This window comes from Mangrovimonas sp. TPBH4 (assembly GCF_001280505.1).
Taxonomy (GTDB): Bacteria; Bacteroidota; Bacteroidia; order Flavobacteriales; family Flavobacteriaceae; genus Mangrovimonas_A.
Window position 1 is genome coordinate 288,358 of record NZ_LBIO01000042.1, and the last position, 107,075, is coordinate 395,432.

Genomic DNA, 107,075 nt, shown 5'->3' on the forward strand with positions numbered 1-107,075 from the left:
ACAGGGATGTATTTCGACTCTTCCATTCCTCAGGGATATGGAGTGGGAAGTAGTGGTGCTTTGGTGGCTGCTATTTACGATAAGTATGCCCAAGATAAAATTACGGTTCTTGAAAATTTAACCAGAGAAAAGCTCTTAAAGCTGAAGCTTATTTTTTCTGAAATGGAATCCTTTTTCCACGGAAAATCTTCTGGGCTTGATCCTTTAAATAGTTATTTGAGCTTGCCAATTCTTATCAATTCCAAAGATAATATTGAGGCTACAGGAATCCCGTCGCAGAAAACTGATGGAAAGGGAGCTGTATTCTTATTGGATAGTGGAATTATTGGAGAAACCGCTCCTATGGTACAGATTTTCATGGAAAACATGAAGCAGGAAGGCTTTAGAAACATGATTAAAGATCAGTTTATTAAGCATTCCGATGCTTGTGTGGAGGATTTCTTGAAGGGTGACTTCAAATCGTTGTTCAAAAACACAAAGCAATTGTCTAAAGTGGTTTTGCATCATTTTAAACCTATGATCCCAAAACAATTCCACGATCTTTGGAAGCAGGGGATTGAAACCAACGATTATTACTTGAAATTATGTGGCTCTGGAGGTGGAGGGTACATTCTTGGATTTACGGAAGATTTAGAAAAGGCAAAACAGGCGCTTAAGGGACACAAGCTGGAAGTTGTTTATAACTTTTAAACAAAGGCCTTAAATGCTGTCCAGAAAACAAAAACATATCCTGCTAAAGTTTTTTAGCATGTTTTCTGTTGTGAGAGGTTACAATATCCTGATGATGGTTGTAGCCCAATACTTAGCTTCTATATACATTCTGGCTCACGACAAGCCCGTAAAGGAGGTTGTTTTCGATTTAAACTTGTTGATGTTGGTGTTGGCGTCTTCAGCAGTAATTGCAGGAGGTTATATCATCAATAACTTTTACGATTCTGAAAAGGACTTGATCAATCGTCCGCAAAAGTCGATGTTGGATAAGTTGGTGAGTCAAAATACCAAATTGTCATTTTACTTTGTGTTGAATTTTATCGCCGTTATTATGGCGAGTTACGTATCGTTTAGGGCAGTATTGTTCTTTTCGGTGTATATTTTCGCCATATGGTTCTATTCGCATAAGTTGAAACGGCTGCCCTTTATTGGCAATCTAACTTCTGCCGTGCTTACGATTACGCCATTTTTCGTCATCTTTATTTATTATAAAAATTTTGAACATGTCATTTTTGTGCATGCCATGTTTTTGTTTTTGATCATTTCCATGAGAGAGCTCACAAAGGATTTGGAAAACATAAAGGGCGATTTGGCCCAAAACTACCATACCATTCCCATTGTGTATGGAGAGAGGGCTTCTAAGACCATGTTGACCGTTTTGGGAGTTCTTACCTTATTGCCTATAATATTGCTTATTTGCAAGTATCAAGTTGGCAAAATGAGCTACTTTTTCTACTTCAGTTTAGTCTTGATGCTCGTGTTTCAATTGTTGTTGTGGCGTTCGCATTCCAAGTTTCAGTATTTGATTTTGCATAACATATTGAAGTTTATCATTTTAGCAGGTGTGGTAAGCATTCCGCTAATTGATATTTCTTTGGTGTTGGATAAAATCACATTAATTGTATAAGCAATTAATTATCGTCTATCTTTGCAAAGTAAAAATTAGTAACCATGAGCAGAAAACAGGGGAGTGATAAGAAGGGAAAGCCAACAGGAAGAGGCGGACGTAGCAGCGCTAAAAAAAGTTATGCTAGAGGGAATGCTCCTATTAAGCCAAAATCCAAACCAGCTTCAAATTCCAATCCAGATGAGATAAGGCTCAACAAATATATTGCCAATTCAGGAATATGTTCCAGACGCGATGCCGATATGAACATTGCCATGGGCTTGGTAACTGTAAATGGTAAAGTGGTTACTGAAATGGGCTATAAAGTTAAGCTGGAGGATGAGGTGCGCTTTGATGGCTCCCGTATCAACCCAGAAAAAAAGGCCTATGTACTTTTGAACAAACCTAAAGGTTTTGCTACTACTACCAGCAATGCCAAAGGAATGACCGTGATGGATTTGGTTGCCAATGCTACCTCTTCCAGAGTAAAGCCTATAGGGCGTTTGGGACGTAATTCTACAGGGTTGTTACTGTTCACCAATGATGAGACCGTCGTTAAAAAGTTTACCAATTCTAAAAATGGAGTGCCAAGATTGTTCCAAATAGATTTGGACAAAAACCTGAAGTTTGAAGACTTGAAGAAAATTCAGGAAGGCCTTAAGATAGACGGGAAGCTTGTAGCTGTAGAAGAAGTTAGTTACATCGAGGGGCAAAGTAAAAACCTTGTTGGGTTAAAAATAAAGAATACTGGTAATACCATCATCCGTACAATTTTTGATCATTTGGGCTACGATATTATCAAAATCGATTGCGTGGCCATCGCACATCTTACCAAAAAGGATCTACCTAGAGGTCATTGGAAACTTCTTTCTGAACAAGAGGTTAACTTATTGAAAATGTTGTAGTTAAAAAGTTTTAATTTTTTTTAAAAAAAGGCTTGTAATTCAATTTTTTATAGTTCATTTGTACTACTTATAGCTGAACAAATGAATCCTGTTTTTATGTTCGGGCTTTTGAAAATTAGGAAGTCATATTCAAAAGCAACTCATAAGATGAGTATCCGGATTTTAAAGCTAACTTCCGCCCAAAATCCTTTGGTGAGCCAACATAGCTTTGGCTTTATTCCTACAACTCAGGCGCAATTGCAGCTTTGATATTCTTTTTTTATTCTTTAGTTAATATTGAATTAGTTTATAATTCACACTTTTAAACCATAAAATAAAAAAATGAATACTAAATATATTGATTTAATCAATCAGTCCTTTTATTTTCCTCAAGAAGAATTTAAACTGGAAGGTAGTTACTTGCAGTTTCACGATATAGATTTAAAGCAATTGGTGGAAACCTATGGGGCGCCGCTAAAGTTTACTTACTTACCACAAATTTCAAACAATATTCACAAGGCAAAAAAATGGTTTGCAGATGCCATTGAAAAGCATGACTACAAAGGAAAGTACAATTATTGTTACTGTACCAAGAGTTCGCATTTTAAGCATGTGCTCAACGAGGCCTTGAAAAACGACATTCATATTGAAACCTCTTCGGCTTTTGATATTGATATTGTGGAATCCCTTAAAAAGGGGGGGAAAATTACCAATAATACCTATGTGATCAGTAATGGGTTCAAGCGTGCTCAATACATTACCAACATTGCAAGATTGATCAATGATGGGCACAAAAACTGTATTCCAATTATCGATAATTATGAAGAATTGGATTTGCTATCCCAAGAGATCAACGGAAAGTACAAGGTGGGAATCCGAATTGCTTCGGAAGAAGAGCCTAAATTTGAGTTTTATACCTCTAGATTGGGAATTGGCTACAAAAATATTGTGCCGTTCTACAACAAACAGATCAAAGAGAACAAAAAGGTAGAGCTGAAAATGTTGCATTTCTTTATCAATACGGGAATTCGCGACAATGCTTACTATTGGAATGAGCTTACTAAATGTTTAAAGGTATATGTCAACCTAAAGCGGGTTTGTCCAACCTTGGATAGTTTAAATATTGGAGGAGGATTTCCTATCAAGAACTCTTTGGGCTTTGAGTTTGATTATGAGTACATGGTGGACGAAATCGTAAACCAAATCAACTTGATATGTAAAGAAGAAGGGGTAGATGTTCCCAATATTTTTACGGAGTTTGGAAGCTTTACCGTAGGTGAAAGTGGAGGGGCCATTTATGAAGTGTTGTATCAAAAGCAACAAAATGATCGTGAAAAATGGAACATGATCAATTCTTCATTTATTACAACCTTACCAGATACTTGGGCCATTAACAAACGTTTTATAATGCTTCCAATCAATAGATGGAATGAAACATATGAGCGTGTGCTGCTTGGTGGTTTGACTTGTGATAGCGACGATTATTACAACAGCGAACAGCACATGAATGCTATTTATCTGCCAAAGTACAATAAAGATAAACCATTGTACATTGGCTTCTTCAACACAGGGGCCTACCAAGAAACCATTGGCGGTTTTGGAGGTTTGCAACACTGTTTGATTCCGTCTCCAAAACATATTTTAATAGACAAAGATGAGGATGGCAACATCACAACAAAATTATTTAGTGAACAACAAAAAAGTGAAGACTTACTTAAAATTTTAGGTTACCATGAGCAATAAATCTTATGCTGGGATTTCTGAGGAATATTCCAAATTGGACAGTTCAAAAATTGTGTTGATCCCTGTGCCTTATGATGGTACAAGTACATGGCAAAAAGGGGCAGATAAAGGTCCTGAGGCCTTTTTACATGCTTCTGAAAACATGGAGCTTTATGACATTGAAACCAATACAGAAGTATATAAACAAGGTATTTATCTTGCTGATCCAGTAACCGAAAATGCTTCGCCAGAGGCCATGGTTGAGGCTGTTCATCAAGCTACTAAAAAATATATTAAGCGTAATAAGTTTGTAACATTGTTTGGAGGCGAGCACTCTATTTCCATAGGGAGTATCAGGGCCTTCAACGAGCTTTTTGATAACCTTACAGTATTGCACATCGACGCCCATGCCGATTTGCGTAAATCTTACAATGGTTCCAAATGCAACCACGCTTGTGCCATGTACGAAGCGAGCCAGACCACAAATTTGATTCAGGTGGGCATTCGTTCTATGGACATTAAGGAAACTTCGGTAATGGATGAGGAGAAAATCTACTTTGCCCATGAAATGGCGGCAGATGATGCTTGGGTAGACAATGTAATCGACCAACTTACCGATAATGTTTTTATTACTTTCGATTTGGACGCTTTGGATCCTTCCATTATGCCTAGTACAGGGACTCCAGAACCTGGGGGATTGTTCTGGTATGAAACCTTGGATTTCTTGAAACAGGTGTTTGAAGAACGCAATGTTGTTGGTTTTGATATTGTTGAGCTTTGTCCTAATGAAAATGAGAAGTCTTCAGACTTTTTAGCGGCGAAATTGTATTATAAAATGCTGTCTTACAAATTCTTAGGAAGTGGAGCGAACGAAGATTTTGATAATAATTTTAATGAGAATAGTTTAGGTATAAATAAATTTTCTAAATTTAGTGATGATGACGAAGACTAGTAAAGGACATATTTCACAGTTCATTGAAAAGTACTATTTACATTTCAATGCTGCGGCTCTTGTAGATGCTGCAAAAGGGTATGAAGAACAATTAAATAAGGGAGCCAAAATGTTGGTGTCCTTGGCGGGTGCCATGAGTACCGCCGAATTGGGTAAGATTTTCGCGGAGATGATTCGCCAGGATAAAGTACAGATCATTTCTTGTACTGGTGCCAACTTGGAAGAGGATATCATGAATTTGGTGGCCCATTCCCACTATAAAAGAGTTCCAAATTATAGAGATTTAACCCCTCAGGAAGAATGGGATTTGTTGGAGCAGGGACTCAATAGGGTAACGGATACCTGTATCCCGGAAGAGGAAGCGTTCAGACGCCTTCAAACCCATATTCACAAAATATGGAAGGATGCTGAAGACAATGGGGAACGCTATTTTCCACATGAATTTATGTATAAAATGCTGTTGTCTGGAGTCTTGGAGGAATACTATGAAATCGATCTAAAAGATTCTTGGATGTATGCGGCTGCCGAAAAGAATTTGCCTATTATTGTACCAGGTTGGGAGGATAGTACCATGGGTAATATTTTTGCCAGCTACGTTCTTAAAGGCGAGTTGAAAGCCAGTACCATGAAGTCGGGGATTGAATATATGACCTTTTTGGCCGATTGGTATACCGACAATTCTGAAAATGGAATTGGCTTTTTCCAAATAGGCGGAGGAATCGCTGGAGATTTCCCTATTTGCGTGGTGCCAATGCTGTATCAGGATATGGAACGTACAGATACCCCGTTCTGGAGTTATTTCTGCCAAATTAGTGATTCTACTACTAGTTACGGATCCTATTCCGGAGCCGTTCCTAATGAAAAAATCACATGGGGTAAACTAGATATCGATACACCAAAATATATAATAGAAAGTGATGCAACTATTGTGGCACCACTAATTTTTGCCTACCTATTAGACATGTAATTATGAATAAGAAAGACAATAGAAAACGTGTAATAGTTGATTTTAAAAAGTTAACCCCTGAAATTTTGGCCCTTTTGGTTGAAAAGTTCCCCGATGGCTATGACGACGACCAGATTATATCGTTCAAAAATGCAAAAAATGAATGGGTAGAATGTGTTGAAGTTTCAACAGAGGATACTAAGTATTTGGTAAAAGTTAGTACCAAGCTTGCTGTGACCATGGAAAACTATGATGAAGACGATTATGAGGACTATGACAGCAACGATCCAGAAGCTGTTCAGGAGCCAGATCTTCCAACAGGAGAGGAAGCGAGCGATGAGGATTAAGGGGCAAGGTCCTTTTTTAAATGGATTTGTTTTCTAGCGTTTTAAACTGAAAATAAATGAAAAAGCTGCCTTATTTGGGCAGTTTTTTTGTGCTTTAAAGAGAGTTTTTTTTTTTGAGAAGTCAAAGTGTTACCTATTGAAAAATACTCTACATTTATATAAATCAATGCTATATGGAAACGCAATTTCACCTTTCATTGCCCTGTTTAAGTATTAGTAAAACAAAACTGTTTTATACAAATGTATTGGAGGCCAAATTAGGGCGTTCTTCCCAGAACTGGGTAGATATCGATTTATTTGGTCATCAAATTACATTTACTCAAAGTGGTGCTTTTAATTTTGATTACAAGAGTTACAGTTTTGGAGGTCAGGTATTGCCTTCTTTCCATTTTGGAGTTATTCTGGACCGAAGGTTATGGACCGTATTGTTTCAGAAGCTAAAGCAAAAGGAGGTCGTAGAGAAACCCCAATTGGAGTTCCTCTCGGGAAAGACCGGGGAACATCAATCTTTCTTTTTAAAGGATCCTAATGACTACACCGTAGAGTTTAAATGTTTTACAAACCCCGAAGAAATCTTTAAATATTGATGTATACCGTAATTGCCTACCAAATTGCCGCTGCCATTCAAACACGGGAGTGTAGAACTAGATTGGAGTTGCGACTGTTGTTTTCAGACAGTGATGAATTGTTTTATAGGGTGGCCGAGGCTAAATTCTTCTATATTTTTCAATATGGAATGGTGAGCTTTTTTAATATGACTCCTGAAGAAATTGAGGAAGCCATTGGGAAAATAAAACCGTTCTGCAGGGATTTTATGGACGATAAAATCTCCGAGGAAGTTCAGATAGCCATTCAACCAGGCATATTAAAGGTGGAATTTGAACAGGTTGTCCTTCCCGAAATTAATGAGGAAATGGTGCGCCTTGTCATGCTCAATGCCTCTCAATCGGTGGCTTTAAACCGTTATTCGGAAATTACCGAAGAGTTGCTGTTTGAGACCAATCAACACACGCTCTATCTAGAAAATAAAGGAAAGCTTGATATTTCAGGAAATAAGTTGAAACGCTTTATTGGTAAGATCCTCAATATTAAAAATAAGATTTCCGAAAACCTCTATATTTTCGATTCACCAGAAATTACTTGGGAAAATGAGCAGCTCAATAAACTGAATTACGACCTCAAGCAATCCTTTGACCTCAAGGACCGTTATAATTTAATCCATGATCGCATCGAAATTATCAAGGAAAACCTAGAACTTTTTAAGGATATTATGGATCACAAAGAGAGCAGTAGGCTAGAGTGGATTATCATCATCCTTATCGTAATCGAGGTGGTTGATTTATTTATTGCAAAACTAATTCTCTAAGGTTCTTTTTAGGGCATCGTAGTATTGCTTCGAGATATGAATGCTATTATGCGAGGCGTCCTGAATAAGGGTAAGCTCGATATTATTAGGATTGATTTGTTGTAGCTTTTCGGAATTTGTTTCTGCTCTTATCAAAAAATCTTTGGTGCCATGAAAGATTTTGACAGGACATGTTATATCCTTTATAAATTCAAAAGTGGGGATGTCATATTTCAACAAAAATTTGGGTACCGGAGGGGCAATTTCTTCTGTAATCAAGGTTTGCCATGAATAATATGGGGCATTTAGTATGAGCATTTTTGGGTGGTTGTTGGCAGCTAGATAAGCGGCCAGTCCCGTGCCCAATGAAAAGCCCAATACTACAATGTTGTCTTCTGGATAGCGTGTTTTGGTAAAGTCATAAACCTTTTGTGCATCGTTGAAAAGCTGACTGCTGTTGGTGTATTCGCCATCGCTTTTACCATAACCTCGATAATCCACAAATAGAATATCATAACCATTACCCAAATAGAGTGGTGCACGTTTTCCCCAATCATGAATAGCACCCGCATTGCCGTGTAGATATAAAATAACACCCTTTGGATTGTGTGTTTTGAATAAAACAGCGTTCAAAGAAACATTGTCTTCAACCTCTATATTTAGTTCTTCAAACGGTTGTTTGAACTGAAACGCGTAAGCCTTGTCCAAAAGTTTGGGATTGAAGAAAAAACGCTCTTGTTTGAAGTATAAAAAGACCAAACTAATAAAATACAAAAGTGCCAACCCTAAAAGGATGCGCAAAAGTCGTCTGAGTATTTTCTTTGGATTTATTTTCAACTTAAGTCAACTAAAGAGAGGCAATAAAAGCCTTGGTAAGTACAATTAAATTGGGCTCGGCCAAAGCAGCTGTGGCAATGATGTCGTCTATATTCACAGGCTGTAAATTGTCTGGGTCTCCTTCATCGGTCAAGACAGAAATGGCCACGGCACGCAAGTTTAGATGGTTGGCCACAATAATTTCAGGAACGGTACTCATGCCAACGGCATCGGCTCCTAGAATTTTCAGCATTCGGTATTCGGCTTTGGTTTCCAACTGAGGTCCCAATACACTGGCATAAACACCTTCGTTCAATTTAATGTTATGTTGTTGTGCCAATGCTCTAAGGGTATTGTTCAATTCTTCATCATAGGGCTGACTCATATCGGCGAAACGCTCACCTAATAGAGACACTCCTTTGAAGGCCAATGGCGAATTCCCCAATAGGTTGATATGATCTGTGATGAGCATCAGTTCTCCCTTGCTGAAGTTTAGGTTGATTGCACCAGAAGCATTGGAGACCAAAAGCGTGTGAATGCCTAGTTTTTCCATGATGCGTACCGGATAGGTGACATCTTGTAGCGAATAACCCTCATAAAAATGAAAACGGCCTTGCATAATCACTACCTTTTTGCCTTCCAGTTCCCCATAAATTAATTTCCCTTTATGGAACTCAACTGTTGCAGTTGGAAAGTTAGGGATGTGGTTGTAGCTTACCTCTTTTAAAATAGTGACATCGTTAATCAAGGCACCTAAACCGGTCCCCAGGATAATCCCTACTTCAGGGCTGTCAAATCCTTTGTCTTTTAAATATTCAACAGTTTCATTGATATAGGTAATCATAGGTAGTAAATTTAATACTTTCAAAAATATCTATTATAGCACGAACTTCAAACAATTAAATAGCTAAATTGTTGCTAAATGTAAGGTGATGGTCGTTGCCAAGACCAAAGAAGGAAATTGTAATAATACACTGATAAACCTAATTGAAACTACACATGACTTCCAAATTACTCATTCTTTTTAGCTGTTTTACCTTAATGGTTCAGTCGCAAATTCCTAAACAAGCCGAAGATGTTAGTCCTTTACTTGTAGGAGAAACTATTCCAAAAGCCAAGGTTTTGGATCTTAATGGAGATGAATTGTCTCTGCAAAATTTGATAAAGGAAAAGCCAACAGTTTTGGTGTTTTATAGAGGAGGCTGGTGTCCTTATTGTAATACACAGCTGGGGGCTTTGGCTGAGGCAGAAAAAGAAATTTTGGATTTGGGTTATCAAATAATTGCAATAAGCCCAGACCATTTCAAAAACCTAAGGCCGACAGTTTTTACACATGCCATGAAATATCAAGTGTATGCAGATCCTGATGCCAAGTTAATCCAAGAAGTAGGAATAGGGTTTGAAACTCCAGGAATGGCCAAAATGTATATTGCGAATAAAACAAAAATGGATGCTACAGAAGTGCTTCCTGTACCTTCTGTGTTTGTGCTCAATACTTCCGGTGATATTCTGTTTGAATATATTAATCCTAATTATAAAGTGCGGTTAAGTACACCCTTATTGCTAGCTGTTTTGGAAACTTTAAAAGAAGATATGTAAGGGTTGGTGATAATAAAAAAAAGCCGAGGTGAAATTGTCTCGGCTTTTTTTACATGTTATAATTTTGGCTTATTGTTTGGATGCAATCCATTCGTTTACCAAGTCTTCCAAAACACTTAAAGGAACAGCTCCATTGGTCAATACCACTTCATGGAATTCCCTAAGGTCGAACTTATCTCCCAATTTTTCCTTGGCCATCTTGCGCAATTCCAAAATCTTGAGCATGCCAATTTTGTAGGCCGTAGCCTGTCCTGGCATCACAATATGGCGCTCTACCATACGCACACATTCGCGGTCACTACCAGAAGTATTGGTCATATAATAATCGAGACCTTCCTGTCTAGTCCATTTTTTGGCATGGATTCCCGTATCGACAACCAAGCGGCAGGCTCTCCAAAGTTCCATGGCCAAACGCCCATAGTTGGAGTAAGGATCTTCATAGAAGCCCATTTCCTTCGGGATGAATTCACTGTAAAGCCCCCAACCTTCAACATAAGCGGTGTAGCTTCCAAATTTTCTGAATTTAGGAATCCCGGTTAGCTCTTGGGCGATGCTTCTGTCCATATGGTGCCCGGGAATACCTTCATGATACGCCAAGGCCTCCATTTCAAACTTAGGCATGTTTTTGGTGTTGGCTAGATTGGCATAGTACGTTCCAGGACGTGATCCGTCAGGTGTTCCAGAATTGTAAAAAGCTTTTCCAGCTGAGTTTTCACGGAAAGCTTCTACGCGTTTTACTTGGATTTCAGCTTTAGGTTTGGTGATAAAAATGTCGTCCAAATGTCCACGCATGGTATTGATGATATCTGTTGCTTTAGCTATATATTCCGCTTTACCTTCTTCGGTATTTGGATAGTAAAATTGCTCGTCTTCTTTCAAAAATTTAAAGAAGTCTTGTAAGCTGCCTTCAAAGTTTACCTCTTTCATGATTTCTAGCATCTCACCATGAATACGAGCCACTTCTTTTAATCCTATTTCATGGATTTCCTCTGCAGTTAGGTTGGTTGTAGTGATGCGCTTTAAGCGATTTTGGTAAAATGTTTCGCCTTCAGGGAATTTCCAACAACCGTCATCTGTAGTAGCTCTGGTAGCTTGAGATTCCAAAAATGCGATGAGTTTATCATATCCAGGTTTTACGCTGGTTTTTAATGCTACTTCTGCATCTTTGATCAAGGCTGCTTTACTGGTGTCAGCAATGGTCAAGGCATTTACTTTGGTTTCAAAATCATTAAGAAGGGTAGAAGGCGAACCTGCATCAAAAGGAGCGCCTTTGATAATATTTTTGCAGTCTTCAATGACTCTTGGGAATACAAATTTTGGAGTTACAATGCCGTTGGTTTCACGGATTTCCAAATTCTTGATTAATTGGTCAAATAAGGGTTCAACACCTTTCAGTCTGGAAATGTAGGCAACTGCATCACTGGAATCTGTTACTGTGTGAATGTTGATTAAGAATGATGGTATTTCTGAGTGCATCCCATGCATTTGGTTGACAGGATAGTTGTAAAAACGCCATTTGTAATCTGCAATGTTGTTCTCCAAGCCTTCAACAAATAATTTATAGCTCAGTTTTGTTTGGGTATCTAAAGCTTTGGGATCAATGGAATCTTTGGCGTATTGCAATTCTGTTTTGGCAATTTCTAGAGATTCGTCCAAGTGTTCTGGAGACATATCATCCCATTTATCGTAGTCTTTTTTTATGCCCAAATAACTTTGTTCCATTGGGGAGCGATCCAATCCAAGCTCGAAACTTTTATCAAAAAAGGTATTGGCTTTATCTGAATTCTCTTTAATGAGGTCTACTGTGAACTCCGTTTTATCTTTTTGCGCTTTGTCTTCTCCACAGCCCGCAAGGCTTATCATGGCTAGGGAAGCAAGGGTTAATCGTAAAGTTTTCATAAATAACTTATGTGTTTTAAAATCATGATGGTTGTAAAACTAATCTTTTTTTACAATAAGCAGGTATTTCGTAAAGAATCCCCTTTGTAAGGCCTTTCTAACTATAAGGGATTAAGGCTCTTATTTAAAATGGTGAATCTGTATTGATTTTAATGATGGTAAAATAAAAACTATTGATGGTACTTATAGTGTTGACCATTGTTATATGGAGTATTCTTGCACCGTAAAATCTCATTAACTAAGCATAAAGGATATGAAAAAAACACTAACACGTGCCTTATTGGTAGCCATAGGTGTAACTATGGTGGCCTGTCAAGGAAACTCAGAGCACACAGCTCAAGTGGATGCCAGTTCTGGTGCCACTAAGAAAAGTAGTTCCAATATGAAGGCAACCAGCAACAGCGATTGGTGGCCAAATCAATTGAACTTGGGGATTCTTAGACAAAATTCTGACTTGTCTAACCCTATGGCGGAAGACTTTGATTACATTGAAGAATTCAACAGCCTAGACTATAACGCTCTTAAAGGAGATATTAGAAAAGTTTTGACAGAGTCTCAAGATTGGTGGCCAGCAGATTTTGGTCACTATGGAGGATTGTTCATCCGTATGGCATGGCATAGTGCCGGGACATATCGTTCTGCCGATGGTCGTGGAGGATCACGTGCGGGTCAACAACGTTTTGCGCCGCTTAACAGCTGGCCAGACAACGCCAACTTGGATAAGGCGAGACGTTTAATTTGGCCAATCAAACAAAAGTATGGTAAGAAGATTTCTTGGGCCGATTTAATGGTATTGACCGGAAACGTTGCCTTGGAAGATATGGGCTTTAAAACTTTTGGTTTTGCTGGAGGTAGAGAAGACATGTGGGAACCAGAAATTGATGTATACTGGGGAGCTGAGAAAGAATGGTTAAGTGACGAAAAGCGTTACTCAGGAGAGCGTGAATTGGAAAATCCTTTGGCAGCAGTACAAATGGGATTGATCTACGTAAACCCAGAAGGACCTAACGGTGTGCCAGATCCATTATTGGCAGCAGACGACATTCGCGCTACGTTTGGTAGAATGGGAATGAATGAAGAGGAAACAGTTGCGCTTATCGCTGGTGGACACACTTTAGGTAAAGCACACGGAGCAGGACCTGCATCTCACGTAGGAGCAGATCCAGAAGGTGCTGGAATCGAGGAGCAGGGTTTTGGATGGAAGAGTTCTTATAAGTCTGGAAAAGGTGCAGATGCCATTACTTCTGGTTTGGAAGTAACTTGGACTGCTACGCCTACAAGATGGAGTCATATGTTCTTCTTCAGTTTGTTTGAAAACGAGTGGGAATTGACTAAAAGCCCTGCGGGAGGTCACCAATGGGTAGCCAAAGGAGAGCCTAAAATGATGGTGCCAGATGCTTACGATTCTGAAAAGAAACACAAGCCTACCATGTTCACTACCGATTTATCTTTAAGAATGGATCCTAGTTTTGAAAAGATTTCTAGAAAATTCTATGAGAACCCAGAATCATTCAACGAAGCTTTTGCTCGTGCATGGTTTAAGTTGACCCACAGAGATATGGGGCCAAAAACAACCTATTTAGGTCCTGAAGCGCCAACTGAAGATTTAATTTGGCAAGATCCAATTCCTGCGGTTAACCACGAATTGATCAACAAAAAAGATATTGAAAGCTTGAAAGCTAGCATCCTTAACTCAGGATTGACGATTAACGAAATGGTAAGTACTGCTTGGGCTTCTGCATCTACCTATAGAGGTTCAGATAGAAGAGGTGGTGCCAACGGTGCAAGAATTAGATTGGCGCCTCAAAAAGATTGGGAAGTAAATAATCCTAAGCAATTGGCTAAAGTATTGGGCGTTCTGGAAAATATTCAAGCGGAATTCAATGCTAAGTCTGGAGCCAAAAAAGTATCTATGGCCGATTTAATTGTATTGGCTGGAGCAGCAGGAGTTGAGAAGGCAGCGGCTAACGCTGGACATAGCGTAAACGTACCATTTGTACCTGGGCGTATGGATGCCGTTCAAGACCAAACAGATGTAGAATCTTTCGGATTGTTGGAGCCAATGGCTGACGGATTCCGTAATTACTTAAAAACGCAATACACCATTTCAACAGAAGAATTGTTGGTGGACAAAGCACAATTGTTAACCCTTACAGCTCCTGAAATGACTGTATTGGTTGGTGGAATGAGAGCTATGGGAGCCAACTATGACGGTTCTAAGCACGGAATTTTCACTGATAGCAATGAACAATTAAACAATGGATTCTTTGTAAATCTATTGGATATGAGCACTGAGTGGAAAGCTATCGACGACACTAAGGAGACCTTCGAAGGAAGAGACAGAGCTACTGGTGAGTTGAAGTATACTGCTACTCGTGCCGACCTTATCTTTGGTTCTAACTCTGAGTTAAGAGCCTTGGCAGAAGTGTACGGAAGTGCCGATGCTGAAGCTAAGTTTGTAAAAGACTTCGTGGCAGCTTGGGATAAGGTAATGAAGTTGGATCGCTTTGATTTGATCTATAAATAAATAGTTCCTTTAATTAGAATGAAAGAGGCTGACCTTAGGGTTGGCCTTTTTTTATTAGACGGGTTTTTATCCATAGATTTTTACCATGTCTGGCTTCTCCGTAGTGTAGTAATGTACCCAAATGTATAAATGATTGAAGAAGGCAAGCCATAAGGCCGTCTTCGATTCCCAAAGGAAGCCAGGAATCCAAAGTAGAAAGAAACCAAAAACATACATGCCATTGCTGGTGTATTTAAAAATACCTTGGCTAACAATAGGGGTGTTTTTGTATTGTTCGGGGTAGAAGTGGTCAATGCCAAAGGCTCTATCAATTCCGAAATAGGTTTTTACAGAATAGAATAAATACGCTGCAGGAATAAACAAGATGAGGGATGCTGCCAGCGAAAGCCACCTTGGTAAATCTAAGGTATGGGCATTGGAGATGGCCAAAAGAACCAAGCTTATGGGGCGCAAGAGAATAAGAACTGCAAAGCCAATTTTATAAAGTTGAAACCCTTTGGGACCAAACCATTTGGAAAGACTCTGAAAATATAGTTCGAAACGCCAGCACAAGAGCACATATACTTGATGCACAATGGGTACGGCAATGGCCAAAAGGCTCCAAGTTTTTGTTGAAATCCCCCAAAGCTGGCCTTCGCTTAATTCGGGGAGATTGCTAAAAAGCAGCGATAAAACCATCAATAGACTTAAAAGAAAGGCCAAGTGCCAAAACTGTCTTTTAAATATTGGGTTGTAGCTGCTTTTGATCATTTTGGGTTGTTTTGTTTGTTAGGGAAGTGTCATGATTTCAGCTTCCAAGCCTGGTTTGGTCAATCCTAATTGCTCAATACTGAACAAATGAACATGATCCACATTCAAGGTATGGGTAAGTAACAATTGCGTATTGTAAGGGGTAAAGGCATCGTGGGTACCACTTTTTTGCCAATAGCTATCATTAAAACCTTTAAGCATGGTTACTAATTGGCTTCTTAGTTTTGGGAATGCTTCGAGGGCTGCTTCCAAGTTTTGTTGAAGGTAATAATCATGAGGTCTTTTTGCGTCAGGGATGTAACTTTCGATGTGTGGGTGTTCTTCTGTCTCAAATTTTTTGAAACGCGCCATCAGGATTGCTTGTGCTTCCACCAAATGGCAAACTTGCTCATGAATGCTCCATTTGGTTTCCACACGTCTAAGTTTGTACAGGTCTGTAGGGATATAATTCAACAAGTTTTGGAGAATTGCGGGAGTGTGCTCCAAACTGGTAATAAAATGTTCTATATCCTCCATTTTTTTAGTTTTTTATGGGCTCTATATGGTAATTACAAGTTACAAAAAAGCCACTGTATTATTGCAGTGGCTTCTGTTGCTTTGTACTATAAATTAAGTTCTGAATTTTTGACAATTGTTTATTCCTTACGCTTTTTAGATAAGCCAGACGATACCGAAATATAAATTGGATGATTTTAAAGAGAATTCAAAGGAATTACCTTTTGCGTAGTCCTCGCCATCTCTTTCAGATTTACCAGAATTATATCCTAAAGCACCTATGTTTGCTTGCATTAAAATGTTTTTTGATAAACTATAGGAAATCCCAGGTCGCAGACCTATAAACAACTCATGGCTTTCCATGCTAGTGGTTACTTCGGCTGAAGCATTCTCAATACTTGGTTTGTATTTCGTGTATCTAGTTTCAGCTTGAACATGCAATGCTAATTTTTTGCTAAGAGGGAAGTATTTTTTTATATATGGAAATATACCATAGTGGTCGGTTTTATTTGTGGAGTTATCAGAGGGGTCTTCCCTTTCAGTCTCTCTAGAAGTGTGAGCGTAGTCAAATCCTAAGCCCAAAATTAAATTGTTGTTAAGGGTGTATCCAACCTTAGGAGAAATGGCAAAGCCGTATCCTGTGGATTCTCCTATATAATTTTGGAGGTTCTCACTTTTTCCATAATTAAAGGAAACATCCCCTTCAATGCTCCAAATACCTTTGTCTATTTGGAAGTTGTTGTTGTCCTGCGGACTTTCTTGTGCACTTATAGCGCCATGGAGTAATACTGTGAAGATCATCAATACTTTTTTCATAATTAAATTTTTAAGATTGTAATCTTCTTCTTTCAATGTTTGTGCCAACAAAAGCACTTAACAACTTATTGGCTATTTCTTAACATTGAAAGCGTTTTCAGCAAAGGGAATAGCTAATGTAAAGATGTCTAAACGTGAAGGCAGCCTCTAAAACCACGGGCGGCATAGTAGCTTTCGGCACCATTGTGGTATACAAAAACGGTATCGTACCTGTAATCGGCAAAGAGGGCGCCACCTAATTTTCTGATGTTTTCAGGGGTGGCAATCCAACTGGAGGTTTTGGCATCAAAATGCCCTAAGGTTTGTAGGTGTCGGTATTGCGTTTCGTTTAGTAGTTCAATGCCTATATCCGCAGCAAGGTCCTGGACGTTGTGTTTGGGTTTGAACTTTTTACGTGACTCTTGGGCCGCCCTGTCATAGCAGGCACTTCGTCTGCCTTTAGGACTTTCGGGAGCGCAATCCACAAACAGGTAAGTATCTGTAGAGGAATCGTAATCAATCACGTCTGGTTCGCCTCCTGTTTCTTCCATTTGGAACAAAGACCACAACTTGCTAGGGCTGTCCTGAAGTTTAGACGCTATATGTTGCCATTCCAAATTGTGGTGACGATGCTTATTCGCTTCAAAGCGTTGTTGCAAGGTGTTTAATATAGATTCTGAAGCTTCAGTGGATAGCTCTTTTATATGTGGGATTGTCATCTTGGACTCTTGTTTCTAATTGTAGCGTCCTAAAGATACATATTTGCCCTTAAACTTAGGAGGAGCTAAAAACAGATGAGTTATTGTTTCAAGGTAAAATGCCCTGTGTGGGTTTTGCCGTTTGCCCGTGTTACCACAAACCAATAGTCATTGGATGGCATCATACAGCCATTAAACGTGCCGTCCCAAGCATCGTCTGCCCTCAGGTGTGTCAATAGCTTGCCATATCGGTCATAGATTTTAGTGGTTAATGTGGGCTCTTCGTCGGTAAACTCAATGCTCCAAGTGTCATTGTAGGTATCGCCGTTGGGGGTGAAAAACTTTTTGTAATAAAGTAGGTATACCACTTCCGAAGCATTTCCGCAGCCATTTTTCTCCTGTACATATACCGTATACTCGCCACTTGGCAGGTCTGTAAACACATTACTGTCCTGAAATATAAAACCATCTATGGAATATTCATAATCCCCAATACTGCTGTCTGTAAGATTGATGGTTATGCTGTTTTGGGAATCGCTCCAATCGTCAATGACAATGTTTTCTATGGAAGGCGCATTGCCCAGAACCACATCAATGTCTAGAGTTGACGAACAGAATATATCACTCAAATCTTGGGTTACCGTTACCGAATAAGTTCCAACTTCTGAAACGGTTATGGAAGAGGTCGTTTCTCCAGTGGACCATAGATAGTCATAGAACCCTGAACCCGCATCAAGGGTAAGTGTGGCACCTTCGCAAAGGACCATGGTTTCCTCTAAGGGAGTCTCCGGAGTACTTTGTAATTGCAAGCTCAATTGTGCTATTTGGTAGCATTGATCTGAAGAGTCAATTCTAACATATATGGTTTCATCTTCTGAAGTCAATTCATAGGCTTGAGGTGAGCTAATCTGTGAATCTAGAGATACATTTTCGGCGCCTTCCAAAGAGGTGAAGCACGTAAAGATACAATCGGTACAGGTGGCCATTTCGGCTTCATAATTGGTGATGTTAATAGTTTCTACACCATCGTTCAAATCATCACAAAAAATATCCGACACATCATTGATGGCAAGAGTAGGGGAAACGATTGTTACGGTTATGCCCAAACGCTCATCACTTTCACAGCCGTTTACGGTTTCTTGGGCAGCATAATACGTAGTACCATTAACCAACGAGGCAGTCTCCATAAGCTGGTTGCCTCCTTCCAAATTGTCGTACCAAACTGCCGATCCATTAACTTCCAAATCGGATACGGTGGGCTGTTGTGTTGTGCAAAATTCCTGCTCTGTTTCCCCTGTCAAAACTACCGGGGTTTCCAATACTTCAATGGTAATGATCTCCGAAACTATCCTACAAGCCGCCGAATCAATATTCCCTTCATCGGCAACGGCCAATCGATACATGTAGGTACCCGGTGTTGAGCTTACCGTAAACGTATAGTCAATAGCTGTGGCTCCCGGAATATCTATCCAGGTACTTCCCCCGTCAGTACTTGTTTGCCATTGGTACATGGGGTTGGTATATCCGGAGGACACGGTGCCCTGCAAGGTATAGTTTACCGTTTCATTTTCGCAGACTGTTAGGGTAGCGCTGGATTCATCTTCCACGGCTGTGGTGACTGTTGGTCCACAGGGGCGAAAAGTAATATCATCCAATGCAATGTCGTTTCCAGGTGCAGCACCTACCTTGTTGTTGCGCATTCGTATTACAACTGTTTCAATATCGGGGGGTGTGGTAAAGAAGAATCCATACTGTTTCCAAACCGCGCTAGACTGCAAGGGGATGTCTCCGGTATTATATGAGTTCAAGATTGTGCCATCTTCCTGTTCAATGGTCAGGGTAATATTGGGTAAGCTGTTGTCGGTACTTCGGAGCAGGTTCATGATCCAAACCGCAAACTCGTAGGTCGTATTAGGGCAAAGTCCAGTTACGGTTTTCTTATAAAAATAGTCGGTGATGGAAAAACTGGCATTTACGACCATCATGTATCCGCCTCCTGTATGGTCTGTGGTGGTCCACCAAGTATTTGGTGTGTTGGTGGTACTTTCTATGGTATAATAGCCGTCCTGTGGAAAATCGGCCGTGGTCCAACTATAACTGGTGATATCACTGCCCAAAGGCGAACCATGGGTAGCGGTTCCCGAACCAAAATCTATATTTACAATAGGGTCTCCCAAACTGCCCTCGCACAGTTGAGCGTTTACCGAACAGACTGCTGCCATGACAAACAGCAAAGAATAAAGCGATTTTGTAAACAAGGTCTTTTTGTTTACAAATTAGCCTAATGTTGGGCTGCCTTCAAAAAGAGATCTACTATTGCGGCAAAGCCATCTACAAATCCTCAAAAACTATCGACCATTAATTGCTGGATGTGCCAGTAGTTTTGGATAATAGCATGCTGTTTTATAAGAACTTTAAGTTGGCATGTTCCTGCGTTGCCTAATGGCTTCGTAAAGGACAATACCGGTAGAGGTAGCCAAATTCAAACTTTCTACATTGCCCATCATATCAATGCTAATACAAAATTGGCAGCGTTGCAGGACCGTATCACTTAAACCATTGGCCTCGTCTCCAAACCAAATGGCCAATTGGGGCTGGGTTAATGGGCTTTCCGGAAGGCGGTAATGCTGCACTCCGTGGCTATGTGGAGAGGTGCCTACACTGCAAAATCCTTGTTTTTCCAAAAAGTCAAAACATTCATCAGAAGTGCCAAAGCGTTGTACATGGGTATATTTTACAGCGCCTTTGGAGTGTTTTAAAATAGATTTGCGCTGGCGCAGTTGTTCCAAATCATTTTCAAGGCGGTTAAGGCCGTCAATAACGTAAAGCTTGTCTACCCCAAGGGCATTGACGTTTCTTATCACAGTGCCAATGTTCATGATATAGTTGGGGTTTTCCAAAACGGCGATAAGTTGTGGTGTGCTCACAAGATGTTTCAAGTTAGGGTATCCAATTTATGCGAAGGTATTACAAATTAAAAAGCCAGTCACGTTTTATGGTCACTGGCTTTAAATGCTATAACAAAAATAAATTGTGTGCTTAGGAAGGGAGGACACTTTTTAGCAGCATCATTATGGCGCTATTGCTACATTGGCGACACTACACTGAAATTATGTTTTAGTAATGATCCATTGAGCTATTACTTAAGTGTCAAGTCATCACCGATTTGATTTTTTCAACCACTTCGGGTGTAATCTCTGTTAAGCCGTGTACGGTTTTGGCGTGTTCGGCTGCCAATTTTAGGGCTTCTTCCTCTGAGCTGGCTTTGATAACACCATCACAGTCAAACCCTACATCCCTGCATTTAATTGTTTTTTCCATGAGTACTTAATTTATGTGAATTGTTTAAGTTTCTCTTTGCTAGGGGCGTGAGCCTTAAATTAAGAAAAAATATTGAGCTCTAGGGCTTTATGCTTTAAAACTTCTTAAACACCTTCAGTCTAAAAACGATATCGTTGGTGCGTTCATAAACCTCGTATTTGGTGTAATGGTAGGCGGCATTGGCTTCAATTTTAAAGCCTTTGCTGATTTTATATCCTATGCCAGGTGTTATACGAATGACATCGTTAAACTGGGTAGACTTTATCAAATTGAAGAAGAACTCTATTTCCAGGGGAATATAAAAGCCCTGTTCCTCTCCAAAGCCAAAACCTTCCAAGCCAATGGTACCCTTAACCTTGTAGCGCAAACGCATCCCAAACACATCGTCATCGTCTAATTCTGTAAACATAAAGCGTTCTTCGAGTTGCAGGGACTGGGCAAATTCAAAACGCGGAGCCCAATTAAAGGCAAAGGTATACCCTTGGTGAGGCCGTATCTCTAAAGAGTTGATATCATTTTTGGAACTTAGAAAAAACAGACCAGCTCCTGCATACAGGGTTTCTTTGTGTTTAAAGGCTTTAAACAGCAGGGTGTCTGCTGTGTATTGGTAATGGAGCCGGGTAACAAATCGGTGCCAATGTTTGGGCCAAATGGTGCGATATCCAACTTCCAAAGTAAAACGTTGGTTGTTGCCAATGTTCCAATAGGGCCTAAAATCTACCCATAGCTGTCGGGTGAAGTCTGAGGTGTTCTCTTCTAGTGGTTCCTCAGTTTGTGCATATAGTGTTGGAGAGGCATATAAACAGCACAACAGCATGACTAAATATAGCCAAGATGGACACAAAACATGTTTTGTCTTGAAGTGTAGACGCTTGTTTACTGCCATATGTTGTTGTTTTGAGGCCTGTAACAATGCCGTTGGGGCATTGATGTAAATGCTTAAGGGTTTTTTTTGTAAACTCTTATATCATAAAAATATCAATAAAAATCCTATAAAAAACAGAAAAGCACGTATACAATTTAAACCGTATACGTGCTTTTCATTTGGATATTGGGGAAAATTTATTGTTGGGTACCGCTCCACTCTCCGCTCATGTTGGCGGTAGTGTTGTTCCAGGTGCCGGAGGCGTTGCTACCATCCAACTGCCCTGTAAAAAGGGCGCCACTGCTGGCATTTCCTACCGTAGCAGTTAGGTCACCATTTTCTTGAACAAAGCCGCTCACGGTATAGGTGCCATTAAATACTTCCGAAGTTGCAGTACCGCTTACGGTACCATCGGTATTTATTTGCATGGTCCAACTGCCGTTGTCCTGTGCGCCAGTATAGGTGCCGCTCCATTCGCCTTCATAGGCAAGGGTGTCGCTGCTGTTGTCGTCATCGCTTGAGCAATTGATGCTAAGCATACTCATAAAGACCAATAGTACCATGGTGATGTGTTTCATAAACATGTTGTTTTTTAATTAATAAATGATTGTGTGTTATGGTTGAAAGGCACCATGCTTTTCAACAGATAGAGGTTTCTCAAACACTATGCCATTGTATTGTTTTGTAAGAAAATTGCATGGGTTTATGCTTCCAAAAAGGGAGTGATTACCTCTTGCCACTTGTTGCGCTCGTTTAACACAAGGTCATATTTTTTGCCTTTGTGCGTGGTAATGCGCAGGCCGTTATCAACTATTTTGGCCGTTTTACGAGGTGTAATGCTGGCAATATCTTTATAGGCAATGTTGGTTTGCCCGCGTTGGATGTTGTATTTGTGCGAAATGAATACCAATTGTTGGTTGGTAGCAAACAGTTTGCCTCCAACAGGTTCGATACCGCGGTAAAGGTTGGCTGGGCCTTCCAAAAGTAATTCTTCGTTTGCTGAAAGGGGGAGTTGAATGCTATGGCTTGTCCAAGTCGTAAATTTATTAGCAAACTTTTGAGATACATATGGAAGTCCAATGGATGTGAATAGCCCAAAACCTACACCTAAAAGGAGTAACATTGATGGTTTAAAGAGTGGTTCTTCAAAAAAGAAATTGAAGAAGAAAAGGAATACTGCATATATGCCTCCGGAAAGGATTCCCATTAAGATTCTTTGCTTTACAGGGAGCTTTACAATTTGGTTGGTAGTTTTCATAGTTTTGTTGAGTTTTGTAAATCGGCAATTTATAAAAACAAAGTTGTTATGGCAAGGGGAATTGTTTGTGGAACGAACAGCCTTACAGGGGACATGATTAAATATCAAACATAAATGTAATGCCAATAGAATTGAAACTTTCTTGTTTTTGCTTGTCGTGGATGGTGGGGTGATTGTTGGAACTTAACTTGGAAAAATCGCCCTGCCCTAGATAGTTGAGGCCTACATAATATTGATCAAAAATTTCATAAAGGAAGCCAATTGTTATTTGCGATCCAAAATTCCACCCATCATAAAGGTCTTTTTGATGAAAGTTCAGATAACGGTATTCGTCTTTGGTTACGGTTTGTGCATATAAACCTAATTGCATCACCATTGCAAATTTCTCCGTAACTGGTAAATTCATAGTGAGGGATAATGGAATTTTAAGAAGGGTTCTGTTATGGTAAAAATTGCCCAAACTATTAAAACCATTGCCTGTTAACTGGCTGTGGCCAATACCTGTGGCCACCCCAAAGGCTTTGGAAAAGCGATAATTTAACAGGATGTCGCCGGTATTGGTGTTAAGATTGTAGTTAGGTTCGTTATCGTTTTCTATAATGCCATAGCCGATACCTCCGTAGGCAATAAGGTTAAACCTAAAAGATTTGTCCTCTTGTTTGTTTTCTGTTATGTCCTCTTGGGCTTGGGTAACTTGGCTAGATACAATACAAAGTAATACAAAAAGAAGTTTTAGCGTTTTCATGAATTGGTTGGTTAAAAGATTTTACAATGCTGTTATAAACTGTAATATGTAAATATTATTGTAAGTAATTATTGAATTTCTTACAAAATATACATTGAAAGCTTGTTTAAATTTTCTCTTAGGCAGAAAGACGCTCTGTGGTATAATCTTTTATAGTTGGAGGCAGTAAAGGCTGTAAGGCCTTTATGAATTTTTTGTAGTTGCGTTTGTTTTTGCCCCAATCATATATTTGGGTGGGCAGGGCGCAAATAGAGATGAAGTGTAGTTCGGTATGCTGGTCTACTTCCTTAAGGCTTACCTCAATATATTCGGAAAAGGAAGACATGGAAAAGGAGGTTTGAGCATAGCATTTTAGAGTGTCCTTATCGACGCCAACACTTTTGAAATGACAATCTTTTAAGGCCTGTTTTACGATTTCTAGGTTGTCCAAAGCTTTGCCTTCTAAAGTTTTATTTCCTCTATATTTACAGGTGATGGCATCTGGATTGTTGGTGAGTTTTTTGTATAGAAAGATAAAAATAATGCCCCCTATAAGGAGTAGCCACATAAGAGTAAATTCGGTTGATTCCATGTTGGTTGATTTGAAATTGATTGCTGAAATATAGGGGATTTTTGTTAAAAGTGTTTATGCAATGGAAGCTATTTTGTTTCTGATTAAGAAAAGGTTAATAGAAGCTGTAAAAACCAATCTTTTTTAATGAAGTTGTTTTAAGCTATAATTGTTAGAGGAAGTAACGGGACTATTTCATTCTTTAATAAACCTAAAGACGTGGCCATTGTCGAAACTCAAGAAGTAAAGACCTTTTCGTAGTTGGTGTATGTCTATTTCTTCATTATTTGTAATTGATCCTTGACTTATTTCAGTGCCTAATACACTATGGATTGCGTATTGGGTTGTATATAATAGTCCAGAAATTCGAATATAATTGGATGCTGGATTTGGGTATAAGCTAATGGAGGTAGCTTTGCTGGTTTCAGTTATTGAAAGCGCATTAAAATTAATTTTTGAAATAATACCTCCCCAAGCTTGAGTGAAATACAAATCGTTATCGTGGAGTACCATCGAGGATGGACCACTAATAGAGGTTAAGAAATTGGTAGCGTAGGGTGTGGCATCATTGAGTGATATTTTAGTTATGGAAGACCCAAAGAAATTGGCAATATAAAGGTTATTCGCATGCAGCAATAGCCCTACAGGTGTTCCCAATCCGGTAACAAGGTCAGTTACTGTTGGTGGTGATGTGCTCAGATCCATTTTTGAAACTTTATCGCCGTATTGCTCTGCAACAAATAAAATCGAGTCGTTTAATAATAGATCCGTTGGAGTTTCAAAGCCTGTAGCCACATCTATTACTGTTGGATTAGTAGCGTTGAGATCTATTTTAGCAACTTTATTGCCGGTGGAAAAATAGAGGTCATTTCCATATAAAGTTAGCCCATCAGGACCATTGAGGCCTGTTGCAATGTCTATAATATTTTGGGATGTATCGGTAAGGTCTATTTTAGAAATTTTACTGGCAACCGTAAAATAAAGTTCGTTTCCAATAATCATTATATCTTTTGGGGTATTTAATCCCGACAAAAATGATGTTACGGTTAACGGTTCTGCAGTACTTAGGTCTATTTTGGAAATGGTATTTCCCGTGAGTTGGGTAAAATACAGGTCGTTGCCATGAATGGCCAATCGGTACGGGGTGCTTAAATCGGTGGCGATGTTGGTAGGTTGGCTAATAAGTTTAGAGCTACCTAATAACAAAACTAATGTAAGGATAATAAAGCGTTTCATAGACAGCAATTTAAAGGTTCATATGCTGGTGTTAAGTTTTTTATGATTGGTACGGTAATTAACCTAAGGAGATATTTTTTATAAATTTAATATAAATAATTGATAAACAGTTAGTTGAATGGATTAAAATGAGCAATTTAAATGTTTTTAGTAATGTTGGTTTTACAATGTTTTTGGGATTGGTTTTATGAAATAGGCAATGATAGAAACAATGGCTCTACTTTGTAAAGTTTTCTATTCAGGAACTTTAGTAATCCTTAGATGTTATTTAATCAGGGTGTAAATTGTCGAAGTCTCTCCCCATATCTTTTTGGAATGAACGGGCTGTAATTGAAAACCGTTTTGAGAAGCAATAGCTCTAATGGAATCTAGTGGACAGTCTTGGGAAAGAATCATTAAGATGCTGTTTTGGGGAGTGCAATATTTACTTAGTACAGGAAATAACGCTTTGAAGTATTGAAAATCCTGACCGCAGTACCAAGCCTTTTCTTGATTGTTTTTTGGATCTTTTGGGTAATATGGCGGATTGATGATTATATAGTCGAAATCCGAGTGAGGAATATTTTTAAATAAATTAGACTCGATGAGCTCTATTTCTTGTTGGTTGAGTTCGGCATCCTGTTCAAGTCCTTTTAGGGCTTCTTGATTGATATCACTAGCAGTTACCTTGGCGCCTTTGGAAGCTGCGAATAAAGATAAAATACCTGAGCCACAACCTAATTCCAATAAGGATTTTCCGCTCAACGTTAGGTCGCTTATATAGTCCATCAGTATTTTGGTGCTTAGCGTAAAATGCGGTGGAAATACCTCGGGGTGGACCATTACGGTAAGGCCTTTGTAGCTGTAACGACGAGGTTTGGAATGGTAGGCTCGAAAGCCATAGCCTATTAAAGGATCTATTAGTCTTTTGAGGTATCTTCGCATCTATTCTTGGTAAAAGCCTTCAATTTCTGGTTGGCGGTATTTCCACAATTTATGGAGTGCCTTAATTTCATAAGGGTAATGGTACAGCCCATTTTTGTAGCGCAATGCCGAAAAAGCTTTCAGTACGCTCTTCTTGTAGCCTTTTATTTTAAAATCAGATACCGTGGGATAGTAGCCATTCAGTACGGTTTCAAAATTTTTGATTTTATCCACCATCTTCGGGGTGAGCCAAGGGGTCAAAGGGTTTTTTCGTAAATCGAAGTTTTCCCAACTAGGTGATATCCAATCTTCCAGCTGTTGGGGAAATGAAAAGCCGGCATCTAATATTTTTTGGTAGAGCTTTGATCCTTCGGTGGGTACAGGACTGTATAGGTAAATGATGATTTCGGTATCGGGATTGATTGTCTTGATTTCTTTTATAAATTCAATGTCCCAATCTATTTGGGCCATTACCTGTGCTTCAGAATCGGCGGGCAGCCCAAGAACAAAAGACATTTCAGGGATGATGTCTACTTCTTTCATTCGTTTGGCAAAATCCTTGATCATTTGGCCGCTTTGTTTACCACCTTTGTCCATTTGCTTTAGGATCTCGTCATTGCCTGTTTCTGCTCCCAAAAAGATCATTTTGCAACCGGCCTTCCTCATTAGCCTTAAATCCTCGTCGGAATATTGGTTGATGGTATCAATACGGCCCTCTCCCCACCAAGAAATGCCATCGTTCAAGATGAGTTTAGAAAACTCTACGACCCGTTTTTTTGAAGTGAAAAAATTGTTGTCATGAAATTCTATAGCATCAATGTTGTAGTGCTTTTTAAAATAGGACACGTCCTCATAAATCTTTTCAGCCGATTTACCTTTCCAACGGGCATTGTAGATTGGAACTACCGCACAAAACGAACAAGTAAACGGACAGCCAAAACTAGAGTGGTATGAAAAGGTTCTTTTGCCCAAAAAGGTTTTTCCTAAGTAATTTTGAAGAGGATAAAAACTGTTAAGGAAATCGTAGGGCAAAGCGGGTAAACTATCTTGCTCAAGGAGGGCCTCCTTGGAAGTTTGAATAGTATGGTTGTTACTGTCTTTGTAAATCAGATTTTTAATGTCCTCTAATTGCCCTTTTTTCTGAATTAAATAATTCATCAATTCAGGGAAGGCATTGTCGCCAGGTCCATTGATAATATAGTCTACATAACCAGAGTTAAGAGATGCCGCATATTGGTTGGAGGCAAAATAACCACCCCAAATAGTGATGCTGTTTGGGAATTCTTCCTTTATCTTTTTTGAAAAAGGAATGGCCTGTTTCAACTGCGGGCCAGGCATGACAGTAACACAAAAGAATTTGAAATCCCCTGTTTTGAAATAGGTTTCGATAGTGCTCCAAGGGGCACTCTCCAAATTGCCATCTACAAATACATAATCATACGTCCCGTGAATGGCTGCACCTACCTGCAAAATGGAATTGGGGATGCGGTGTTTGGCATTGGCACTACGAGGATTGAATATGAGAATTTTTTGTGGCATAAATGAAGTTAGTTAAGTTATGTATCAAGGATTGGCCCTATAGATTCCATAAAGATAGTCAATCTGAGAAATTCCAATTTTGGACAATAGTGATTTTGGTTATGTTGTTTTATATTTTTATTAGTTTATATAAGAATAGGTAAGCTTCCTATTTAGTGTTTTGTAAATTAGTAGTGATATTATTCCTGAAATACAACCTCCAGCCAACACACCGGTAATACCATAGCCTTTTATCCATAATAGAATCAATAGTGAATTAATAAAGAGCCCTATAAAAATGATAAGGGTGACTTTTTTTTCTTGATTTTGTTTGTTCAGCATCATGATGTCCATATAGAATAGGAGGGGAAACAAGGTTTTAATGGCAGAAAGATAATAGTAGTTAATGTCTAAGTTGAGTTTCAGAATAAGTTCCATAACCAACCAAATACATAAACTTCCCAATAACAAGTAGGGCAAAGTCATAAAACTCAGTTTTTGTTTGATGCGATTGAGGGAATCCAGTGAAATGCGGTAAATATGCTTGGTGAAGGGGGTAATGATAAAGGCATATCCTGCAACAAGCATCAAGAAAGAGTTGCTCAATAATTGATATTCGGAAACATCGCTTTTTGGTAAATATAAGGTCACCAAATACATGTCTATTTTACTGCCCAACCATCCTGCAAACGCCATTAAAAAGAATGGAAAGCTGTATTTGAGAGGTTCAAAGGACCAAGAGAATTCAGTTTTGAAATGAAATATATCCAATGCTTTTGCGAGAATAAGGAGTTTAATGAGGTTGACTATTGTGTAAAGGATAAGAACATGAAGTATGTTGAATTGCGGAAGCAAAAAGAGAATACCTGCTGTAATTACAAAAGCAACGAGGTCTGTAACTAATTGTAAGCTGAATTTTTGATAATGGATAATCAAACTTTCGAAACTGGCAGTTAGGAAAAGGATGATACTTAAAAGAATGCATAACAATCCAGTATAGAAGTCAAAGATGAAAGGAAATACGAGGCTTAAAAGTAAAAGGGGACTTCTACTGATGAGATTGTTTGCGAAAAGTTCCTGCACTTTGGAAGGAGCTCTGCTATAGCTGCGCAGTAACCATTCTTTATTGCCCCAACTAGCTATAATCAATACCAAATAAATCCATAGCAAGATGTCTATGGTAATTCCCCAATCCGTCTTGCCAAAGAGTTTGATTCCTATCACCGCAATTACAAAATTTAAGGCGGGAGATAGGAACCCTCGAATGGTATTAATGCCAGCTGTTTTGAGTTTTCGCATAAAGGTTACTCTTGGTTGATCGCTCCAGTTGGTAAGATACGAAGTTTGTAAAATCCAATGCCCTGCCCTTCATCACTTAAATATAGAATTCTACCATCAACAACTACTGGTTTTAGTTTGTTGGAATGATTGTTTGTCAATTGTTGGTTCCCTAAAAATAGTTGGTTGTCTTTTATGGTGACGCTTAAAGAATCTACTGTTTGAAATGGAAAAGCCAAGCTTTCTATTTGTGCTCCCGACTTGTTCCAAAACTCATAAAACAAGGAGTCGTTTTTTAGCTCGAAATCATAGGTTAAGATGGGAGTTTTAACGTTTAAGATGGTTGAATGGGATTGAGGTTTGGAACTGATAAAAAATGCCAAGCCAAAAAATACACCAACAACAATGCCTAATGTTTTAAAGTTGATGACCGTTTTTAGATGAAATAGGATCATTCCTGTCAAGCTGAGTAGAAGGCATAATCTCAAATAGTTAAAAGGAAAGATGTCAATCTGGAAATAACCGCTATTGCAAATAGAAAATAGCAGAAATGCACAGGTGATTTTGAATGCATTGGAGGCCCTAATCTGTGATATAGCTAAGTACAATGGCATTAATAATAGGAACGTGTAAGTGCTGCCGTAGGGCGAAATGAGAATGCTACCCAATAACCAAAGAGAAAATACCAATAAGCTATTTTTTGCTTGTTTTGTGATATAGATCAAAGAACCTAAGATGGCTATTTTGAAAGCTAATAGGCATGCTTTGAATAATGAAAAGCTTTTGAACAATACAGATGTATTCTCAAATGAATGGTACACAAATAGGCGCTTGAGAAACATATACATCGATTGGTAATTGTTTACATAGGCACCTGCTATTTCCCCATTGTTAGCTTTAAATAGAACTTCAGAAATATAGAAACCCCAAAAATCTAATCCGAAAATCAATAGGCCAACAATGATAAAAAGGAGTCCCCATCCGATGAGGTGTGCTAAGGCTTTAAACTCCTTTCTGAATAATAAAAAGCCTAAAAGAATGATTGGGAATACCTTTAGGGCTATGGCAAAACACCACAGCAATGCCATTGTATGAAAGCGTTTTTGATGATAGGCTATAAAGCCCTCTGTGAGCAGGAAGAGCAATAGTAAATACACCTGTCCAAATAGGATGTTGTTTTTGATAGGAATAAAAAAAACTATTGGAAGAAGTAATAAAAAGATAGAATCGAATTTATAAATCTTCTGTAACCGAAATATAGAAATGCACAGTAAAGCAATACTGATACTGTTAAAAATGAGCTTGGCAATCAAAAGAGGTACTAATGTGAAGGGGAGAAAGGCAAGTGCCAGGAATGGGGTGTTGGGGGCGTAACTTAAAAACAGATTGGGATATCCTAAATCAAAAACATACTGATTGAATTGTTTAGGGAAGTAAGTATCTGGACCAAAAGTTCCGTCCCTTAACATGGTGCTTCCAAAATAGTAATTGGCAAAATCATGAATTTCAAATTGAAAGGACTTTGCTAAAACATATAGGCAAACCATGATCAAAGGGATGATATATAGAAATGTCCTTTTCAACTTGTAAATAACTTAAAATTTAAAGGTGTATGCTTCTGCAGGAAATAGGTGATGGAAACTCTAAGACATCCCAATCCATACACGACGCTTCTTGTGAAATTAATAGAAGAGGAACTTTCGTCGTATTTGGTGGGGCATGAAACTTCACCAATCCTCATGTTTTGATCAAATAATTGAGCCAGTATTTCGTTGTCAAAAATAAAATTATCAGAGTTACGGTTGTAATTAATCATTCTCAAGGATTTAGCATCATAACAGCGATAACCGGTATGGTATTCCGATAGCTTTTGTGACATTAAAATGTTTTGAATTAAAGTCAGAAACCTGTTGGAAATATATTTGTACAACGGCATGCCACCCTCAAGAGCCCCTTTACCTAAAATCCGACTTCCCAGAACCACATCATACACATCGTTTACAATCAATTCGCACATGGAGGGAATCAATTTTGGGCTGTACTGATAATCGGGGTGGAGCATCACGATGATATCGGCATCAATTTCTAAGGCCTTGTTGTAACACGATTTTTGATTTGCTCCGTAGCCCCTGTTTTTTTTGTGTTTGATGATATGGGAAATTCCTAAAGATTTTGCAATGTCCACAGTTCGATCGTTGCTACAGTCGTCTGTTAAAATAACGTCGTCCACAATGTCAAACGGAATTTCGGCATAGGTTTGTTCCAATGTCTTTTCGGCATTGTATGCAGGAAGGATGACGACTATTTTTTTTCCGTTCAACATAGGTTTAAAAATCTAAATAATTTACTTCCATAGTTGAAGGCTCCCGCACGTTTCCTGAAACTGGAATCCCGCTAAAGGGGGCCAAATTTTCTGCCTCTGCTCTGTGGTAGAGGTCTCCCAAAAAAGGAAATTCATCATAGATGTGTGTGTCCAAACCAGACAATAGATTTTCTACTTCCGAAAGTGGTAAATTCCATTCTCTGCTCAATCGTTCGGCCGAGGGTTCCATAAATGAGATGTAAAGTAATTCTGTTAGTGTGTGCTGCTGAGTTTCGTTAAAGTTCACACCATTTGGAGTCAAGATTTCTCTGTTTTGTAGATGTTCGCTTTTGTAAGTCAGTAATACATTTTGCAGCTCATCATATCCTAAAAATCCCTCGAAATCATTTTGTGGTGTAAACATTGGGTTGATGGATGATTCGTGGCACCACATGCATTTGGCAGGTTTGCCAGCGGCTGTATGGTTAGGGGAGGCACTACTTTTTCGGAAGCCGTTGGCATCAAAAATACCAAAGCGTATTTGTCCGTTTGCAATAAGTTCTATGGTTTCGTATTCTAAAATAGTTCCAGTATTAGGATCGATTTCTTTGGAAACGAATACTTGTTTTAAATTGTCCAACTCTGAAAATTCAATGATACGATGTTGGTTGGAAATAATGGAATTGTCAATATAGCCCCTATCGGGTAAGAGTTGGTAAGGTTGCAAAAGTTCATCAAGGGTTTCTGGTGTACCGACAATTTGATAGTAATGTTCGGAGGCGCCAAGGAGCAGCGAAACAAAACGTCCCAAATCGATAGTGTTGGTTTGTTGGTATTCTGAAGAGTTTTTTAGAACCTCTAAAAGTTGCAATAGTTTTTGTTCGGCAAAACCTTCAAAACCTAATTTCATGATATCAATAATGATGATGTTGCCCTCAATACTGATTCCGGAATTTTCATGGGGAAGTGTAGCGCCTAGATAAGACAGTGTCCATTCCAAACCTATTTTAGCTTTGTCTATGGAATCATCGTTATACGATTTGTTCCATTTAAGAGGGAGGGTGGTTTCAACAGAAATTAAATCGGAATAGGAATCATTTGTACATGACAAGCATAAGGTTAGGGCAAGTACAAATAAGATTCTTTTCATATTATTTGGAGATTTGCATTATGCTATTGGCGATCAGAGCTTTTGATTTGTGTTTGAATGCTTTCACTTTATTTGTAGGCATATTTCTATGAAACGCCAATTCATTCACAATATATTTAAGGGCGTAATTGTAGTAATTTCTACTGTAAGTGCGCTTAAAATCAATGTCTCTGTCTGTTGAGGTTTCCCAATCGGGCTGTGTGATAATGTTGTCTTGGATTTCGTTGTAAAGGCTCGTGCCTTTTATGGGATAGGCCAAAGTAATGGTGAAATGTGTTGGGCTGGCTTCCTTTAAATAATTAATGGTTTGTTTGATATCCTCTTCTTCCTCACCAGGGTAGCCTATCATGATAAACGTCCCCGATTCCATGCCAAGGGCATTTGTTTTCTGAATAGCACTTTTTACAACATCGACATCCACCCGACGGTCCATGGCTTCAATGATTTTTTGCGAGCCGCTTTCGGCACCTATCCAAATTCTAAAGCATCCCAAATCTTTTAGAATTTCAAGAATGTCATCGGTTAAGCGTTCTGCTCTGGTGATACATTCAAAAGGAATTTTGAAGTTTTGAGCCCTCATTTCATTGTGGAATTCCTTCATCCATTTATGGCTCACGGTAAACACATCATCTACAAACCAAATGGCGTCTGGATTGTAGGTTTCCTTGAGTAGTTTTAGTTCTTCAACCACCAATTTAGCAGGACGCCTTCTATAACTTTGTCCATACACGGCCGTACTGCACCATTTGCAAGTATAAGGACAGCCCCTTTGGGTACTCACCGTCATGGAACTTTTGCCGTGGTATTGTTTCCAAGTAGTTAAATACGGATGGAGGTCAATAGCTTCTCTGTTGGGGATGGGAAGGATTGATAAATCTTTTATTTTTTCTCTAGAGACTGTCGTGATCACTTTTGAATTCTTCAGAAAAGCAATGCCGGGAATGGTTTCTGTTTCTTTATGGTTGAGAATAGCTTCGCTCAATTCCAACATAGATTGTTCGCCTTCTCCAATGATTAGATAGTCAGCGCCCGTTTTGAGATAGTTTTCACAGTTATAGGTGATGTCGGGACCTCCTAGTATTATTTTTGGAAAGCCATAATCGGGATGCTGTTTTAAAAGCTTCACGCATTTAATGACGTTGATTTTGGTCATTAAATTGGTGTAAATCGCAACTATTTTTGGTTGCTGTTCCTTAATGTAATCCAGTTGTTCTTTGAATGAAGAAAAGGTGCTGTCAAAAACGGAATGCTCAAGCTGGTGTTCTTTTAAATAGGCTGAAATATACAGAAGCCCCAATGGTGGATAGGGCTTCATAATTTTGGCCTCTTTTTCGTCCTCGTTTAGAAAATAGGAATGTGTTAAAAGAATCTTCATTTCAATTTGAGTTCCATGATAAAATGATCGGCATATTTGGCGAGTCCTTTAAAGTGCTTCAAGCTTTTGTCCGTTTTGGCCATTAGGCTTAAAACTCCCTTTTTATTCCTGAAAAATGGCTCCAAAAAGGATGGTGGAACCGCCAGGCCAACAGGATACATATGCTCACATTTAAAATGCTGTTCGGTTAAATATACAATTTCTTTAGGGTTGTAAAACCAAGTGTTTACAGAATTTCCGTTCACGTTAACAGGAACAACTTCTGGCCTGTTTCTTCGATTCATTTGGGACCATTGGCCCTTTGCGAAATGATAGAACTTATCCCAAAGGCAATGTTTGGGCATCATGACCAAAACAAGGCTTCCGTTGGAATTCAATAGATGGGCTGCCTGTTCAAAAAACTGTTTTAGCTGTGGTTTTGATAAACAGTTGAGCCCTCCAAAATTTGAAAAAATCAAATTAAATTTGCTTTGAAAAGGATATTCTTTCAGTTTATTGATGTCGAGTAATTGAAAATTGAGATTGGGCAGATTGCCTTTGCTTTTGGCTTGCTGAAGCATTTCATTGGAAATGTCGGTAGCTGTTACCTGATGGTTCATATTAGCTAACCAAAGCGCATCTTCACCCGTGCCGCAATTCAGTTCCAAAATATTTAATGGAATTCCATCCTTAAGAATTTTGGTTGAAAGAAAGTCGTAGACTTGTTGTCTTTGAAGCTTCCCAATTTGGGAATGTGTAAAGTCTTGGTCGTAACTGGCCGCAGCGCTATCAAAATCACTATGCATTTTTATGTTGCATGTTTTGAAGTTGAAAGGCATCTAGTTTGGAGCTTGGGGCATAGTAAAAATACAAGGCCATGGATCGCAATTTCGAATACGAAAAGAGATTGGATGGTTGCTTTAGCAAGGATTTAAAGTTCTGAACGGCTTGGCTCTTTCGGTATTCTTTATGCACATATCGGTGCAATTTTTTATAATATTTGGAATTGAAAGTTCCTTGGAACATCATGGCTAATTCATCGGAATCTGTCCAGTTGGCCTTTAGTTTCAAGTCGTCTTTGACCTTATCATAAAACTTTGTGCCCGGAAGGGGATAGGAAACCGAAACTCCTAAATTATCGGGCTGCAATTCCTTGATCATGTCGATGGTTTTTTGGATATCTTCCTTGGTTTCTCCCAAATATCCAAACTGTATAAAAAAAGCGACTCTAATTCCCTTTGCTTTTAAAAGTTTGGAGGCTTTGTAAATCTGTTGTACTGTAATGCCTTTGTCCATGGCATCTAAGATCTTTTGCGAGCCACTTTCGGCACCCACCCAAACTTCTTCAAGACCGCTTTCAGCCAAAGCTTCAATGGTATCTGCTTGAAGCAATAAATCTACTCTACTCTGGATGTAATAGGAAATGGACAGTTGGGCTTCATTAAGTTTTTCATTGAACTCCTGAACCCAATTGGGTTTAAGTCCAAAAATATCATCGCACATCCAAAAACGGTCAACTCCATACGTTTCTTTTAGGTGGGCAATATGTTTTACAATGTACTCGGGCGAGTGCGTATTATAGCGGTTGCCATAAATGGGTTTGGCGCACCAGTTGCATTTAAAAGGGCAACCACGAGTAGTGGCCATATTTAAAGTAAACGATTTGCCTCCAGACTCCCATATTGCTTTATAGGCTTCCATATCTACCAAATCCCAAGCTGGTAAAGGGAATTGATCGAGGTCATTAGTAACTGGGCGTTTTGGATTTACTATGGTTTGTCCTTCTTCTCTATAAACAATGCCTTTAATATCTTTAATGTTTTCTTTGGCTTCCAAGGTGTCTATTAGCTCTTTCAGTGTAAGTTCGCCTTCTCCTTGAATGATGAAATCGGCCTTAGCATCTAGATATTTTTCATAATGATCGGTAGCATCCGAACTACACACAATGGCTGTACAGTTATATGTTTTGGCTGTTGCAATCATTTCAAAAGCCGCTTCCCGCATCGCGGTCAAGCACATTTTTGTCAAGTAATTGAAGCCGTCATCGTAAATGACAAAGTAGGATGGATTTGTTTTTTTAAAAAAAGCTTCCAGAGTTTCAGGAGAGCTTAATAAATTGGTGTCAAAAAGTTCTACGCTATAATTGTGGGCTCTTAAAAATGCAGCCGTATAAATGGTGCCTAAAGGAGGAAACGGTGTTTTGTTTTTCCATTGTTTAGGATCTAATCGATAGAAATAGGAATGTGAAAAAACGATATCATGCATGTTCTGGCGATAGTTCAAGATTAAATTCGTTTTTTACTTCAAGGTACTTCTCGTTAAGGGTATCAATGACCTTTTTTTGAAAGTTTTGAGGGTGGTGCTTGGATACCGTATCTGTCGATTTTAAGGCGATGAGCAATTCCTCCTTTGTTAAATGACGAAACTTGGATTGCCATTTTTTTATGGTAATCGATTTAAAAAAATGATCCAACATCTCTCCAAAATTCCCATCGCAGATCATTTGTATGTTTTTTGAAAGCCACGGTTTTTTTATGTTGGTAATTTTATGGGAATAATCTATGTCAAGGTTTGGCAGGTAGGTCTTGGCCCAAGCATTGGTTGCAACAAACTTCTTAAAACATTTTTTGCCCGTTATGGGGATGAGCGTCAGGAGTTCTGTGGCTGTAAACCTGTTTTGTTCTTCAATAAGCAAGTTATCATTGCTGATGAAATAATTGACACAGAAGTATTTTCTAGAGTTCAACAAGAACAACTTTTTATATAGAATCAGTAGCGTTCTAGCAATCCAAAGCCGATTGGGTTTGGTAATGATAAAAAAGTCAATATCCCCATCGTCATCATAATACCCTTTAGATAGGGAACCTGAGAGACTCACGCTTTCTACATAAGGGAATTTTGTGATGAATTTGGCAACTTTACAGGCTTTGGGCATAATATCCTGAGCCATTTTGTTCCCTTTTTGTCGTCTCTGAATACAATCTACATTGGTTTCAAAAATGTAATAATTGTCATTTTGAGAAATGATATTTTTAGAGATAAGCAGTTCTAGTTGGGTATCTATAACCTGTCTGCACTTGTTGCCAGAAAACCGATACACTTCCTCCTTTGTAATGGGATAGTTGAAAATTGAAAAGTATAGTATCGTTTTAAGGGCTTCCAAATATTCGTGCAATTTTCACTAAATATATAAAAATTATTATTGTGGACTTGTTATTAAGTGGGTTGCGGCCTATAAATGAAAGTGAAAAATTGAGGAGAGCTGTTTAATTTTCTTGTAGTCTATTTATTATGTTAGGATTTGGGCTGTTTGTGAATGTTTTGAGAATCTGGTTTTTAGCTAATTATGCGTAACTTTAATAAAGCAATTTTTCAAAAGCGAATTATGAAAGTATATATGAAAACCCTCCGTATACTGTTGATAGGTTTCCTGATGTTCGGCAGTTATGTTATGAAATCACAAACTTATGATGTTGCCAATGGAACCGCTTTCTTCAAGGCGAAAATTTCCATTAACTCCTATACAGGAGAGTCTAAAGAACTAAAAGGACATTTGGATGTTGATACCGGGGAATTTGAGTTTCATATACCTGTGAGTTCCATAGATACGGGAATAAATAAACGAAATGAACACATGTTTGAATTGCTGAAAAGTGAAGAGCATACTTATGTGACGTTTAAGGGGAGCTTGGAGCAACCTTTGAATGTGGTATCTTTGGGGGCGCAAACCATTACTGCCAATGGTACGTTTACATTGGCGGGCACTTCCAAGGAGGTAAGTATTCCACTGGAATTTAGCAAGGAAAAGGATGGACTGCGTTTAAAAGCTTCATGGAAGCTGTTGATTACAGATTATAATCTTGAACCGCCTACAAAAGCATTGATGAAAGTGAAAGATGAACACGAAATGGGAGTAGATGCCCTGTTGCGAAAAGATTGATGTTAATAGTTAGAAAGGGTAGCCAATGGCGAAGTTGAAAATAGGCTCGTCAATTCTAAAATCATAGCGTTCGCCTTCGGGTAGGGATGGGTCGTGAAATGGTGCTGCCAAATCAAATCTAACCACAAAGCCTTGGATATCAATTCGAGCGCCAATGCCGGCTCCCATTCCCAATTCATTGATAAAGGAGCTGCTGAACTTTCCTCCAGGAAGGGTTTCATTTTCTTTGGAATTCCAAATGTTACCGGCATCCACAAAAACGGCTCCTTTTAAGAAGGAAATAATAGGAAAGCGATATTCAATATTGGCTTCCAATCTGATGTTTCCAGCTTGATCTATGTAGGTGTCGTCATTATCGCTTTCTTCACTAAAAGTTCCCGGACCCAAAGAGCGTATTCTAAAGGCTCTAACACTATAAGGCCCTCCTGCATAATATTGTTTCACAAAGGGAAGGATGTTTGAATTTCCATAAGCCAATCCATAGCCGCCAAACAATCTAGTGGCAATCACCTGCTGTTTTCCTATGTCTAAATGGTAATGAAAATCCAGATCCAGTTTGGCGTATTGTGCATAGGCAAGTCCCAAAAAGGTCTTGGGTTGGTTGGCGCCTTGATCTTTTCCAAATAAACTAATCGAATTTCCTGCAATGTCAAAAGTGGCATTAAAATAAAATTGGTGCTTGTCTTTGTTATTCACCATGCCGTTGTATGTAAAGGAATACATAAGCCCCGAAATAAACTCTTGATCAAAACTCTCCTGTAAATAAGGGTTTTCATCCAGAATCTGTTCAAATTCTGGAGAGGTGTTCAAAAGCTGGGTATAGTTGACCGTGACAGGGTTAATTTCGTGCGTCACAAACTTATTAGCATCCCAAGTATATCCGAACTTTACATTGCCCGATAGCAGGGCGTACAAATTACTTCGGCTTAAATAGTTAAGGCCCAAAGCCATTTTGGTTTTTGGGATGGAGTATTTAAAATAATTGTCGTCAAATTTTATGGGGAAGAGCATGCGAGGGACTACAAGTTCACTTTTAATACCCAACTCGGTACTGTTAAGGCTATTGCTGTTGCCACTGGCAATTTGCTTTTCAAATCCTAATTTTCCACTCACACTAAAGGTTTCGCCGCCGCTAAAAATGTTACGGTTGGTATAGGTAATGGCCAAAGCAGGGCCTGCAAAGTTGTTGGATTTGGACACGGCCTGCAGTTCGGTTCTTAAACTTCGTTTGTTCAACGGCGATAAATAAATATCGGCTTGTAAATGTCCAAGGGAATCATTAGTGAGCGAGTCTATTTCTTTGTACTGAATGTTCACATATTTATAGGCGCCTATAGTAGAGAGTCTTCTGGCAGTATTTCTGGAGTTTTGTGGGTTGTAAAGTTGTCCTTCTTCCAGAGTGACAAATGGGTCGAGGTATTTTGGTTTGAAAAAGGATTCCGATTCTATGAAATTTTTGTTGTTGAACCTAGTAGGGTTTGAAACCAAAGAGTCCTTCGCTAAATCATAATTGGAGAAGATGTTCACCTTGGTGATTTTGTAAGGAACTTGAGCCTTTTGAGGCACTTCCTTTTTCAGTCGCAGATAAAGATCGAAGCGTTTGGTTTTGTATCGATTGGTGTCTGCTTCAAAAATTAAAAACTGCGAGTTGAAGTTGTAATAGCCTTTTTGCTTTAGTTCGGCATCAATTCTACTGCGCTCCAATTCAAAATTGGAAAGGTCAAAACGCATGCCTTTTTTAAATGGGGTGTTGTTAAGGGCTTTTGCAATTTCGGAATGGATGGGGTCTGAGAACGAATCCAATTCATAGCGTTCCATGGTATAAGGCGGTGCAATTCTGGCAGTATAATGAACAGAACTTTTGTAGTCTTCTTCAGTTATTTCCGAATCGGCACTACTGTAAAAGAAACCGCGGTTTTCCAATCGGTTTAAGATAAGATCCCGTACTTCGGAAGTTTCAACATCCGATTGGTAGACAGGTTCCTCTCCATATTTTTTGTATAACCACCGGTTGATAAATCCGGGATGTTTCTTTTGCATTTTGTAATAATAGTATAAGCCTAGGTGCATCCCTAAAAAGGTGGAGTTAGGCTCGGGCAAAAGCACTTTTTCCAATTCGTCTTTGAGTAGGGGTTCGTTTGTAATTGTAGAATCTGATTCCATTGAAAGCGTGGCACCGGTGTATAGGTGTTCGCCTTCAGGAATGTGCTTTGTAATGGAGCAGGATTGAACCATCCAAATCGATAAAAGTAGGATGTAGTAATGGCGATATTTTGAAATCGTGTTCAAGTGGATACTATACTTTATGTTTTAGTTGTCGGTTTCTGTTTTTGTATTCTCATTCTTTTCATTTTCGTCCTCTTTAGGTTGTGGATGCACAAGGGCGTGCCAAAACTCACTGAATTTATTAAATTCCAAGGTGAAAATAAGGGCGATACCACTTACCATAGTTTGACCATCAATCACATTTTCAAATTCATTTCTTCTAAATCCTTTTATCCTATAGCGGCCATTTTTGGTGAGCATATATTCCAACGTCACATTCCCGATGATTGGGGCTTCCTCGTCTTCGGGATTGCTGCCCTGTATGTCAACTTCGCTTCCTACTTGCACTGTTAGCCTGTCGTTGAACAGTTTTTTTTGCGCGGCGATATCCAATTGGGTACGGTCTTGGGGTGTGCTGCCTTGGTAATCGGTGAAACTGTCCAAGCCAAAATTGAGTTCGAAACCGGTATTGCCCAAAAGCTTGTCCGAAAACATATTTAATTGATCGGATACCGCATCGTTAAGGTTATCCCGTGCGATTGTGGCCATTCCACCTGAGCTTCCGTCGCTGCCCGGCTCTGGGTAAAAGCGGTTCAAAACCAACAGTGAAAACACTTGCTTGTTGAGTTCCTCTTCCTGTCGGTTCACTTGTTGGATACGTCCGTACACCTGCCCGTCAATGGCGCCCTGTTCGTCTTCCGGCATGTCGATATCGAAGGAAATGACAGGTTTCATCAATTCGCCATCAATATTCAGAAATACTTCAAAAGGCAATACCTCTCGATATTTGCTTTTCACCGAAGGGTCTGCATTGGAAGTTTGGGAGGCCATTAAAGGTCCCGCCGAAGTTTTCAATTGGTACATGGCACGAATGTCCAGTTGGGCATCAAAGGGATCCCCGGACCAAGTCACGCGACTTCCTGGAGCGAGTTCAAACTTGCGGTTGACCAAATTGTAAAGGCTCATTTCATAATGGCCATCTGTGACGTCATAAACTCCCGAAAGGTTCATTTGTCCGTTGGGTTTCATCGTAAAATTAAAGTCGCCTTCACCCGAAACCATAAAGTTGTCGTTGGTGCTTTCATTGATGATAATGGTGACGGCAGCCTCTTTGTCTACCTTTATAAGGGCTTTGACATCAAAGCCTTTAACAGTAGCAGTTTTTTCCTCTTTTTGGGTTAGGATGGCATCGGGGTTGTCGCGATTTACAAAAATGACCACGCCATCACGCTGTTCCATATTTACGGAAGCAGAAGGCATAATGTATTTAATATCGGTCTCATTGCCCAAAGTAGCGTTTACGTTCAATTTAGGGATTTGAAGGTCGCCTGTTAACTTGGCCTCCGCATCAAAAACGGCCGTTCCGTATATGAGGTCGTTGTCTTCGCGTGAGGCATTCAATACTTGGAAATTGTCTGCCTTTATATCTAAATTGAAAGTAGGATTGGCTAAATCGTTGGTGCCAATATCACCAGAGACCACAAGGATATTGTTGTTGGCATCCTTGACGGTGAAAATGTCCATGGAAATCAAATCGTTTTGAAGGGCGACCGTTTCATTGTCCATAGAAAAACTAGCATTGAACTTAGTAAATTCAAAACCAGCATCTCTAAAATTAAGTTGCCCTTGGTAATTAGGGCTTTCTGTCGGGCCATTTACGGTAAAGCTCCCAGAGAGCTCGCCTTTGGTTTCAGAAATCTCGCCTAGACTAAAACCTTCCAAAGCCTTCATTTGAAATGAATTGATTGTTAAGTCTAAATCCATGGTTGGATTCGCTTCACTGGCCATATAATCTCCCGTCATATCCAAATCAACATCGCCTTCTTTTAGTGAAGTGTTGAAATTGTAAGTGTTGTTGCCTTTTGGAGTGGCTTCTAGGGTTAATCTTCCCAAATCGACGTCAAGGGCGTTCAGTTCTGTGATGTCCAGATTGGCAATCAATCCCATTTCTTCAAAGGGAGTAACCAAAACAAGATTACCATTTAAATATCCAGAAGCAATGCTTTTGTTTGGGTTGAGGTAGCTAAGTAATTCGTTTAGGTTGAAATTGGAAAAATTAATGGCCACATGGTCTTTAGTGATATCAGGTTGTTGGTGGGTAAGCTCGACAAGTTCGTTGTTATTGCTGAGTTGAAAGTCTTGAAATTCTAGCTTTTTGTCGTTATAGCGGATGAAGTTTGATTCTGGAATGTTCCAAGCTGCTTTGTTGATAGTAAGGTTTGAGGGGATTGTATGCAATTCTAAAATATTGTCATTCGAAGTGATTTTGGAATCGATATTTATGAGTATCTCATCATTATCTTGGGCCAAAAACTTTAGGAGCATCTCTCTGTTTTGCTGCTTGCCGTTAAAACTGGTTTTGGGAATGGCTAAAGGGCCGGTTGTAAATTCTTTAAAGTTGAGGTCGAACTCAAAATTATCCACATTGGTGTCTATGGAAAAAGCTAGGCTATCTAGCTCAAAACTGCCATAGTTAATTCGTGGCGCCGAAATATTCGCATTTAAAACTTTAGGACTTTCGTTGAAATCCATGGCCATTTTAATGGTATCAAGGTCTTTGAGGTTGACCAAAAAGACGTCGTTCATCAATGAGGATGGATTGATGGTTCCTTTGAATGTTAAATTTACTGGACGTTCCAAAGTGTCTACCAGTCGCACATCGTCAAAAAAGTAACTTTGAATATGATGTTTTAGAGCCTTGCTAAATATTTGAGGGTTGGTGTTGGAAGCCAATTGGGCATCTAGAAGTTTGTTATGGACTTCAACCGAAGTGGTATCGATGCTTACATGTGCAATAGCGTTGAGGTCACCAATTAAATAAGATTTATTGTCGTAAACTACAACGCCTTCCGTAAGGTTGGAGGTTAGATCAAATGTTTCGGAATTGCCTTTGAAATCAGCTTTTAACTGAAAACCAGTGCGGATGTTTCGTTCCATTAGTCCCAAAGCATTGAGGTTGGCTCCCTTTAGGTTCAGGTCAATCGAGGCTTGTGGAGCAATAGAGTCTAGTGTGACCAATGCATTGAGGTCAAGGTCGAGGTTGTCGTCTTTATATACCGAACTCACAGTACCGCTTCCATCTACGATAGTTCCGGTGAGTTTTAAATCGGTAATGTTGTATTGTTTTAAGGCAAACTGGGAAATGACTGCGTCGAAATTCGCATTTAGCTGGTTGATATTGTCGCCAGAGCCATCAGCTGTAATGCTTAAGCTAAGCGGCCCCAATTCCTCATTTTTTAGGAGTTCGTCCAATCTGTACTGGTCAATATGGGCTTCAACTTCAAAAGATAAACCGCTTTCATTGTTATAACGTCCGTCTATATTTGCCATCCCTTGTGAGGAGTTGAGTTGGGCTTTAGCTGTAACATCCTTTAAATTGCCCTTGGCGGTTCCAGTAAGTTGTATGCTGTCTGGAAATTGAATGCCAAGAGAATCTTCAGAAACAAATTTGATGAGATCTGTACGGGTAGTTACTGCCGAAAAAGTAGGAATGTCAAACTGAATGCTGTCCGTGTTGGTGACATTTGGAATGTTGCCTTTGGCAGTTAATTGTGTGTCTTTTCCCCAATTGATGCCAAGATCTGAAATGTTTAGTGACGCTAAGGTACCATTCACGTTCAAGTGCCCTTTTATTGTATTTTGACTTACAGTTTGTAAATAGGGGTTGTCTTTTAAAGAAGGTTGGAATTTAAAAACATCGTTTGGGTCTAGTTGTATTTGGGGTAGGTTTAAGTCGATGGTGGAAAGTTCTGGAGAGTTCAAGAACTGTGACAATTCAGAATAACTAATCGCAAGCGATCCCTTTAATTTGTTTTGGTTGAGGCTAGCGTTGAGTTGTTCAATGTTTAGGCTTTGGTCATCGGCACTTAACTTTAGGCCAAAATCATTTAGGTTGATGCCGGACGCTTCCTGAAATTGGATGGTTTCCAGTTCAAGACCCGCAGTTTTATCTTTAAGGAAGATCTCATTGGCTTTGAAGTTGACATGTTTTAAAGCCAAGGCATTGGGATTAAAGTTGTCCTTTTGAGGTGTGTTGTCTCCTGAAAAATAGCCTAAACTATTGTCTTCAAAATCAATATTGCCAATGGCAATATTTAGGTCGGGCCATTTAAACTCGTTAGAAGTTGTAGTTTCTGAACTGGGGTGTAGAGGTTCACTATTGTTGGTGTTGGTATGAACCACAATGTTGGATTGCTGTAAGTTGATGTCTCCAATTTTATAGGAATTGTGTGCAAGGTCAATGGCTTTCAGTTCTGCGTAAAACTCATCAATGTTGGCTTCGGCTTTAATATGGTTGCTGGAAGATTCGAAATTGGTAATTACGTTTTTTAGGGTAATTTCATCGGCAGCGAGAAAAGGAAGTGTTGTACTTTTCGATTCGCTGGATGGGGATGAGGTCGATTGAAAAAAGTTGATTTTGGCATCGCTGAGCTGCAATTCCGAAGCTTTAAATACCATGTCTTCCAAATTGGTGTCATCCATGTCTAGTTGAAATTCCTTAAACACAAAATGGCTTTCAATGCCTGTTACAGCATCGTTATAAACAATGTCAAAATCATTAAGATTGAGTTTGCCAAGAACTAAATTGAGTGGTTGGGAAATCGTGTCTTTTTCGGTTTCGTTGTCTTCTTCCGAAGCAAAAGCATCGATTAAAAATTGAAAATTGAAGCCTTCAATACTGTCGTTTCTGATAATGTTGGCTCGCAGTCCGTCCCATTGTAGGTCATCAACTCCAACCCCTTTACCTGTAATCAAGGCCCAAAGAGGCATGTTGACCTCCAATGATTTGGAATAGATCAGGGTGTCACCTTTAGGGGTTTCCAAATAGAATTGTTCCAATTGGATGTCGCCATCAAACGTTACAAATAGTTTTTCAATGTCAATTTTGGTGTGGGTCTTTTTGGAGATAAAATTCACGGCTTTGCCAACAATGATGTCTTGGCCCCATGGACTTCTAACAAAAAGGAGGAGCAGGAAAAATAACAACAGGATACCCAAAAGCAATTTACCTAGAATGCGCAATGCTCGGTATTTCTTTTTAGGAGATGGTGTAGGTTTGTGTGCTGTCTGTGCTTCCTTCAATTGATAGATTGTTCTTACAAATGTAACCAAGTGTTAAGATACTATTTCCTTTGTAATTAATTGGTTTCTAAAGAGGAAATTAACAGGGGGGGGATTATGGTTTTTGGCGGTTGGTTTATTGCTTTATGTGTGGGGAAATTCTTTATCTTGCAATACAAATTAATCAGTAAACCACATATGAAAATAATAGGAATAGGGAAGAATTATGTCAGTGATCTTTCTGAAATGCCTTCGGAAAAAGGTATGCCGGTCATCTTTACAAAACCAGAAAGTAGTATCCTAAAATCGGGGGAGACTTTGCATTTGCCAAAAGTATCCAACGAGGTTTGGTACGAAATTGAATTGGCCTTTAGAATTGGTAAGACGTGTAAGAGTGTATCTAGTGAAGAGGCTATCGATTATATTGAAGGCCTTACCCTTGCCAATGATCTTACGGCCAAAGATGTGTTGGCAGCCAGTAGAGAAAGCAAGGGGCCTTGGGCTTTGGCAAAAGGCTTTGATGGTGCGACGCCACTTGGAGAATTTGTGTCTATGGATGGGTTTCAGGACTTGGCCAATATCAATTTTACTTTGGAAATCAATGGCGAGGTGTTGCAAACTGGGCATTCGTCATTAATGATTTATTCACTGGGAGAGGTTGTTGAAGTAGTGTCCTCATTTATGACCCTTGAACCGGGAGATGTTATTTTAACCGGAACGCCAGCCAAAGGTGTTGGCTTGGTGAAATCTGGAGATCATATGGTGGCTTTTCTGGAGGGGGTGAAGACCTTGGAAACGGTTGTGACGTAAAAATTTAAAATAGATAGATGTAAAAAGCTGAACAAATTTGTTCGGCTTTTTTGTTGGCTTTAATTCAGGGTTTTAGTTCTTTTTCTTATAAATATCCTTTAAAATCAAGGTGTCCCCTTCCTTGTTGACTGTTTCTAAATCGTATCTCACCTGAATATCTGTACCTATAGGAGCATAGTAATATATAATCCATGCATCCGATTCTCGAGTGCCAATACAGCCGTTGGAATAGGCTTTTTCTAAAGTAACTGGATTGGTTGTGGGGTGGATCATTTGCCCGTATTTCTGACCATCGAGTTCGGTTTCTATAAATGGAATCAAGGGCAGTTTTGTGACTTGGTTGTCGTCCCGTCGGGTTACAAAATATTCGTGGTTGGTGGCGGGATTTACGTAGCGAGGCTGTTTATTGTGGGCTACAATATGGCCTTCTCCGGTTTTGGTCCGCAAGTCTTCAATTTTGTCCGACATCTTTAGGTATTTTGTTTCGCGTCTTCCCACTCTTACTGGGAATTTATAAAGTTTCATTTGGCCTTCATAGATTCGGAGTTTGAATTCGGGGATGTTCACATCTATAAGGGTGTTTTTGAAAGCTGCAAGAATTTTGTTGGCGGTTAGGGAATCTGGAACTATAAGTGTATTTCCCTTGGGTAAAACAATCATTTTCTTTTGGTCATAGACGAAAGAATCACGTGCTTTCATTCGGTAGTAATCGGTGTTGAATAGGGTGTCGATTACCCAAGGATTGGCACGTATCAACAGATGTTCTGTAAAGGGATAATTTGTTAAGGAGTCGTATTGCTTTACTAGGGAGTCCACATATTTAAAATAGTGTTCAATGGTGACATCTCGGTTAATGTTGATAGTCCGCCATGCTTTTTCTGGAGAAATTGTGTCTTGTTTGGTGTTGAGCTGTAACAAAAGGAAATTTTTCTCTTGAATAAGAGAGCTCTTTAGTAGGATTCCGAGAATAAAAATAAACAATACCTTATAGCTCATTTGGTGTAGGTACTACATTTGTTTGTTGTTTAAAACCGAGACGGCGCCTTGGTGGAGAAGTGTCTCGTTATTGTCTAGGATTTCTTTTGTTTTTTGATACCCTATATTGAAAATTTCGTCCACATGCTTCTTGTCGAAAGTACCGTATTTACTTAGTTCTTTCGGGTACACAACCACATCGCACAAATTGAATTTACTATAATCTTCCTGAAAGGATTTTAGCTTTATGGCCCGCTCCATGATGTGGAACATGTGCTTGACATCCCTGATGTTTATGGACTCTATGCCATTCACGTAGCTTCCAATGATACAGTTGCATTGGGGTTTTAATAATTCTGCTGGAAAATTATTGAGTGTTCCTCCATCAATATAGTAATCGTCTTTTATTTTCACCGGGGCGAAAATCCCTGGAAAGGCGGCAGAGGCCAGTATGGGCATGATCAGCTTTCCTTGGTTGAATATTTCAAGGTTGCCATCCAGAATATTTGTGGCCGTTATGCTAAGTGGTATTTGGAGTGCTTCAAAACTGTCTTCCTTTAAGTAGTTTTTGAATTCCGCATAAAACTTTTCGGTATCAATAAGGCCAGGTTTTCCTTTGGCGTATTTGGTGACGTCGAAAATTTGAAACTTTTTAAAAAAATATAAGATATCGCTCCAATGATGTCCATTGGCATATAATGCTCCCACGATGGCGCCAATACTAGTGCCTGAAATTTGTGTTGGGAAAATGCCGTATTCTTCTAGGGCTTTTATGGCTCCTATATGGGCTGCGCCTCTTACACCCCCGCCAGAAAGTACTAAACCTATGTTCATAAAATATGTGTGATGGAAAGTATTGCTTAAATATACAATGATATTTGGTTTTTTAAAATGAGAACCGTCAATGTTGATAATTGATTTACATCATGTTGCAGATGCTTTCAATTTTATATCTTTAATAGATATTTAGGGAGTAATATGGTTAAATCCAATAATATAAGCTCGCATGTGAAAGCCTTTCTGATGGAGGTAGGGGATATGGCTTATTTTACTTCAAGGTATTTTAAGGAGTTGTTTAAAACGCCTTTTGAGTTTAAAGAGCTTCTGCGGCAATGTTATAATATTGGGAATCGCTCTTTGTTGTTGGTGGTGATTACAGGCTTTATTATTGGTTTGGTTTTGACCTTGCAAACGCGTCCAACCTTAATGGAATTTGGCGCGGTGTCATGGATGCCTTCTATGGTGGGGATTTCCATAGTGAGGGAAATAGGGCCTATAATTACGGCTCTGGTTTGTGCGGGAAGAATAGGGTCCGGGATTGGAGCAGAATTGGGTTCCATGCGGGTTACCGAACAGATTGATGCCATGGAAGTGTCGGGTGCTAATCCTTTTAAATATTTGGTGGTAACAAGAGTATTGGCGGCTACCTTGATGTTGCCCATATTGGTGATTGTGGGGGATGCCGTTGCGCTATTTGGCTCTTATTTGGTGGAGAACGTTAAAGGGAATGTATCCTTTATGCTGTACTTTAATCAGGTGTTCGATGCTTTGGAGTTCAGCGATATTTTTCCAGCTACCATCAAAACCTTTTTTTTTGGTTTGGCCATTGGACTTATTGGGTGTTATAAAGGGTATTTCTGTAATAAAGGAACTGAGGGTGTTGGGATGGCAGCCAATTCGGCGGTGGTAGTAACCTCTTTAATGTTGTTTATTATTGACTTTGTAGCTGTTTTAGTGACTGATATTTTCTATGATTTATGATGGAACAGAATCACATAGAAGTGCCTAATGTGGTCCTAGAGGTGAGGGATCTTCACAAGAGCTTTGGTGATAACCATGTGCTGAACGGATTTAACATGCAGCTCTTTCAAGGGGAAAATCTGGTTGTTATGGGGAAGTCGGGTTCTGGGAAATCTGTGATGATAAAATGTTTGGTGGGCTTGATGGAGGCCGACTGTGGGTTTATTTCGGTTATGAGCAATGACATTGCAAAGTTGGACCATGAATCATTAGATATTTTAAGACGGGAAATTGGCTTCTTGTTTCAGGGCAGTGCTCTTTACGATTCTATGACAGTGCGGGAGAATCTTAAGTTTCCCATGCGTTGGCATACCAAGAAGTTTGGAGGGGAGGAGAATCAAGAGAAATTAGTGGTAGAAGCCTTGGAAAATGTTGGTTTGGCAAAGGCTATCGAGTTGATGCCTTCGGAATTATCGGGAGGGATGAAACGGCGTATAGCCTTGGCAAGGACGCTAATCATGCAACCAAAAATCATTATTTATGATGAACCCACCAGTGGGTTGGATCCTATTACGGCCAAGGAAATTGTCATCTTAATGCAAAAAGTACAGAAGCAGTACAATACCTCGTCCTTAATCATTACCCATGATGTGGATTGTGCCCGAGTGATTGCCGATAGGATGATTCTATTGATAGATGGTGTAGATTATGCGGTAGGGACCTTTGCGGAGTTGTCCAGTTCCAAGGACCCAAAAGTGAAAGCATTTTTTAAGGAAGTAGTATGAAAACTATGGATTCAAAAAAAATACAGTTAGGACTTCTTGTAATCATAGGGTCTGTTTTGTTTATAGCGGCGGTCTATCTTATTGGGCAACGGCAGGAACTGTTTAAAAAAACGTTTACCATAAGCGCAAACTTTGGAAATGTCAACGGTTTAAAGAATGGGAACAATGTCCGCTATTCGGGGCTGGATATTGGTACTGTGAAAAGGGTGTATATGATTAATGACTCTATGATTCGCGTGGACATGGCTTTGGATGAAAAGATTATTGGGCACATCCGTAAAAATGCCATTGCAACCATTGGGGCCGATGGTCTTGTGGGGAATATGGTAGTGAACATCGTGCCGGGAAAAGGGAATTCGCCAATGGTTGAGAATGGCGATGTTTTAGAGTCTTATAGCAAAATAAGTGCAGATGATATTTTAAGTACCCTAAGTACTACTAATGAAAATGCTGCCATACTTACCTCGGATTTGTTAAAAATTACCAATAGGATTGTGGATGGAGAGGGAACTATTGGTGTCTTGCTTAATGATACCATTATGGCCAAGGAGTTGAAGCAAACCATCGGCAATCTCAAAATGGCTAGCCAGGGAGTCTCTGTTACAATGGATAAATTGAGCGGTTTGGTAGAAAGCTTGAAGACGAATGATGAATCGGTGCTGGGAGTGTTGCTTAACGATACTATTTCGGGCACAAAACTAAAAACCGTGGTGCAAAATATGGAAGCCTTGAGTGGGGATATGGAAAATGTTGTTGGAAATATCAATCAGGTGGTCCAAGATATTAAATCCAGCCAGGGAACCCTAAATTATATTTTGAACGATACCACTTTGGTTGAGGATTTGAAAACTTCGGCAGACAATATCAAACAGGGGACAGATAAGTTTAATGAAAACATGGAAGCGCTAAAGCACAATATATTGTTTAGGGGCTATTTTAAGAAATTGGAAAGGGAAGAGGAGAAAGCAGCCAAGAAAAATGTGAATTGACATGGAGGTTTCTGGGTTTGTGTTTTTGATGTAGTAATTATTAATGTAGAAACTACCAAAAACCAAAAAACCCGAACAAAGTTGTTCGGGTTTTTGCTGGTGGTGCCTCCAGGAATCGAACCAGGGACACAAGGATTTTCAGTCCTTTGCTCTACCAACTGAGCTAAGGCACCAGTTGCTTAATTGCGGATGCAAATATAAGGGCAATTTTGATATTCGCAAAGATAAAATTGGAAAAATTTTAATTCTTTCAATTTTGTTGTTTTTAGGGCTTAAATTCTAGTGGTTTAGGATTGAAATTTTTTTGAGCCTTTTTAAACTGTTACAGGGTTCTTTTGTAATTTTACCCTTTTTAAAGCGATGAATTTAATTGTTGACGTAGGCAATACCTTCGTAAAGTTTGCCATTTTCCAACAGGAAGACATTATTTTTAAATGCAGTTTCGATCCCGACCATTTTGAAGCAGAGTTTGAGGGGCTGTTCCAAAATTACAGTGCCTTAGAGAAATGTATCCTGTGTTCGGTAGGGGATTTGGACGCTGGTATTGTTAAGTTGGTTCGGGCCAAATTACCAGTGCTGGTTTTGGATTCAGATACCAAGCTTCCCTTTGTGAATGCCTATAGTACACCCCATACGTTGGGTGTAGACCGTGTGGCCTTGGTAAGTGCTGCGGTTAAAAACTACCCACAACAAAATGTATTGGTTATTGATGCCGGTACCTGTATTACCTACGATTTTGCAAATGCCGAAAACATCTATAAAGGAGGCGCTATTTCTCCAGGAATCAGGATGCGCTATAAATCGCTTAACAATTTAACTGCTAATTTGCCGTTACTTGAAACGGAGATGCCAAGGGACCTTATAGGGGATTCTACTAGCACCTCGATACACTCTGGAGTAGTGGGCGGTGTTTTAAAAGAAATTAATGGAGTGGTTGATGATTATCGTCAGGAATATAGAGATTTAACAGTTATTTTAACAGGTGGCGACTCAGATTTCTTGTCAAAACAATTAAAAAATGGCATATTTGCCAACTCTAATTTTCTTTTAGAAGGTTTAAACTTTATATTAGAACATAATTTGTACTAAATGATAAAAAAACTTGTAGTAGTTTTTATAGCTTCTTTTGCATTACAATTACATGCGCAACAAGGTACAGTTTCCCCATATTCGTTTTTTGGAATTGGAAGTTTGAAGTTCAAGGGAACTGTGGAAAACAGAAGTATGGGAGGCCTAAGTATTTATACCGACAGTATCCATGTTAATTTAAGAAACCCTGCAAGTTACGCGACCCCAAACCTGAAGTCCTTTAGAGACGAAAGCCGCCCGGTGAAGTTTGCAATTGCCGGAAGCCAACAAAGCTTGAATTTACAGACGGATAATGGGAGCGACAGATCTACAGCTACAACTTTTGATTATTTAGCCTTATCATTTCCTATGGGGAAATTTGGCTTTGGTTTTGGATTATTGCCTTACACTTCGGTGGGGTATAAAATTCAGTCCAAAAATGAAGACGGAGAAATCACCAATAAATATACTGGAGAAGGTGGTCTTAATAAAACCTATTTTGGTTTAGGATATGCCATAACGCCAAAACTAAGTGTTGGAGCCGATTTTAGCTATAACTTTGGAAATGTAAAGAATAACGTAGAAGAGTATTTTTTCGATAATGGAGATTTTATACAGTACCCTACTGTAGAAAGAAACCGCTCTAACTTAAGTGGTTTTGCGGTGAATTTTGGGGTGACCTATAAAACCATAATTAAGGAAACCTATGAGTTGGTGACTTCCGTTACCTATGCGCCAGAAAGCAAGTTGACCTCAAAAAATACCAGATCTATTTTAACAGGTGATGGAACAAGTCTTGAGGCCGATTTGGAATCGCAAGGTTTGGACGAAACCGATTTGACCATGCCATCTCGACTGTCATTTGGAGCTGGAATTGGACAGCCAAGAAGGTGGTTTGTAGGGGCAGAATATACCATGCAAAATACAAGTGTGTTCTCAAATCCGTTTTTAGACAGTAATAATACTAACTTTGTAAATGGATCGAATTTCTCATTTGGTGGATTTTTTATTCCAGAATATGATTCTTTTTCAAAATACTGGAAGCGAATCACTTATAGGGCAGGAATGCATTTTGAGCATACAGGTTTAAATATCAGTGATGAAGATATCACAGAGTTTGGCATATCTTTTGGAGCAGGGTTTCCTGTGGGAGGTGTGTTTTCCAATGCAAATCTTGGTTTAGAGTTCGGAAAAAGAGGGACAACAAACCAAAATTTGGTTCAGGAGAATTTCGCCAACATACTAATCAGTTTGTCTTTAAACGACAGATGGTTCCAAAAAAGAAAATATAACTAAATTTACAGTAATTAATAATTAAACAATGAAAACGAGAATAACTTTAGTATTAGTTGCCCTGTTTTTGAGTGTTAACATAGGTTTCGCTCAACAAGATGAGGAGTGCATGACTAACCTAACGATCTTTTCAGACTATGTAAAGAGCAAAAAATATGACGAGGCGTATGAGCCATGGATGAAGGTGCGTACTAAATGCCCTAAGTTTAATTATGCTATTTATGCTTACGGAGAAAAAATATTAAAGCATAAAATCGACAATTCTACAGGAGCAGAGCAAGTTGGTTATATCAAGGATTTGATGAAAGTATGGGATGAAGGTATGGCCAATTATCCTACTAAATACAAATTAGGAGAAGTGCTTAACGATAAAGGTTTGTTGATGTACGACTACAAAAAGGAGTTGGGCGCAACAGATCAAGAAATCTACGATATGTTTGATAGAGCATATAAGGAAGATTTAGCGAACTTTAAAAATCCAAAAGGATTGTATGTGTATTTCTCTACTATTGTAGATTTACATAGTGCTGGTAAAGTTGAGTTACAGGATGTTTTTGATAAATACGATGACGTATCTGATAAAATTGGAACTGAAGTAGAAAACTGTACTCAAGAGCTTAACAAGTTGGTTCAAAAAGAAGAGGCTGGTCAAACTTTGACATCCAAAGAAGAGAAGTACAGAAAGTACTATACAAACTATCTTGAAAACTATGAGAAAATTGGAGGAAGTATTGATAGTAAATTGGGACAGTTGGCAAATTGTGAGAACTTGATCCCATTGTACAAGAAAGATTTCGATACCTATAAGAACGATGCCGTTTGGTTGAAGAGAGCAGTAAGTAGAATGTACAACAAAGAGTGTACAGACGATCCACTTTACATCGAGTTGGTAAAAGCTTACGATGCTACTGCGCCTTCTGCCGATACTAAGTATTTCGTAGCAACTATCTTGTTTAAGCAAAATAAGGATAGCGAAGCAGTAAACTACTTGAAGCAAGCTTTCGATTTGGAAACTGATAAGTACAAAAAAGGAAGATTGGCTGAAAGAATTGGTGGTATCTTGAAGAAAAAGGGTCGTTACAGCGAAGCTAGAAGCTACTATAGAGAGTCTTTGAAGTTGAATCCTTCAAACGGAAGACCTCACTTAAACATTGCCGCTATGTATGCAGCTAGTGCCAATGATTGTGGAGATAATCAATTTAACAAGCGTGCAGTATTTTGGTATGCAGCTCAAGAAGCTAGAAAAGCTGGTAAGGTAGATGCTACATTGACTAAAGTAGCAAACCAAACAGCAGCTAGCTATGAAGGTAATGCACCAAGTAAAGGAGATATCTTTACTGAAGGTAACTCAGGACAAACTATTAAAATTGGTTGTTGGATCAATGGTAGTGTAGTAGTGCCAAATTTATAAATGAAACAGAAACATTTATATAATAACATAAAACTGGTCACAGCAATTGCTGTGACCTTGTTTTTTTCGTGTCAAAACAATTTAAAGGAAGTCCAAAAAATTGGGATTTCCCAAAACAAACCTATTGGCGAAGCGGAGCATATCAATTTAAAGTACACTGAGAAATTGAGTGATACCGCAAAAATGAAAGCCAATTTGGTGAGTCCTAAAATGTGGGACTTTTCCAATAGAAAATTCTCTTTCACAGAATTTCCGGAAGGCATCCATCTTACTGTATACGATGACGATTATAATAAAAACGTCATTGTTTCAGATTACGCCATTGTGTACGATGAAACAGACCTTATAGACCTTCAAGGGAACGTTGTTATATCTACCTACTCTAAGGACACACTTTATGCAGACCAGTTGTATTATGACCAAAAAAATGAATGGTTGTTTACCAATGGAGAGTTCACTCTGCGTTCGGGTTCTGAGCTTACCAAGGGGCATGGTTTGGATTCCGATTCCAATTTCGAAAATTTCGAGATTACCGAAATGAGTGGTGTGCTTTATCTCGACGAGACTGAAGAATCCTCTTCAAACTAAATTCTACACTTAAATAATTAGCTATCTTTGTTGGGTAAATAACACCAAGATTCATGAAATTAATGAAGATTTTCCAATACGCTTATATTGTATTTGCAGTATTGTTTGCCTATGATGGGATTTCAAAATGGGAAACCAACCGAAATGGAGCCTATACCTCTTTGCTGTTAGCGGGCTTGGCAGTTTTTATGTTTTTCTTCAGAAGCCGCTTCAGGAAGAAGTTTGAAGACAGAAACAAGTAATGCCTTATGGACGTTAACGGCGTTATCATTGTAGTTTCCCTATTGCTTTCGGCGTTTTTTTCCGGAATGGAAATCGCCTATGTATCGGCCAATAAAATCCATATTGAAATAGAGAAGAAGCAGGACGACTTCTTGGCTAAAATATTAAAGCGACTTACCGAGAAACCATCCAAATATATTGCCACCATGCTTATTGGTAACAATATTGCCTTGGTTATTTATGGTTTTGTTATGGGCGATGTGTTGGTGGATTGGTTCCAGTCCATGTTGCCTACTAATTATGGTTTTCTAAATTATTTACTTACCGATTTGAGCTTGCTCTCCCAAACGGTAATTTCTACCATTGTAATCTTGATAACCGCGGAATTTTTGCCGAAAGTGTTTTTTCAGATTTACGCCAATTCCTTTCTAAAGATTTTTGCCTTTCCGGCCTATCTTTTTTACTTGCTGTTTTGGTTTATATCCTCTTTTGTAATTTGGATTTCCGACAGTGTATTGCGTCGCTTCTTCAAGACCGATGGAGATGACGTGCAATTGGCGATGACCAAGGTGGAATTGGGCAATTACATAAGTGAGCAAATGGAATCTGTGGAAGAGCATGATGAAGTGGATAGCGAAATTCAGATTTTCCAAAAAGCTTTGGAGTTTTCGGAGGTAAAGGCGCGTGAAGCCATGGTGCCCAGAACAGAAATGATTGCTGTTGAAGTTAACGATACCATCCAGAATATCAATGCCCTTTTTACGGCTTCCGGGCTGTCCAAAATTTTGGTGTACAAGGATTCCATAGATGACATTTTGGGTTATGTGCATTCTTTTGAATTGTTCAAAAAACCAAGTTCCTTAAAATCTATAGTTCTCCCTGTAGAATTTGTGCCGGAAACCATGTTGGTAAAGGACGTGCTGAACATCCTTACCAAGAAGCGCAAGAGTATTGCGGTGGTAATCGATGAATATGGCGGTACTGCGGGAATAATGACTGTTGAAGACATTGTAGAGGAACTTTTTGGTGAAATTGAAGACGAGCACGATACCGTGGCCCTTATTGAAGAAAAATTGGAAGATGGACATTTTAAATTCTCCGCCCGTTTGGAGGTGGACTATATCAATGAAACCTATAAACTGGATCTTCCTGAAGGTGAAAATTATGAAACTTTGGGAGGTTTAATTGTGGACGAAACTGAAGAGATTCCACAACTCAATGATCAGGTGATGATAGAAAATTACTTGTTTACCATTTTGGAGGTGTCTTCTACAAAAATTGATGTGGTTTCCTTAAAAGTTCTTGAAGAAGAATAGTTTTGTGACTTTAGTGGATTTGATAAGTTTGTTGTTCTTAGGGTTTTACAGAGACGTCATCCTATCTTTTTGTGAGGTTTTATAAGGTGTTTCTGCCATATTTAAAATATACAATAAAACCTAATATATCTTTTATTATTTCATATAAAACGTTATTTTCGCGGACTTATATTTTTTAACGTATACAATAAAATGGCAGTTTTAAGTAAAATTAGACAACGTTCACTCTTTTTAATTCTAATCATAGCATTAGCATTATTTTCTTTCGTATTATCGGATCTTTTCAGAAATAGTGGTGCCTTAAATGGCTCTCAGGATGTGGTAGCAACCGTAAACGGTACCGACATCAATAGAGAGGAGTTTATGCAAAAAGTGGAGAATGCGCAAAGAATGCAAGGTCCAGGTGCATCATCTACACAAACCATGAACAGAGTGTATGAGCAGGAAGTGCGTAAAGCAGTGTTGCAAGCTCAGTTTGAAGAATTGGGATTGTCTGTAGAGAAAGAGCAAATGAGAGATTTGTTGAAGCAAAACTTTTCGTCTTATCCAGAATTTAGCAATGAGGCGGGAATGTTTGATGAAAACAAGTTGAACGAATTTATTGCAAACTTAAAGGCTATTCAAAATAATACTCCAAACCGTGCGCCTCTAGGAAACTTCCAAATTAACTACTACGAGTGGGTAAACAACGAGGCGTCAATCGCAGAACGTGCCAAGGAGCAAGTTTATTTCAATATGATCAAAGCTGGTGTGGCTAGTACTTTAGCTGAAGCAGAAACTGATTATATGTTGGAAAATGAAACTGTAGATTTAAAATATGTAAGCGTACCTTATACTTCTATTGCTGATAGTTTGGTGGAAGTAACTAAATCTGATATTTCTAAATACATCAGTGAGAACAAAGGTAAGTACGAAGTTGAAGAGAGCAGAGATATTGCTTTTGTTCAGTTTGAAGAAGTAGCTTCTGTACAAGATGAGGAAGCCATTCAAGCTAACTTGGTGAAATTATTGGATGATCGTGAGGAGTTCAATAAAGTAACTAAAGCTAACGAAACTGTATACGGGTTTAGAAGTACCAAAAACATCGAAGATTTTGTAAATGCAAATTCTGATATTAAATACAATGATAGCTTTGTGTTCAAATCGACATTGCCTACTGTAGCAGCAGATAGCATCTATAACTTGCCTGTTGGAGAGTTTTATGGTCCTTATAAGGATAATGGATTCTTTAAATTGAGTAAAGTTGTCGCTGAGACTCAAATGCCAGATTCAGTAAAAGTAAGACACATCTTGGTGCCTTACATTGGAGCAACGAGAGTGGATCCTTCTGTTACCGATACCGAAGAAGAAGCAGAAGCAACTGCAGATAGCATTTTGAACTTGATCAAAACAAAACAAAGCAAGTTTGTTGACTTGTTGGAATTGTCTTCAGATAAAGTGAGCAACGAAAAAGAAGGGGTTATCGAGTTTGGTTACAACCAATCATTTGCTCCAGAATTTAAGGCTTTCTCTTTCGAGAACAATGTAGGAGATATCGATGTGGTTAAAACTTCTTTTGGATACCACATTATAGAGATCTTGGATCAAAAGAACAGGTCTAGAGCTGTTAAAGTTGCGACTATTGCTCAAAAAATTGAGCCGTCAGAAGAGACTATCGACGAGGTGTTCAATTCTGCATCTAGATTTGAGGTAGCGATTCAAAAAGGAGATTTCCAAGAAGTAGCTAAAGAAAACAACTATGCAGTAAAACCTGTAAGTGTAAAAGTGTTGGATGAAAATATTCCTGGTTTGGGTAGTCAAAGAGCTATGGTGCGTTGGGCATACGATGCTGAAACTAAAGTAGGGGACTACAAGCGTTTCTCTGTGCCAGGAGGTGGATATGCCGTGGTACAATTGGTAAAAGTGACTCCAGAAGGTTTAATGTCTCCAGAGAATGCTTCTGCCACTGCAATTGCTGAAATCAGAAATGCTAAGAAAGCTAAAATGATCCGTGAGAAAATTTCAGCTTCAACAGTTGCTGATGTAGCGAAGAACCAAGGTGTGGCAACACGCTCGGCATCTGCTGTAAATATGAAGAACCCAACCTTGTCTGGAGCTGGTTTAGAACCAAAAGTAATTGGTGTGGCCTTTGGATTGAAAGAAGGAGAAACTTCTAAATTAATCGACGGAAATAAAGGTGTATACATGGTGGAAGTAACCAAAGTAACGACAGCAGCTGGTTTGGATAACTACCAACCAATTGCCAACAGATTGACAACGTCAAGAGTAAATGCGGTACAATCTAAAGCGTATAATGCGCTTAAAGATGCAGCTGAGATTGAAGATAACAGAGCTAAATTCTATTAATGAAATGCTCCCTTAGGCATAAAAAAAGCTCCACTGTTAAGTGGAGCTTTTTTTATATAAAGGTTTTTAGAGAATCATTTCAGAAAAAGGCAAGACGGTTGTAAAGCCCTTGGAGCTTAAATAAGGTCGAGGGTCAACTTCAGAGGTGAGCATGATAAAATCTCCTCCCCATGCCCCTAAACTCTTTACAGCGCCGTTAAAATCGCGAAACAGGTGCTCTTCTACCGTAGTCTGTTTTGTGAGTTTGGAAATTATGCTTTCATGAGCTTTGATAAGTGTTTCAAATTCTGATAGGCTATCACATGCCAAGACTTGTTTGGTAATATCGTTAATCTCCGAAATAGCTGAAAAATTATCTCCTCTGTTGGCTTTGTAATGGGCAATACCTTCTCTGCTGTTTTGCTTTTGGTTCAAGTGCACAAAGTATAAATGCGAGCTAAATACAGGATTAAAGGTAACTGGTGTGACTTTCCTACCGTTTGAATTTGTTTCCAATTGATATAAAATAGGCGTGTCATGACTAGCACAGGCGATGTCATAACCACTACCTCCAAAAGTTGCTTTCAAAAGTTTATAAGGATCTACTTTTGCCCAGTTTGAAATATTATTGATTAAGGTAGAAGAAGTGCCAAGTCCCCAATTGTTTGGGAACTCTAATGCGGTGGTTATTTCAGAACCATTAAAGGTATTGAGAAACTCTGGATTTAATTTTTTAGCAGTTTCCAAAATTTGTATCAAACGATCATTAACACTTTGATTAGTATGCTGAACAGATGTTATTTGATTGTTCTCAACTTTGAAAGTGGCTTCAAACCAAACATTGCCTTCATAGTCTAAACTTCTCCAAAGGAGAGTTGGCTCTTCAATAGGTTTTACGATTAAACCTTGCCCAAATTTAGTTGGAATGGCCAAAGACAATGCGCCATCCAAAACCACATATTCTCCGGTTAGCAATAATTTTCCGTGACTATAATGCTTGAATGATTCCACAATTATTGTCTCAATTTGTTTAAGGCTTCCACTACGGCACTATGGGTCACCACATGGGTTTTGAAATGAGCAGCTAACTGTGCCTTTTCTTCATTGGTGGCTTCAAATTGGTTTAAAATATTCATTAAGTGCATCTTCATATGTCCTTCTTGGATGCCTGTTGTAGTTAAAGAACGTAAGGCTGCAAAGTTCTGTGCCAAACCGGCAACGGCTACAATTTGCATCAATTCCTTAGCAGATGGTTTATGTAGCATCTCTAGGGCTAATTTCACCAATGGGTGTAAGCTTGTAAGTCCTCCAACAGTTCCCAGTGCCAAAGGGATTTCTATCCAAAACCTAAAAATTCCGTCTTTAATGCTGGCGTGTGTAAGGCTACTGTACTGTCCGTTTCTGGAAGCATAAGCATGTGCACAGGCTTCAACAGCTCTAAAATCATTCCCGGTTGCCAATACTACGGCATCGATACCGTTCATGATGCCTTTGTTGTGGGTAACGGCTCTATAAGGCTCTATTTCTGCTATTTTAACAGCCTGTATAAATTTATTTGCAAATTCATCTGCAGGGATGGAAGGATCTTCCTGTAAGTCCTCTATGTTGCAACTTACTTCAGCTCTTACCAAGCAGTCAGGGACATAATTGGAAAGAATGCTCATAATGATTTGGATGTCCAAATCCACTTGTGCTGCTGCTTCATAGTTGGCAGCTTCCGAAGTGAAGGTCTTGGAAAACTGTTCTAAACAGGAATTGATAAAATTGGCGCCCATGGCATCCAAGGTTTCAAAAGTGGCATGCAATTGAAAATAGCCTTCCAAAGTTTCGCTTTTATCTCGTAATGAGATATCCAAGATACCACCACCGCGCTTTTCCATGTTTTTGGTGATGGGCTTTACGGCATCCAAAAGTTTTGGTTTTACCCATTCAAAATAGTTTTGAAGGGTCTCCAATTCACCAGAAAAATTGAAATGTACCTGACCTATTTTCGTGGTGGAAACGACCTCGGTTTTAAAACCGCCTCGAGTTGCCCAAAATTTGGCCGCTTTACTAGCCGCCGCCACCACCGAACTCTCTTCTATGGCCATCGGGATGGTATAGGTTTTACTGTTGATGATAAAATTGGGTGCAACGCCCAAAGGCAAATAGTAATTGGAAATGGTGTTTTCAATAAACTCGTCGTGGAGCTGTTGTAGCTTATCATTGGAGTTCCAATATTGCTTTAGTACGGTTTTGGCTGCTTCCTTGTTGGAAAAGTATGTTTCTACCAACCAATCGATTTTTTTGGACTTGGATAGTTTGGAAAAACCGGAAATCGTTTTACTCATCAGGTCATGTTTTAACACGCAAAGATACTATTATAAGCTTTAAAATTCAGGCGATGGGCTGCAATACTGATTTATCTGTTAATACTGATGGCTTTTTGCTTTATTTTTAGTAAACTTGGCAATATTTTGTCAAAAATTTAGAGGCATATATCCCGCTTCCTGACTGGGGTGTTGTTTCTTGTTTAAAATCAGATAATTAACTAATAGTTTCTAATTAATACTAAAATTATGTCGAGCACAACTTTAAAACCGCACCAAAAAGAACTTTTTGGACAGCCAATAGGCCTTTACATATTGTTCCTTACAGAAATGTGGGAACGTTTTTCATATTATGGGATGAGAGCCATATTGGTATTATACATGACGGCTTCCACAATGGGAGACGATCCAAGAGGTGCTGGTTTAGGTTGGACGAGTCAAGAAGCCTTGGCGCTTTATGGTTGGTATACCATGTTGGTGTATGTAATGTCAATTCCAGGAGGGATGATTGCCGATAAATTAATTGGGCAAAAGAAAGCGGTTTTATGGGGAGCCATTATTCTATGTTTAGGGCATGGTGTTTTGGTGCTCACCGATACTTGGGCCTTTTACACTGGTCTTGGTCTCGTGATTCTCGGGGTTGGTTTGTTGAAGCCGAATATATCCACCATGGTTGGAGGACTTTATAAAGAAGGGGACATCCGTAGAGATAAAGGATTCAGTATTTTCTATATCGGGATTAACTTAGGGTCTTTATTGGCAACACTTATTGTTGGAATTGTGGTGAAATTTTATGGATGGCATGCAGGTTTCGGATTGGCCGGAATTGTGATGCTATTAGGGTTGTTGAATTATTTATACGGACAAAAATACTTGTCGCAGGTTGGTAATCATGAGCCTAGTACCGGTTCGGCTGATGAGATTTCTTATGGTGAATTGTATGGGAAATTGGGAAGTTCTCCAAAACAATTAGTAATCACTTTGGTTCTATTGTTGGTTTCCTTTTACGGATGGTATGCCTTAGGTTGGGCCTATGGTTTGCTATTTATCTTCCTTACGGCTATTACAGCTTTGTTAATGATGATTTATAAAGAATTGGACTCGCAGGTTTTTAAAGATCGTTTCTTGGTGCTATTGTTATCATTTATCATGGTAATTGTGTTTTGGGGAGCCTTTGAACAAGCAGGTGGTTTGATGAACTTGTATACCGATACTAAAACAGATCGTGTTTTGTTTGGGATGGAAATTCCAACGATTATGTTTCAAAGTTTGAATGCTGGGTTTATCATTATTTTCGCGACGGTTGTAGCATCTATATGGGCGAAGCGCAAGTTAAAAGGTAAAGAAGCCTCTTCATTGTTTAAAATGGCTTTGGGTATTATCATTATGGGCTTCGGTTTCCTATTTATGGTATTTGCTGCGATGCAATTTGAGAAATCAGGAACTTCAAGTATGCTTTGGTTGGTAATGGCTTACTTGTTCCATACAATAGGGGAGTTATGTCTATCACCAGTAGCTTTGTCTTTCATTACAAAATTAACGCCGGTAAAATATGCGTCATTAATGATGGGAGTTTACTTTGCTGCCACTGGATTGGGAAGTAAAGTAGCAGGAATTGTTGGAGAGTCTGCCAGTGATTTTGGTGAATACACCGTGTTCCTGGGAATTTTGATTTTCACAATCATTGTAGGAACATTGTTTATCCTTGTTTTAAAGCCGTTGAAACGTTTGACGCACGGTGCGGAGGATAATGAAAGAATGATGCACAGCGATGAAGTTTAAGCCTTCTCGTTATACCAAACTATACTAAGCTAAAATTACATATGAATACGGATATTGAAAATCTTTTTAAGGATAAGGTGCTAGGGCACCCGGCAGGATTGTTTGTACTGTTTTTTACTGAAATGTGGGAGCGTTTTTCCTTCTATGGGATGCGAGTACTTTTGGTGAATTTCTTGACCATGGCATTGATTGGATACAATCCAGGTTGGGAGTGGTCTGTTGAAAATGCGGGGGCACTTTTTGGAACTTACGCCATGTTACTTTATATCACTCCAATTGTTGGGGGAATTGTTGCCGATAAAATCACTGGTTACCGTTGGGCGGTTATTATTGGGGCCTTAATTATGACGCTGGGTCATGCTTCCATGGCTCTGGAAACTGAATTTTCTCTGTATTTGGGTCTTGCCCTATTGGTAATAGGAACTGGTTTTTTCAAACCTAATATTACATCAATTATTTCTGGGATGTATAAAGATAACCCTGAGAAAAAGGACGGGGCTTATACAATTTTCTACATGGGAGTTAACGCCGGTGCCTTTTTTGGGATGATGCTTTGTGGCTATCTAGCTGAAAAAATAGGTTGGTCTTATGGATTTGGGTTAGCAGGTGTATTCATGTTGTTGGGGACACTTCAGTTTGGTTTTTCAGGAAAGTTGTTTGGAGCTATTGGAGCAAAACCTTCCAAAGAACAAAAAGCCTTTGAAACTAAAGAGCAAAAAACGGAAGACCTTGGTGAAGAAGCTAATGTAGGAAAAGAGAATCCGTTTACTGTTTTAGATAAAATATTGATAGTGGTATGTTCGGTGATTGGGCTAGGATATGCCATCAATGACCCTATGTCTAAAATTGCAGGGATAGATATCTTCTCTGCATTCAAAATGGGGGATTTGGAAGGTCAGTATACTGCAATTTTATTTGCATTGGTATTGTTCTTAATACTGGTTATTGGCCGTATTATGCGTTATACGCCAGTAGTGAGAGACCGTATGTTCGCCTTTATCATTTTTGCCTTTTTTACTGTATTCTTCTGGTTGTCCTTTGAGCAAGGTGCCTCTTCATTGGTTATTTTTGCTAGGGATAATGTAGATAGAATGCTCAGTGGTGGTGCAGCTACAACATTTAATATTGTTAATACTTTACTTACAGTAGTACCTTTATTAATCATTTCGTGGGTGTTAATTTTACTTTGGAAAAAGACGTTCAAGAAAATACCTGGATCTAATATTGTATTGGTAATTTGTTTTGTGTTTATGTGGGGTATTGTAGGTTGGATGTTGAACAGGGATTTTAACACAACTGCATATGATGTAAATTATATGGCTATTGAGCGTCCTGTATTGGATGACAAAGGCGTGCAAATGAAAGATGAAAAAGGTGAATTGCAATTTAAGTATATCGCCATTGGAGAGGGTACAAAGGTGGCAGATACGGATAAGGTAGTAGAACGTACTGTTTCTATTGCTGAGCCAATTGAGTTTGCTCTTGGAGATGAAATCCATATGATAAGCAAAAACAATGAAGGGACTGCTTTTGGTTACTTGGATGCCGAGCGTTTGGAAACAGCAAGGTTGCAAGCTAAATCTTTAAATAGAGATTCTGCTGTTGTGAAGGCTAAAGTAGCTCAAATTAAGGATAGTGAGGTTGAGATTACCGTTTCTTGGTTTAGTATTCTTAATTCATTCTTTATAATTGTGTTTGCATCTTTCTTTTCAAAATGGTGGGAGAGCAAATACAATCCGTCAGCTGCTGCAAAGTACGCTCTTGGTTTAATCATCATGGGAGTAGGATTTGGACTTTTAGCATGGGGAGCCAGTGGTGTTGAAGGTACAATGAAGGTGAGCATGATCTGGTTGATTTTGGCCTATCTGTTCCATACCTTGGGAGAGCTATGTTTGTCTCCGGTGGGACTGTCCTATGTGAGTAAATTGGTGCCGGCAAGAATGATTGCTTTAATGTTTGGTATGTGGTATTTGGCTATTGCTATTGGTAACAAATTGGCTGCTGTATTGGGAGGTCAGATTGAGAATATTACGGAAGCATATAACTTGTCTACATTCTTTTTAATATTCACCATTGTGCCTATGGTTGCAGGTGTACTGGTATTTGCCTTAAACCCACTTCTTAAAAAACTAATGCACGGGGTGCGATAATCGATAAAAAAGTTAAATTAACTGTAAAATGCTCCTTACGAGGAGCATTTTTTGTAAGTTAGAAGATATTATTACAACAAAGGATTTATGAAAAAACTAGGATATATTGTACTATTGGCGGTGTTAACCTCTGTAAGTAGTATTGCCCAAGAAATTAATTGGGTGACTTTGGATGAAGCTTTGGAATTGCAAAAGAAAAAGCCTAAAAAGATTATGATGGATGTCTATACCAATTGGTGTGGTCCTTGTAAGATGTTGGATAGGAATACTTTTCATAATCCAGATGTGGTGGATTTTGTAAACGAAAATTATTACGCGGTAAAATTTAATGCAGAGGGGAATGAAACTGTGAATTATGATGGTAAAACCTTTTCCAACAAAAATTATGACCCGGCCTTAGCAAATCGCAGAAATGGGGTGCACGATCTAACGTTGTACCTTAAGGTGAGTGCTTACCCTACCATAGTGTTCTTTGATGAGGAAGGGAAGATTTTGGCGCCAATACGAGGCTATCAGAAGCCACAGCAATTGGAATTGTATTTGAAACTTTTCAACTCCGATGAGCATGTCAATATGAAATCTCAAGAAGATTTCAATACTTATTACAACGCTTTTCAACCTGAATTTAAAGGATAAAATATTTAGTTCGTGATTATAAAAGCTCCCTTTTCACTGGTTTGGTGGAAGGGGAGCTTTTCTTTTTTACAGGTAGTTTTCCAAGCTTCAATGTAGGATCTGTAGTTGCTTCCGTCTGCAATGATGGATTGAGGGTGAATGGAATCAATGACTCTTTTAAGATTAATTTTAGGGGAATTTCTAAGGAGTAGATAATAGGGTTTGAATTTGGATACATTATAGACGCCTAAGCTGTCAATGACTAACAGTGATTTGTTGTTGATCATATAGAGGTCTTTAAGTGGACCTTGTTCCATACTTGAAATGAAATTTTCTACTCTATAGTTCTGAAGCATTTTGTCTTTAGAGAATTTGAATCTGTCCAAATTATGGTTTACCTCGAGTTGTTCATTTTTGTGTATTGAAAGGATGCTGTGTCTGCTTTTATGAAATACTATAAAGGCATCTCTACTTGTGGAATGTTTATTGAAGATAAAGGCAATTTGCAATGAAATTATAGCCAATAACATCCAGGCGAGTCTGTTAAAGTCTCTTTTGCGCCAATACCTTACTGAGGTTATAATTAGTAAATAGAATGCAACAACCATGAAACTGGAGATAGCAATGTCTTTGATGATATATGCTTCCTTCGCGGCTGTCCAAGCAACCACAGATTGCATATAGTTGGATAAATGGTGAAACACATCTGTAACAAACCCTATAGGGAGGTTAACAAGAGATAGGAACACGACTAAAATACCGCATCCAAGGAGCAAGCCTAAAATTGGAATAACAAGTAAGTTGGATACAAAAAATAGTAAAGGCGCTTGGTGGAAGTAGTAAATACTTAAAGGAAGTACACCAAATTGTGCAGCTATGGTTACCGTTAAGACATTCCAAAACAATTTGTCAATTTTTGTTTTTGGTGAATACAGTTGATTCAGGAGTGGTTGTATGGTAACAATGGCTATTACGGCCAAATAACTTAGCTGGAAACCAACATCAAACAATAACATTGGTTTGAAAAGTAACAGAATAAAAATAGAAATGGCAAGCGTATTGTAAATGTTTGCAGGACGCTTTAAGTTCATGCCAATACTCACAACACAAAACATTGTGACAGCCCTCGTAACTGAGGGAGATAATCCCGATATTAGGGCAAATATCCAAAGCAGCACAATTGTAATAATTGTTTTATAAAGCTTACCTAGGCGAAAGCGTTCTATGGGCCTTAAAATTAAATTCAAAAGGAGTAATATAATTCCAACATGTAAACCAGAAATAGCCAATATGTGGACGGCGCCAGCCTTGGTGAACTGTTCGTAAGTTTCAGGGCTAATGTTTTGTCGTTGTCCCAACAATAAGGCGCTCAAAATAGCTGAATCCTCTTTTGAGAGTTGTGTGTTTTCCAGCCGGTTTAAAATGTGTTGCCTAATGAGGGCGGCGTATCCAAAAATGGTGTGCGGTTGAGCGCTAAGGGAAAGTATTTCTTTTCTATTGGTGGATATCTGATGGTGAATGTATTGTTTTTCTAAATAGGCCTTGTAATTAAATTGATTGGGATTTAACGGAGGATTTAAGTCGTTCAGAAGGGATTTTACAGAAATGATTTCGTCAATTTTGAATGGCTTGTAAAGCGAATCTATTTCAATATTCAATAAGGTTTTTCCACGAACAGGAATGGAATCAATTTTAAGAAGATCTACCACATATTTCTCGTGATAGGTACTTGGTTTTAATTGTTCACGTACCCTAAGGACTAATCTAGATGGAGTTGCTTTGTCCTTAAGAATGATGTTTGAATAATGGTTTTTGAAGTTTCTTTGATTGTGGAAATGAAAGGTGGAAACTCCCAAAAAGAAAGTCGTACACAGGGCTGCAATTCCAAAGCTTGTGGGATGTTCCAGTTTGTGTTTTGAAACACGATGGAGGGTAAAGAGTAGTAGGAGACCTCCAAGTGTGGCCGTGGCCGCAAGGTTGAATGGAATATTGTAGTAATATGAAGCTACAATGCCTAAAATAAGGCAAACTGTAAGTTTAATGATTGGAAAACGTAGTAACTTCATACTTAAAGTTACCAAATTTTATCAAACTATAAGACTCTACGTGCCTGAACAAAAGCGTAATACCAATATCGTTCTGCCAAATTGGAGATTATGACGCCCTTGCTAGTGCTGGCATGGATAAATTCAACGTAATCACCTCTTGCTTGGGTAACCAGGGCAACGTGGTTGACTTTTCGGCTGTTTTTACTAGTTGCAAAAAATAGCAAATCCCCTTTTTGCACTTCTTTTAAATCAATCCAGTCTCCAGTTGTAGACATTGAGCCCGTGGTTCTAGGGAGTTGGATATTTTCACTTTTAAAGGCTGTGGTCACTAAGCCCGAGCAGTCCATTCCCTTTTTTGTGGTGCCTCCATATTTGTATTTTACACCATCAAATTGCATGGCGTATTTTACAATTTTGTCCGCAGTTTTGGAGTCGGCGGCTTTTGTGGTTTTGGTTGTTTTTGGAGAGTTGTTTCTTGCGCGTTTGGAGGATTTACAGCTACTGAAACTGATAAGTAGAATTAATAAAAGGGCAATTTTTTTCATTCAGGGACTTTTAATTTTTTTAAATGTATTAATTTCTTATAAACTAAAAGTCCTCTGGCATGAAATTATGTTTTATATGGTCTTTGAAGCTAATGATTATTTTTACTTAAGTTCTCTTGATTTGTTGTGACGAATTTATGAGATGTCTTTAAAAATCAACTCTGCAGTGTTTTGGCTAGCTCCTTTGCCTCCCAATTTTTTTTCTAGATCGTAATAATCCAAAAAGAATTTCACACGTTCGTAATCATCTAGAATCTTATGAAGTTCTTCCTTTAAGCGGGGAGTATTGAAGTCGTCTTGAATAAGTTCGGTGACCACTTCCTTGTCCATTATCAGGTTGACCAGTGAAATGTACTTGATGTGTTTTACCAAGCGCTTCCCAATTTGGTAGGAGAGCCAACTGCCTTTGTAACACACCACTTCGGGGACTTTAAACAATGCCGTTTCCAAAGTTGCGGTTCCCGAAGTTACCAAGGCGGCATAGGATACACTCAGTAAATCGTAAGTTTCGTTGCTCACAAATGCTACATTGGCCTTTTTGATAAAGCCTTGGTAGAAGCTGCGTTCTTGACTGGGGGCTCCAGCAATTACAAATTGGTATTCCGGAAAATCTTCAACGACACTTACCATCACCGATAGCATTTTCTTTATCTCTTGTTTTCTGCTCCCGGGTAGTAAGGCGATAATGGGCTTTTCGGTAAGGCCGTGCTCTGCTCTAAAGACATATTCGTCTACTTGTTTGCGATCTCCAATGGCATCGATAAGTGGATGGCCTACAAATTCTACTTGGTAGTCATGTTTCTTGTAAAAATCCTTTTCAAAGGGAAGAATGACATACATATTGTCCACATCCCGCTTAATGGCATGAATCCTGTTCTCTTTCCAAGCCCAAATTTGTGGAGAGATGTAGTACTGTGTCCTGATTCCCTTCTGTTTTGCCCATTTAGCAATGCGCATGTTAAATCCAGGATAATCGATAAAGATTATGGTGTCTGGTTGGTATGCTTCAATATCCTTTTTGCAAAAGGAAAGGTTGTTGGCAATAGTGCGTAAATTCATCACAACTTCTGCAAAGCCCATAAAAGCAAGGTCTTTATAGTGCTTTACCAAATTGTCGCTTACATTTTGCATTAAATCGCCACCCCAAAACCTAAATTCAGCATTCACGTCCAATTGGGACAATGCTTTCATAAGGTTGGATCCATGAAGGTCTCCTGAGGCTTCCCCTGCAATGATGTAGTATTTCATTTTTGAATTACCAAAATTTTAATAAAAATGTGAATACAGCAACCAGTATTGTAGCTAGCAAAACACCTCGTGCTCTGTAATCTTGTTTCTTTTTGATGAAAATAAAAAAGGCGACCAAGTTTAGAATCGCTCCAATACTTACTAATTTACTAAAAAAGCCTTCAGCCATGGCTTGGTTGATAGTGGTTGAAAAGCCTTCTCCATTTCCAAAAATGTAGACCGCTAATAACAGTCCTAAAAAATTGGCTGCAAATCCAGTTACAATGCCAATAATAACTTCTTTTTTAATCATTAAAATTCCAAGTGTTTAAATTTTGAATACAATGGTGAGCTGTTAAATCAAACTGAACAGGTACCACAGAAACATAACCGTGCTCCAAGGCCCATTCGTCCGTATCTTCACCATGGTCCAAATTTACAAATTTGCCCGTTAACCAATAGTATTCGCGCCCCTGTGGACTATGGCGCTTGTCAAATTCCTCGACCCAATTGGCTCTAGCCTGTCTACAAACCTTAATACCTTTAATTTTGTGTTCTGGTAAGTTGGGAAGGTTGACGTTGAGAACCACATCTTTAGGGAGTTTCTCTTTCAGGACATTCTCTACAATAGTTTTGATAAAACGTCTGGTACCTTCAAAATTGGCATTCCAATTATAGTCCAATAATGAAAATCCAATAGCAGGGATTCCCTCTACACCGGCTTCAATGGCAGCACTCATAGTTCCTGAATAAATCACGTTGATGGACGAATTGGAGCCGTGGTTAATACCCGAGACACATAGGTCTGGTTTGCGCTTCAAAATCTCTCTATTGGCCAGCTTAACACAATCGGCAGGAGTGCCTGAACAGCTATATTCCGCTTGGGGGCCGTCATCTACAACTACTTTTTCAACAAAAATGGTAGAGTTAACAGTAATGGCATGTCCCATGCCACTTTGCGGGCTGTCTGGTGCTACCACAACTACCTCCCCAATTTCGTTCATAATACTGATTAAGGTCCTTAATCCTGGGGCGGTAATGCCATCGTCGTTAGTAACTAAAATGAGCGGTTTTTTTGTCATAGAGGCTTCAATTTTTTCAAAATACTAAATTACACAAAATCATCTGGAAACTCCCGTAAATTCTGGTTTAACAAAAAATTAGTAGCATTAGGTTTCTATGGCACAGTTTTTTCTGTTACTTTAGTGAAAAATAAAGTATGCAATTTTATAGAATCATGAGAAGGAATTATAAGCTATTACTGTTGGTTTTGCTCTTGGCCTTTGCGTCTTGTAGCTTTACAACCAAGACTTTTGACGACCCGAATAAAGATAGATTGCTAGTACAATTGATTAGTTATGTGTTAGAGAATGGGCATTTTCAGCCTAAGGATATAAACGATGAATTTTCAGAACAGGTCTTTGAAGATTACCTAAAACAGCTAGACCCTTTTAAGCGTTATTTTTATGAATCGGACATCAAGGAATTTATGCTTTACAAGGATAAGTTGGACGATCAAATTAAAGTGTATGATGTGTCCTTTTTTAATTTAACGCACGAGCGTTTGATACAACGTATCAAAGAATCCGAAGATATTTATAAGGAAGTATTGGCACAACCTTTTGATTTTTCCGTCGATGAGGAAATATCTACAGATTACGATGCCTTGCCATATGTAGGCTCTAAAAAAGAAATGAAGGAGCGTTGGAGAAAATTGTTGAAATTTTCGACGATTGCAAATTACGATAATTTGATGACTGAGCAAGAATCAGAAGGTAGTGCAGGGGAAGGTTCCGGTGATGTCTCAAATGAAAAAAGAGAAAATAAAACGAAAGCTCAGTTAGAAGTTGAGGCCAGAGAAATGACCTTGACATCTTTGGACGAACTTCATGAGTTTATCAATGATAGACAGCGTCAAGATTGGTTTTCTGTGTATGTGAATGCTATTGTTGAAGAATTCGATCCGCATACGTTCTACTTTGCTCCAGAAGATAAAGACCGTTTTGATGTAGCCATGTCTGGGAACTTTGAGGGTATTGGTGCGAGGTTACAGAAGAAAATGGATGCGATCATTGTAAATGAAATTATCAGTGGAGGCCCTGCTTGGAGACAAAATAAATTGGAAGTAGGTGACCAGATCATGAAGGTAAAGCAGGAGGATGAAAAGGATGCCATTAGTATTGTGGGTATGCGTTTGGATGATGCTATTAAATTTATCAAAGGACCAAAAGGCACGAAGGTTACCCTTACCTTAAAAAAGGTTGATGGTACCATCGAAGATATCACTATTACTCGTGACATCGTTGAAATTGAAGAGACTTATGCCAAATCATCTACTGTGATTAAGGACGGGAAAACCTTTGGGGTTATCAACCTGCCAAAGTTCTATGTAGATTTTGAGGATTATAATAAAAGAAATGCAGCTTCTGATATCAAAAAGGAAGTAATTAGATTGAAGGATGCCGGAGCACAAGGACTCGTACTTGATTTAAGGAATAATGGGGGAGGTTCTTTGCAAACAGTAGTAGACATGGTTGGATTGTTTATTAAAGACGGTCCAGTTGTTCAGGTGAAGACGGCTGGTGAGGATAAGGAAGTGCTTAACGATAGAGATAAATCTATTGTTTGGGATGGCCCATTGGTAGTGTTGGTAAACGAACTTTCGGCTTCTGCTTCAGAAATTTTGGCCGCTGCAATGCAAGATTATAAGCGTGCCATCATTATTGGGAGTAAACAAACCTATGGAAAAGGTACCGTTCAAAATGTATTGGACCTTAACCGTATGGTACGAAACAGTTCAAGTGGCGATATGGGAGCCTTGAAATTTACTACTCAAAAATTCTACCGAATCAATGGAGGTTCCACCCAATTGGAAGGTGTGAAGAGCGATGTAGTGGTGCCAGATAGATATAGCTACATTAATATTGGGGAGAAAGATCAGGAAAACCCATTGGCTTGGGATAAAATTGATGCGGTAGATTACGATGTTTGGAGTAACTACTACGATTATGATGTGACCATTAAGCAAAGTAAGGAGCGTATGGCCAACAATGAGCAATTGAAACTTATCGATGCCAATGCGCAATGGGTGAAGAAAATAAGAGATCAAGAAGTATATTCGTTAAACTATGATAAGTATAAAGCAGAATTAGAGCTTAACGAAGAAGAAGCTAAACGTTTTGAGAAGATTTCTGATTACAAGACAGATCTTACCTTTAGTTCTTTGCCTTATGAGCAAGAACTAATGGCTAAGGATAGTGTTTTGAAAGAGAAGAGAGAGCGTTGGCATGAAAATTTAAGTCAGGATGTATATATTGAAGAAGCGCTTCATGTATTGCATGACTTGAAAATGACATACGACGTTAAAACAAAAGTAGCGACAGTAAAAGACTAATATTGGTGAGTATACATAATAACTCATTATCTCAGTTAGCGCTCCAAAAGTTCAAAAGTAACTTTTGGGGCGTTTTAAGTTTAGGTGTAATCATAGTTATAGGCCTTATTGCGGTGTTTGCTTATGTATTGGCTCCTGATAATAGTCAAAGTGGAAACCAAATGCACTTGGCCATCCATTCCAAAAAGCCGGGGTTTAAAGTGACCATGCTCACCATTCCGTTGGAAGTTCAATCTGGACAGTCTTGGTTTTCGAAGTTCTTTTTTGGAGTACAAAATGCAGATTCCGAAATTCCAATTTCATCCTATAAGGTTACAGCTGATAATTTGGTTTACATCGAATACGCTTCGGACGGTCTTGAAGGAATTGTCAAGGAAGTTCCTTTGAGTAAATTTCCAGACGGTGAATATAGTTCCTTTATAAAGGAGCGTCGCTTCTTATTCGGAACTGATAAATATGGAAGGGATTTGTTGAGTAGGATTCTAATTGGCTCACGCATTTCTTTTTTTATAGGGTTTGTTGCGGTATTTATTTCTCTTGTTATAGGAATCTTTATGGGAAGTGTAGCGGGGTATTTTGGAGGGAAAATAGACGCTGTAATCATGTGGCTTATTAATGTTACTTGGTCGATTCCAACATTACTTTTGGTTATTGCTATTACCTTGACTTTAGGAAAGGGGTTTTGGCAGGTGTTTATTGCGGTTGGTTTGACCATGTGGGTAGAAGTGGCTCGTGTAGTGCGAGGTCAAGTGATTGGTGTAAAGGAAATGCAATATGTAACGGCGGCAAGGGCTTTGGGCTATACCGATTTTAGAATTATTTCCAAACATATTTTGCCTAATATCATGGCGCCTATCATTGTGATTTCTGCGGCAAACTTTGCAGCGGCTATATTAATTGAGAGTGGTTTAAGCTTCTTGGGGATAGGTGCGCAACCCCCTATGCCTAGTTGGGGCGGTATGATCAAAGATCATTATAACTATATCATTTTAGGAAAACCATATTTGGCTTTGATCCCGGGAGTATGTATCATGATATTGGTAATGGCATTTATGCTTATTGGAAATGCCCTTCGGGATGCTTTGGATGTGAAAAGCTAGATTATTGGTTTCTTAAGCTGTTGATTTCGGTATTGGTGTCTTGAATGAAATTTAAAACTTCATCGCGGCCGATGGTTTTGCTTGAGGAAGTAATAAAGTAGGGAGGCATTTCTTCCCAAACATTAAGCATTTCTTTGGTGTAGTCTTCTACATTTCTTTCAATGGCCTTTGGTTTCAGCTTGTCGGCCTTAGTGAAAATGATAGAGAATGGTATGCCTTGTTCTCCCAAATATTCCATAAATTCCATATCAATTTTTTGGGGCTCATGGCGAATATCCACCAAGACAAATGCAGACACTAATTGTTGGCGCTGCTCGAAATAATTGGTGATGAATTTTTGGAATTTCTTCTTAGCTGTTTTGGAAACTCTTGCATAACCATAGCCAGGCAAATCGACCAAAAACCAATTTTTATTGATCAAAAAGTGGTTGATTAATTGCGTCTTTCCTGGTTTTCCAGATGTCTTGGCAAGACTTTTGTGATTGGTGAGCATGTTGATCAAGGAGGACTTTCCAACATTACTTCTTCCTATAAAGGCGTATTCTGGAATAGGGTCTTTCGGACATTTGGAAACGTCGGAATTACTGATTATGAATTCAGCGGTCTTGATTAACATTGTTGGTATTTAAAAGTTTCTTTCAGTGAGCCACTTGTCTAAAATAGCATTGAATTCATCTGGATGTTCCATCATGGCGGCATGACCGCATTTGTCAATCCAGTAAAGGCTAGAATCTGGGAGTAGCTGGTGGAATTCCTCTGCAACTTCAGGGGGCGTCACCGTATCGTTTTTTCCCCAAATAATGCAGGTAGGCGTTTGCATGTGGGGAAGGTCCTTGGCCATATTGTGTCTAATGGCGCTTTTGGCAATTGCCAAAGTTTTTACAAGCTTATTTCTGTCGTTTACCGTTTCATAGACCTCGTCTACAATTTCTTTCGTTGCCACTTCAGGGTCGTAGAATACATCTTGCGCTTTTTTCTTGATGACATCGTAGTCACTACGTTTAGTATAGCCGCTTCCCATAGCGCTTTCGTAAAGTCCGGAACTTCCTGTAATGATTAATGCTTTTACTTTTTCGGGAAATAATTTGGTATGGTAGAGACCAATGTGCCCACCTAGGGAATTTCCGAGTAAAATAACCTCGTCAAGTTGTTTGTGCTCTATAAAATCATATAAATACTTGGCAAAACTCTTAACGTTTGTTTTGAGTAAGGACATGGTGTAAATTGGTAGCTCTGGGATGATGACTTTGTATCCTTTGTTGCCAAAATATCTGGTAACAGCGTCAAAATTGCTTAGTCCACCCATTAAACCGTGTAAAACAACTATAGGCTTTCCTTCTCCAACTTCAATGTAATTATAGTTTTTCTCTGTTTTTAAAAGGTGCTTCATGTATAATGGTTAGTCAACTTCATCAAAAGCAAATATAGGTATTTATCTGATTATTCGTACTGTTTTTTGGTTATGAAATCGAACAATTTTGAAATGGCTATCTCCTAGTTTTTTGCGTTGGGAATATAGTGGGTTGTGTTGATTTTAAGGTGGAATTTCAGTCCTTATTGTTAACATTTTGTGTCCTGTATTTCCTAAATGTTATCAACAACTTAAGGGCTTGAAGTTAAAATATTTAAGGTTTTTGTAGTCTGTACTTTGGCGGTTAAATGCTTCATTATATAGAAATTATTAACAAAAGTGGTAGAAAGTGGTAAAATGTGGTAAATTTTTCAATATATTTGAATTGTTATCGTTTGTTGTATAAGCCGGTCGTTTTGAATTCATTAATAGGGACATACGAATGTAAAGTTGATGCCAAAGGCAGGCTAATGCTACCTTCTGCGCTGAAAAAACAGCTTTCGCCTGTATTTCAGGACGGATTTGTGCTTAAGAGAGCGGTGTTCCAATCCTGCTTGGAATTGTATCCAATGGCAGAGTGGGAAAAGCTCATGCAAAAAATGAACAAACTTAATCGGTTTAAGAAAAAGAACAACGATTTTATTAGACGTTTTACGGCTGGAGTGAAAATGGTAGAGGTGGATACTGCGGGCCGTTTGCTTATTCCAAAGGACTTAGTTGTGTTTTCGGGTATTTCAAAGGAGATTGTATTGTCTTCTGCGATTAATATCATTGAGATTTGGGATAAGGATCAGTATGAACAATCTATAAACGAAGCGGCTGATGATTTTGCCGATTTGGCTGAAGAGGTAATGGGACAAGATGATGATGAATATGGAATATCATAATCCAGTATTGTTAAAGGAAACTGTTGATGGTTTAAATATTAAGCCGGACGGCGTGTATGTGGATGTCACTTTTGGTGGCGGAGGGCACAGTAGGGAGATTTTGAAGCGTTTGGGTGAAGGTGGGAGGTTGTTTGCTTTTGATCAGGACCAAGATGCTTTGGCGAATGCTATTGATGATCCGCGTTTCACCTTGATAAATGAGAATTTTAGGTATATCAAGCGTTTTTTAAGATTTTATGGTGTGAAGGAAGTGGATGGCGTTTTGGCTGATTTTGGAGTGTCTTCCCATCAGTTTGATGTGGCGGAACGAGGATTTTCCACGAGGTTTGAAGCCGATTTGGATATGCGTATGAATCAGAAGGAAGGTTTGTCTGCTTATAATGTCGTGAATGAATATGAGGAGGAGCAATTGAGGCAGATGTTTTTGCAATATGGCGAATTGAGGCAGGCTCCGGCCATGGCCAGAATAATTGTAGAGGCAAGAAAAGATGATCCTATTAAAACAAGTGAGCGGCTGAAAGAAGTGTTAAAGCGCTTCTTGGGGCACAAAAAAGAAAATAAGGTGCTGGCGCAAATTTATCAGGCCATTCGCATCGAGGTCAACCAAGAAATAGAGGTGCTTAAAGAATTGTTGTTGCAAATGCCTGAATTGTTGAAGCAAGGAGGACGTTTAAGTTTTATATCCTATCATTCCTTAGAGGATAGATTGGTGAAGCGATTTATAAGGAACGGCATGTTTGAAGGAGAGCCCGAGCGAGATATGTTCGGGAATTTTGAAGTGCCATTAAAAAAGGTGGGTGGTTTGATTGTGCCTACCAAGGAAGAGATAGCGCAGAACAGTCGGGCGCGGAGTGCTAAGCTAAGAATTGCAGAGAAGCTATGAGGAACAATATTTATAGTATTCTGAAAGGTAAGTTTTTAGTTAGTGATGATTCTTTTAAAAATTGGAGGGTTATCATTTTTATTTCTGTCTTGGCGCTAATTATGATAGCGAGTTCTCATAGTGCGGATAAAAAAGTACACGAGATTGCAAGATTGAATAATGAGGTGAAAGAATTACGTTCAGCTTTTGTGGATGGGCGTTCGCAATTGATGAGGCTTAAGATGGAGTCATCCTTAGTAAAAAAAATGTCTGAAAAAGGAGTGTTTCCTTCGGAAATTCCTCCTAGAAAAATAAGAGTAAAATCGCAGGAGTAGAAGCGTGGCAGTAACAGAAAAGAACATATTGAATAAGTTGTACTTTGTGGCAGGGACCATGTTTGTCTTTGTGCTTGCAGTAGTGTTTAAGCTGTTTGTGATTCAGTTTGTGCAGGGGGATAAGTATCGGGACTTGGCGGAGAAACGTACCGTTAAAAATGTTGAGATTCCAGCAAACAGAGGCAATGTATATTCTGCCGATGGTAGTTTGTTGGCAACCTCTATTCCTAAGTATGATATTAGGTTTGATGCCTTGACGCCTTCGGCACGTACGTTTGAAAAGTATTTGATTCCTCTTTGTGATTCCTTGTCCAAATATTCCGGGAAGCCTTCTGCCTTGTATCAAAACTATTTGAGGAAAGCTCGAGCTAATAAGAATAGATATTATTTGATTGCTAGAAACATCAGTTACTCCAATTATATAAGGATTAGGAATTTTCCAATGTTAAACCTTGGAGCTTATAAAGGAGGCTTGATTGTAGAGCAAACTACTCGTCGGGAACATCCTATGGGTGCTATCGCGCATCGTTCGATTGGGTATGAAAGAGTAGATGGAGAAGGAAATGTTACTAGAGCGGGAATTGAAGGAGCTTATGGACAGGAGTATTTGAGTGGTGTAAATGGGCATAGGTTGAAGCAAAAGATTGGAAACGGGCAATGGAAACCTATTGCCGATTATAATGAAGTGGAGCCTCAGGATGGCTACGATCTATATACCACTATTGATGTTAATATTCAGGATGTGGCTCATCATGCTCTGTTGAAGCAGTTGGAGGAGTATGAGGCAGACCATGGCTGTGTGGTTGTGATGGAGGCTGAAACTGGTGAGATCAAGGCAATTTCTAATTTGGGTAGAAACGAAAACGGACACTATTATGAGCGTTTGAATTATGCGGTGGGTGAGGCTCATGAGCCGGGTTCTACGTTTAAAGTAATGGCTTTAATGGCTGCTTTGGAAGATAAAGTTGTAGATACGTCTGCTATCATCGATACCAAAATGGGGTATAAGCAGTTTTATGGCCGTGGTATTTATGATACTCATGGGCATGGCAAGATTTCGGTAGCTAGAACTCTGGAGGTGTCGTCCAATATTGGATTAGCGACTATTATAGATCAAGGGTATTCAAAACAACCGCAAAAATTTGTTGATCATCTTAAGGATTGGAGATTAGACAAGCCTTTGGGATTGCCAATTTTGGGCGAAGGGCAGCCGGTTATTCCAAGTCCGGGTGATAAAATATGGAGTAAAAACGCCTTGCCCTCTATGGCTTATGGCTATAATTTAAAGTTGACACCTTTGCAGACGTTGACCTTTTACAATGCTATAGCTAATAATGGGGTGATGGTGAAGCCTAGGTTCGTGCGTTCTGTTAAAGAATTGGATAGAGTTGTAGAGTCTTTTGAGCAAGTAGAGCTTAAGAATAGGATTTGTTCGGATAAAACCTTGAAGGAAATTCAAGATATATTAAAGAATGTTGTGGAACGTGGTACAGGGCATTCTTTGTATTCGCCGCATTTTTCAATGGCCGGAAAAACTGGTACGGCCCAAACCGAATATTGGATGAAGGATTGGAAAGAAAATAGACGTTACATTTCGTCTTTTGCAGGGTATTTTCCTGCGGACAATCCCAAATATTCATGTATCGTGGTAATTCATAAGCCTAGTGTAAAAAAGGGGTATTATGGAGCAGATGTTACCGGACCTGTGTTTAAAAGAATTGCACAGAAGATCTTTACCGATACGCCTTTGATAGATGAAGTTGAGCAATTAGAGTTTGCCGATGCGAAGACTGAAAAGGATTTTGAAACCTATTATGAGGTGGCTAAAACCTATAAGACAATCATGCCGAATGTGGTGGGGATGCCGGTCATGGATGCTATGGCGCTTTTGGAGAACATGGGCTTGAAAGTGAAGGTGAACGGTGTTGGTGAAGTGAGGAGACAATCTGTTAATAAGGGGGTGAAAATAGCGCCTAACCAAACTGTAGTATTGAATATTTGATGATAGAATTAAAGGACATATTGTATAAGGTGACCTTAAACGCAGTGGTGGGAAGTACTTCTGTGAAGGTGGGATCTGTACATTTTGATTCTCGAAAGGTTAAAAGCAATGATGTATTTGTTGCTATCAAGGGTACTGTGGTGGATGGTCATGACTTTATAGAAAAGGCTATTGAGGATGGTGCTGCGGCGATTGTTTGTGAGGTTCTGCCAAAGGAATTGAAAGAAAGGGTTACCTATATACAAGTTGAGAATGCCAATATGGCCTTGGCTTTTATGGCGGCCAATTTTTATGGAAATCCATCTGAAAATTTAAAGTTGGTTGGAGTGACGGGTACCAATGGAAAAACTACCGTTTCAACATTGTTGTATCAGTTGTTTAAAAAGGCGGGCTTTAAGGTTGGTCTGTTGTCCACGGTAAAAATCATGGTGGATGACAAGGAATATAAGGCTACTCATACCACTCCAGATTCTTTGACTATCAATAAGTATTTGAAGGAGATGAATGATGAGGGCGTGGAGTTTTGTTTTATGGAGGTGAGTTCTCATGGTATTCATCAGTGCAGAACGGAAGGGCTTCATTTTGAGGGGGGCATTTTTACAAATTTAACGCACGATCATTTAGACTATCATAAAACATTTGCTGAATACCGCGATGTGAAAAAAATGTTCTTCGATCAATTGCCAAAATCGGCCTTTGCATTGGTAAATATTGATGATAAAAATGGCTTGGTAATGATGCAAAACACCAAGGCTAAAAAGCAAACCTATGCCTTGAAATCGTATGCCGATTTTAAAGCCAAAATATTGGAAAACCAATTTGGAGGTTTGTTGTTGAAGTTGGATGACAATGAGGTGTGGACACGTTTGATTGGAAATTTCAATGCCTATAACATTTTGGCAATTTATGCTACTGCCAAATTGTTAGGGTTGGAAACCGTAGAGGTGCTTCAGTTGGTAAGTCAATTGGAGAGTGTTAGTGGACGTTTCCAATATTTTGTTTCCGGAGATAAAATCACGGCCATTGTGGATTATGCGCATACGCCGGATGCCTTGAAAAATGTGTTGGAAACCATCAATAGTATCCGGACCAAGAATGAAGAGCTGATTACGGTTGTGGGCTGTGGTGGTGATAGGGATAAAACCAAGCGTCCTAAAATGGGGCATATTGCCTCGGCTTTAAGTACCAAGGTCATTTTTACCAGCGACAACCCTAGAAGTGAGGTGCCAGAAACCATCATCGAGGAGATTGAAAAGGGGGTAGAGCCTCAAAATTTCAAAAAAACACTGTCTATTGTAGACAGGAAACAAGCTATTAAAGCAGCATGTCAAATGGCGCAACCCAATGATATTATCTTGGTGGCTGGAAAGGGGCATGAAACCTATCAGGAAATCAAAGGCGAGCGTTTTGATTTTGATGATTACGAAATAGTGAAGGATTTTTTAAAACAGTTGAAAAAATAAGAAGTTACCAATGTTGTATTACCTATTCGAATATTTAGAAAAAGAATTCCAGTTTCCTGGGGCATCACTCTTTGGGTATTTAACATTCAGGGCAGCTATAGCAATTATTTTGTCTTTGTTGATTTCTACCATCTATGGAAAGCGCATTATCAATTTCCTTCGGAGACAGCAAGTGGGTGAAACCATTAGGGATTTAGGTCTGGAAGGACAGGTTGAAAAGGCGGGAACACCAACGATGGGGGGAATCATCATCATTATGGCGACTTTGATTCCAGTGCTCTTATTGGCGAAGTTAGATAACGTCTACATTTTGTTGTTGATCGTTACCACGGTTTGGATGGGAACTATTGGATTTATTGATGATTATATCAAGAAATTCAAAAATGATAAAGAAGGGTTGAAAGGGCGTTTTAAAGTATTAGGGCAAGTAGGTCTAGGGATTATTGTAGGGACAACGCTTTACTTTAATGATAATGTTACCATAAAGGAGAAGTTGCCCGTTGCTCAGCAACAAGAAATTTTGATGGATGATCCAAATGTGTCACCTTCAAAGTTGTTTCAGGACGAGGAAAAGTCAACAAAAACCACCATTCCTTTTGTGAAGGGTAACGAGTTTGATTATGCCGATTTAATTACGTGGATCCATCCAGACTTAAAACAATACGCTTGGATGGTATTTGTAATCGTGGCCATTTTTATCATTACTGCGGTATCTAACGGGGCTAACCTAACCGATGGAATTGATGGTTTGGCAGCAGGGACTTCGGCAATAATTGTGCTCACTTTGGGGATTTTTGCTTGGGTATCGGGTAATATCATTTTCTCCGATTATCTCAATATTATGTACATCCCAAGAGTAGAAGAAATCACTATTTACATTACAGCATTTGTTGGGGCTTTGATTGGTTTCTTGTGGTACAACACCTATCCTGCTCAAGTGTTTATGGGGGATACCGGTAGTTTAACTATTGGAGGAATTATAGCTGTGATTGCAATTGCAGTAAGAAAGGAGTGGTTGATTCCTGTGTTGTGTGGAATCTTCCTTGCTGAAAATTTATCTGTGGTATTGCAGGTGAGCTATTTTAAATATACCAAGAAGAAGTTTGGTGAAGGTCGACGCATTTTTAAGATGTCACCTTTACATCACCATTATCAGAAATCGGGATATCATGAGAGTAAGATTGTAACTCGATTTTGGATTGTGGGAATATTGTTGGCAATCCTGTCCATAGTGACCTTGAAAATTAGATAGATGAAACGATTGGTCATTTTGGGAGGCGGCGAAAGTGGCGTAGGAACGGCACTTTTGGGAAAAGCGAGAGGTTTTGAAGTATTTGTTTCCGATAAGGGAAAAATAAAAGAGAAATATAATCAGGTTCTTATACATCATGAGATTGATTGGGAGGAAGAGCAGCACACAGAGGCTAAGATTCTCAATGCAGACCTAGTAATGAAAAGTCCGGGTATTCCTAATAAAGTGAATTTGGTAGGACGATTAATAGCAGCCAGCATTCCCGTGATTTCGGAAATAGAATTTGCGTCAAGATATACCGATGCAACTATTGTCGGAATCACAGGGAGTAATGGTAAAACAACTACAGCGTCGTTAACCCATCACATTCTCAAACAGGAACTGGAAGTAGGATTGGCAGGAAACATTGGCGATAGTTTTGCAAAACAGATTTTGGAAAAAAACTATCCTAATTATGTTTTGGAGATCAGTAGTTTTCAACTGGATGATATTGTGGATTTCAAGCCGCATATTGCTGTGATTACCAATATTACGCCAGATCATTTGGATAGATACGATTATAAGTTTGAAAATTATATTGCATCCAAATTTAGGATTGTCATGAACCAAACCAAGGATGATTACTTAATCTACGACGCCGATGATGAAGTAATCAATAAATGGTTAGAGAAGCATCCTGTTCAATCAAGATTATTGCCGTTTTCTTTAACGAAGACAATTGAGAATGGCGCCTATTTAGACAATGAAAATATTATAATAACAATCGATAACAACCCTATTATTATGCCTACAAAAAGTATAGCACTGGAAGGTAAACACAATGTGAAAAATGCCATGGCGGCATCAACCGTAGCACATTTATTAAGAATTAGAAAACAAACGGTACGCGAAAGTTTGGAGAATTTCCAAGGTGTAGAACATCGTTTGGAGAATGTGCTTAAAATAAATAAGGTGCAATACATTAATGACTCCAAAGCAACTAATGTAAACGCTACTTATTTCGCGTTGGAAAGTATGGATGCGCCTACGGTATGGATTGTTGGAGGCGAGGATAAAGGGAATAATTACAGCGAGTTGTATCGTTTTGTAAACGAAAGGGTAAAAGCTATCATTTGTTTAGGGGTTGATAATCAAAAGTTATTGGATAGTTTTTCGGGTATGGTTGATGTTATTGTAGAAACTCAAAGTATGACGGAGGCCGTTAAAATGGCATATAAACTTGCCGAAGCTGGAGATAATGTATTGTTGTCGCCTGCTTGTGCGAGTTTCGATTTGTTTGAAAATTATGAGGACAGAGGTCGTCAATTTAAAGAAGCAGTAAGAAATTTATAAATAAAGAGTAAAAATTAGCAGTAACGTGCAAAAGTTGTTTGAAAATATAAAGGGAGATCGATTGATATGGGCCATTGTGGCACTGTTGGCAATTTTCTCTTTTCTTCCCGTGTATAGTGCATCCAGTAATTTGGCTTATACTGTGGGTGGTGGGAGCACGTTTACGTTTTTTGTAAAGCATTTTGTGCATTTGCTTTTGGGCTTTGTCATTATGTATGGTACGCATAAGATCCCGTATCGATATTTTAGGGGCTTGTCCATGGTGATGTTGCCAGTGGTATTGGTGTTGTTGGTTGTTACAATGTTACAGGGAACTACTATTGAAGGGGCTAATGCAAGCAGGTGGATACAGATTCCGTTAGTAGGGATGTCATTTCAGACGTCTACATTGGCCTTTGTGGTATTGATGGTTTACGTGGCCAGGTATCTTTCGAAAATTCAGGATAAAAAAGTATCGTTTAAAGAGAGTATTTTGCCGCTTTGGATGCCTGTTTTTTTAGTATTAATATTAATTTTGCCGGCGAATTTTTCAACAACGGCCATCATGTTTGCTATGGTGTTGGTACTGACCTTTATAGGTGGGTATCCCATAAAGTATTTGGCGGTTATAGTGGGTTCCGGAATTTTAGCGTTGGCATTCTTTGTGTTGGTAGCAAAGGCGTTCCCCGATTTAATGCCTAACAGGGTAGACACGTGGATAAGCCGTATAGAAAATTTCTCCAATGGTGAAGATACCGAAGAAGATTACCAAATAGAAAAAGCCAAAATAGCAATTGCTTCTGGAGGGATCCAGGGAGTTGGTCCTGGTAAAAGTGTTCAAAAGAACTTTTTACCACAGTCATCATCCGATTTTATTTTTGCAATCATCATTGAAGAGTATGGTCTTTTAGGCGGGTTGTTTTTGCTATTAATGTACTCTTGGTTTTTGTTTAGAATTGTGATTGTATCACAAAAATCGGATACCATTTTTGGAAAATTACTAGTGCTGGGGGTTGGCTTGCCAATTGTCTTTCAGGCCTTGATCAATATGGCGGTTGCTGTGGAATTGTTTCCTGTAACGGGACAAACACTTCCGCTTATCAGTAGTGGGGGAACCTCTATTTGGATGACTTGTATGGCGGTAGGGATCATTTTGAGTGTAAGCGCTCAAAGGGAAGAAATAAAAGAGCAGGAAGAAGATATAAATATTGAAGAAAATCCACTTGAAATTTTAAGTGAAGCGATATAATGGGAAACTATAAAATCATATTGTCTGGAGGCGGTACAGGAGGTCATATCTACCCTGCTATTGCTATTGCAAATGAATTGAAGTCCCGTTACCCGAAGGCTAAGTTCCTGTTTGTTGGTGCCAATGATAGAATGGAAATGGAAAAGGTGCCGCAGGCGGGGTATCCTATCGAAGGACTTTGGATTTCTGGAATACAACGCAAGTTGACTCTAAAAAATGCTATGTTTCCATTCAAATTGGGGATTAGCTTGCTGCGCTCTCGAAAAATTATCAAAAGTTTCAAGCCAGATATCGTTATTGGTACTGGTGGATTTGCGAGTGGACCATTACTGTATGTAGCGTCTTCCAAGCATATTCCAAGTTTGATTCAAGAGCAGAATTCCTTTCCAGGAATCACCAATAAGCTTTTGGCAAAGCAGGTGGATAAAATTTGTGTGGCCTATGATGGTTTGGAGCGTTTTTTTCCAAAGGAAAAATTGGTAAAAACAGGCAACCCAATCCGTCAGGATTTATTAGAGATAGACAATAAAACAATTGAAGCCAAAGATGTTTTCAAATTAAAACACGGTAAGCATACCTTGTTGGTTTTGGGGGGAAGTCTCGGTGCTAGAAGAATAAATGAATTGGTGGAAAGCCAACTGGAGTATTTGCAGGAGCAAAATGTCCAGGTAATTTGGCAATGTGGCAAATTGTATTATCAACAATACAAACGCTACAATGATATGGAAGGTGTGCAGGTGCATCCATTTTTGAACAATATGGATATGGCTTATGCCGCTGCAGATGTCATCATTTCAAGGGCTGGCGCAAGTTCGGTATCGGAGTTATGTGTGGTTGGGAAACCAGTGATTTTTATCCCCTCGCCAAACGTATCCGAAGACCACCAAACCAAAAATGCCATGGCCATTGTTGAAAAACAGGCCGCGGTGATGATAAAAGAACAAGATTTAAATAGCGACTTTCAGTCTGAGTTCTCAAAATTATTGAGTTCAAAAGAGCAAAGAGAATCGTTAAGTAAACATATAAAAACATTGGCTTTGGTAAATGCTACCAAGGACATTGTGGATGAAGTTGAAAAGCTTTTGAAGAAATAAATGGAATTTAAACACATACATAACGTCTATTTTATAGGAATTGGAGGCATAGGCATGAGCGCTTTGGCGCGATATTTTGCGGCCAACAATAAGTATGTGGCTGGGTATGATAAAACCAAGACCGAAGTGACGGTTGCCTTGGAAGAACTCGGCATTAAGGTTCATTTTGAAGATGCTGTGGATCAAATTGAGGAGTCTTTTCTAAATCCTGAAAATACTTTAGTAGTGTACACCCCCGCAGTGCCAAAAGATCACAAAGAATTGGAATATTTCAAGTCCAATGGATTTTTGGTAATGAAGCGTTCGACGGTGTTGGGAGAAATTACCAAGCAAACCTTCTGTCTGGCAGTGGCCGGAACTCACGGGAAAACCACGACAACTAGTATACTTGGGCATTTGTTGAAGGAATGTGGGGTAGAAGTAACCGCTTTTTTGGGAGGAATCAGTCAAAACTACAATTCCAACTTGATTTTGGAAGGAACTGAGGTGACAGTTGTTGAAGCCGATGAATTTGACAGGTCCTTTTTGACCTTGTTTCCAAATATGGCTTGTATCACCTCTATGGATGCAGACCATTTGGATATCTATGGAGAGAAGGAAGCGCTTCAGGATTCGTTTGTACAGTTTACAAAGCAGTTGAAGCCAGAAGGGAAACTGTTCGTTAGAAATGGTTTGCCTTTAAAAGGAATAACATATGGTATAGAGGATGATTCCGACTATGCCGCTCAAAATATTAGAATAGAAAATGGAGCTTATGTGTTTGATGTAAAAACACCTAGCGGAACTATTCTTGAAGATTTAAAATTTGACCTACCTGGTAGACACAATCTGTCGAATGCGTTAATTGCCTTGGCGATGTCTGTAGAATATGGAGTCCCTCGCCAGCAGCTCGCCAAAGCATTAGCGTCTTATAAGGGGGTTAAACGCAGATTTACTTATCATCTCAAGACGAATGATAAGGTGTTGATTGATGACTATGCGCATCATCCTGAAGAAATTAGAGCGGTTTATGAAGCTGTTCGAGAAATGTATCCGGGCCAAAAGGTCTTGGCTGTATTTCAACCGCATTTGTTTAGCAGAACGCGTGATTTTGCGGATGAATTTGCCGAGCAGTTGTCAAAATTTGATGAATTGATATTATTGGATATTTATCCAGCTAGAGAGTTGCCAATTGAAGGGGTGACTTCCCAGTGGTTATTGGGTAAAGTATCCAATAGCCATAAGGCATTGGTTGAAAAACCGGAATTGATTTCGGCTATAAAGGAATCCGAAGCCACCGTGATTTTAACATTGGGAGCCGGCGATATAGGAGAAGAAGTACAATCTATAAAACAAGGGTTAAGCGTTGCAAATTAACAAAGGACATATAAAGCTGATGATCGTGCTCATTTTGGTGAGCGGACTGTTTGCATTTTCCTCTGTAAGGAATGCTAAACGCAAGGTGAGTGAGCCTGAAATTAACTTTCTAGGTGATGATAACTTATTCATTACACCTCAGACTGTTAGTAAGTTGTTAATACAAAATAATCAGTCTATTGCAAACAAGCCTAAAGAAATTATAGATTTGAAATACTTGGAGACTGCCCTGAATTCCAATCCGTTGATCAAGGAAGCTCAAGTATTTATGAGTGTTGATGGAGTGATCACCACAGAAATTGAGCAAAAACAACCTATTGCCCGAGTAAATACTAACGCATCCTATTACATAGATACCGAAGGTTCCTACATGCCTTTGTCTACAAATTATTCTGCAAGAGTACCAATGGTTACGGGAAATGTGCTTAAGAATGATTTACAGAACGTATACAATATTGCTAACAAAGTTTATACAGATGAATTTTTAAAACAGCATGTTGTTGAGATTCACCAAAACGAAGACAAGTCCATTGATGTGAGATTTAGACTAAACGACTTCGTAATAAAGTTTGGTAGCTTAAAAAAATTGGATAAAAAACTAAACAATCTCAAGGCTTTTTACCAAAAGGCCTATAAAGATAAAACCCTTGACAGTTATAGCACGGTGAACTTAAAATTTGATAATCAGGTCATCTGCACCAAAAAGTAAAGAATGGAAAACAATAAAATTTCAGTAGGATTAGACATAGGGACCACAAAAATTGTGGCTATGATTGGTCGTAAAAATGATTACGGAAAAGTTGAGATTCTTGGAATTGGAAAATCCAAAAGCTTAGGTGTGCACAGAGGTGTGGTTAACAATATTACCCAAACCATTCAATCTATTCAACAGGCGGTTCAAGAAGCCGAGGCTGAATCTGGATATAAAATCGAAGGGGTTACGGTGGGGATTGCTGGGCAGCATATTAGAAGCTTGCAGCATAGCGATTATATCACGCGTGCCAATTCCGATAAGGTGATTGATGATGATGATATCGACATGTTGATCAACCAAGTGCATAAATTGGTAATGTTGCCAGGGGAAGAGATTATTCATGTATTGCCACAGGAGTACAAAGTAGATGGTCAAGCCGAGATTAAGGAGCCTATTGGAATGTATGGTGGACGTTTGGAAGCCAATTTCCATGTGGTAGTTGGTCAAGTATCATCTATCAGAAATATTGGCCGATGTGTGAAAAGTTCCGGATTGGAATTGGAAGGCATCACTTTGGAGCCATTAGCATCTGCTAATGCGGTTTTGAGCCAAGAGGAAAAGGAGGCGGGAGTGGCGCTTATCGACATAGGAGGTGGTACCACCGATTTGGCAGTGTTCAAAGACGGAATCATCCGTCACACGGCGGTAATTCCTTTTGGAGGAAATGTGATTACTGAAGATATCAAGGAGGGCTGTTCAATTATTGAAAAACAGGCTGAATTGTTGAAAATAAAATTTGGATCGGCATGGCCGGGAGAAAACAAGGATAATGAGATTGTGTCCATTCCAGGATTGAGAGGAAGGGAGCCAAAGGAAATTACCTTGAAAAACCTATCCAAGATCATCCATGCGCGTGTGGTTGAAATCATAGAGCAAGTCTATGTGGAAATCAAAAACTACGGGCACGAAGAGCAGAAAAAGAAATTGATTGCCGGAATTGTGTTGACGGGTGGAGGTGCCCAATTAAAGCACTTAAAGCAATTGGTAGAATATATTACAGGAATGGATACCAGAATTGGGTATCCTAACGAGCATTTAGCCGGTGATAGCGATGAAGATGTGGCAAGCCCTCTATATGCTACAGCTGTTGGTTTGGTTATGGACGGCTTAAAGCGTCAAGAGCGTATACGCATTGAAGAAGAAGTTGTAGAGGAAGTGGTTGAAGAACCTGAAGTAGAGTCAGCTCCTGCCGAAGATATTGTTGAGGAAGAGCAACCTCAAGAGCCGCCACGAAAGGAACGCAAATCCTTCTTGGACAAACTAACAGAGCGAGTAAAAGATTTTTTAGATAACGCAGAATAATTAATATAAATCCAGTAAAGAACTAATTATATGAGCAACAACAACGAATTTGGGAATATTGCATTCGATTTACCAAAGAACCAATCCAATGTTATCAAGGTGATTGGTGTTGGAGGTGGAGGAAGCAACGCCATTAACCACATGTTCCAGCAAGGAATTAAGGGCGTTGACTTTGTGATTTGTAATACAGACTCCCAGGCACTTCAAAATAGTGGTGTCCCAAACAAGATCCAATTAGGAGTAAATTTAACCGAAGGATTAGGAGCAGGTGCAAACCCAGAAGTTGGGGAGCAGGCTGCTTTGGAGAGTTTAGAAGATATCAAACGCATGTTGGATACCAATACAAAAATGGTATTCATTACTGCGGGAATGGGCGGAGGAACTGGTACTGGAGCAGCTCCTGTAATCGCCAAATTATCGAAAGAACTGGATGTTTTAACCGTGGGAATTGTGACCATGCCTTTCCAATTTGAAGGAAAGACAAGAAACGAGCAAGCCCAAAGAGGAATTGAAAAACTGAGAAGTCATGTGGATTCCTTGATCGTTATCAATAACAACAAACTGCGTGAGGTTTATGGTAACTTAGGGTTTAAGGCTGGATTCTCAAAGGCAGATGAGGTCTTGTCGACGGCATCCAGGGGTATAGCGGAAGTAATTACGCATCACTATACCCAAAACATCGATTTACGTGACGCCAAAACCGTATTGAGCAATAGTGGAACCGCCATAATGGGGTCTGCTTCTGCATCCGGTAAAACGCGTGCACAGGAAGCTATTATGAAAGCTTTGGATTCGCCGTTGTTGAATGATAATAAAATTACTGGAGCCAAAAACGTATTGTTGCTTATCGTTTCTGGATCTCAGGAAATTACTATTGACGAAATTGGAGAAATCAATGATCACATTCAAAACGAAGCTGGTCATGGTGCCAATATCATTATGGGGGTTGGTGAAGATGAATCACTTCAAGAATCCATCTCCGTAACCATCATTGCTACTGGATTTAACATTGATCAACAACACGAAATTTCCAATACGGAAATAAAAAAGGTAGTTCACGCCCTTGAAGATGACAAGGATGAAGTCAAGGTGAAAGAACAAGACCCGGCCATTATTACTCCAGATATTGTTTTGGAAAAAGAAGAGCCTAAAGCTCCAAAAATGGTGGTGCATACCTTGATGGATGAGGATGAGGAGGAAGAAGCGACTCCTGCTAATTCGCATTCTGAATTAATTCCAACAACCGAGTTTATCAAGAACATCAATGTATCTTATGAAGAGGTTTTGGACCACAAAACCATGAGTGAAGAAGATTTTATCATCACCCCGGTTCAAGAGGTAGAAGAAGAAAAGTCTGTTAGTAAGGGATACGAACAGGAAGAACAAATTTCATTGACCTTTGATTTGCCTTTAAGTACGCCTCCAAAACAGGAAGAAAAGCCTAAGCATGGCATGGGGAATGAGCCTAAAATGTTGTTTAATCTTGATGATGAAATTAGAAACATCAGAGAGATCAAAAACATTAAGGTGAATGATCATATTGAAGTAGTTCCTGTAACGGAAGCCAATGAAAATGGTGAAAAGCGTTACGCTTTGGATGATTTTATGGATGAGGATTCATCTAGTAGCCAAGCTAAGTTGAAAAAAGAAACTAAAGTTGAAGAGGATATCATTTTTGAACGTAAAGTTGTAGAACCAGAACAACCTCAGAAACGCGAAGTAGAGGAATTGGACCCTATGAACAGTCCTATCTCAGATCTGCTTAAAGAACGCGCCGATGAGAGACGTCGTAAAATGAAGGACTTCAATTATAAGTTCAATACAGCAAAGATTGACGAAATTGAAAAAGAACCTGCTTACAAACGACAGGGTGTGAATTTGGCGGAGTCTCAGCACTCCTCCGAAACCAATGCTTCCAGAATGTCTGTTGGAACTGACGACAATGATGACATTCAATTAAGGAGTAACAATTCATTTTTACACGACAACGTAGATTAATAGCAAATTTAGTTTAGTGTTTCACACTTGTGTCAAACCCGGGAGGTATTATGGTGGCTTTCCGGGTTTTTTATTTGGCTTTAAAATGGGGTTTTCCTGTTAAAATCTGTCGGTTTCAATCTTTATTTTTTATTATCTTCGCAGTTCAATAAAACACCTTGATATGAGTTTACAGCAAGAAGTAATGGCTGCAATGAAAACAGCAATGAAAGCCAAGGATCAGACAGCTTTGGCCGCTTTAAGAGCAATTAAATCTGAGATCTTATTGGCACAAACCGAATCAGGATCTGCAGATGGCCTTACGGAAGAACAGGAATTGAAAATTGTTTCTAAGCTTGTAAAGCAACGTAAGGATAGTGCTACTATTTTTAAGGAGCAAAATAGAGAGGATTTGGCCGAACCTGAATTAGCGCAAGCGGAAGTAATCAGTCAGTTTTTACCTGAGCAATTGAGTGAGGAAGAAGTAGAAGCTGTAGTAGTTGCCGCCATCACGAAAGTTGGTGCAGAAGGAATGAAAGATATGGGGAAAGTAATGGGGGTAGTTAACCAAGAATTGGCAGGAAAGGCTGATGGTAAAACCATTGCTACCATTGTTAAGGCAAAATTATCCTAGACATATAGAAATTTGGCTGCGTAGTTCAACTGGATAGAATATCAGATTTCGGCTCTGAGGGTTGGGGGTTCGAATCCCTCCGCGGTCACAAAGTATGGTTCAACATTGTAAATGTTGGGCCTTTTTTGTTTTAAAATAAAAACGCTTCTTTGGTTAATTTTTTTACAATCTATCAAAGTATTTCGCGTTATTTGTGAGTCTAACCAATAAATCTTTAAAGTATTTTGGCAGGCGTAGATTCAACTATATTGGGAATTTTTTTAATCGGACTTCTTTTAATGCTTATTTATTTCGCTTTGCGAATGGTGGAGTTTAGATATGTCATTAAATATAGACGTCCTTTGTATGTGCACTTTCCTTTTTGGCTGAAAACCTTGAATGCAGGACAGCAATCTATTCTCCGAAATCAATTCACCTTTTATAGAAAATTATCTCGCAGGCAGCAGCGTTTTTTTGAACATAGGGTGGCTTCTTTTATTTCTGATAAGGATTTTATTGGCAGGAGTGGAGTGGAGGTGTCTGAGGAGATGAGAGTGCTTATTTCTGCTACTGCAGTGATGCTTACCTTTGGTTTTAGGGATTTTTACATAGGTCTTATTGATAAAATTTTTATCTACCCTGAAGAATTTTATTCAACTATAAATGAATCTTACCACAAAGGGGAATTCAATCCTAAATTGCAGGCGTTGGTGTTGTCTTGGAAAGACTTTGAAGCCGGTTATGAAATTGAGAATGACAATTTGAATTTAGGTATTCACGAATTTGCCCATGCTATACATTTGAATAGTTACAAAGAAAAAGATGTGAGCTCCACACTGTTTTCCGATTCGTTTAGGGAATTGACCGAATTATTGTCCGGCGATGAGGCTCTAAGGAAGTCGTTGATAGAATCCGAATACTTTAGAAATTACGCCTATACCAACCAATTTGAATTTATAGCGGTAATTATTGAAACATTTATTGAGACTCCCCAGGAATTTCAGACCTTATTTCCAGAAATTTATGCTAAAACCAAACAGATGCTCAATTTCCACTTTGCAGGCTACTAGTTTTTCTTTCTGTTGAAAAATTTATTTTTAAGAATATGGCTTCTGTAACTCTTGTTGGTAGCAAAGGTGACCACTCTTTCTTTAGCGTTTATATAGGCGTATCTAAAATTATAATCCAACTTCCCATATCGTTGATGCTGTATGCTGTATAGATAATTCGATTGCTTGAATTTAAATTTGCGTTTTAAAGGTAAATGTTGGTATTCTTTAAAAAGGGTGGCGTTTAAAGTGATGTAACCGGCAGTTATTTTATTTGAAAGCAAAGATTCAAGAAGCTTTTCGTCTTTGTAAAGACCGAGAACAAGACTGTCGTAGCTGTTCTTCAAAGATATGCGGTTATAGAAGTAACCATGGTCATTAATCTGCCAGCTTAAGATATTGTGCAAATTGAAGTAATAGTTGTTAGGAATAGAAATACCATTTACCAATTGCTTGGATTGAAGCATATGCTCTAAATTAATCAATTTTCTATGTTGAAATATTAGTAAACCAGTGTGTAGCTCTACTGCAGCCAACCTGTTTTCCGAAACTTGCCTAGGATAATGTCGGTAGTTTTTAACTTCGTAATTGAATTTGAATAATTTGTTGTAGCCTTCGTTTTTCAAAAGTTCAAAAGCCTTGTCAATTTGGTTGTCTTGAACTAAAATGTCAATGTCTCCAACCATTCGCTCGGATAAACTTTTGTATAAACCACTAGCAAGCATTGCAGCTCCTTTTACGAAAACATGATTGATTTTATGTTTTGAGAAAAGCTGACTAATAAATACTACCTCCTTCAAAATTTGTTTGCTTCTATCTAGATTCAAGTTGTTGATTTCTTCTAGGTATGCAGCAAGTTCCTCTGGGAGTATATCCAATAATTGTTTTGTTTTTAATCTGTTGTAAATAGCAGGTAGGAGTAAATGACTGCTTCCAACTTTTACAAAATTGTCCCAGTCCATCTCTGGGGAAGATAGGGCCTGTTGTAATTTTAAATCATCAGACTCAAAACTTAAGATTTCAGCAATCCTTAAAAATGTCGATTTTAGGGAAGGCATATACTGTTATTATTGAATTGGTAATATACGATTAATTCGAAAATAGCGATTTGAATTTTGAAATAGCTTCTTCGTTATTGTTGTAGGTAAGTGAATAGAATTCTACGGTTTCCAGCCAATTTAAAAATAATTTTGCATGCTTGGGATTTGGTGAAATCCAGGACTCAGGAATGAGGGTTTCTAGAGCTTTGGCAGGATTTAATTCTGATAGCGAAGTGCTAGGTGTATTTTGGTCATATTTTACTAGGACTATCTTATTGCAAGGGAAATCAAATTTTTTAGGGTTGGTGTTAGAAGGCGGGATATATTTCACGTACCCTTTGGTGTTATTGATGAAAACATCATCGTAGGAATCCAATTTTGGGAAATATGGTTTGAGCACCTCAAAAGCACCCTGTTTGATAGAAATAGCATTTGGGTTTCTGTAGACATGTAAATTGTCAGCTAGCATAGCTGTTATGTCATCGGATATTAAATCCAGACCATGGGCCATCAAAAGAGCGCTTAAAGTACTTTTTCCATTCCCAGAGTCGCCTATTAACATTAAAGCCTCTTTTTCATTACCTAAGGTGGAGGCATGAAAGGTTCCCAGCCAATCTGATTCTTGTTTATTGTAAAGTTCACATAACAATAAAAAATTAAATTTTCCTTGAAGTTTATGGTAGTCCTTTTTTAGGAAGGCATACTGGAACTCTTGGTTTTTGTATAGAAGGATGTGTTCATCGTTTTCTAAGATGTTAAAAGAAAGTTGAAAATGAAACGAATTTTTCTCAAGAAGATAACTAAGGTTTGGATGTAAATAGGACTTCAGCAATTGTGAAGCGTAATTTACTTGTATTGGCTTTGTGAAGGTAGAGTATAAGTAAGAAATATTTGTTTCATATCCTTGGTCAAGATTCGAGTATTTTTGTTGAATATGTTGAGAATCTATTTTATTGGAATCGATTAGAAAACTTTCTATATCAAGGTAAAGCTCTTTCGAGTTGATTTTAGGATTATAAATGGATATGCTGTTTTCAAAATCATCAAAGGAGTTAGAGGTTAAAAATAACTCTATATACTTATTGGTAGTTTCGTCTGCAATAACATAACGATTACTGTTAAAAAACCAAAGCACGATAGTTTTTCCTATCGTGCTTTTATATTTGGGATGTATATACTTCAAATTTAAATGAGTTTAAATTTTTATGACCTACGGTATGGGCCAACCATCTCCACCAGTAGGGGGAGGAGATTGCGCCTGTGCTTTCGTTGGGTTCAGAATAAGAAATGTTCCCGCGGCAGTTATAGCGGCATATTTTCCCATGCGCTTAATGGCTTGCTTTCTTGAAATAGATTCTTGTGAGTTTTTCTTCTTCATGCCGTAAATATATAAAACATTTTTATTGTAATGGATATAAATGAAGGTTTAGCTATTTTAATCTACTATAATTTTCTGTATTTTTTCTTGAGTATTGTTCTCCAGTTTTACAACATAAACGCCATTAGTAACATTAGAAATGTCAATCTCTTGTCTATTTATATTAGGTAATACCTCCGAGTTTAATACTAAACGTCCTTGGATATCATAAATATATAATATGGTGTTTTTTTCTAAATTTCCTCTAATAATTAATTTGTCCTTTCCTTTAATGTTGAATATCTCAATGTTTGAAAGATCATTGTCTCCATTAGAAAGTGTATTATTATCAAATGTAATATAGAATCTTCCTGGAGTTGTCAATGTAGATGATGTTGTGAAAGTATAATCGCTAGTGTTTAAAAGTGTAAAAGTATTAGTTTCTATGTCTTCTAAATACACATTGATTTCTGTCGGAATAGTTGACTCAACAATGGAAATTGTCAATTGCTGTCCTTGAGGAGCATTGATTCCTAATGGTATGTTGACAGGGTTCAAAATATCAGTGTTGCCTATAGACTGTATAGCCATGTCAATACCGTTATTCTCTTGAACTAGTTCTGAGTAGATATCGTAACTTGCAGCATTAAAACCTAATATGGCAGAATCATAACCTGGGTCAAGCCCTAACGAAGCATTGTCATTCAAGTAAAGGGATGTTTGTCTTACTTGTTCGGTAGAGTTGGAAACTTGAAAGGTTGCGAAGTATGAATTATTGGAAGTAGAGGCTTGTTTACCTACAATAAAATCATCACTACTGCCTGTACTTCTCATATTAGGATTGAAGGTAACACTTCCACCCTCTGGCTTGGAGGTAACCAAGAACCCTTGACCAGGTGTAATTACGGCATTTGGATTGGCGTCGGAATAAGCTAAATTCCAAACGGTATAACTGGCATTACCTAATGAATTATAACCGTACACTCCAGCAGAGTTTTCAAGGAATAAATCGTTGTTTATGTTTAAAAATTCTGAAAGGGATAAATAAGAAGGATAAGGGTTTCCAATGGCATTCCATTCCAAATATGATGGGCCAGATTGTTCAATAGGTGCTAAGATTGTTCCTGTGTTCACTGTCCCTGAAAAAGCAAAGTTATTACCGTCGGTGGAGGCTGCTCTATACCCAATACCTGGGTCTAGGGTTGTCAGATATTCCTCTAATACATCTGTATCCCAGTATAAATAAGCTCCGGTAGCTTTGTCAAACGGGCCAAATCGTTTCATGGATGGATTTGCAGGGTTGAAATCTATATTATCATTATTAGAAGCAAAAACTCCAAACTGTTGTCCCGTAAGAGGGGCTGAAATCAAGTCATTACCTCCTACTGAAGCCGTCGTGTTTACATGACGTTCGTAGGTGACCGTTCCATTTATTGTGCCATCCAAAATTAAACTGGAATAGGAATCTGATTCTGAAAGCAAACCAAGATCGTTTATAACAGTAAATGTAACACCGGATGGAATATGCACGCCTGCACCAGGGCTTACTAACATTACAGACGCTTCAGTATCTGCGTCCATTTCATAAACACCACTTTGAACTAATATCACGTCTCTATCTGTTGAAACTCCAGTTGGATTTTGCGGGTCCCAAATAAGTCCATTGTAGGTGTAGTTGATTGGTGGAGGTAATGGTGTTCCTTCAATTCTAAAATTATCAAAGGCAGCAAAATCATTTTGGTTATTAGAAATTACAGTAACATTTAATCTTACAGTACTTGCGCCTTCTGTAATTGGGAGGGTTACGGTGCCTTCTTGGTCAATTCCCTGGCCTGAACTTACTCCAACTACTAGGTCTATAAGTCCTTGAGAAACATTGTCAATAAAAAGTTCGTATTGTACAAAATCATTGTTGTCAAATGCATCAGCTTCATAATCAAAACTTACCGAAACCTCTGTGTAATCCGAGACTGAAAAAGTTTCCAAAGAAATTGTTCCTTCAGTATTTTGAGCACCAAAAAAGAAGGAGCCTTCAGAAGGCATGGTTGTAAAGGAGCCGAAACTAGAATCGGCAACACCCCAATAAGTGTTATTACTAGTTAAATCCTCTTCTGGGCTAATAGTGTAATCCCAAGTACCGCCACCTTCAAAACTTTGAAAGGCAAGGAAGGATGAACCGTTAATAATACTGAATGGAGCACTAAAAGCGCCAGGAAGCTCACTGTTTGAGGCAACCAAATTAATAACATAGCCATCTGTAATTGTCGAGTGAATAATGGTTTCAAACGTAGCTATTCCGTCAATAGGTGCAACTGTAATAGGAGCTCCTAAAAGGGCTCCAGTAGATTGAATTGTAATGGATGAAGTTATATCAGCATCAATATTACCATTTGAATCTTCTGCAGCAACCATAACAAAAGGCGTCATTATTTCATTAACATTAGTGTCTGTTGGCTCTTGTAAAAAACTTAAGTGAGTTGCAGTAACTTCAATTCTGTTAGCGTCTCCAGCAATAGAACTTTGCGCACCACCAGCATCTGAAGCTGCAAAGCCCGATCCTAAACTATCTGCGTTAGCAGAAGTGATTGTTAGCTGAATTTGTTCGTTATCAGTAACCGTAGATTTAAAGGTTGCATAAACTTCAAAAGTCTTAGTGCCATCATTATTGGCAGTTAGTGTTAACCCTGAAAAAGCAACGGTATTACCGGTGACAGTTAATTCGCTTAAATTTTGAGTGCCGTCAAAAAGGGCTAGTGCTTCTAAGTTTTCAAAACCAGCAATCGTAAATTCCAAATCGGTTAAAATAGTAGCCACCTCATCAGCATCAGTAGTATCATCACCTCCGTCTTGGATAACGAATTCGGCAATTTTAATTGCGTTAGAAGTTGTCAAACCAGCACCTGCATTGAAGGCTGTGTAATCAATGTTTTCGTTAGCATTGAATGTAGAAGAATTTACAATATTCGATTCCATTGCATTGGTTTGTGGAATTACAGATCCTAGGATACGTGCGCCAGGATCTGTTACACCTAATTCTGTCCAACTGGCTTGTGGCATAATGCTAAGCCATCCGCCAGTATTATTGGCGCCCCATGCATATAATCTGAAGGTTACAGTTCCTGAGTTTCCAGAATTAATGGTTAGGCCTGTTAAACTAAAAGTAGTTTCAGTGGTTGTAATTGTCTGGGCAGGTTCTACTGGAGAGCTAGTACTAAAGCCATCTGTGCTATAAAATACTTGCCAGTTTTGAGGGCCATTTTGATGACGATCCAAGGCAATGTCCAATTGCGAGATGTTCATCGAGTAGTCGGTATTGGAGGTAAGCGACCATTGTATGTACTCATTTGAGGTGATGGCATCATTTAGTGAAGCAGAATCCCAGTCGTCTGATGTAAATTCAGAGCCATTGTCGTTAAGGATGCCGTTTCCTCGTTCAAATCCCGAAGCGGATATGTTAGGGACAGTTCCTGTTGCCGTTGGCGTTGTACCAGAGGTACTGGCAATGGTTGCAATGGTACTTTGCCCCCAACTAAATTGAAGCGCCAAAACAAAAATTAAAGCAGTAAATGTAATTTTTGACATAATATTTTGGTTGTAAAGTTGATTTTAATAGCAAATATGCATATAAAAATACGAATTCTTAACGACAAATTCTAGTATTTTGAGGTTTAGGCATTGTGTCGGTTTTATGTGATTTTTAACGAAAAAAATGGTTTTTGATAAATTCATCGCATATCGAGCTGTGTTTTTGTGATTGTATTGTTTTTGAGGGGTAAAAAAGTGAATTTGTCAATGTTTTTGGTTGATTGTTAAAATTTTAATGATTTCGACGTGTAATTTTTTTCGTTGCTTGAATCGGGTTATTTTTACAAATCAAATGTGTGAACCTCAAAATTGGATATAGCATTTTAGGTTTTGTTTTAATGAGCATTTGAAATGTTATTCGAATTCTTGTCTAAATGTTGAGATGTGAGAGTCTTGTGAGGTGTTAAATGTGGATGGCCTTATGGGCTTAGGTTGGATTGATGAGCGTTTATTTAAATGAAGACAGAGCTATGAAATTGAATTTTTTACGTCGTTTGGAGCAGCGCAAGGAATATTAGGACAGATTTTAAAGTGTCCAACCTAGGTTTGAAATAGGATAAAATGAAATAAGACAGTAATATTGCCGTTGGGTCAGAAAGAATAACATTCTAGATATTTCAGGATGCTATTCTTTTTGTATATCACTCAGATGTAAATAGGGATATTAAAAACAGAATAGAGATTCTGGTCCACTTTGTCGGGTAAGTGATGAATATGAAGGAGAAATAGGGGTAATAACTAGATTAATTTTTAGGGCATTCTTAATGAAAAGAAAAGTGTCCTTAATGCATAATGTATGAAGCAAAAAATAGCTTTTATAACTGGAGTGACAGGGCAGGATGGTGCTTATTTAAGTGAGTTCTTGTTGAAAAAAGGATATATAGTTCATGGCTTGAAGCGACGTTCGTCCTTGTTTAATACAGATAGGATTGATCATTTGTATCAGGATCCGCATGAATCCCATAGAAATTTTATACTCCATTATGGAGATATGACTGACAGTACAAACTTGATTCGTTTGATTCAAGAGATACAGCCTGATGAAATTTACAATTTGGCGGCGATGAGTCACGTACATGTGTCCTTTGAGGTGCCAGAATATACGGGCAATGCTGATGGTTTGGGGACTTTAAGGATTCTGGATGCTGTTCGACTTCTAGGGTTGGAAAAGAAAACAAGAATTTACCAAGCTTCCACTTCTGAATTGTATGGGAAAGTACAAGAAGTGCCACAGTCTGAAGCAACACCTTTTTATCCTCGTAGTCCTTATGCAGTGGCTAAAATGTATGCCTATTGGATTACTGTAAACTATCGTGAGGCTTACGGAATGTATGCTTGTAATGGTATTTTATTTAATCATGAATCTCCAATTAGAGGGGAAACGTTTGTGACTAGAAAGATTACCAGAGCTGTTTCAAGGATTGCCTTAGGTTTACAGGATAAATTCTATTTAGGAAATCTTGATGCACAGCGCGATTGGGGACATGCCAAGGATTATGTGCGTATGATGTGGATGATTTTACAGGCAGATGAGGCCGAAGATTGGGTGATTGCTACCGGAAAGACAACAAAAGTACGTGATTTTGTACGTATGGCATTTGCCGAAGTTGGTGTCGCCTTGGAATTTAAAGGTGAAGGTGTTGAAGAAAAAGCTTTTGTAGTGTCCTGTGATAATCCAGAATATCAAATTGAAATAGGAAAAGAAGTTCTTGCGGTAGACCCTAAATACTTTAGACCAACTGAGGTAGATTTGCTTATTGGAGATGCTTCAAAAGCAAATAATAAATTAGGATGGACACCAAAATATGATTTGAAGGATTTGGTGAATGATATGATGCAAAGTGACCTGAAATTAATGAAAAAGGAGCAGTACCTTAAAGAAGGAGATTATCAAATTTTAAATTATTTTGAATAGTTTTTAAGAATGGATACATCTTCAAAAATATATATTGCAGGCCATAAAGGTATGGTTGGTTCTGCTGTTTGGCGAGCATTGGAACAAAAAGGATATAATAATTTGATTGGTAAATCTAGTAAAGAACTGGATTTGCGCAATCAAAGCGCAGTTATACAGTTCATTGCTGAAGAGCAACCAGATGCTATTGTCGATGCTGCAGCTAGGGTAGGTGGTATTTTGGCTAATAATGACTATCCTTACCAATTTTTAATGGAGAACTTACAAATTCAAAACAATCTTATTGATGCAGCGCATAAACATAATGTCGCTAAATTTGTGTTTTTAGGAAGTTCTTGTATTTATCCAAAGTTGGCACCACAGCCTTTAAAGGAGGAATATCTTTTAACGGATAGTTTGGAGCCGACAAATGAGTGGTATGCCATCGCTAAAATTGCAGGTGTAAAGGCATGTGAGGCGATTAGAGAACAATACAAAAAGGATTTTGTAAGTTTGATGCCTACAAATTTGTATGGCTCATTTGATAATTTCGATTTAAAAACTTCCCATGTGCTACCGGCTATGATTAGAAAGTTCCATGAAGCCAAATTAAATGATAATGCACCTGTGACTTTGTGGGGAAGTGGAGAGCCAATGCGTGAATTTTTGCATGTAGACGATATGGCCAAATCAGTGGTGTTTGCAATTGAAAATGAACTTTCAGAGCATTTATATAATGTTGGTACAGGAACGGATATCACAATTAAAGAATTGGCACTGACTATTCAGGGAATAGTGGGGCATCATGGGGAAATTATTTGGGATTCGACCAAACCTAATGGAACACCTAGAAAATTATTGGATGTGTCTAAATTGAACCAACAAGGTTGGAAAGCTTCCATTCCATTGAAAGAGGGGATAGCACAAACCTATCGATGGTTTTTAGAACACATAGAAGATATAAAGCAAGTAAAACTTTCAAATTAAAGTAATGACAATAAAAAATATATGCTGTATTGGGGCTGGTTATGTTGGTGGTCCTACAATGGCTGTAATTGCCCAAAAAAATCCTAATGTAAAAGTAACGGTTGTAGATCTTAATAAGGCTAGGATTGCAGCTTGGAATGACGAGGATTTGTCGAAATTACCGGTTTACGAACCTGGTTTGGATAAAGTAGTAGAAGAGGCAAGAGGAAGAAATCTCTTTTTTTCTACTGAAGTAGACAAGGCTATCGAAGAGGCAGAAATGATCTTCATTTCTGTAAACACCCCAACCAAGACTTATGGTGAAGGAAAAGGAATGGCCGCCGATTTAAAGTATGTGGAATTGTGTGCACGTCAAATTGCTAGAGTAGCTAAAGGCGATAAGATTGTTGTTGAGAAGTCTACCCTTCCCGTAAGAACGGCTCAAGCTGTAAAAAGTATTTTAGCCAATACAGGAAACGGACATAAATTTTCAATTTTATCCAATCCTGAATTTTTAGCTGAAGGTACTGCAGTGGAGGATTTGCAAAGTCCAGACAGAGTCCTGATTGGAGGAGAAGATACTCCCGAAGGTAAAGAAGCGATGCAAGCTTTGGTTGATATTTATGCTAGTTGGGTGCCAAGAGAACAGATTTTAACAACCAATGTATGGTCTTCCGAATTGTCTAAATTGGTAGCTAATGCTTTCTTAGCTCAGCGTGTGTCTTCTATTAACGCTATTTCGGAATTATGTGAAGCTACCGAAGCTGACGTAGAAGAAGTGTCTAGAGCCATTGGGAAAGATTCTAGAATTGGGCCTAAGTTTTTGAAAGCTTCTGTTGGTTTTGGAGGTTCTTGTTTTCAAAAGGATATTTTAAATCTAGTATACATTTCCAAGTCGCTAGGACTAAATGAGGTGGCTAATTACTGGGAGCAGGTCATCATAATGAACGATTACCAAAAGTACCGTTTTGCGAAAAAAATTATCACAACTTTATATAACACTATTGCAGACAAAAAGATTGCATTTTTAGGGTGGGCCTTTAAAAAGGATACCAACGATACTCGAGAGAGTGCAGCAATTTATGTCGCTGAACATTTGCTTCAGGAACAGGCCAATATTGTGGTTTACGATCCAAAAGTGACTGAAGAGCAAATATATTCTGATTTGGAATATTTAGGAACCTTGTCTTCCGAAGACATCAAAAACAGGGTGACTGTTGTTAATGACCCCTATAAAGCCATGAATGAGGCGCATGCCGTAGCGGTTTTGACCGAGTGGGACGAGTTTAAAACGTATGATTGGGAAAGGGTTTATGAAAAAATGATGAAGCCTGCGTTTGTGTTTGATGGAAGACGTTTGTTAGACGTGGATCAATTGACTGAGCTAGGGTTTAAGATGTATACCATTGGTAAGTAATGCAATTTCATGAAAGAAACATCCAATTATCATTTAGAAATAACCCCGAAGTCTAGTATATTTAAATTAAATTTAAAAGAGCTTTGGAACTATAAAGACTTACTTTTTTTGTTTGTGCGGCGTGATTTTGTAGCAGTGTATAAGCAAACAGTGCTTGGGCCCTTATGGTTTGTGATTCAGCCTATACTTACGTCGGTCATGCAGTTGCTTATTTTTACTAAAGTAGCCAAACTATCAGTAGATGGTATGCCTCCTATACTGTTTTACCTTTCAGGGAATATTATGTGGCAATATTTTGCAGGCTGTTTAACCGTAACATCCAACACTTTTAGGGGAAACGCAGGGATTTTTGGAAAGGTCTATTTTCCAAGGTTAATTTTGCCTATGTCTTTAGTAATATCCCAGTTATTAAAATTTGGGATTCAATTTGGATTATTTTTGGTGGTTTGGGTTTGGTTTTTGTCAGGGAATAAAACAAACGTCTCTATAAACCCAAACAGTTTTATGTTGTTGCTTCCTTTGTTAGTAATGATGATGGCTGCTTTGTCTTTAGGATTAGGGATGATTATTTCCTCTCTAACCACCAAGTATCGTGATTTTAGTTTTCTTTTGGGTTTTGTGGTTCAACTGGCCATGTATGCCTCGGTGGTGATCTTGCCACTTTCAGCTGTACCGCAGCAATATAGATGGATTATTTTGGCTAATCCAATGACAGCTATTATTGAAACCTTTAGACATGCATTTATGGGGACTGGTGTAATTAATTGGTTGTACTTGGGGTACAGTTTTGGCTTTATGCTTGTGGTGTTAAGTATTGGAGTCATTGTCTTCAATAAGGTGGAGAAAACCTTTATGGATACGGTATAATTAAAAAGTCTAAAGAGGAACATGAGTAAACCCATTTTAAAAGTAGAAAATTTAAGCAAACAATACCGTTTAGGGAATGTTGGTACGGGGTCTTTGGTACACGATGTCAACCGCTGGTGGCACACTGTTAGAGGAAAGGAAGATCCCTATTTAACCATTGGAGAGGCTAATGATAGAACGGTAAAAGGGGGGTCTGACTATGTGTGGGCGCTTCAAGATATTAATTTTGAGGTTCAGCAAGGAGAAGTTTTAGGGATTGTCGGTAAAAACGGTGCGGGAAAATCCACCTTGTTAAAGCTGTTAAGTAGAGTGACAGCACCTACCACAGGTAAAATTACGGCTTATGGTCGTATTGCCTCATTATTAGAAGTAGGGACGGGGTTTCATCCAGAGCTTACTGGAAGAGAAAACATTTTTTTAAATGGTGCCATTTTAGGAATGACCAAACCGGAAATAAGGTCTAAGTTTGATGAAATCGTTGATTTTGCTGGATGTGAACGCTATATTGATACGCCTGTGAAACGCTATTCCTCGGGGATGTATGTACGGTTAGCTTTTGCTGTAGCGGCACATTTGGAACCTGAAATTTTAATTGTAGACGAGGTTTTGGCGGTAGGGGATGCCGAGTTCCAAAAAAAGGCCATTGGGAAGATGAAAGAAGTTAGCCAAGGACAAGGCAGAACTGTATTGTTTGTAAGTCATAATATGGCATCTGTTAAAAGCCTGTGTACTTCTGCAATTTTATTAGAAAATGGTAAAGTAGCAATACCCAAAAATACTCCAGACTATATTATAGATAAATATGTGAGAGGTAACCAGGTAGATGATTTTAAGAATATCAGTGAGCAAGTCGATCGAAAAGGAAATGGTAAATTATTGTTTCAAGATTGTATACTAACACAAGTAAAAGGTTCTACTCATAATTCTATTAAGTTGGGAGAGAGTTGTGAATTTATAATTAAAATAAAAAATACAACCTCAATTGATTATTCAAGTATAAACCTCTCTATTTCACTGAAGAATATGCATGGTGATCCTGTTACTAATTTTAATAATTATGCAACAGGAGAGATACTAAGTATAAAAGCAAACGAGACTAAAGAATTTAGTGTTAAAATACAAGGTCTCAATTTGTATCCCAATACCTATTATTTTGGATTGTATTCAGAATTAAATGGAGAAATGACCGACTGGATAGGTAATGCTGGTCGAATAGAAATCATTGAAAATGATTTTTTTAATTCAGGTAGGTTAATCCCTAAGGGGCAAGGAGCCATATTAATTAAACATTCTTTTTTAGGGTGAAAATAGGATTGTACTTTAATAATAAAGGCATTGAAAATGTTGATTTAAGATTTCCTGAAAAAGGGAATCCTGGTGTTGGTGGGACACAGTTCAATATTTTAACTTTAGCTTATTACTATAATAGACAATATAAAGATAGTAAGATAGTGTTAATGGTTGAAAGTTTAATTAACCTCCCAGACGAAATTATAGCCGTTAAGGTATCAAATGAAAATGAGGCCATAGAGTATTGTTCAAAAAATGCATTTGATATTTATGTATATGTACCTGCTGGACCAACTTTATATAAAAGAGAAGAAATTTTCAAAGATTTTGAAGGGAGTAATCTCAAAGTTATTGCTTGGGCACATAATACTCCTCAAGAAAATGTACTGGGTAAAATTGTTGAATCTCCCAACATTAAACGGGTGATTTGTGTCGGCAATGAACAAAAAGATCGGATTAGGGATCATGAAATTATTTATAAAACAGAAGCTATTAATAATTTATTTTGTCCAAAACCTTATATTCCGAATGATGAAGTAGAAAAGAAGAAATCTGTTGTTTATTTAGGTAGCCTTGTTCCTGAAAAGGGCTTTCATATGGTCGCTAAAATTTGGAAAAAGGTTCTTATGGAAGTTCCCGATGCAAAATTACATGTAATTGGGTCTGGTAAACTTTACAATAGAAATTCTAAATTGGGTAAATATGATATTGCTGATGAAAAATATGAAAATCAATTTATGCCTTATTTGCTAGATGACAACGGAAAACTATTGAAATCCGTAATTTTTCACGGTGTTTTAGGTAAGGAAAAAATTGATATAATACAATCGGCTTCAGTCGCTATTTCTAATCCTACAGGAAGTACTGAAAATTGCCCGGGTTCTTCAATAGAAATGCAAGCCTGTGGTACTTACACTATTGCAGCCAATAAACAAGGATTCTTGGATACCATAAATAAAAGCGGTTCAGGTATTTTGATAGATGATAAAGAAGAATTAAAATTAGAAATAATTAAGGCTTTATTAGAACCTAAAAGTACGGGGGATGTATTAAAATATGCTTTGCCTTTTATAAATAAGGAATTTGGACCAAATAAGGTCGTATGCCAATGGAATAAATTATTTTTAAACGTTTTAAATAACAAAAAGTTAGCTGTTAGTTTTCCGACTAAAAATATTTTTAAAGAGAGCAAATTAAAAAGAGAGTTTATGAGGTTGACAAAATTAATTTTTCCAAAAAGCAAAAAAATTCCTCCAATTAGATTTCTGTCTTATAATCCTAGTTGGAAAAATTTGTTGTACTTGATTTGGAAGAGTAATTATATATCGAATGATTAATATTGTCATATTATTATAAAATGGGTTTAAAAAGTAAAATGATTAAGATGTTGGTAAAGGATCATAAACCAAATAGGGAACTTCCTATTTATTTCGATCCTAGTCCATTGGTTAGTGAAAAGGAAAAATTAGGGTTGTTTTGGACACCTAAATCGGGTTGTACTTTGGCAGTCAAATGGTTTTTTTTTCAAACAGGAAATTTAGAAGAAGCTCTAGAATATGATTCTTGGGTTCATAACTATAGAACTGATATTTATCAAAATGGTAGTGACTATTATAAATTATTAAATAATTTAGATGTTAATAATTATCGTTTTGTAAAGTTTGCTCGTAATCCTTACACTAGAACCGTAAGTAGTTTCTTTCATGTTTTAATGATGTATCAAAATACTGATCCGAGGATGGCTAAAATTAAGAAAGAAACACTTAAAGTTTTTCTTCCCCATGGAGAAGATTCGTTGAGTTTTAGAAGTTTTGTAGATATACTACATGATAATATAGATAATTCTTTGGATGCTCATATAGGAAGGCAATTCCATCCTTTAGAGTCTAAATTAGGCAATAAACCGTTTATTGTTCAAATCGAAAATTTCCAAGAAGAATTAGATAAATTTGAACAATCTACTAATTTGAGAAAAAGTAATCAGGATAAAAT

Annotated in this window: 92 protein-coding genes and 2 tRNA genes (1 of these 94 running past the window's edge); 51 read left to right on the forward strand and 43 right to left on the reverse strand. The window is 38.5% G+C overall.

The genetic code is table 11. From position 1 onward, the window contains the following. The 9 genes from ZA05_RS06935 to ZA05_RS06975 all read left to right on the forward strand — a co-directional run. Nucleotides 1-690 carry the 3' portion of a mevalonate kinase gene (locus ZA05_RS06935; RefSeq protein WP_053990947.1) on the forward strand. Its footprint begins 243 nt before the window's first position, so 690 of the gene's 933 nt are visible here — the last part of the coding sequence; its start codon lies beyond the left edge, outside the window; the stop codon is at nucleotides 688-690. A gap of 13 nt (nucleotides 691-703) precedes the next feature. After that, nucleotides 704-1,618 (forward strand): geranylgeranylglycerol-phosphate geranylgeranyltransferase, encoded by a 915-nt coding sequence (locus ZA05_RS06940; protein ID WP_053990948.1) that lies wholly within the window; start codon nucleotides 704-706, stop codon nucleotides 1,616-1,618. Nucleotides 1,619-1,662: 44 nt separating this feature from the next. After that, nucleotides 1,663-2,502: a pseudouridine synthase gene (locus ZA05_RS06945; protein WP_053990949.1), complete on the forward strand. Its 840-nt coding sequence runs from the start codon at nucleotides 1,663-1,665 to the stop codon at nucleotides 2,500-2,502. 321 nt (nucleotides 2,503-2,823) lie between these two features. After that, entirely contained in the window at nucleotides 2,824-4,224 is a 1,401-nt protein-coding gene (locus ZA05_RS06950; protein ID WP_053990950.1) for an arginine decarboxylase, read from the forward strand. Beyond that, on the forward strand, nucleotides 4,214-5,155 hold the full coding sequence (speB, locus tag ZA05_RS06955; RefSeq protein WP_053990951.1) for an agmatinase: 942 nt from the start codon (nucleotides 4,214-4,216) through the stop codon (nucleotides 5,153-5,155). Before ZA05_RS06950 ends, speB begins: the two co-directional genes overlap by 11 nt. Further along, nucleotides 5,142-6,122, forward strand: coding sequence for a deoxyhypusine synthase family protein (locus ZA05_RS06960; RefSeq protein ID WP_053990952.1), 981 nt, complete (start codon nucleotides 5,142-5,144; stop codon nucleotides 6,120-6,122). The genes speB and ZA05_RS06960 overlap by 14 nt, the downstream gene beginning before the upstream one ends. 2 nt (nucleotides 6,123-6,124) lie before the next feature. Beyond that, nucleotides 6,125-6,448, forward strand: a complete 324-nt coding sequence (locus ZA05_RS06965; RefSeq protein WP_053990953.1) for a hypothetical protein — start codon at nucleotides 6,125-6,127, stop codon at nucleotides 6,446-6,448. A gap of 173 nt (nucleotides 6,449-6,621) precedes the next feature. Continuing rightward, a complete protein-coding gene (locus ZA05_RS06970) occupies nucleotides 6,622-7,035 on the forward strand; it encodes a VOC family protein (RefSeq protein ID WP_053990954.1) in 414 nt (137 codons plus the stop codon). Continuing rightward, nucleotides 7,035-7,814, forward strand: a complete 780-nt coding sequence (locus ZA05_RS06975) for an RMD1 family protein (protein WP_053990955.1) — start codon at nucleotides 7,035-7,037, stop codon at nucleotides 7,812-7,814. The genes ZA05_RS06970 and ZA05_RS06975 overlap by 1 nt, the downstream gene beginning before the upstream one ends. On the opposite strand, the gene ZA05_RS06980 is transcribed toward ZA05_RS06975, so the two are convergent. Continuing rightward, a complete protein-coding gene (locus ZA05_RS06980; RefSeq protein ID WP_231632463.1) occupies nucleotides 7,803-8,594 on the reverse strand; it encodes an alpha/beta hydrolase in 792 nt (263 codons plus the stop codon). The genes ZA05_RS06975 and ZA05_RS06980 overlap by 12 nt on opposite strands. Nucleotides 8,595-8,640: 46 nt before the next feature. After that, nucleotides 8,641-9,453 carry a purine-nucleoside phosphorylase gene (locus ZA05_RS06985; protein ID WP_053990957.1) on the reverse strand — a complete coding sequence of 271 codons (813 nt, stop codon included), beginning with the start codon at nucleotides 9,451-9,453 and terminating at the stop codon, nucleotides 8,641-8,643. Between the two features lie 155 nt (nucleotides 9,454-9,608). Here ZA05_RS06985 and ZA05_RS06990 point away from each other — a divergent pair, with 155 nt between their 5' ends. Beyond that, nucleotides 9,609-10,208 carry a peroxiredoxin-like family protein gene (locus tag ZA05_RS06990; RefSeq protein ID WP_082333705.1) on the forward strand — a complete coding sequence of 200 codons (600 nt, stop codon included), beginning with the start codon at nucleotides 9,609-9,611 and terminating at the stop codon, nucleotides 10,206-10,208. A 69-nt stretch (nucleotides 10,209-10,277) separates the two neighbouring features. Here the strand turns inward: ZA05_RS06990 and ZA05_RS06995 are convergent, their stop codons facing one another. After that, the gene (locus ZA05_RS06995; RefSeq protein ID WP_053990959.1) at nucleotides 10,278-12,107 is read right to left on the reverse strand and encodes a DUF885 family protein; all 1,830 of its coding nucleotides are present in this window, start codon (nucleotides 12,105-12,107) and stop codon (nucleotides 10,278-10,280) included. A 253-nt stretch (nucleotides 12,108-12,360) separates the two neighbouring features. On the opposite strand from ZA05_RS06995, the gene katG reads away from it, so the two are divergent. After that, complete coding sequence (katG, locus tag ZA05_RS07000) at nucleotides 12,361-14,634, forward strand: catalase/peroxidase HPI (protein WP_053990960.1); 2,274 nt, start codon at nucleotides 12,361-12,363, stop codon at nucleotides 14,632-14,634. A gap of 66 nt (nucleotides 14,635-14,700) precedes the next feature. Here the strand turns inward: katG and ZA05_RS07005 are convergent, their stop codons facing one another. The 23 genes from ZA05_RS07005 to ZA05_RS07110 form a co-directional block, all read right to left on the reverse strand. Then, the gene (locus ZA05_RS07005; protein WP_082333706.1) at nucleotides 14,701-15,384 is read right to left on the reverse strand and encodes a methyltransferase; all 684 of its coding nucleotides are present in this window, start codon (nucleotides 15,382-15,384) and stop codon (nucleotides 14,701-14,703) included. Between the two features lie 18 nt (nucleotides 15,385-15,402). Continuing rightward, nucleotides 15,403-15,900, reverse strand: coding sequence for a DinB family protein (locus ZA05_RS07010; RefSeq protein WP_053990962.1), 498 nt, complete (start codon nucleotides 15,898-15,900; stop codon nucleotides 15,403-15,405). 135 nt (nucleotides 15,901-16,035) lie between these two features. Next, nucleotides 16,036-16,695: an outer membrane protein gene (locus ZA05_RS07015; protein WP_157514580.1), complete on the reverse strand. Its 660-nt coding sequence runs from the start codon at nucleotides 16,693-16,695 to the stop codon at nucleotides 16,036-16,038. Between the two features lie 128 nt (nucleotides 16,696-16,823). Beyond that, nucleotides 16,824-17,393, reverse strand: coding sequence for a DUF4256 domain-containing protein (locus tag ZA05_RS07020; RefSeq protein WP_053990964.1), 570 nt, complete (start codon nucleotides 17,391-17,393; stop codon nucleotides 16,824-16,826). Between the two features lie 80 nt (nucleotides 17,394-17,473). Next, on the reverse strand, nucleotides 17,474-19,594 hold the full coding sequence (locus ZA05_RS07025; protein ID WP_053990965.1) for a T9SS type B sorting domain-containing protein: 2,121 nt from the start codon (nucleotides 19,592-19,594) through the stop codon (nucleotides 17,474-17,476). A 192-nt stretch (nucleotides 19,595-19,786) separates the two neighbouring features. After that, on the reverse strand, nucleotides 19,787-20,299 hold the full coding sequence (locus ZA05_RS07030; RefSeq protein ID WP_157514581.1) for a TrmH family RNA methyltransferase: 513 nt from the start codon (nucleotides 20,297-20,299) through the stop codon (nucleotides 19,787-19,789). 223 nt (nucleotides 20,300-20,522) lie between these two features. Next, the gene (locus tag ZA05_RS18015) at nucleotides 20,523-20,693 is read right to left on the reverse strand and encodes a DUF1059 domain-containing protein (protein ID WP_082333707.1); all 171 of its coding nucleotides are present in this window, start codon (nucleotides 20,691-20,693) and stop codon (nucleotides 20,523-20,525) included. Nucleotides 20,694-20,787: 94 nt separating this feature from the next. Continuing rightward, on the reverse strand, nucleotides 20,788-21,579 hold the full coding sequence (locus tag ZA05_RS07035; RefSeq protein WP_082333708.1) for a DUF2490 domain-containing protein: 792 nt from the start codon (nucleotides 21,577-21,579) through the stop codon (nucleotides 20,788-20,790). 176 nt (nucleotides 21,580-21,755) lie between these two features. Continuing rightward, nucleotides 21,756-22,136 (reverse strand): hypothetical protein, encoded by a 381-nt coding sequence (locus tag ZA05_RS07040; protein WP_053990968.1) that lies wholly within the window; start codon nucleotides 22,134-22,136, stop codon nucleotides 21,756-21,758. A gap of 125 nt (nucleotides 22,137-22,261) precedes the next feature. Further along, nucleotides 22,262-22,816, reverse strand: coding sequence for a hypothetical protein (locus ZA05_RS07045; RefSeq protein WP_197276060.1), 555 nt, complete (start codon nucleotides 22,814-22,816; stop codon nucleotides 22,262-22,264). A 97-nt stretch (nucleotides 22,817-22,913) separates the two neighbouring features. Beyond that, entirely contained in the window at nucleotides 22,914-23,561 is a 648-nt protein-coding gene (locus ZA05_RS07050) for an outer membrane beta-barrel protein (RefSeq protein WP_053990969.1), read from the reverse strand. Between the two features lie 118 nt (nucleotides 23,562-23,679). After that, on the reverse strand, nucleotides 23,680-24,132 hold the full coding sequence (locus tag ZA05_RS07055) for a hypothetical protein (protein WP_053990970.1): 453 nt from the start codon (nucleotides 24,130-24,132) through the stop codon (nucleotides 23,680-23,682). A 174-nt stretch (nucleotides 24,133-24,306) separates the two neighbouring features. Then, nucleotides 24,307-25,347 (reverse strand): T9SS type A sorting domain-containing protein, encoded by a 1,041-nt coding sequence (locus ZA05_RS07060; RefSeq protein WP_053990971.1) that lies wholly within the window; start codon nucleotides 25,345-25,347, stop codon nucleotides 24,307-24,309. A gap of 264 nt (nucleotides 25,348-25,611) precedes the next feature. Continuing rightward, nucleotides 25,612-26,271 carry a methyltransferase gene (locus tag ZA05_RS07065; RefSeq protein WP_053990972.1) on the reverse strand — a complete coding sequence of 220 codons (660 nt, stop codon included), beginning with the start codon at nucleotides 26,269-26,271 and terminating at the stop codon, nucleotides 25,612-25,614. Then, a complete protein-coding gene (locus ZA05_RS07070) occupies nucleotides 26,272-27,789 on the reverse strand; it encodes a radical SAM protein (RefSeq protein WP_053990973.1) in 1,518 nt (505 codons plus the stop codon). Nucleotides 27,790-27,909: 120 nt separating this feature from the next. Then, nucleotides 27,910-29,067, reverse strand: a complete 1,158-nt coding sequence (locus ZA05_RS07075) for a lipopolysaccharide biosynthesis protein (RefSeq protein WP_053990974.1) — start codon at nucleotides 29,065-29,067, stop codon at nucleotides 27,910-27,912. Between the two features lie 5 nt (nucleotides 29,068-29,072). Continuing rightward, a complete protein-coding gene (locus tag ZA05_RS07080) occupies nucleotides 29,073-30,593 on the reverse strand; it encodes a glycosyltransferase family 87 protein (protein ID WP_053990975.1) in 1,521 nt (506 codons plus the stop codon). Between the two features lie 32 nt (nucleotides 30,594-30,625). Continuing rightward, the gene (locus ZA05_RS07085; RefSeq protein ID WP_053990976.1) at nucleotides 30,626-31,369 is read right to left on the reverse strand and encodes a glycosyltransferase family 2 protein; all 744 of its coding nucleotides are present in this window, start codon (nucleotides 31,367-31,369) and stop codon (nucleotides 30,626-30,628) included. 4 nt (nucleotides 31,370-31,373) lie between these two features. After that, the gene (locus ZA05_RS07090; protein WP_053990977.1) at nucleotides 31,374-32,498 is read right to left on the reverse strand and encodes a hypothetical protein; all 1,125 of its coding nucleotides are present in this window, start codon (nucleotides 32,496-32,498) and stop codon (nucleotides 31,374-31,376) included. A 1-nt stretch (nucleotide 32,499) separates the two neighbouring features. Further along, complete coding sequence (locus ZA05_RS07095; protein ID WP_053990978.1) at nucleotides 32,500-33,873, reverse strand: radical SAM protein; 1,374 nt, start codon at nucleotides 33,871-33,873, stop codon at nucleotides 32,500-32,502. Then, nucleotides 33,870-34,658: a bifunctional 2-polyprenyl-6-hydroxyphenol methylase/3-demethylubiquinol 3-O-methyltransferase UbiG gene (locus ZA05_RS07100; protein WP_053991051.1), complete on the reverse strand. Its 789-nt coding sequence runs from the start codon at nucleotides 34,656-34,658 to the stop codon at nucleotides 33,870-33,872. Before ZA05_RS07100 ends, ZA05_RS07095 begins: the two co-directional genes overlap by 4 nt. Beyond that, nucleotides 34,651-36,135, reverse strand: a complete 1,485-nt coding sequence (locus ZA05_RS07105; protein WP_231632464.1) for a radical SAM protein — start codon at nucleotides 36,133-36,135, stop codon at nucleotides 34,651-34,653. The genes ZA05_RS07100 and ZA05_RS07105 overlap by 8 nt, the downstream gene beginning before the upstream one ends. Next, the gene (locus ZA05_RS07110) at nucleotides 36,110-37,015 is read right to left on the reverse strand and encodes a nucleotidyltransferase domain-containing protein (RefSeq protein WP_053991052.1); all 906 of its coding nucleotides are present in this window, start codon (nucleotides 37,013-37,015) and stop codon (nucleotides 36,110-36,112) included. Before ZA05_RS07110 ends, ZA05_RS07105 begins: the two co-directional genes overlap by 26 nt. 222 nt (nucleotides 37,016-37,237) lie before the next feature. Between ZA05_RS07110 and ZA05_RS07115 the strand changes: the two genes are divergently transcribed. After that, entirely contained in the window at nucleotides 37,238-37,792 is a 555-nt protein-coding gene (locus tag ZA05_RS07115) for a YceI family protein (protein WP_197276061.1), read from the forward strand. 9 nt (nucleotides 37,793-37,801) lie between these two features. Here ZA05_RS07115 and ZA05_RS07120 read toward each other — a convergent pair whose 3' ends face one another. Together ZA05_RS07120 and ZA05_RS07125 are read right to left on the reverse strand one after the other, a co-directional pair. Continuing rightward, nucleotides 37,802-40,027 (reverse strand): BamA/TamA family outer membrane protein, encoded by a 2,226-nt coding sequence (locus tag ZA05_RS07120; protein ID WP_053990981.1) that lies wholly within the window; start codon nucleotides 40,025-40,027, stop codon nucleotides 37,802-37,804. Between the two features lie 75 nt (nucleotides 40,028-40,102). Further along, nucleotides 40,103-45,169 carry a translocation/assembly module TamB gene (locus ZA05_RS07125; RefSeq protein WP_157514583.1) on the reverse strand — a complete coding sequence of 1,689 codons (5,067 nt, stop codon included), beginning with the start codon at nucleotides 45,167-45,169 and terminating at the stop codon, nucleotides 40,103-40,105. Nucleotides 45,170-45,316: 147 nt separating this feature from the next. Between ZA05_RS07125 and ZA05_RS07130 the strand changes: the two genes are divergently transcribed. Beyond that, nucleotides 45,317-45,928, forward strand: a complete 612-nt coding sequence (locus ZA05_RS07130; RefSeq protein WP_053991053.1) for a fumarylacetoacetate hydrolase family protein — start codon at nucleotides 45,317-45,319, stop codon at nucleotides 45,926-45,928. 72 nt (nucleotides 45,929-46,000) lie between these two features. Here the strand turns inward: ZA05_RS07130 and ZA05_RS07135 are convergent, their stop codons facing one another. Together ZA05_RS07135 and ZA05_RS07140 are read right to left on the reverse strand one after the other, a co-directional pair. Continuing rightward, a complete protein-coding gene (locus ZA05_RS07135; RefSeq protein WP_053990983.1) occupies nucleotides 46,001-46,924 on the reverse strand; it encodes a L,D-transpeptidase in 924 nt (307 codons plus the stop codon). 12 nt (nucleotides 46,925-46,936) lie between these two features. Continuing rightward, nucleotides 46,937-47,737 carry a patatin-like phospholipase family protein gene (locus ZA05_RS07140; RefSeq protein WP_053990984.1) on the reverse strand — a complete coding sequence of 267 codons (801 nt, stop codon included), beginning with the start codon at nucleotides 47,735-47,737 and terminating at the stop codon, nucleotides 46,937-46,939. A gap of 144 nt (nucleotides 47,738-47,881) precedes the next feature. Here ZA05_RS07140 and ZA05_RS07145 point away from each other — a divergent pair, with 144 nt between their 5' ends. From ZA05_RS07145 to ZA05_RS07155, 3 genes are read left to right on the forward strand one after another with little or no spacing between them, the layout of a single operon-like run. Further along, nucleotides 47,882-48,664 (forward strand): ABC transporter permease, encoded by a 783-nt coding sequence (locus ZA05_RS07145; RefSeq protein ID WP_053990985.1) that lies wholly within the window; start codon nucleotides 47,882-47,884, stop codon nucleotides 48,662-48,664. Further along, nucleotides 48,661-49,428 carry an ABC transporter ATP-binding protein gene (locus tag ZA05_RS07150; RefSeq protein WP_053990986.1) on the forward strand — a complete coding sequence of 256 codons (768 nt, stop codon included), beginning with the start codon at nucleotides 48,661-48,663 and terminating at the stop codon, nucleotides 49,426-49,428. The genes ZA05_RS07145 and ZA05_RS07150 overlap by 4 nt, the downstream gene beginning before the upstream one ends. Nucleotides 49,429-49,433: 5 nt before the next feature. Continuing rightward, nucleotides 49,434-50,417, forward strand: coding sequence for an MlaD family protein (locus ZA05_RS07155; protein WP_369793851.1), 984 nt, complete (start codon nucleotides 49,434-49,436; stop codon nucleotides 50,415-50,417). A 97-nt stretch (nucleotides 50,418-50,514) separates the two neighbouring features. On the opposite strand, the gene ZA05_RS07160 is transcribed toward ZA05_RS07155, so the two are convergent. After that, nucleotides 50,515-50,590 (reverse strand) — tRNA-Phe (locus ZA05_RS07160). A gap of 187 nt (nucleotides 50,591-50,777) precedes the next feature. Between ZA05_RS07160 and ZA05_RS07165 the strand changes: the two genes are divergently transcribed. The 7 genes from ZA05_RS07165 (at nucleotide 50,778) to ZA05_RS07195 (ending at nucleotide 58,661) form a co-directional block, all read left to right on the forward strand. Then, complete coding sequence (locus tag ZA05_RS07165; protein ID WP_053990988.1) at nucleotides 50,778-51,506, forward strand: type III pantothenate kinase; 729 nt, start codon at nucleotides 50,778-50,780, stop codon at nucleotides 51,504-51,506. After that, nucleotides 51,507-52,781, forward strand: coding sequence for a hypothetical protein (locus ZA05_RS07170; protein ID WP_053990989.1), 1,275 nt, complete (start codon nucleotides 51,507-51,509; stop codon nucleotides 52,779-52,781). Nucleotides 52,782-52,806: 25 nt separating this feature from the next. Continuing rightward, nucleotides 52,807-54,189 (forward strand): M48 family metallopeptidase, encoded by a 1,383-nt coding sequence (locus ZA05_RS07175; protein WP_053990990.1) that lies wholly within the window; start codon nucleotides 52,807-52,809, stop codon nucleotides 54,187-54,189. Continuing rightward, the gene (lptC, locus tag ZA05_RS07180; protein WP_053990991.1) at nucleotides 54,190-54,777 is read left to right on the forward strand and encodes an LPS export ABC transporter periplasmic protein LptC; all 588 of its coding nucleotides are present in this window, start codon (nucleotides 54,190-54,192) and stop codon (nucleotides 54,775-54,777) included. A 53-nt stretch (nucleotides 54,778-54,830) separates the two neighbouring features. Further along, nucleotides 54,831-55,019, forward strand: coding sequence for a hypothetical protein (locus ZA05_RS07185; RefSeq protein ID WP_053990992.1), 189 nt, complete (start codon nucleotides 54,831-54,833; stop codon nucleotides 55,017-55,019). Nucleotides 55,020-55,025: 6 nt separating this feature from the next. After that, entirely contained in the window at nucleotides 55,026-56,315 is a 1,290-nt protein-coding gene (locus tag ZA05_RS07190) for a hemolysin family protein (RefSeq protein ID WP_053990993.1), read from the forward strand. A gap of 192 nt (nucleotides 56,316-56,507) precedes the next feature. Further along, entirely contained in the window at nucleotides 56,508-58,661 is a 2,154-nt protein-coding gene (locus tag ZA05_RS07195) for a SurA N-terminal domain-containing protein (protein ID WP_053990994.1), read from the forward strand. Between the two features lie 66 nt (nucleotides 58,662-58,727). Here the strand turns inward: ZA05_RS07195 and ZA05_RS07200 are convergent, their stop codons facing one another. Together ZA05_RS07200 and ZA05_RS07205 are read right to left on the reverse strand one after the other, a co-directional pair. Further along, nucleotides 58,728-59,651 carry a GYDIA family GHMP kinase gene (locus ZA05_RS07200; protein ID WP_053990995.1) on the reverse strand — a complete coding sequence of 308 codons (924 nt, stop codon included), beginning with the start codon at nucleotides 59,649-59,651 and terminating at the stop codon, nucleotides 58,728-58,730. Between the two features lie 2 nt (nucleotides 59,652-59,653). Then, complete coding sequence (locus tag ZA05_RS07205) at nucleotides 59,654-60,970, reverse strand: hydroxymethylglutaryl-CoA reductase, degradative (RefSeq protein ID WP_053990996.1); 1,317 nt, start codon at nucleotides 60,968-60,970, stop codon at nucleotides 59,654-59,656. Nucleotides 60,971-61,198: 228 nt separating this feature from the next. Between ZA05_RS07205 and ZA05_RS07210 the strand changes: the two genes are divergently transcribed. The 3 genes from ZA05_RS07210 (at nucleotide 61,199) to ZA05_RS07220 (ending at nucleotide 65,517) form a co-directional block, all read left to right on the forward strand. After that, nucleotides 61,199-62,731: a peptide MFS transporter gene (locus ZA05_RS07210; protein ID WP_053990997.1), complete on the forward strand. Its 1,533-nt coding sequence runs from the start codon at nucleotides 61,199-61,201 to the stop codon at nucleotides 62,729-62,731. A 41-nt stretch (nucleotides 62,732-62,772) separates the two neighbouring features. Next, nucleotides 62,773-64,881: a peptide MFS transporter gene (locus tag ZA05_RS07215; protein ID WP_053990998.1), complete on the forward strand. Its 2,109-nt coding sequence runs from the start codon at nucleotides 62,773-62,775 to the stop codon at nucleotides 64,879-64,881. Nucleotides 64,882-64,968: 87 nt separating this feature from the next. Further along, complete coding sequence (locus tag ZA05_RS07220) at nucleotides 64,969-65,517, forward strand: thioredoxin fold domain-containing protein (protein WP_053990999.1); 549 nt, start codon at nucleotides 64,969-64,971, stop codon at nucleotides 65,515-65,517. A gap of 5 nt (nucleotides 65,518-65,522) precedes the next feature. On the opposite strand, the gene ZA05_RS07225 is transcribed toward ZA05_RS07220, so the two are convergent. From ZA05_RS07225 to surE, 5 genes are all read right to left on the reverse strand, one after another. Next, complete coding sequence (locus ZA05_RS07225) at nucleotides 65,523-67,562, reverse strand: ComEC/Rec2 family competence protein (RefSeq protein ID WP_053991000.1); 2,040 nt, start codon at nucleotides 67,560-67,562, stop codon at nucleotides 65,523-65,525. A 26-nt stretch (nucleotides 67,563-67,588) separates the two neighbouring features. Further along, complete coding sequence (locus tag ZA05_RS07230; RefSeq protein ID WP_053991001.1) at nucleotides 67,589-68,089, reverse strand: C40 family peptidase; 501 nt, start codon at nucleotides 68,087-68,089, stop codon at nucleotides 67,589-67,591. A gap of 135 nt (nucleotides 68,090-68,224) precedes the next feature. After that, on the reverse strand, nucleotides 68,225-69,337 hold the full coding sequence (gene lpxB / locus ZA05_RS07235; RefSeq protein WP_053991002.1) for a lipid-A-disaccharide synthase: 1,113 nt from the start codon (nucleotides 69,335-69,337) through the stop codon (nucleotides 68,225-68,227). Nucleotides 69,338-69,344: 7 nt separating this feature from the next. Then, a complete protein-coding gene (locus tag ZA05_RS07240; RefSeq protein ID WP_053991003.1) occupies nucleotides 69,345-69,629 on the reverse strand; it encodes a hypothetical protein in 285 nt (94 codons plus the stop codon). Beyond that, a complete protein-coding gene (gene surE, locus ZA05_RS07245) occupies nucleotides 69,622-70,398 on the reverse strand; it encodes a 5'/3'-nucleotidase SurE (RefSeq protein WP_053991004.1) in 777 nt (258 codons plus the stop codon). The genes ZA05_RS07240 and surE overlap by 8 nt, the downstream gene beginning before the upstream one ends. A gap of 155 nt (nucleotides 70,399-70,553) precedes the next feature. On the opposite strand from surE, the gene ZA05_RS07250 reads away from it, so the two are divergent. Together ZA05_RS07250 and ZA05_RS07255 are read left to right on the forward strand one after the other, a co-directional pair. After that, nucleotides 70,554-72,710 (forward strand): carboxy terminal-processing peptidase, encoded by a 2,157-nt coding sequence (locus ZA05_RS07250; protein ID WP_053991054.1) that lies wholly within the window; start codon nucleotides 70,554-70,556, stop codon nucleotides 72,708-72,710. Nucleotides 72,711-72,715: 5 nt separating this feature from the next. Next, complete coding sequence (locus ZA05_RS07255; protein ID WP_053991055.1) at nucleotides 72,716-73,810, forward strand: ABC transporter permease; 1,095 nt, start codon at nucleotides 72,716-72,718, stop codon at nucleotides 73,808-73,810. Nucleotide 73,811: 1 nt separating this feature from the next. Here ZA05_RS07255 and yihA read toward each other — a convergent pair whose 3' ends face one another. After that, nucleotides 73,812-74,426, reverse strand: a complete 615-nt coding sequence (gene yihA, locus ZA05_RS07260) for a ribosome biogenesis GTP-binding protein YihA/YsxC (protein ID WP_053991005.1) — start codon at nucleotides 74,424-74,426, stop codon at nucleotides 73,812-73,814. 9 nt (nucleotides 74,427-74,435) lie between these two features. Beyond that, a complete protein-coding gene (locus ZA05_RS07265; RefSeq protein ID WP_053991006.1) occupies nucleotides 74,436-75,200 on the reverse strand; it encodes an alpha/beta fold hydrolase in 765 nt (254 codons plus the stop codon). Nucleotides 75,201-75,577: 377 nt separating this feature from the next. On the opposite strand from ZA05_RS07265, the gene mraZ reads away from it, so the two are divergent. The 16 genes from mraZ (at nucleotide 75,578) to ZA05_RS07345 (ending at nucleotide 92,688) form a co-directional block, all read left to right on the forward strand. Beyond that, nucleotides 75,578-76,048: a division/cell wall cluster transcriptional repressor MraZ gene (gene mraZ / locus ZA05_RS07270; protein WP_053991056.1), complete on the forward strand. Its 471-nt coding sequence runs from the start codon at nucleotides 75,578-75,580 to the stop codon at nucleotides 76,046-76,048. Beyond that, nucleotides 76,035-76,931: a 16S rRNA (cytosine(1402)-N(4))-methyltransferase RsmH gene (gene rsmH, locus ZA05_RS07275; RefSeq protein ID WP_053991057.1), complete on the forward strand. Its 897-nt coding sequence runs from the start codon at nucleotides 76,035-76,037 to the stop codon at nucleotides 76,929-76,931. Before mraZ ends, rsmH begins: the two co-directional genes overlap by 14 nt. After that, entirely contained in the window at nucleotides 76,928-77,245 is a 318-nt protein-coding gene (locus ZA05_RS07280) for an FtsL-like putative cell division protein (protein WP_053991007.1), read from the forward strand. The genes rsmH and ZA05_RS07280 overlap by 4 nt, the downstream gene beginning before the upstream one ends. A gap of 4 nt (nucleotides 77,246-77,249) precedes the next feature. Beyond that, entirely contained in the window at nucleotides 77,250-79,247 is a 1,998-nt protein-coding gene (locus ZA05_RS07285; RefSeq protein WP_082333709.1) for a penicillin-binding protein, read from the forward strand. After that, nucleotides 79,247-80,710 carry a UDP-N-acetylmuramoyl-L-alanyl-D-glutamate--2,6-diaminopimelate ligase gene (locus tag ZA05_RS07290; protein WP_053991009.1) on the forward strand — a complete coding sequence of 488 codons (1,464 nt, stop codon included), beginning with the start codon at nucleotides 79,247-79,249 and terminating at the stop codon, nucleotides 80,708-80,710. The genes ZA05_RS07285 and ZA05_RS07290 overlap by 1 nt, the downstream gene beginning before the upstream one ends. 10 nt (nucleotides 80,711-80,720) lie before the next feature. Then, nucleotides 80,721-81,962, forward strand: coding sequence for a phospho-N-acetylmuramoyl-pentapeptide-transferase (gene mraY, locus ZA05_RS07295; protein ID WP_053991010.1), 1,242 nt, complete (start codon nucleotides 80,721-80,723; stop codon nucleotides 81,960-81,962). Further along, complete coding sequence (murD, locus tag ZA05_RS07300; RefSeq protein ID WP_053991011.1) at nucleotides 81,963-83,294, forward strand: UDP-N-acetylmuramoyl-L-alanine--D-glutamate ligase; 1,332 nt, start codon at nucleotides 81,963-81,965, stop codon at nucleotides 83,292-83,294. It begins immediately after the preceding gene. A gap of 25 nt (nucleotides 83,295-83,319) precedes the next feature. Beyond that, nucleotides 83,320-84,522 carry an FtsW/RodA/SpoVE family cell cycle protein gene (locus ZA05_RS07305; RefSeq protein WP_053991012.1) on the forward strand — a complete coding sequence of 401 codons (1,203 nt, stop codon included), beginning with the start codon at nucleotides 83,320-83,322 and terminating at the stop codon, nucleotides 84,520-84,522. After that, a complete protein-coding gene (gene murG / locus ZA05_RS07310; RefSeq protein ID WP_053991013.1) occupies nucleotides 84,522-85,616 on the forward strand; it encodes an undecaprenyldiphospho-muramoylpentapeptide beta-N-acetylglucosaminyltransferase in 1,095 nt (364 codons plus the stop codon). The genes ZA05_RS07305 and murG overlap by 1 nt, the downstream gene beginning before the upstream one ends. Next, on the forward strand, nucleotides 85,617-86,972 hold the full coding sequence (gene murC / locus ZA05_RS07315; RefSeq protein WP_053991014.1) for a UDP-N-acetylmuramate--L-alanine ligase: 1,356 nt from the start codon (nucleotides 85,617-85,619) through the stop codon (nucleotides 86,970-86,972). Further along, on the forward strand, nucleotides 86,962-87,681 hold the full coding sequence (locus tag ZA05_RS07320) for a cell division protein FtsQ/DivIB (protein WP_053991015.1): 720 nt from the start codon (nucleotides 86,962-86,964) through the stop codon (nucleotides 87,679-87,681). Before murC ends, ZA05_RS07320 begins: the two co-directional genes overlap by 11 nt. 3 nt (nucleotides 87,682-87,684) lie before the next feature. Next, a complete protein-coding gene (ftsA, locus tag ZA05_RS07325; protein WP_053991016.1) occupies nucleotides 87,685-89,028 on the forward strand; it encodes a cell division protein FtsA in 1,344 nt (447 codons plus the stop codon). 30 nt (nucleotides 89,029-89,058) lie between these two features. Then, nucleotides 89,059-91,026 (forward strand): cell division protein FtsZ, encoded by a 1,968-nt coding sequence (gene ftsZ, locus ZA05_RS07330; protein WP_053991017.1) that lies wholly within the window; start codon nucleotides 89,059-89,061, stop codon nucleotides 91,024-91,026. Nucleotides 91,027-91,189: 163 nt separating this feature from the next. Beyond that, nucleotides 91,190-91,639: a GatB/YqeY domain-containing protein gene (locus ZA05_RS07335; protein WP_053991018.1), complete on the forward strand. Its 450-nt coding sequence runs from the start codon at nucleotides 91,190-91,192 to the stop codon at nucleotides 91,637-91,639. A 14-nt stretch (nucleotides 91,640-91,653) separates the two neighbouring features. After that, nucleotides 91,654-91,727: transfer RNA gene (locus tag ZA05_RS07340), tRNA-Arg, on the forward strand. Nucleotides 91,728-91,917: 190 nt separating this feature from the next. Next, complete coding sequence (locus tag ZA05_RS07345; protein WP_082333710.1) at nucleotides 91,918-92,688, forward strand: zinc-dependent peptidase; 771 nt, start codon at nucleotides 91,918-91,920, stop codon at nucleotides 92,686-92,688. Here ZA05_RS07345 and ZA05_RS07350 read toward each other — a convergent pair. The 3 genes from ZA05_RS07350 to ZA05_RS07360 all read right to left on the reverse strand — a co-directional run bounded on the left by ZA05_RS07350 (nucleotide 92,685) and on the right by ZA05_RS07360 (nucleotide 98,646). After that, nucleotides 92,685-93,725 carry a nucleotidyltransferase family protein gene (locus ZA05_RS07350; protein WP_053991020.1) on the reverse strand — a complete coding sequence of 347 codons (1,041 nt, stop codon included), beginning with the start codon at nucleotides 93,723-93,725 and terminating at the stop codon, nucleotides 92,685-92,687. The two genes, ZA05_RS07345 and ZA05_RS07350, sit on opposite strands and share 4 nt — an antisense overlap. Before the next feature lie 31 nt (nucleotides 93,726-93,756). Beyond that, nucleotides 93,757-94,890: a hypothetical protein gene (locus ZA05_RS07355; RefSeq protein WP_053991021.1), complete on the reverse strand. Its 1,134-nt coding sequence runs from the start codon at nucleotides 94,888-94,890 to the stop codon at nucleotides 93,757-93,759. 252 nt (nucleotides 94,891-95,142) lie between these two features. Continuing rightward, complete coding sequence (locus ZA05_RS07360; RefSeq protein ID WP_053991022.1) at nucleotides 95,143-98,646, reverse strand: T9SS type A sorting domain-containing protein; 3,504 nt, start codon at nucleotides 98,644-98,646, stop codon at nucleotides 95,143-95,145. Nucleotides 98,647-99,445: 799 nt separating this feature from the next. Here ZA05_RS07360 and gmd point away from each other — a divergent pair. The 7 genes from gmd to ZA05_RS07395 all read left to right on the forward strand — a co-directional run. Continuing rightward, the gene (gene gmd / locus ZA05_RS07365; protein ID WP_053991023.1) at nucleotides 99,446-100,564 is read left to right on the forward strand and encodes a GDP-mannose 4,6-dehydratase; all 1,119 of its coding nucleotides are present in this window, start codon (nucleotides 99,446-99,448) and stop codon (nucleotides 100,562-100,564) included. 9 nt (nucleotides 100,565-100,573) lie between these two features. Beyond that, nucleotides 100,574-101,530, forward strand: a complete 957-nt coding sequence (locus tag ZA05_RS07370; RefSeq protein ID WP_053991024.1) for a GDP-L-fucose synthase — start codon at nucleotides 100,574-100,576, stop codon at nucleotides 101,528-101,530. Nucleotides 101,531-101,534: 4 nt separating this feature from the next. After that, nucleotides 101,535-102,926: a UDP-glucose 6-dehydrogenase gene (locus ZA05_RS07375; protein ID WP_053991025.1), complete on the forward strand. Its 1,392-nt coding sequence runs from the start codon at nucleotides 101,535-101,537 to the stop codon at nucleotides 102,924-102,926. 9 nt (nucleotides 102,927-102,935) lie between these two features. Then, nucleotides 102,936-103,793 carry an ABC transporter permease gene (locus tag ZA05_RS07380; protein WP_053991026.1) on the forward strand — a complete coding sequence of 286 codons (858 nt, stop codon included), beginning with the start codon at nucleotides 102,936-102,938 and terminating at the stop codon, nucleotides 103,791-103,793. A gap of 21 nt (nucleotides 103,794-103,814) precedes the next feature. Further along, entirely contained in the window at nucleotides 103,815-105,098 is a 1,284-nt protein-coding gene (locus ZA05_RS07385; RefSeq protein ID WP_053991027.1) for an ABC transporter ATP-binding protein, read from the forward strand. Beyond that, entirely contained in the window at nucleotides 105,095-106,420 is a 1,326-nt protein-coding gene (locus tag ZA05_RS07390) for a glycosyltransferase family 4 protein (protein ID WP_053991028.1), read from the forward strand. The genes ZA05_RS07385 and ZA05_RS07390 overlap by 4 nt, the downstream gene beginning before the upstream one ends. Before the next feature lie 47 nt (nucleotides 106,421-106,467). Next, nucleotides 106,468-107,075: sulfotransferase family 2 domain-containing protein (locus tag ZA05_RS07395; protein WP_197276062.1), on the forward strand; the 608-nt coding region annotated here is incomplete at its 3' end.

Coding starts and splice junctions, on each gene's coding strand:
- ZA05_RS06940 (WP_053990948.1), top strand. CDS start 704: ATGCTGTCCAGAAAACAAAAACATATCCTGCTAAAGTTTTTTAGCATG.
- ZA05_RS06945 (WP_053990949.1), top strand. CDS start 1,663: ATGAGCAGAAAACAGGGGAGTGATAAGAAGGGAAAGCCAACAGGAAGA.
- ZA05_RS06950 (WP_053990950.1), top strand. CDS start 2,824: ATGAATACTAAATATATTGATTTAATCAATCAGTCCTTTTATTTTCCT.
- speB (WP_053990951.1), top strand. CDS start 4,214: ATGAGCAATAAATCTTATGCTGGGATTTCTGAGGAATATTCCAAATTG.
- ZA05_RS06960 (WP_053990952.1), top strand. CDS start 5,142: ATGACGAAGACTAGTAAAGGACATATTTCACAGTTCATTGAAAAGTAC.
- ZA05_RS06965 (WP_053990953.1), top strand. CDS start 6,125: ATGAATAAGAAAGACAATAGAAAACGTGTAATAGTTGATTTTAAAAAG.
- ZA05_RS06970 (WP_053990954.1), top strand. CDS start 6,622: ATGGAAACGCAATTTCACCTTTCATTGCCCTGTTTAAGTATTAGTAAA.
- ZA05_RS06975 (WP_053990955.1), top strand. CDS start 7,035: ATGTATACCGTAATTGCCTACCAAATTGCCGCTGCCATTCAAACACGG.
- ZA05_RS06985 (WP_053990957.1), bottom strand. CDS start 9,453: ATGATTACCTATATCAATGAAACTGTTGAATATTTAAAAGACAAAGGA.
- ZA05_RS06990 (WP_082333705.1), top strand. CDS start 9,609: ATGACTTCCAAATTACTCATTCTTTTTAGCTGTTTTACCTTAATGGTT.
- ZA05_RS06995 (WP_053990959.1), bottom strand. CDS start 12,107: ATGAAAACTTTACGATTAACCCTTGCTTCCCTAGCCATGATAAGCCTT.
- katG (WP_053990960.1), top strand. CDS start 12,361: ATGAAAAAAACACTAACACGTGCCTTATTGGTAGCCATAGGTGTAACT.
- ZA05_RS07005 (WP_082333706.1), bottom strand. CDS start 15,384: ATGATCAAAAGCAGCTACAACCCAATATTTAAAAGACAGTTTTGGCAC.
- ZA05_RS07010 (WP_053990962.1), bottom strand. CDS start 15,900: ATGGAGGATATAGAACATTTTATTACCAGTTTGGAGCACACTCCCGCA.
- ZA05_RS07015 (WP_157514580.1), bottom strand. CDS start 16,695: ATGAAAAAAGTATTGATGATCTTCACAGTATTACTCCATGGCGCTATA.
- ZA05_RS07020 (WP_053990964.1), bottom strand. CDS start 17,393: ATGACAATCCCACATATAAAAGAGCTATCCACTGAAGCTTCAGAATCT.
- ZA05_RS07025 (WP_053990965.1), bottom strand. CDS start 19,594: ATGGCAGCAGTCTGTTCGGTAAACGCTCAACTGTGCGAGGGCAGTTTG.
- ZA05_RS18015 (WP_082333707.1), bottom strand. CDS start 20,693: ATGGAAAAAACAATTAAATGCAGGGATGTAGGGTTTGACTGTGATGGT.
- ZA05_RS07035 (WP_082333708.1), bottom strand. CDS start 21,579: ATGGCAGTAAACAAGCGTCTACACTTCAAGACAAAACATGTTTTGTGT.
- ZA05_RS07040 (WP_053990968.1), bottom strand. CDS start 22,136: ATGAAACACATCACCATGGTACTATTGGTCTTTATGAGTATGCTTAGC.
- ZA05_RS07045 (WP_197276060.1), bottom strand. CDS start 22,816: ATGAAAACTACCAACCAAATTGTAAAGCTCCCTGTAAAGCAAAGAATC.
- ZA05_RS07050 (WP_053990969.1), bottom strand. CDS start 23,561: ATGAAAACGCTAAAACTTCTTTTTGTATTACTTTGTATTGTATCTAGC.
- ZA05_RS07055 (WP_053990970.1), bottom strand. CDS start 24,132: ATGGAATCAACCGAATTTACTCTTATGTGGCTACTCCTTATAGGGGGC.
- ZA05_RS07060 (WP_053990971.1), bottom strand. CDS start 25,347: ATGAAACGCTTTATTATCCTTACATTAGTTTTGTTATTAGGTAGCTCT.
- ZA05_RS07065 (WP_053990972.1), bottom strand. CDS start 26,271: ATGCGAAGATACCTCAAAAGACTAATAGATCCTTTAATAGGCTATGGC.
- ZA05_RS07070 (WP_053990973.1), bottom strand. CDS start 27,789: ATGCCACAAAAAATTCTCATATTCAATCCTCGTAGTGCCAATGCCAAA.
- ZA05_RS07075 (WP_053990974.1), bottom strand. CDS start 29,067: ATGCGAAAACTCAAAACAGCTGGCATTAATACCATTCGAGGGTTCCTA.
- ZA05_RS07080 (WP_053990975.1), bottom strand. CDS start 30,593: ATGGTTTGCCTATATGTTTTAGCAAAGTCCTTTCAATTTGAAATTCAT.
- ZA05_RS07085 (WP_053990976.1), bottom strand. CDS start 31,369: ATGTTGAACGGAAAAAAAATAGTCGTCATCCTTCCTGCATACAATGCC.
- ZA05_RS07090 (WP_053990977.1), bottom strand. CDS start 32,498: ATGAAAAGAATCTTATTTGTACTTGCCCTAACCTTATGCTTGTCATGT.
- ZA05_RS07095 (WP_053990978.1), bottom strand. CDS start 33,873: ATGAAGATTCTTTTAACACATTCCTATTTTCTAAACGAGGACGAAAAA.
- ZA05_RS07100 (WP_053991051.1), bottom strand. CDS start 34,658: ATGCATAGTGATTTTGATAGCGCTGCGGCCAGTTACGACCAAGACTTT.
- ZA05_RS07115 (WP_197276061.1), top strand. CDS start 37,238: ATGAAAGTATATATGAAAACCCTCCGTATACTGTTGATAGGTTTCCTG.
- ZA05_RS07120 (WP_053990981.1), bottom strand. CDS start 40,027: ATGGTTCAATCCTGCTCCATTACAAAGCACATTCCTGAAGGCGAACAC.
- ZA05_RS07130 (WP_053991053.1), top strand. CDS start 45,317: ATGAAAATAATAGGAATAGGGAAGAATTATGTCAGTGATCTTTCTGAA.
- ZA05_RS07135 (WP_053990983.1), bottom strand. CDS start 46,924: ATGAGCTATAAGGTATTGTTTATTTTTATTCTCGGAATCCTACTAAAG.
- ZA05_RS07140 (WP_053990984.1), bottom strand. CDS start 47,737: ATGAACATAGGTTTAGTACTTTCTGGCGGGGGTGTAAGAGGCGCAGCC.
- ZA05_RS07145 (WP_053990985.1), top strand. CDS start 47,882: ATGGTTAAATCCAATAATATAAGCTCGCATGTGAAAGCCTTTCTGATG.
- ZA05_RS07150 (WP_053990986.1), top strand. CDS start 48,661: ATGATGGAACAGAATCACATAGAAGTGCCTAATGTGGTCCTAGAGGTG.
- ZA05_RS07155 (WP_369793851.1), top strand. CDS start 49,434: ATGGATTCAAAAAAAATACAGTTAGGACTTCTTGTAATCATAGGGTCT.
- ZA05_RS07165 (WP_053990988.1), top strand. CDS start 50,778: ATGAATTTAATTGTTGACGTAGGCAATACCTTCGTAAAGTTTGCCATT.
- ZA05_RS07170 (WP_053990989.1), top strand. CDS start 51,507: ATGATAAAAAAACTTGTAGTAGTTTTTATAGCTTCTTTTGCATTACAA.
- ZA05_RS07175 (WP_053990990.1), top strand. CDS start 52,807: ATGAAAACGAGAATAACTTTAGTATTAGTTGCCCTGTTTTTGAGTGTT.
- lptC (WP_053990991.1), top strand. CDS start 54,190: ATGAAACAGAAACATTTATATAATAACATAAAACTGGTCACAGCAATT.
- ZA05_RS07185 (WP_053990992.1), top strand. CDS start 54,831: ATGAAATTAATGAAGATTTTCCAATACGCTTATATTGTATTTGCAGTA.
- ZA05_RS07190 (WP_053990993.1), top strand. CDS start 55,026: ATGGACGTTAACGGCGTTATCATTGTAGTTTCCCTATTGCTTTCGGCG.
- ZA05_RS07195 (WP_053990994.1), top strand. CDS start 56,508: ATGGCAGTTTTAAGTAAAATTAGACAACGTTCACTCTTTTTAATTCTA.
- ZA05_RS07205 (WP_053990996.1), bottom strand. CDS start 60,970: ATGAGTAAAACGATTTCCGGTTTTTCCAAACTATCCAAGTCCAAAAAA.
- ZA05_RS07210 (WP_053990997.1), top strand. CDS start 61,199: ATGTCGAGCACAACTTTAAAACCGCACCAAAAAGAACTTTTTGGACAG.
- ZA05_RS07215 (WP_053990998.1), top strand. CDS start 62,773: ATGAATACGGATATTGAAAATCTTTTTAAGGATAAGGTGCTAGGGCAC.
- ZA05_RS07220 (WP_053990999.1), top strand. CDS start 64,969: ATGAAAAAACTAGGATATATTGTACTATTGGCGGTGTTAACCTCTGTA.
- ZA05_RS07225 (WP_053991000.1), bottom strand. CDS start 67,562: ATGAAGTTACTACGTTTTCCAATCATTAAACTTACAGTTTGCCTTATT.
- ZA05_RS07230 (WP_053991001.1), bottom strand. CDS start 68,089: ATGAAAAAAATTGCCCTTTTATTAATTCTACTTATCAGTTTCAGTAGC.
- lpxB (WP_053991002.1), bottom strand. CDS start 69,337: ATGAAATACTACATCATTGCAGGGGAAGCCTCAGGAGACCTTCATGGA.
- ZA05_RS07240 (WP_053991003.1), bottom strand. CDS start 69,629: ATGATTAAAAAAGAAGTTATTATTGGCATTGTAACTGGATTTGCAGCC.
- surE (WP_053991004.1), bottom strand. CDS start 70,398: ATGACAAAAAAACCGCTCATTTTAGTTACTAACGACGATGGCATTACC.
- ZA05_RS07250 (WP_053991054.1), top strand. CDS start 70,554: ATGAGAAGGAATTATAAGCTATTACTGTTGGTTTTGCTCTTGGCCTTT.
- yihA (WP_053991005.1), bottom strand. CDS start 74,426: ATGTTAATCAAGACCGCTGAATTCATAATCAGTAATTCCGACGTTTCC.
- ZA05_RS07265 (WP_053991006.1), bottom strand. CDS start 75,200: ATGAAGCACCTTTTAAAAACAGAGAAAAACTATAATTACATTGAAGTT.
- rsmH (WP_053991057.1), top strand. CDS start 76,035: ATGGAATATCATAATCCAGTATTGTTAAAGGAAACTGTTGATGGTTTA.
- ZA05_RS07280 (WP_053991007.1), top strand. CDS start 76,928: ATGAGGAACAATATTTATAGTATTCTGAAAGGTAAGTTTTTAGTTAGT.
- ZA05_RS07290 (WP_053991009.1), top strand. CDS start 79,247: ATGATAGAATTAAAGGACATATTGTATAAGGTGACCTTAAACGCAGTG.
- mraY (WP_053991010.1), top strand. CDS start 80,721: ATGTTGTATTACCTATTCGAATATTTAGAAAAAGAATTCCAGTTTCCT.
- murD (WP_053991011.1), top strand. CDS start 81,963: ATGAAACGATTGGTCATTTTGGGAGGCGGCGAAAGTGGCGTAGGAACG.
- murG (WP_053991013.1), top strand. CDS start 84,522: ATGGGAAACTATAAAATCATATTGTCTGGAGGCGGTACAGGAGGTCAT.
- murC (WP_053991014.1), top strand. CDS start 85,617: ATGGAATTTAAACACATACATAACGTCTATTTTATAGGAATTGGAGGC.
- ftsA (WP_053991016.1), top strand. CDS start 87,685: ATGGAAAACAATAAAATTTCAGTAGGATTAGACATAGGGACCACAAAA.
- ftsZ (WP_053991017.1), top strand. CDS start 89,059: ATGAGCAACAACAACGAATTTGGGAATATTGCATTCGATTTACCAAAG.
- ZA05_RS07335 (WP_053991018.1), top strand. CDS start 91,190: ATGAGTTTACAGCAAGAAGTAATGGCTGCAATGAAAACAGCAATGAAA.
- ZA05_RS07345 (WP_082333710.1), top strand. CDS start 91,918: ATGCTTATTTATTTCGCTTTGCGAATGGTGGAGTTTAGATATGTCATT.
- ZA05_RS07350 (WP_053991020.1), bottom strand. CDS start 93,725: ATGCCTTCCCTAAAATCGACATTTTTAAGGATTGCTGAAATCTTAAGT.
- ZA05_RS07360 (WP_053991022.1), bottom strand. CDS start 98,646: ATGTCAAAAATTACATTTACTGCTTTAATTTTTGTTTTGGCGCTTCAA.
- gmd (WP_053991023.1), top strand. CDS start 99,446: ATGAAGCAAAAAATAGCTTTTATAACTGGAGTGACAGGGCAGGATGGT.
- ZA05_RS07370 (WP_053991024.1), top strand. CDS start 100,574: ATGGATACATCTTCAAAAATATATATTGCAGGCCATAAAGGTATGGTT.
- ZA05_RS07375 (WP_053991025.1), top strand. CDS start 101,535: ATGACAATAAAAAATATATGCTGTATTGGGGCTGGTTATGTTGGTGGT.
- ZA05_RS07380 (WP_053991026.1), top strand. CDS start 102,936: ATGAAAGAAACATCCAATTATCATTTAGAAATAACCCCGAAGTCTAGT.
- ZA05_RS07385 (WP_053991027.1), top strand. CDS start 103,815: ATGAGTAAACCCATTTTAAAAGTAGAAAATTTAAGCAAACAATACCGT.